The sequence below is a fragment of the Enterobacter cloacae complex sp. 302F9 genome (assembly GCF_050030335.1).
In the GTDB taxonomy this organism is placed as follows: domain Bacteria; phylum Pseudomonadota; class Gammaproteobacteria; order Enterobacterales; family Enterobacteriaceae; genus Enterobacter; species Enterobacter hormaechei_C.
The window spans coordinates 1-112,785 of sequence record NZ_JBLGUC010000001.1; the positions used below are offsets into that span (position 1 = coordinate 1).

Here is a 112,785-nt window from a genome sequence, read left to right on the forward strand (position 1 = left end):
GTGTCACTTTCGCTTTGGCAGCAGTGTCTTGCCCGATTGCAGGATGAGTTACCAGCCACAGAATTCAGTATGTGGATCCGCCCGTTGCAGGCGGAACTGAGCGATAACACGCTGGCTTTGTATGCGCCAAACCGTTTCGTGCTCGATTGGGTAAGGGATAAATACCTTAATAACATCAATGGACTGCTGAACAATTTCTGCGGGTCAGATGCCCCACAGCTGCGTTTTGAAGTGGGCACAAAGCCGGTCACCCAAACCGTTCGTGAAGTTGTCAATGTGGCAGCCCCTGCACAGGCGGCGCCCGCTCCAGCGCCTCGCGTTGCACCGGTTCGTCAGGGCTGGGATAACGTTCCGGCCCCCGCTGAGCCTACCTACCGCTCTAACGTTAACGTGAAACACACGTTCGATAACTTCGTTGAAGGTAAGTCGAACCAGCTGGCACGCGCGGCGGCTCGTCAGGTTGCCGATAACCCCGGTGGCGCTTACAACCCGCTGTTCCTGTATGGCGGCACGGGTCTCGGTAAAACGCACCTGCTGCATGCGGTGGGCAACGGCATTATGGCGCGTAAGCCCAATGCCAAAGTGGTGTATATGCACTCCGAACGCTTCGTTCAGGACATGGTAAAAGCCCTGCAAAACAATGCGATCGAAGAGTTTAAACGCTACTACCGTTCCGTTGATGCGCTGCTGATCGATGACATTCAGTTCTTTGCCAATAAAGAACGATCGCAGGAAGAGTTTTTCCATACCTTTAACGCCCTGCTGGAAGGCAATCAGCAGATCATTCTGACCTCGGATCGTTATCCAAAAGAGATCAACGGCGTTGAAGATCGTCTCAAATCCCGCTTCGGCTGGGGCCTGACTGTGGCGATCGAGCCGCCGGAGCTGGAAACCCGCGTCGCGATCCTGATGAAAAAAGCCGACGAGAACGACATTCGCCTGCCGGGTGAAGTGGCGTTCTTCATTGCCAAGCGCCTGCGTTCCAACGTGCGTGAGCTGGAAGGGGCGCTGAACCGCGTTATCGCCAACGCCAACTTCACCGGTCGGGCGATCACCATCGATTTTGTGCGTGAAGCGCTGCGCGATTTATTGGCTTTGCAGGAAAAACTGGTCACTATCGACAATATTCAGAAGACGGTGGCTGAGTACTACAAGATCAAAGTGGCAGATTTACTGTCTAAACGTCGTTCCCGCTCGGTGGCGCGTCCGCGTCAGATGGCGATGGCGCTGGCAAAAGAGCTAACCAACCACAGCCTGCCGGAAATCGGTGATGCGTTTGGTGGCCGTGACCATACGACCGTGCTGCACGCCTGTCGCAAGATCGAGCAGTTACGCGAAGAAAGCCACGACATAAAAGAAGATTTTTCCAATTTAATCAGAACATTATCATCGTGACGCTATGAAATTTACCGTTGAACGTGAACATTTATTAAAACCGCTACAACAGGTGAGTGGCCCATTAGGCGGCCGCCCTACGCTGCCTATTCTTGGAAACCTGCTGCTTCAGGTCGCGGACGGTACGCTGTCGCTGACCGGCACAGATCTGGAAATGGAAATGATCGCGCGCGTTACGCTGACTCAGCCGCACGACGCGGGCGCGACCACGGTTCCGGCACGTAAATTCTTTGATATTTGCCGTGGGCTGCCGGAAGGCGCTGAAATCGCCGTGCAGCTGGAGGGCGACCGCATGCTGGTGCGCTCTGGCCGCAGCCGTTTCTCCCTCTCCACGCTGCCCGCTGCGGACTTCCCGAACCTGGATGACTGGCAGAGCGAAGTTGAATTTACCCTGCCGCAGGCGACGATGAAGCGTCTGATTGAAGCCACGCAGTTCTCCATGGCGCATCAGGACGTTCGTTACTACTTAAACGGCATGCTGTTCGAAACCGAAGGTGAAGAGCTGCGTACCGTGGCGACCGACGGTCACCGTCTGGCGGTTTGTTCCATGCCGATTGGCGATTCACTGCCAAACCATTCGGTGATCGTACCGCGTAAAGGCGTAATTGAACTGATGCGTATGCTCGACGGCGGTGAAACGCCGCTGCGCGTGCAGATTGGCAGCAACAATATTCGTGCCCACGTGGGCGATTTTGTCTTCACATCGAAGCTGGTAGACGGTCGTTTCCCGGATTATCGCCGCGTATTGCCGAAGAACCCGGATAAAACGCTGGAGGCGGGTTGCGACATCCTCAAGCAGGCGTTCGCGCGTGCCGCTATTCTCTCCAACGAGAAATTCCGCGGCGTACGTCTTTACGTGAGTGAAAACCAGATCAAAATCACCGCCAACAACCCGGAGCAGGAAGAGGCAGAAGAGATTCTGGACGTCACCTACGCCGGGGCTGAGATGGAAATCGGCTTCAACGTCAGCTATGTGCTGGATGTGCTGAATGCACTGAAATGCGAGAACGTTCGCATCCTGCTGACTGACTCCGTTTCGAGCGTACAGATTGAAGATGCCGCATCACAGTCGGCTGCTTATGTTGTCATGCCAATGAGACTGTAATGTCGCTCACCCGTCTGTTGATCCGCGACTTTCGCAATATCGAAAGCGCGGATCTCGCTTTATCCCCTGGCTTTAACTTCCTGGTTGGCGCGAACGGCAGCGGCAAAACCAGCGTGCTGGAAGCCATCTATACGCTCGGCCACGGCCGGGCGTTTCGCAGTTTGCAGATTGGTCGCGTGATTCGCCACGAGCAGGAATCTTTTGTTCTGCACGGGCGTTTGCAGGGCGCAGAGCGGGAAACCGCCATCGGCCTGACCAAAGACAAGCAGGGCGACAGCAAGGTGCGCATTGACGGCACCGATGGCCACAAGGTGGCGGAGCTGGCGCTGCTGATGCCGATGCAGCTGATTACGCCCGAGGGGTTTACTTTACTCAACGGCGGCCCCAAATACAGAAGAGCGTTCCTCGATTGGGGATGCTTTCACAATGAAGCCGGTTTCTTTAACGCCTGGAGCAACCTGAAGCGTCTGCTTAAACAGCGTAACGCCGCATTGCGCCAGGTCACGCGCTACGCTCAGCTGCGTCCGTGGGACATGGAACTCATCCCTCTTGCGGAACAAATCAGCCGCTGGCGTGCCGAATACAGCGCAGGTATCGCCGAAGACATGGCCGACACCTGCAAACAGTTTTTACCCGAGTTCTCTCTCACCTTCTCTTTCCAGCGTGGCTGGGAAAAAGAGACGGATTATGCCGAGGTGTTAGAGAGAAGCTTCGAGCGCGATCGCATGTTGACCTACACCGCGCACGGCCCGCACAAGGCGGATTTCCGCATTCGTGCCGACGGTGCGCCGGTGGAAGACACGCTGTCGCGCGGGCAGCTGAAGCTCCTGATGTGCGCGCTGCGCCTGGCGCAGGGGGAGTTCCTCACTCGAGAGAGCGGGCGACGCTGCCTGTACCTGATAGATGATTTTGCCTCGGAACTTGACGACGCGCGGCGCGGGCTGCTTGCCAGCCGCTTAAAAGCCACGCAGTCGCAGGTTTTCGTCAGCGCCATTAGCGCTGAACACGTTATAGACATGTCGGACGAAAATTCGAAGATGTTTACCGTGGAAAAGGGTAAAATAACGGATTAACCCAAGTTGAAATGAGCGAGAAACGTTGATGTCGAATTCTTATGACTCCTCCAGTATCAAAGTCCTGAAAGGGCTGGATGCGGTGCGTAAGCGCCCGGGTATGTATATCGGCGACACGGATGACGGCACCGGTCTGCACCACATGGTATTCGAGGTGGTAGATAACGCTATCGACGAAGCGCTCGCGGGTCACTGTAAAGACATCGTGGTCACGATCCATGCGGACAACTCCGTGTCCGTTACCGATGACGGTCGTGGTATCCCAACCGGTATTCACCCGGAAGAGGGCGTATCTGCTGCGGAAGTCATCATGACCGTTCTGCACGCAGGCGGTAAGTTCGATGATAACTCCTATAAAGTTTCCGGCGGTCTGCACGGCGTAGGCGTATCCGTAGTAAATGCCCTGTCGCAGAAGCTGGAGCTGGTTATCCAGCGCGAAGGCAAAATTCACCGTCAGATCTACCAGCACGGCGTGCCTGACGCTCCGCTGGCCGTCACGGGTGATACCGATAAAACCGGTACCATGGTGCGTTTCTGGCCGAGCCTCGAAACCTTCACCAACGTCACCGAATTCGAGTACGACATTCTGGCGAAACGCCTGCGTGAACTGTCGTTCCTGAACTCCGGTGTGTCGATTCGTCTGCGCGACAAACGCGACAACAAAGAAGACCACTTCCATTACGAAGGTGGTATCAAGGCGTTCGTTGAGTATCTGAACAAGAACAAAACGCCAATTCACCCGAATATCTTCTACTTCTCTACTGAAAAAGACGGTATCGGTGTGGAAGTGGCCTTGCAGTGGAACGACGGTTTCCAGGAAAACATCTACTGCTTCACCAACAACATTCCACAACGCGATGGCGGTACGCACCTGGCGGGCTTCCGCGCGGCGATGACCCGAACCCTGAACGCCTACATGGACAAAGAAGGCTACAGCAAAAAAGCGAAAGTCAGCGCCACCGGTGACGATGCCCGTGAAGGCCTGATTGCCGTGGTCTCCGTGAAGGTGCCGGATCCGAAGTTCTCCTCACAGACCAAAGACAAGCTGGTCTCTTCTGAGGTGAAATCGGCGGTTGAACAGCAGATGAACGAACTGCTGAGCGAATACCTGCTGGAAAACCCGTCCGACGCGAAAATCGTGGTGGGTAAAATTATCGATGCGGCGCGTGCCCGTGAAGCGGCGCGTAAAGCGCGTGAAATGACCCGTCGTAAAGGCGCGCTGGACCTGGCAGGCCTGCCGGGCAAACTGGCTGACTGTCAGGAACGCGACCCGGCGCTGTCTGAACTGTACCTTGTGGAAGGGGACTCCGCGGGCGGTTCTGCGAAGCAGGGCCGTAACCGCAAGAACCAGGCGATTCTGCCGCTGAAGGGTAAAATCCTTAACGTTGAGAAAGCGCGCTTCGACAAGATGCTCTCTTCTCAGGAAGTGGCGACGCTCATCACCGCGCTCGGCTGCGGCATTGGTCGCGACGAGTACAACCCGGACAAACTGCGCTATCACAGCATCATCATCATGACCGATGCGGACGTCGACGGCTCGCACATTCGTACGCTGCTGTTGACCTTCTTCTATCGTCAGATGCCGGAAATCGTTGAGCGCGGCCACGTTTACATTGCCCAGCCGCCGCTGTACAAAGTGAAGAAAGGCAAGCAGGAACAGTACATTAAAGATGACGACGCGATGGATCAGTACCAAATCGCGATCGCCCTTGATGGTGCGACCCTGCACGCAAACTCCAGCGCGCCAGCGCTGGCCGGTGAGCCGCTGGAGCGTCTGGTCTCCGAGTTCAACGCCACGCAGAAAATGATTGGCCGTATGGAGCGTCGCTATCCGAAAGCGCTGCTGAAAGAGCTGATTTACCAGCCGACCCTGACCGAAGCCGATCTGAGCAACGAGCAGACCGTCACCCGCTGGGTGAACACCCTGGTGAGCGAGCTGAACGAGAAAGAGCAGCATGGCAGCCAGTGGAAGTTCGACGTCCAGCAGAACGCTGAGCAGCAGTTCGAGCCGATCGTCCGCGTGCGTACCCACGGCGTCGATACCGACTACCCGCTGGAGCACGAATTTGTGACCGGTCCGGAATACCGCCGTATCTGCACCCTCGGCGAGAAGCTGCGCGGTCTGATCGAAGACGATGCGTTTATCGAACGTGGCGAACGTCGTCAGCCGGTAGCCAGCTTCGAACAGGCGCTGGAGTGGCTGGTAAAAGAGTCCCGTCGTGGTCTCTCTATTCAGCGTTATAAAGGCCTGGGCGAAATGAACCCGGATCAGCTGTGGGAAACCACCATGGATCCGGAAAGCCGTCGCATGTTGCGCGTCACCGTTAAAGACGCAATCGCAGCGGATCAGCTGTTCACGACCCTGATGGGCGATGCGGTTGAACCACGTCGCGCCTTCATCGAAGAGAACGCCCTGAAGGCGGCGAATATCGATATTTAATCGTCGCTTTACGACAGCATAACTGGCCGCGCTTCAGCGCGGCTTTTTTATGGACGCAGGAAACTCCAGCGACATCACTGCCGGTAAACGTTTGACCAGCATATCTATGGCAATTCTTACCCTTAGCGGCAGGTGTGGCGTCTGCTGCCAGACGGCATGAACGTCGAAGCGTACATCCGGGGCCTGCTTTAAGAGCGGGACAAGATCTCCCTGCTGAATTTCTTTAATGACCATCCAGCAGGGTAACCATGCAAGGCCGTGGCCGGCCAGCGCCGCGTCGCAGATCGCCTGCAAATCATCCATATTGAGCGATGAGCGGGGAATAAACGTGCGCGACGTGCCATCGTAATCCATCAGCTGCCAGGGTAGGACTCTGCCCGCACGCGTGTAGTTAATGGCCGTATGCTGGCGTAGATCATCAACGGTTTGCGGCTGGCCATTCTTAAACAGGTAATCCGGCGCGGCGCACAGCACCATCCGGTGCTCCCCCAGCCTTCTGGCGACCAGCACGCTGCTGTCAGCCAGAGCGCCATTGCGCACCGCCATATCAAACCCTTCTTCCACGAGATCCACGACGCGGTCGCTGAAGGACATTTCAAGCTCAAGCCCGGGATGCTCCTGCGCCAGCTCTATTAGCAGCGGGGCGATACACTGGCGACCAAACAGCACCGGCACGGCAACACGCAGCCGACCGCTGACCTGATGTTTTCCGGTTTCAAGCTGCGATTCAGCGCCACGGATCTCCTCCAGCGCGCGCAGGCAGCGTTCATAAAAAAGCGCGCCGTTATCGGTCAGCCTCTGACTGCGGGTGGTCCGATGAAACAGACGAACCCCCAGCCTCTCTTCAAGACGAGCAATGCTTTTTCCTACCGCCGAGCGCGACAAATGCAGACGGACGGCGGCCTGGGCAAAACTTCCTGCCTCAACGGAGGCAACGAAAACGGGAATATCTTTCAGCGTATCGGTCATGGACGGATTGTGTCAATTTGGTCATCAATGAAGGGAAAACTTATCGCCACTGGCGACGCTGAGTCAACGGTAGACTGTCAGAACTGAAAATCATCTGATGACAGGAGAAAAAAATGACTGAAACAATGCAACGCTGGTCAATGGATGCCCTTGGTCGTGAAAGCCTCAGGCTCGTTCAGGAGCCTGTTCCACAGCCAGGCCCAGGGGAGGTTCGCGTAAGGGTTAAAGCCGTTGCGCTCAACTACCGGGATAAAATGGTGATTGAAGGCACGATGCCGATTCCGCTTTCCTTCCCGTTTACCCCAGCATCTGACATGGCAGGCGTAGTGGACAGCATCGGCGAAGGCGTTACGCGTTTCAAGCCCGGCGCACGCGTCATCTCAACCTTCTTCCCGGAATGGATCGACGGCAAGCCGCAGGCAGACGCGCGCGATTTGCCCTATAAAACGTCCGGTGGATACTTCCAGGGCATGCTGGCCGAATATGTGATTGTGAGTGAAAACGCGCTGGTGGCGTCCCCGGAAAGCCTGGATGACGCTGAGGCCAGCACGCTTCCTTGCGCGGGGCTCACCGCCTGGTTTGCGCTGGTGGAACGTGGTCAGCTGCGCGCCGGGCAATCGGTGCTGGTACAAGGGACGGGCGGTGTGGCGCTATACGCTTTGCAGATAGCAAAAGCGCACGGCGCAGAAGTTATTGTTACGTCGGGGAGTGATGAAAAACTGGCGCGGGCCAAAAAGCTGGGGGCCAGCCAGGGCATCAACCGACTGAAAGGCGACTGGGCTGAAAATACGCTGGCACTGACACAGGATCGCGGCATCGACCATATTATCGAAACGGTGGGTGGGGAGAACCTGAGACATTCCCTGCGCGCCGTTGCCGTTCATGGGCGGATATCGGTCATTGGCGTGCTGGCCGGGACAGAAATTTCTCTGCCTGCAAGCGAGCTGTTGCTGAAATCTCCCGTCATTCAGGGGATTGGGGTTGGACACCGCCGGGCGCTGGAAGATTTTGTCCGTGCTGTTGATGTCACGGAGTTAAAACCGGTGATTGAGCATCGCTACCGCTTTGAAGAGCTGGAACAGGCGCTTGAACATCTGGATCGCGGTGCGTTTGGCAAAATCGTTCTCACCCGCGAGTGAGTTCCCGTTCCCGGGATAAACGTAAAAGGGGCTTTTTGTTGCGCAAGGTAGCTCTATTTTTGTGTGCTTAATCGCGTTAGCATGAGGTAGCACTCATTTATCCCGGGGACCTCATGGCTATCAAACTCATTGCAATCGATATGGACGGCACGCTGCTGCTGCCAGACCACACTATCTCTCCTGCCGTTAAAAATGCGATCGCCGCCGCACGCGAAAAAGGCGTGAACGTGGTGCTCACCACCGGACGCCCGTATGCCGGGGTGCACAGTTACCTGAAAGAGCTGCACATGAACCAGCCTGGCGATTACTGCATCACCTATAACGGCGCGCTGGTGCAAAAGGCAGCCGATGGCAGCACGGTGGCGCAAACTGCACTGAGCTATGATGACTACCGTTTCCTGGAAAAACTCTCCCGCGACGTGGGCTCTCACTTCCACGCGCTCGATCGCAATACGCTTTACACCGCCAACCGCGATATCAGCTACTACACGGTGCACGAGTCCTACGTTGCAACCATTCCACTGGTGTTCTGCGAAGCGGAAAACATGGACCCGGCAACCCAGTTCCTGAAAGTAATGATGATCGACGAACCCGCGATCCTCGACAAAGCCATCTCACGCATTCCGGCTGAGGTAAAAGAGAAATACACCGTGCTGAAAAGTGCGCCGTACTTCCTCGAAATTCTCGATAAACGCGTCAATAAAGGCACGGGCGTCAAATCGCTTGCCGATGCGCTGGGCATCAAGCCTGAGGAGATCATGGCGCTGGGCGACCAGGAAAACGATATTGCGATGATCGAATATGCGGGCATGGGCGTGGCGATGGATAACGCCATCCCGTCGGTAAAAGAAGTGGCGAACTTCGTGACTAAATCTAACCTGGAAGACGGCGTTGCCTGGGCGATCGAGAAATTCGTTCTGTCGTAACAAGTGCTTTGAAAGATTAGCCCCGGTTATTAACCGGGGCTTTTTTTGGCCCTGAATTTATCAAATTGTTCTTTTTGTGATCTGGATTGTAGTACAACATTAATTGATTGTACTACATTGTCACCACGGCAAAGACGAAAGGCCTCACGTTTGTACTGCAAAAGTGAGGCGAAATTCAGCGGTCGCGGTAAAGTAGTGATGGACTTACAGAGCACAAGGACTCTCCATGACACTCAATAAAACCGATCGCATTGTCATCACGCTGGGCACTCAGATTGTGGGTGGCAAATACGTTCCCGGTTCGCCGCTGCCAGCAGAGGCGGAACTGTGCGAGGAGTTTGAAACCTCGCGCAACATCATTCGGGAAGTGTTCCGCTCGCTGATGGCGAAGCGGCTGATTGAAATGAAGCGCTATCGCGGCGCGTTTGTGGCGCCGCGTAACCAGTGGAACTACCTCGATACCGATGTTCTGCAATGGGTGCTGGAAAACGACTACGACCCACGGCTCATCGGCGCGATGAGCGAAGTCCGAAATCTGGTGGAACCGGCCATCGCCCGCTGGGCGGCAGAGCGCGCAACGTCAGGTGACCTGGCACAGATTGAGTCGGCTTTAAACGACATGATCGCCAATAACCAGAATCGGGAGGCGTTCAACGAAGCGGACATTCGTTACCACGAAGCGGTATTGCAGTCGGTGCATAACCCGGTTTTACAGCAGCTTAGCGTGGCGATCAGCTCGCTACAGCGAGCAGTATTTGAACGTACCTGGATGGGCGATGAGGCCAACATGCCGAAAACGCTTCAGGAACATAAAGCGCTGTTCGATGCGATACGGCATCAGGACGGCGATGCGGCAGAGCAGGCGGCGCTGACCATGATCGCCAGCTCGACACGAAGGTTGAAGGAAATCACATGACATCACGCTACATCGCAATTGACTGGGGATCGACCAATCTGCGCGCCTGGCTCTACCAGGGTGAGCAGTGCCTGGAAAGCAGGCAATCAGAAGCAGGTGTGACGCGCCTGAACGGTAAATCCCCCGCAGCGGTGTTAGCAGAAGTGACACAAAACTGGCGCGACGGTACTACGCCAGTGGTGATGGCCGGAATGGTCGGCAGTAACGTGGGCTGGAAGGTCGCGCCTTACCTGTCGGTTCCGGTGCATTTCACCGCCGTTGGCGAGCAGTTAACGTCCGTTGGCGACAATGTCTGGATTATTCCCGGTTTATGTGTCTCTCGCGACGATAACCATAACGTGATGCGCGGCGAAGAGACGCAGCTGCTCGGGGCGCGCACCCTTTCTCCTTCTTCTGTCTACGTCATGCCCGGGACGCACTGCAAATGGGTCCAGGCGGATGCTGAGCAAATTCATGATTTCCGCACCGTGATGACCGGCGAACTGCACCACTTGCTGCTTAAGCATTCGCTGGTGGGGGCCGGTTTGCCGGAGCAGACCCCTTCGCCGGAAGCTTTTGCCGCCGGGCTTGAGCGCGGGATCGCATCCCCTGCCGTTTTGCCGCAACTTTTTGAGGTTCGCGCCTCGCACGTGCTGGGAAATCTTCCGCGCGAACAGGTCAGCGAATTTCTGTCCGGCCTGCTGATTGGCGCAGAAGTCGCCACTCTGAGCGACGCGTTCGCCGGGCAGCAGGCCATCACGCTCGTCGCGGGTTCATCGCTGACGTCTCGTTACCGCCAGGCGTTCCACGCTATCGGACGGGATGTTGCTGCGGTGGAAGGCGACACGGCATTTCAGGCAGGCATAAGGAGCATCGCTCATGCAGTGGCAAACTGAACTTCCCCTGATCGCGATTTTGCGCGGTATCACGCCCGGTGAGGCCTTAGCGCACGTTGGCGCGGTGATCGACGCCGGGTTCGACGCGGTGGAAATCCCGCTCAACTCCCCGGAGTGGGAAAAAAGCATTCCGGCAATTGTGAAGGCGTTTGGTGATAAGGCGCTGATTGGCGCAGGCACCGTGCTGCAACCGGAGCAGGTGGATGAACTGGCGAAAATGGGCTGCAAGCTTATCGTCACACCGAATATCAACCCCGAGGTGATCCGCCGGGCGGTGGATTACGGCATGACCGTCTGCCCGGGTTGCGCCACGGCCACAGAAGCCTTTGCCGCCCTCGATGCGGGCGCACAGTCTCTCAAAATTTTCCCGTCGTCGGCCTTTGGTCCGGATTACATCAAAGCGCTGAAAGCGGTCTTACCCGCCAGCGTGCCGGTCTTTGCCGTGGGCGGCGTCACGCCGGAAAACCTGGGCCAGTGGATGAGCGCGGGCTGTGTGGGCGCGGGGCTGGGCAGCGATCTCTATCGTGCCGGTCAGCCCGTTGAGCGTACCGCACAGCAGGCGGCAGCATTTGTGAAAGCGTATCGAGAGGCAGTGCAATGAAAATAACCAAACTCACCACGTACCGTTTACCCCCGCGTTGGATGTTCCTGAAAATCGAAACCGACGAAGGCGTGGTTGGCTGGGGCGAGCCGGTGATTGAAGGCCGTGCGCGCACCGTTGAAGCCGCGGTGCACGAGCTGGGCGAATACCTGATTGGCCAGGATCCGGCACGCATCAACGACCTGTGGCAGGTGATGTACCGCGCGGGCTTCTACCGCGGGGGGCCGATTCTGATGAGCGCCATCGCCGGTATTGATCAGGCGCTGTGGGATATCAAAGGCAAAGTGCTGAATGCCCCGGTCTGGCAATTAATGGGCGGCCTGGTGCGCGACAAAATCAAAGCCTACAGCTGGGTGGGCGGTGACCGCCCTGCGGAAGTGATCGACGGTATCCGGCAACTGCGCAACATCGGTTTTGACACCTTCAAACTCAACGGCTGCGAAGAAATGGGCGTTATCGACAACTCGCGCGCGGTAGACCGGGCGGTGAATACCGTGGCGCAAATCCGTGAAGCCTTCGGCAACGAGATTGAGTTTGGTCTGGATTTCCACGGCCGCGTCAGCGCGCCAATGGCCAAAGTGCTGATTAAAGAGCTGGAGCCGTATCGCCCGCTGTTTATCGAAGAGCCGGTGCTGGCCGAGCAGGCGGAATACTATCCGAAACTGGCTGAACAGACGCACATTCCCATCGCGGCGGGGGAACGCATGTTCTCGCGCTTCGAGTTTAAACGCGTGCTGGAAGCGGGCGGTATTGCGATCCTGCAACCGGACCTCTCCCACGCGGGCGGCATCACCGAATGCTACAAAATTGCCGGAATGGCAGAAGCCTACGATGTGGCGCTGGCGCCGCACTGTCCGCTTGGGCCGATTGCGCTGGCGGCCTGCCTGCACGTCGACTTCGTCTCCCGCAATGCGGTGTTCCAGGAACAAAGCATGGGCATTCACTATAACAAGGGCGCGGAGCTGCTCGACTTTGTGAAAAACAAAGAAGACTTCAGCATGGAAGGTGGTTTCTTTAAACCGTTAACGAAGCCGGGCCTTGGCGTGGAGATCGACGAAGCTAAAGTCATTGAGCTGAGTAAAAGTGCGCCGGACTGGCGTAACCCACTGTGGCGTCATGAAGACGGTTCCGTAGCCGAGTGGTAAATCGCCGGATGGCGCTACGCTTATCCGGCCTACTCTCTCGTAGGCCCGGTAAGCGAAGCGCCACCGGGCAAAAAAAACGTACATAGAAAAAATATAACCCTCTGTAAATTACAGGGCATGGTGAGCGGCTTCGCTATGCCCAAAATCTGGAGACAGATTGCGATGGATATTCCAGTTACTGCTGCAAAAACCGGGCGTCGTCGTTACCTGACGCTGATCATGATCTTTATTACCGTGGTCATCTGTTATGTCGACCGCGCCAACCTTGCCGTGGCATCGGCTCATATTCAGGAAGAGTTTGGCATCACCAAAGCGGAAATGGGCTACGTCTTCTCGGCGTTTGCCTGGCTGTATACGCTCTGTCAGATCCCCGGTGGCTGGTTCCTTGACCGCGTGGGTTCACGTCTGACCTACTTTATCGCTATTTTTGGCTGGTCCGTGGCGACCCTGTTCCAGGGCTTCGCCACCGGGCTGATGTCGCTGATTGGCCTGCGCGCCATCACCGGGGTGTTTGAAGCGCCGGCGTTTCCGACCAACAACCGCATGGTGACCAGCTGGTTCCCTGAACACGAACGCGCTTCCGCTGTTGGTTTTTACACCTCCGGGCAGTTTGTTGGTCTGGCGTTTCTGACGCCGCTGTTAATCTGGATCCAGGAGCTGCTGAGCTGGCACTGGGTGTTTATCGTCACCGGCGGGATCGGCATTATCTGGTCGCTCATCTGGTTTAAGGTTTATCAGCCGCCGCGCCTGACCAAAAGCATCACCAAAGCCGAACTGGACTACATCCGCGACGGCGGTGGCCTGGTGGATGGCGATGCGCCCGTGAAAAAAGAGGCGCGCCAGCCGCTGACCAGAGCGGACTGGAAGCTGGTCTTCCACCGTAAGCTGGTGGGCGTGTATCTGGGACAGTTCGCGGTGACCTCCACGCTGTGGTTCTTCCTCACCTGGTTCCCGAACTATCTGACCCAGGAAAAAGGTATTACCGCGCTGAAGGCGGGCTTTATGACCACCGTACCCTTCCTTGCGGCGTTTTTCGGCGTCCTGCTCTCGGGCTGGCTGGCGGATAAGCTGGTGAAAAAAGGTTTCTCGCTGGGCGTTGCGCGTAAAACGCCGATTATTTGCGGACTGCTGATCTCTACCTGCATCATGGGAGCGAACTACACCAACGATCCGGTGTGGATCATGACCCTGATGGCGGTAGCGTTCTTCGGAAACGGTTTTGCCTCCATCACCTGGTCGCTGGTGTCGTCCCTGGCGCCGATGCGTCTGATCGGCCTGACTGGTGGCGTGTTTAACTTCGTTGGCGGCCTGGGCGGGATCACCGTACCGCTGGTCATCGGTTACCTGGCGCAGGACTACGGCTTTGGTCCGGCTCTGGTGTATATCTCTGCCGTGGCGCTGATCGGGGCGCTCTCCTACATCCTGCTGGTCGGCGACGTTAAACGAGTAGGCTAATCCCTTCGGATGTTTTACCCTGATGCGATAACCGCGCATCAGGGTATTTTCATGAAACAAATCACCTTCGCTTCCCGCAACCACCAGCTCACCAACATCAACACCTGGACGCCAGACAGCCAGTGGCTTGTCTATGATGTCCGCCCGTCCGGCGCGTCGTTTACCGGTGAAACCATTGAGCGGGTCAATGTTAGTACGGGCGAGGTTGAGGCGATCTACCGTGCGACTGACGGCGCGCATGTCGGCGTGGTAACCGTTCATCCGGCGCAGGACAAATATGTTTTTATCCACGGCCCGAAAAACCCGGATGCAGACTGGCAGTATGATTTTCACCATCGTCAGGGGGTGATTGCGCACAATGGTCAGGTGAGCAATCTTGATGCGATGGATATCACCGCGCCTTACACCGCAGGCGCGCTGCGTGGCGGCAGCCACGTCCACGTTTTTAGCCCGAACGGGCAGTTCGTCAGCTTTACCTACAACGACCATGTGCTGCACGCGCGCGATCCGCAGTTGGATTTGCGTAACGTCGGGGTGGCGGCGCCTTTTGGCCCAGTAAACCCACAGGGGAACCATCCGCGGGAATATGCCGGCACCTTCTGGAGCGTACTGGTAAGCCGTACAACGCCGAACCCGAAACCGGGCAGCGATGAGGTAAACCGCGCCTATGAAGAGGGCTGGGTGGGCAACGACAGGCTGGCGTTTATCGGCGATACGGTGTCTGCGAAAGGCGAGAAAGTGCCCGAACTGTTTATTGTCGATCTCCCCAAAGACGAGCAGGGCTGGAAACGGGCGGGCGATGCGCCGTTGCAGGGAACGCCTGATACAATGCCCGCGCCGCCTGCGGGCGTAACGCAACGTCGCTTAACCTTCACCCATCAGAAGGCGTATCCGGGGCTGGTGAACGTACCGCGCCACTGGGTGCGCAGCAATCCGCAGGGGACGCAGATTGCGTTTTTAATGCGGGACGATAACGCCGTTGTGCAGCTGTGGCTTATCTCCCCTGAGGGCGGCGAGCCGCGTCAGCTAACCCACACTGAGCGTGATATTCAGTCGGCCTTTAACTGGCATCCTTCCGGCAACGGGCTGGGATTTGTGCTTGCAGGCCGTATTGCCTGCTGCGATGCGCAGACCGGAGAGGTGACGTTTTTGACGTCCGATCACGGCAATCCGCCGTCTGCTGACGCTGTGGTGTTTTCCCCGGACGGACGATTTATTGCATGGATGGAAGAGAAGGACGGTTTCCGCCAGCTGTGGCTAACGGAAACCGCACAGAATTAGCGTGGAGGCATCTCTGCGGGCGGGATGACGGAATTGGTCGCCAGCTTTTCCTGCTCGCTTTTCTCAACGCGCGAACGCACTGAGCTGTCGGTGCGGAACATATCCCACGGCAGCAGAAGCGTATCGGCAACCGCCGTAAACGGCATATCAAGAATCGCCAGAGATTTGGTACCCCAGTTTGTCTCATCATCAGAGATCATTGCGGCACTGGCGCGCGTCCCCGGATATGTTCCTTCTTTACCGCCGGTGTGCGACATCACGCTCGAACACCCGCAAAGTAAAACAACCCCGCTGAACGACGCCAGCTTAATCAGAACATTTCTCATCATCACTCAGTCATCTTTAGTAGCACGGCATTGACCTGCAACTCAGGGTTATAGCGAGGCGCGTCCAAAATGGATAGCTCAAAACTCCCGCACTGTGGTCGTCATCGCAATTTAACCCTTTGTGCTGTGCCCCTGAGTCTATGCGACAACCAGCAAAGTGCAAAAAAATCTCACATCAACAGTCTTGAAAAGGCCGTATCCAGACCCATTTTAAGAATGTAACCCGATAACGGACACGCCTGATGGGTGTTCGGGGAAGCAGAAGCCTGTCCATGGTGGAAGGCTACATTTTCTCGCTGATTTCAGGAGCATTTATCCATGCGTAATTTCGATCTCTCTCCGCTATACCGTTCTGCCATTGGTTTCGATCGTCTGTTCAACCACTTAGAAAACAACCAGAGCCAGAGCAACGGCTATCCTCCTTACAACGTTGAACTGGTTGACGAAAACCACTATCGCATTGCGATTGCTGTTGCCGGTTTCGCAGAGAGCGAACTGGAGATCACCGCGCAGGACAATCTGCTGGTGGTGAAAGGCTCCCATACGGCCGAGCAGAAAGAACGAACCTACCTCTACCAGGGCATCGCAGAGCGCAACTTTGAGCGCAAGTTCCAGCTGGCTGAGAACATCCACGTCAAGGGCGCGAACCTGGTGAACGGCCTGCTGTTTATCGAACTGGAACGTGTGATTCCGGAAGAGAAAAAACCGCGTCGTATCGAAATCAACTAATTACGCGGGTCGCGTGAGCGGCCCACCCGAACTTGCTTGCCGTAACGGGAGCATATGCGAATCCGCAAGGGTTTGCAGGTACAACTGTGCACAAAATTAAACTGTGCCGAACTCGCTTCTCAGAAGGAGATTTAGTATGCGTAACTACGATTTATCCCCCCTGCTGCGTCAGTGGATCGGTTTTGACAAACTGGCTAACGCGCTGCAAAGCGCAACCGAACAGCAGACCTTTCCGCCGTACAACATCGAAAAAAGCGATGATAACCACTACCGCATCACGCTTGCGCTGGCCGGGTTCCGCCAGGAAGATCTCGACATCCAGCTTGAGGGTACGCGCCTGACCGTGAAAGGGTCACCGGAAAAACCAGACACCGAGACCAAATGGCTGCATCAGGGGCTTGTCACTCAGCCGTTTAGCCTGAGCTTTACCCTGGCAGACCATATGGAAGTTTCTGGCGCGACGTTCACTAACGGGCTGCTGAACATTGACCTCACCCGTAACGTGCCGGAAGCCATTGCGCCTCAGCGCATCGCCATTAGCGAACGCCCGGCGTTGAACAGCTAAACCACGTTTTTGCCGGGTGGCAAACCTGCCGATCCTGTAGGTCGGGTAAGGCGCAGCCGCCACCCGACTCGCTCACAGATGCCATGAAGCCCTGCCCCGGCAGGGCTTTTTTGTGCGCCATCGCCCATACAACCGCCGTCAGCTCTGAGAGAATCCTTAGCATAACTATGGTTATACACAGGATGTGGATCATGAGTGATATCGCGTTAACCGTTAGCGTGTTGGCCCTTGTCGCGGTAGTGGGGCTATGGCTGGGGAATATCAAAATCCGCGGCGTCGGATTTGGCATCGGTGGGGTGCTGTTCGGCGGGATTTTTGTCGGCCATTTTGCCGACCAGCTTGGGTGGGTGCTCAGCGCCGATATGCTGCATTTCATCCAGGAGTTCGGCCTGATCCTCTTTGTGTATACCATCGGTATTCAGGTGGGGCCGGGCTTCTTCGCTTCCCTGCGCGTCTCCGGTTTACGCCTTAATCTCTTTGCCTTCGGCATCGTCGTGATGGGGGGGCTGGTTACCGCCATTCTGCATAAACTCTTCGCGATTCCGCTGCCCGTCGTGCTGGGCATCTTCTCCGGCGCCGTCACGAATACGCCCGCGCTCGGGGCGGGCCAGCAAATTCTGCGCGATCTGGGTATCCCTGCTGATGTCGTCGATCAGATGGGGATGAGCTACGCCATGGCCTATCCGTTTGGCATTTGCGGTATTTTGCTCTCGATGTGGCTGGTGCGCGTGCTGTTCCGCGTTAACGTCGAGCAGGAGGCAAAAGAGCATGAAAGCACGCTGACCAACGGCCATGCGCTCATTAAAACTATCAATATTCGCGTCGAAAACCCTAATCTGAACAATATGGCGATTCAGGATGTTCCCATTCTGAACAGCGCGACCATTATCTGTTCCCGCCTGAAACGTGATGAAACGCTGATGGTGCCTTCACCGGATACCCTTATTCAGCACGGCGATCTCCTGCATCTGGTAGGGCAACCGGCGGATTTAAACAATGCCCGGCTGGTGATTGGTCAGGAGGTGGATACCTCACTCTCAACCCGTGGAACGGACATGCGCGTGGAGCGGGTGGTAGTGACCAATGAGAAGGTTTTGGGCAAGAAAATACGCGATTTGCAGGTTAAAGAGCGTTATGACGTGGTGATCTCCCGGCTTAACCGCGCCGGTGTCGAGCTGGTGGCCAGCCAGGATGCCAGCCTGCAATTCGGTGATATTCTCAACCTCGTCGGGCGTCCCTCATCCATTGATGCCGTAGCGGACATGGTGGGCAACGCCCAGCAAAAACTCCAGCAGGTGCAGATGCTGCCGGTCTTTATCGGCGTCGGGCTTGGCGTCATGCTTGGCTCCATCCCCCTGTACGTGCCCGGCTTCCCGGTAGCACTGAAGCTGGGTCTGGCAGGCGGGCCGCTCATTATGGCGCTGATCCTCGGGCGTATCGGCTCCATCGGTAAGCTCTACTGGTTTATGCCGCCGAGCGCTAACCTGGCGCTGCGGGAGTTGGGCATCGTGCTGTTTCTGGCGGTGGTGGGGCTGAAATCCGGCGGCGATTTTGTCGATACTCTGGTCAACGGCGAAGGGATGAGCTGGGTAGGATACGGCATATTTATTACCGCTATCCCCCTGATAACGGTCGGATTACTGGCACGTATCTTCGCTAAAATGAACTATCTCACGTTGTGCGGCATGCTGGCCGGTTCCATGACCGATCCGCCCGCGCTGGCGTTCGCCAATAACCTGCACGCCACCAGCGGCGCGGCGGCGTTGTCCTACGCCACGGTTTATCCGCTAGTGATGTTTCTGCGCATCATCACCCCGCAGCTACTGGCGGTGCTGTTCTGGGGGATGGGCTAATAAGTCTTCCGGGTGGATGCGCCGCAAATGGTAGTCCACCTGGTAATCGCTGGTGTTCCGGAACATCACGGAATAATTGAGGAACTCGCCGCTGTCGCTGTAGGAAAGGGAGGTGATGCGCAGCAGCGGCGTCTGTTCCGGCACATTCATATAACCGGCCAGCTGTTTATCTGCCAGCACCGGCGTCAGGCTCTCGTAGTTGCCGCTGATGGTGATCCCGCATTCCTTCTCGATGTAATCAAACTTAGACCCTTCGAGATGCGCCAGGGAAAGATTGCGGAACAGCTTCACCGGCATAAAGCTGTCCTCCAGCATCAGCGGTTTTCCGTCCACGTAACGCACCCGCCTTGAAAAATAGATCCGCTCATCAACCTGAATCCGCAGCTGGCTGGCGATGGCGGGCGGCGCGGGCATCACTTCAAACTGCAACACCTTGCTCTGCACTTCTTTCCCCTGCTGGCGCAGCACTTCCACCAGCCCGGTCAGGTTAGTCGTTTCATGATGAACGTCTTTGCGCGCCACGAACGTCCCGCTGCCGTGTCGACGTTCAACCAGCCCCCAGCTTACCAGCAGATCCAGCGCCTTGCGGATGGTCATCCGGGCTACGCCAAACTCCTTTGCCAGCGCTTTTTCTCCGGGTAACGGACTGCCAATGTTGTAGTCCGAGGAATTCAGCCGCAGCCGTAGCCGATCGGCAATTGATTTGTAGATCACCAGTAGACCTCTCTGCGCACATCATGGCGTGGATTACGTCTTAACTTGTCTATGTTTAGTTTAAAAAGTAGACCTGATTGGTCAAATTAAAACCATGAATGCGATCACGAATCGCAGCGGCATACCATGTTGCTGCATCAGTAAGTTCTTATGCTCACCTCAGGCCAGTAAAAAACCATAAAGGCCTCTATCCCCTACAGGTTGTTTCATGAGGATTTAAAAATGCTCAGTCAAATACAACGTTTTGGCGGCGCCATGTTCACCCCGGTTTTGCTGTTTCCCTTTGCCGGGATCGTGGTTGGGATCGCCATCATGCTTCGCAATCCGCTGTTTGTCGGTGAGGCCTTAACCGCGCCGGATAATCTGTTCGCGCAAATTGTTCACATCATCGAAGAGGGCGGCTGGGCGGTGTTCCGAAATATGCCGCTGATTTTTGCTGTCGGATTACCGATTGGCCTGGCAAAGCAGGCGCAGGGCCGCGCCTGTCTGGCGGTGCTGATTAGCTTCCTGACCTGGAACTACTTTATCAACGCGATGGGGATGACCTGGGGTCACTTCTTTGGCGTCGACTTCTCTGCTGAACCCACTGCCGGCAGCGGGCTGGCGATGATTGCCGGAATCAAAACGCTTGATACCAGCATCATCGGGGCGATTATCATTTCCGGGCTCGTCACCGCCATCCACAACCGATTTTTCGACAAGCCGTTGCCGGTCTTTCTGGGGATTTTCCAGGGCACCTCGTTTGTCGTTATCCTCGCGTTCTTCGTCATGATCCCTTGCGCCTGGCTGACGCTGCTGGGATGGCCGAAAGTGCAGATGGGCATTGAGTCGTTGCAGGCCTTTCTACGTACCGCTGGCGCGCTGGGCGTATGGGTTTATACCTTCCTGGAACGCATTCTGATCCCAACCGGATTACACCACTTTGTCTACGGCCCGTTTATCTTCGGCCCGGCTGCGGTAGAAGGCGGCATTCAGGTCTACTGGGCACAGCACCTTCAGGAATTCAGCCAGAGCACTGTGCCGCTGAAAACGCTGTTCCCGGAGGGCGGATTCGCGCTGCACGGCAACTCTAAGGTGTTTGGCTCAGTCGGTATTGCGCTGGCTATCTGGTATACCGCGTCGCCGGAGAACCGCGTCAAAGTGGCAGGTCTGCTGATCCCGGCCACGCTTACCGCCGTGCTGGTGGGCATTACCGAACCGCTGGAGTTCACCTTCCTGTTTATCTCGCCGTTGCTGTTTGCCATCCACGCCGTGCTGGCCGCAACGATGGCGACGGTGATGTATACCTTCGGGGTGGTGGGGAACATGGGGGGCGGTCTGCTGGACCAGTTCCTGCCGCAAAACTGGATCCCGATGTTCCATAACCACGCCTCGACGGTATTCACCCAGATTGGCATCGGCCTCTGCTTCACCGCTCTCTATTTCGTGGTTTTCAGGACGCTTATCGAACGTCTGAATCTCAAAACGCCGGGCCGGGAAGAGAGCGAAATCAAACTCTACAACAAAGCCGACTATAAGGCCGCGCGCGGGCAAACCACCGCCCCGGCGGCAGCCAGCCAGCAGGTCGGGCAGGCTGCTGGGTTCTTACAGGCGCTCGGCGGCGCAGCAAACATCGAAAGTATCAATAACTGCGCCACCCGCTTGCGTATCGCCCTGGTGGATATGACGAAAACCCAAAGCGACGACGTCTTCAAAGCCCTGGGCGCACACGGTGTGGTGCGGCGCGGCAACGGCATACAGGTGATTGTCGGTCTGCACGTTCCTCAGGTGCGCGACCAGCTGGAATCGCTGATGAAAACCCCTTTAACAAACGAACAAACCACTCTGACAGAGGCTATATCATGAAAAAATTCTCAGTTGTTATTGCAGGCGGCGGCAGTACATTCACGCCTGGTATCGTCCTGATGCTGTTAGCCAACCGTGACCGTTTCCCGCTGCGTGCGCTGAAGTTCTATGACAATGACGGAGCACGTCAGGAGATCATCGCCGAGGCGTGCAAAATCATCCTTAAGGAGCAGGCGCCGGAGATTGAATTTAGTTACACCACCGATCCTGAAGCGGCCTTTACCGATGTGGATTTCGTGATGGCGCATATTCGCGTGGGCAAATACCCCATGCGTGAAAAAGATGAAAAAATCCCGCTGCGCCACGGCGTGTTGGGCCAGGAAACGTGCGGGCCGGGCGGCATCTCCTACGGCATGCGCTCCATCGGCGGCGTGCTGGAGCTGGTGGATTACATGGAGCAGTACTCCCCGAACGCGTGGATGCTGAACTACTCCAACCCGGCGGCGATTGTCGCGGAAGCCACGCGCCGCCTGCGTCCGAACGCGAAAATTCTCAACATCTGCGACATGCCGATCGGCATTGAAGGACGTATGGCGCAAATCGTCGGTCTGAAAGACCGCAAAGAGATGCGCGTGCGCTACTACGGTCTGAACCACTTCGGCTGGTGGACGTCGATTGAAGATCTGAACGGCAACGATCTGATGCCGAAACTGCGCGAATACGTGGCGAAAAACGGTTATGTTCCGCCTTCGGAAGATGCGCATACTGAAGCGAGCTGGAATGATACTTTCGCCAAGGCTAAAGACGTACAGGCGCTGGATCCGGACACCATGCCGAACACCTACCTGAAGTATTACCTGTTCCCGGACTATGTGGTCGCCCATTCCAACCCGGAGCGTACCCGCGCCAATGAAGTGATGGATCACCGTGAGAAGCATGTATTCAGTTCATGCCGGGCGATTATCGAAGCCGGTCATTCTTCTGCCGGTGAACTGGAAATCGACGAACATGCGTCGTACATCGTCGATCTGGCGACCGCGATCGCCTTTAATACCCAGGAACGCATGCTGCTGATTGTGCCTAACAATGGGGCTATCCATAATTTTGACGCCGACGCGATGGTAGAAATCCCTTGTCTGGTCGGCCACAACGGACCGGAGCCGCTGACCGTGGGTGATATTCCGCACTTCCAGAAAGGACTCATGAGCCAGCAGGTGGCAGTGGAAAAACTGGTGGTGGACGCCTGGGAGCAGCGCTCGTATCAGAAACTCTGGCAGGCGATTACCCTGTCGAAAACCGTACCGAGCGCGTCGGTGGCGAAGGCGATTCTGGACGATCTGATTGAAGCCAACAAAGAGTACTGGCCGGAACTGCATTAATTTTCCTGACCGGCATCGCCAGATGCCGGTCTCCTTGTCCTGGCTGAATTACGCTATGCTGAAGCCTGCATGCAGCACGACAAGGAACCTTCATGAACATTTCCCGCCTCGGTGAAGCACCGGACTACCGCTTCTCACTGGCTAACGAACGCACGTTCTTAGCGTGGATCCGCACCGCCCTGGGCTTTCTGGCCGCAGGTGTCGGTCTTGATCAGCTCGCCCCCGATTTTGCCACCCCGTTGATTCGCGAAGTGCTGGCCCTGCTGCTGTGCCTGATTGCCGGTGTGCTGGCGATTTATGGCTATCTGCGCTGGCTTAGAAATGAAAAGGCGATGCGTCTGAAGCAGGATCTCCCCTACACGCGCGGCTTGCTCATCATTAGTACGATTTTGCTGATGGTTGCGGGCGTAGTGATGTTACTGGTGTTGTATGCCGGATAGCCGCAAAGCACGGCGGGAAGCGGACTCCGGGCTTCAGCCGGAGCGAACCTCGCTGGCCTGGCTGCGCACGCTGCTGGGGTATGGCGCGCTGATCGCTCTTGCCATTAAGCACAACTGGCACCGCACGGGGGCGCCATTCTGGATCTCCATTGTTGTGCTGGCGCTGGTAGCCGTCATTTTATGGCGCTACACCCGCAGCCGTAACCTGATGGACGTGGCGCAGAACGACTTTGCGCAGCCGAAAGCGGTGCGGGATAAGTTCCTGATTGCGTTGGCTGTGCTATCTCTGTCTTTACTCTTTGCAGTTACTCACATTCAGCAAATTATGAGCTTATAAGCCCGGTGGCGGCTGCGCCTTACCGGGCCTACAACTGCCGCGAACTGTAGGCCGGGTAAGGCGTAGCCGCCACCCGGCATAATTACTTCCCTTTAGCTAAATACTTCGCCATCTCATCCTCCGGCACCATGCCGCCGCCGGTCGCCCAGACCAGGTGCGTGGGGTTGGCATCCGCCTGCACGCGCAGCGGCCCGGCCATCCCCGCCAGCGCCGACGGCTCCAGGCGAATCCCTTCCTCCTGAGCCAGCCAGCCGAGCATGTCGTACATGCTCTGGTCGGAAAGGGTGTAGAACCCGTCAAGCAGGCGTTCCATCGCGCGGCCCACGAAGCCGGAGGCACGCCCTACCGCCAGCCCGTCCGCCGCCGTCACGTTATCAATGCCCAGATCCTGCACGGCAATCTCATCGTGCAGGCCGGTGTAAACGCCCAGCAGCATGCACGGGGAGTGCGTTGGCTCCGCGAAGAAGCAGTGGACGTTATCGCCAAAGGCCAGCTTCAGGCCAAATGCCACGCCGCCGGGGCCACCGCCGACGCCGCACGGCAGGTAGACGTACAGGGGATGATCGGCATCCACCACGCGGCCCTGCTCGGCAAACTGCGCCTTCAGGCGCTCGCCCGCCACCGCATAGCCCAGGAACAGCGTACGGGAGTTTTCATCGTCAATGAAGAAGCAGTTCGGATCGCTTTCCGCCGCTTTGCGTCCCTGCTCCACCGCCACGCCGTAATCCTGCTCATATTCCACGACGATCACGCCGTGGCTGCGCAGTTTGGCTTTCTTCCACTCGCGGGCGTCGGCGGACATATGCACCGTCACCTTAAAGCCAATGCGGGCGCTCATAATGCCGATGGACATCCCGAGGTTGCCGGTTGAGCCCACCGCGATGCTGTACTGGCTGAAGAAATCCTTAAAGCGCGGCTCCAGCAGGATGCTGTAGTCGTCTTCGACGCTCAGCAGTCCGGCGTCCAGCGCCAGTTTCTCCGCGTGGGTCAGCACCTCATAGATGCCGCCGCGCGCTTTGATCGAGCCGGAGATCGGCAGATGGCTGTCTTTTTTTAGCAGCAGCGTGCCTGGAATGGCCTTACCGGACTCTTTCTCCAGCCGCGCCTGCATCGCCGGGATCGCGACCAGGTCGGATTCGATAATCCCGCCCGTTGCCGCCGTTTCCGGGAACGCTTTCGCCAGATACGGCGCGAAGCGTTTCAGGCGCGCGTGCGCGTCGTCCACGTCGGCTTTGGTCAGCCCGACATACGGCAATCCTTCCGCCAGCGTCGTGGTGCGCGGGTTAAGCCAGGTGGTTTCTTTCAGGGCAATCAGATCCTCAACCAGAGGAAACTGTGCGGTTAAAGTAGTGATAGTTGCGTTTTCCATAATACGTCTCTTCGCGCTCAGATAATGAAAGAAAGCAGGAATGTGCCGCCAAGTGCAAGCACCGAGGCGATAAACGTCGCCGTCGTATAGTATTTGAAGGTCTGGTTCAGGGTCGCGCCGCAGTATTGCTTCACCAGCCAGAAGAGAGAATCGGTCACGATCGTGCAGCCAATAGCGCCGGACCCGATGGCAATGGTGATGATCTCCGGGCTTACGTTCGGGTAGAGCGGCAGGATCGGCGCCACTATCGCCGTGGCACCCATCATCGCTACCGTTGCCGAACCCACGGCGGCGTGCAGCACCAGTGCCACCAGCCAGGCGAGAAGGATAGGGTGCATATGCAGGTTCGAGAGAATATGCGCCAGCGTCTCCGCCAGACCGCTGGTTTTAAGGATGGCGTTGAACGCGCCGCCCGCACCGATAATCAGCAAAATGTTGGCGATAGAGCCAAAGCCGTGCTCCGTATGGGTCAGCATTGCGCCCATGCCCATGTGCTGGCGGATCCCCAGCAGGTAGTAGGCAAAAAACACGGCGATAAACATCGCGGTGATGGGGTTGCCGATAAACTCCAGCAGGGTATACAGCGAGCCTTCTTTTGCCATGTTCAGCTCGGCAATGGTTTTCACCAGCATCAGGGCAATCGGCAGCAGCACGGTGAACAGCGTGGCGCTCAGCGACGGCAGCGTGTGTTCTTCCCGCACCTTCAGGTCTGAAAATTCCGCCGGAACCGGCTTATAGGGCAGACGATCGCCGAGCAGCTTCAGGAACAGCGGGCCGCCAACCAGAGACGCCATCAGGCCCACCATCAGACCGTAGACAATCACCGTCCCGACGTCCGCCCCTAATTTATTGGTGACAAACAGCGCGGCCGGATGCGGAGGCACCACGCAGTGCACTGCCATTAGTGCGGTACAGAGCGGAATGGCCAGCTTGAGCAGCGACGTGTTGGTCTTTTTGGCGATGGAAAACGCCAGCGGGATCAGCAGTACCACGCCCACTTCCACAAACAGCGTAATGCCGCAGATCAGGCCGACCAGGACCATAATCACGTCCGCCGACAGCCAGCGGCAGCGCTGCAACGTAATCCCGATGCGCTCTGCCGCGCCGGAGACTTCCATCATTTTGCCGAGAATAGTGCCAAGACCGATAACCGCCGCCAGGAAGCCCAGCGTACCGCCAATCCCGCTCTCAATGGCGTTCACCATATCCAGCGGGCTCATCCCCATCATCGCGCCGACGAAAAAGCTTGCCAGCAGCAGCGCGAGGAACGGGTGAAACTTCAGTTTTACGATGGTTAAAACAATCAATACGATGCTGACAAGCAGCGTTGCCACAACCCAGACCTGAGATCCCATATCTCACCTCACCCTTATGTCATCTGGGGGTATTGGACGAAAAAACGGCGTGGGCTGACAAACGATATAAATTGGCGTTCAGATGAGCCAGATTGGATCAACTGAGTGACTGTGTTCTAAAAAGCGCACTTAACTCGTATTAGGTTCACATAAATTCATTCTTGAGCGGTATGCTGAACGCAGAAATTACGTGTGGGAATTGTGATGACCGATGCGAATGAAGGCAGAAACCGGCTTTTAAACGGCTGGCAGCTGTCGAAAATGTACACCTTTGAAGTGGCCGCCCGGCATGAGTCCTTCGCGCTGGCGGCGGCGGAGCTGTCGCTCAGCCCCAGCGCGGTGAGCCACCGCATAAACCTGCTGGAAGAGGAGCTGGGCATTCAGCTGTTTGTCCGCTCACACCGTAAAGTGGAGCTGACGCAGGAAGGCAAGCGCGTTTACTGGACGCTGAAATCGTCCCTCGACACCCTGAATCAGGAGATCCTGGATATTAAAAACCAGGCGCTGTCAGGTACGCTAACGGTGTACTCCCGGCCGTCGATCGCCCAGTGCTGGCTGGTGCCGATGCTGGGGGATTTTACCCGCCGCTACCCGTCGATTTCACTTACTATTCTGACTGGTAATGATTACGTCAACATGCAGCGAACCGGCATCGATCTGGCGCTCTATTTCGACGATACGCCGCCAAACCACCTTTCTCATCACTTTTTGATGGATGAAGAGATTTTGCCCGTCTGCTCGCCGGCGTATGCCCGGGAGCATGAACTGCTGAAAAACCCCCATAACCTCAGCCACTGCACGTTACTGCACGACCGTCAGGCCTGGAGCAATGATTCCGGTACGGATGAGTGGCTGAGCTGGGCGCAGCATTACGCGGCGAATATGCCGTTATCATCGGGTATTGGCTTCGATCGCTCTGATTTAGCCATTATCGCGGCCATGAATAATGTGGGGGTGGCGATGGGGAGAAAGCGGCTGGTGCAAAAACGTCTCGAACGAGGGGAGTTGATCGCACCCTTTGATGGGAAAACTCTCAAGTGCCATCAGCATTATTACGTCTCAACGCTTCCCGGCCGTCAGTGGCCGAAAATTGACGCCTTTATCGGCTGGCTAAGAGAACTGGCGGGTTGAAGAATTATTACGCTTTCGCTCTACACCAAATGTGAAAAAGCGTGCTAAATACAGGTAATGCTTTTGATTTATCCAGGGTAAACCGTGTTAAAGCCTTTTATTGCCACTGCGATCTTACTCTCTTCCGGCTGGGCGATTGCCGCTGAGCCGCCGCTGACGGCTGCCCGTTACGCGCAGATGCTGGGCGTCGGAATGGATGTCGACTGGGCACGCACCGAGCGCGGTATCCGCGAGTTCGACCCGCTGGTGGTCCGTGATTTTCAGGCGAAAGGCATACACCATGTCCGTATTCGGGTGGCGGGCGAACCGACGGAAGCGCGGCTGATTCACCTGCGTAAGCTGGTGGAGGCCTGCGAGCAATACGGCGTCATCCCCATCATCGCTTATCAGGCCGATGAATATAAAAACGACCCGAAAGCGGATACCGAAAAAGAGGTGATTAACTGGTGGATTGCCGTGGCGCACTATTTTGGTCAGCGCTCGCCGTTGCTGGGCTTTGACCTGATCTACGAACCGGCGGACAAGCTCAACCACAACGTTGCTTCGCTCAACCGGGTGTATGAGAAAGCGATCAAAGACATTCACGCCATTGATGCCAGCCGCATGATTTTTATCGCCCCTCGTCTGCGCGCCGCGCCGGAGGATTTATCCAGCCTGAAGCTGCCCGCGCACAGCCAGAATTACCTGCTGGCGGAGTGGCATATTTTCCCCTGGGGTCCGCTGAAAACGAACGGCAAATACCCGTGGACGTCCGGAACCGCGGCTGAGAAAGCGGCTATACGTAACCGAATCAACGCCGCGCTGCACTGGCAGCAAAAAACCGGGCACGTGAGCTGGGTTGGCGGCTGGGGCGTGGGCGAATCGAAAAGCCTGACGCCAACCGCCTCGCAGATGGCGTTTGCCACGTTTATGGCGTGCGAGCTGCAACAGGCCAACATCCCGTATGCGATAAACGCCGATGTTCAGTTTTATGACGGGGAAGAGGGGGCGTGGCGGCCTGCCCCAGAGCGGCTATTGCAGGCGATGATTGCGCCCGTCTGTGAAAAGCCCGGCGAGAAGCCGGGCCATCATGCGGTTAAACCGGCTGTTCGTGATGCGAGACACGCGACGCCAGCGGCAGCCAGCACAGCAAAATCAGCAGCCCCATCAGGGTCATCAGCAAGCCTAAACTCGCCTGCCCGGTCTGCGGCATCATAGCCGAAAGCCAGGCCAGCGCGCCGGAACCGATGTTCTGCAAACCGCCCACCAGCGCGCCTGCCGTGCCTGCGAGGAACGGGAACGGCTCCATCGCGCCGCTGGTGGCGAGGGGAAACAGCATGCCCGCGCCGAAGAAGAACAGCGCCGCCGGGATGAGCAACGTCCAGACCGACATCACGTAAAACAGCCCCGGGATCCACATCATCAGCCCGGCCAGCAGACAGCTGATCACCGACTGCCACATCAGCGTGGAGAAACGCTTGTTCGGACGTCCGGCGAACCATGCGCCGAAGAACGCCGCTGGGATCGGCAGAATAAACAGAATACTCACCACCATGCTGCTCAGGCCAAGGCCTGCGCCCAGCAGCACGCCGGAACAGGCTTCAAACACCGCAATGCCCGCCAGGCCGCCGATTAGCATCAACAGATAACAGGTAAAGCACCCATTACCGAACAGCGTTTTGTAGCTGGCGATGAGCTTCGTGCGCGGCGCGTCTTTTGGGCGGGTTTCCGGCATCCAGCGCGCCATGCTGAAGGTGACAATAATGCACAGCACCAGCAGGAAGGCGTAACAGGCGCGCCAGGACCAGACGGTGTCCAGCAGACCCCCAATCAGCGGGGCCAGTAGCGGGCTGACCAGAATACCCATATTTAACAGACTGTTGGCGTGACGAAGCTGTGTGCCCTGGTACATATCACGCGGCAGGGTACGCGCCATAACCCCGCCAACGCCGGTGCCCACGCCCTGGAGGGCGCTGGCGGCAATCAGGACGGTCAGGCTGTGCGTGGTAATGGCAATCACCGTTGCTACCATGAAAATGCTCATGCCCACCAGAATGACCGGACGACGCCCGACGCGATCGGACAGGGGACCATAAACCAGCTGTGAAACGCCATAGGTCAGCAGATAGGCTGCCATCACGCTCTGGACTGCACCTTCGCGGACGCTCAGATCTTTTGCCATATCGGCAATCGCCGGAATGTAGATGGTTTGTGCCATCTGCCCGACGGCCACCAGTAACACCAGCATCAACAATAAGTTCACGTTCCGTTGCTTTTTCATGTCGCTGAATACTTTTGCCAAAAGAGATAAATAAAGAATAAGTGACTACGCATTCCCATAAATGCGCGAGGAATCTACCACAGAGAGATGACAATTTAAGCATTACTGTGATGAATGACAGAAGGCGTGAAGGCAGGATTTGTAAACAAGATCGGCAACTAATGTTGCCAGCGAATTACGCCAGGCGCAGCAGGACCGCACCGGCAGCAATACCCAGTGCCGCCGCGATGCGCAGGCCGGCAACCTTCTCTTTTAAAAGCACAAATGCGATTAATGCGCCGAAGAGAATAGAGGTTTCACGCAGTGCCGCGACCACAGCCAGCGGTGCCTGGGTCATCGCCCAGAGTGCCAGACCGTAAGATCCCATCGTCCCGACACCGCCGAGCAGCCCTTTTTTCCAGTGCAGGCGCAGGTAGCTGGACGCTTCGCGACGCCGCGCCACCATTGCCCAGCTCAGCAGGCAGAAACCGTTCATGAAGAAGGTCCAGAGCGTATAGCCCAGCGCAGTGTCCGAGAGTCGCACACCGGTGCCGTCCACCAGGGTATACCCGGCGATAAAACAGGCGTTCAGCAGCGCCAGCCAGATCCCCTTGCGTGACTGCATGCGGCCGTTCATCGCCATGGCCAGAATCGACAGACAAATGACCCCAATGCCGGACCAGGCAAGCCAGGAGAGATGATCCCCGAGCACCAATACGCTGATCAGCGCCACCAGCAGAGGGGCCGTCCCGCGCATAAGGGGGTAGGTCTGGCTCATGTCGGAGACCTGATAGGTCTTCGCTACCAGCACGGTGTACACCACCTGTAACGCACAGGAGACGAACAAATATGGCCAGCTTGCGGCAGTTGGCTGAGGAGAGAAGGGCAGTAAAATCAGGGCAATAAGCGCGGCTGAACCGCTGACTCCGATCGCCGAGTAGAGTTTATCCGTTCCGGCTTTAACGATGGCGTTCCAGCTGGCATGCAGCAGTGCGGCGAACAGTAAAATGCAGAAAACGGTGATGGTCATGGCGTATCGGTTGGTGAAATGTCATCCAACTGTAACATTCACCCGTCGATGCTGCCAGCCGCTTACACTGCGCAAAAAAGGCGGTGCGTCACCCGGGGTTCGTCTGACACCAGCCTGAAGCCCGCCCGATGGTAAAATCCGTACGCGGTTTCCGGCGCATGGGTATTAAGAAAATCAAACCAGATGCTGGCATCCGCCATCACCACGGTCAAAAGCTGTTTGCCTATGCCCTGCCCACGGCACTTTTCGCTGACGTAGAGATGACGAATACGTCCGGCGCGCGGCTGCTGGCTGAACGGATCGCGATTAAGGCCGCACACGCCCACCAGCCTGCCGTTAAGAAACGCCCCCAGCAGTTTTTCACCCGGCGCGTTAAAGCGGTTTTCACCCCGCTGCCAGTTCTCTTCCAGCCTGCGCAGCATATTGAAATTCAACGCGATACTCTCCGCCTTCAGGGCGATATACCCGGGTTCATCGGGCGTGACGGGCTCAATTAACAGACGCGACATAGCATTCCCTCGTTATTAAAGAGGGGCGGTTGCCCGCCCCTCTCAGGTGCGACTTGAACCTGAATCACCGAACGTATTTCAGGACAGCATCAAGCAGTTGCAATACAGCAACAATGAGTTTGAGGACAAGTATGACCATATCCACGACGCTCATACGCGTCTCCTTTTGGTTAAAAGGAGCACGATGCTGGCGTACCTTTCCGCCGCCTGTGGCCAGCACCTGGATTGACGTAACACAGTGTGCTCACTTCAGGGGTTAAGGCACTGACGGCACCACCCGTTTCAGCCAGGACTTTGTTGCGCCGGTAAACTGCGGCCCCCTCGCTCACTGCGAACACCCTCAGTATAGATAAATACTGTATGCATGAGGGTCTTCCCTTGTTGTGGTGGCTGAAGGCATGATAATGGTGTATTTAATCGCCAGAGGTCACCGCCATGGATGAAAAGTCCCTCTACGCTCATATTCTCAACCTGTCCGATCCGTGGCAGGTAAAGTCCCTTTCTCTCGATGAAAATGCCGGTTCTGTTACTGTCACTATTGAGATCGCTGAAAACACCCGGCTAGCCTGTCCGACCTGCGGTAAATCCTGTTCTGTTCACGATCACCGTCATCGTAAATGGCGCCATCTTGATACCTGCCAGTTCACCACTATTGTTGAAGCCGATGTTCCACGAATTATGTGTCCGGAGCATGGCTGCCTGACGTTGCCTGTTCCGTGGGCTGGCCCCGGAAGCCGGTATACGTTGCTATTCGAATCGTTCGTTCTCTCATGGCTGAAAATCAGCACCGTTGATGCTGTCAGGAAGCAACTTAAGCTCAGTTGGAATGCGGTTGACGGCATTATGACCCGGGCAGTTAAGCGAGGTCTTGCCCGGATAAAAAAGCCATTATCCGCCCGTCATATGAATGTGGATGAGGTCGCCTTTAAAAAAGGACATCGTTACATAACGGTGATCTCCGATCGCGATGGTCGGGCGCTGGCCTTAACGGATGATCGCGGCACAGAGAGTCTTGCCGGCTATCTTCGCACGCTCACTGATGGGCAGTTGCTGGCTATCAAAACGCTCTCAATGGACATGAACGCGGGCTATATAAGAGCAGCGCGTATCCACTTACCCAGTGCGGTTGAGAAAATCGCCTTTGACCGCTTCCATGTGGCGAAGCAACTGGGCGAGGTAGTTGATAAAACCCGTCAGAATGAACATCCGCACCTCCCTGTTGAAAGCCGACACCAGGCAAAAGGAACCCGCTTCCTGTGGCAGTACAGCGATAAGTGGATGACCGAATCCCGGCAGGAAAAGCTGATGTGGCTGCGTGCACAGATGAAGCTGACGAGCCAGTGCTGGGCGCTGAAAGAGCTGGCAAAGGATATCTGGAACAGGCCATGGAGCGAGGAAAGACGGAGTGACTGGCAGAGATGGTTGGCGCTGGCGGCTAACAGTGACGTTCCCATGATGAAAAATGCCGCGAAAACGATAGGAAAAAGGCTGTACGGGATCCTGAATGCGATGCGACACAGTGTCTCAAACGGAAATGCGGAGGCACTTAACAGCAAGATCAGGCTGCTGAGGATAAAAGCCAGGGGATACCGAAACCGGGAGCGCTTTAAACTGGGGGTGATGTTCCACTACGGAAAGCTGAATATGGCGTTCTGAGCCTTCCCACCATGACCGGGGAAGACCCATGCATGAACAGTATTTTATGGACAAAATTTGGAAGGCGATCCATACTCAAAAACGTCAAAATCCGTGCCGGAATTGCGCGTTCGTCTTCGATCGCGTATACTTTTCGCGTTGACGTAACACAGTGTGTTCTGCGGCAACCAACCGCAAAACCCTGATAAAAACCTCGCTTAGGCGGGGTTTTTTGTTTTCAGGGCAGCCCAGAAAAGGTGCTTGTTGACTTATTGGCAATGGGTGCGGCTGGCATGCAGTATGATTCAATGATTAATTTAATAAGTTCTAATAAGCAGTGGTTCTGGTTCTAGGCCACTTATACAAGTTTACGTCTCTCAATACATAAACTCATTCCAGACATCAATACTCTTCTGAAAGTGAAAAAATGGTATCGACTATAATTGCAGTAAATAATAATGAACTAATTTATATTTTTCTTAAATATTTGCGGGGTTAACCCTCCTTAATTTGAATTATTCGATTTTTCATTGTACTATCTATAACCACGCGCATAGTATGGATACATTATGCAGGCATCTGATTATTTAAAGATGAAGTTCCAAAGCGACAGGCAGTTGGCTATTTATGGACAGCAGGGCGTAGCAGGGACATGGAAAGCATTACAGGGGATCGGCTCTGATATTTACTCAGGAATTGAGCGTGTAAGTTGGTACTCATCATGCTTAATCCCCATCTATCACGATGTGTGTGACGAGCTTCTCTCAGAAGAAAAGAGAATGTACCTCTCAATTCTCTCGCTTTACCGTTATCGCGATGTAATAGCACACATGCTATATCTTTATTTTGAAAGTGTTATTTCCGATTCTGAAAATGGAAATGAAAACAATCGCGTTCGTAAGACGGATTCAAAAGTAACCGGGCTTGTTAATAACATACCGACCAGCAAGGCCGCGCGTTTAGCGATAGCATGGGGTCTGGCCAAATCCCTTTCCGAATCTGGCCTGCTGTCTGAAATCGTCGTCGAACGGCTTGCACGCCGCGTACCTAACGTAGTCATGGCGCTTCAATTGATTGGAACGGAACAGAAGTGCGCTCTTGCTGCTCGTCGCCTGAAAACATTGGACCCTAAGTATTACGCCACCCTCTATGCTGCACAACTGGAGATGCTTTACTACTTTTTTGAGCCTTTCCTGTCTGAACTCATTAAGAAGGTGCAGTTGGGATTCTATAAGGATTTCGATGCAATTTATAAAGACTTAAAGGGCAAGGAGCATGTTTAAAAGTCTGTTATCAATTCTATTAACGGATATTTTATTCCCTGTTTATATTTTTGCGTGCGCCTCTTTGTTCCTGTGGTTGGTACCTGACCACTGGGTCTTACTAACATTCATTGCTATCGTTGTGTTTATTATTGTTCACCCGATGATTTTTGGCCACTTTGATAAATACGATTAAATGTTATTAAAAGGATTTTTATGTCAAACCCAGCTTATTTGTTTTTAACAGATGAAAATGGTTCTCCCATGGTTGGCCCTTGCCTTGTGTCAGGGCGTGAAGGTGCAATTGAACTTAAAACGTTCACTCATAATGTCAACGTCCCGGTCGACGGGAATACCGGGAAATTGACGGGTACGCGTATACACATGCCCATCATGTTTCAAAAAGAATTTGATCGTGTAACCCCGCTTCTCTTTCGCGCATTGAGTACGGGAAGAACGCTCAAGTCAGCCACTATTAAGATGTATCAGATTAATGAGGCGGGTTTTGAACAGGAGTATTTTAATATCTTCCTGGAGAATGTGAAAATAACCTCAATCACACCAGACCTGTATCCCGGCGCAAACACCGGAACCCACCTTGAAACGGTTCTCATACGCTACGAGAAAATCACCTGGAAGCATTGCGACGGCAATGTCATCTATAGTGACACCTGGAATGAGCGAGCAACGTACTGAAACGTGATCCCTGACGCATTTTTGCGCAGATGAAAATATTTCCATTGTCACATCCGAAAACCTGTGTTTGTATAAATTCAATCAATGATTCCAAACACAGGTCCCCAATGACTTCATCCATCTTCACTTCGACCCTACTAAAAACTGCGCAACCTGCCGCAGTGGTCGTCGTGCGTGTGGTGGTGGTCGTCGGCAATGCGCCGTAGGGACTGGATCAACACACGAATCCAAAACCCCGCCGGCGCAAACCGGGCGGGGTTTTTCGTTTAGGACCCTCCCCGGAAGGCTGGCTCAGAAGAAAAGGACTGGAGCATGGCAAGTTCGGGCACAACATCCACAAAGACGCGTTTTACAGGCGCGCAGCTGATTGTTCATTTACTGGAACGACAGGGCATCACCACCGTTGCGGGCATCCCGGGTGGGACCGTACTGCCGCTGTATGATGCGTTAAGCCAAAGCACACAGATCCGCCACGTGCTGGCGCGCCACGAGCAGGGCGCAGGCTTTATCGCCCAGGGCATGGCGCGTACCCAGGGTAAACCGGCGGTCTGTATGGCCTGTAGCGGGCCGGGCGCCACTAACCTGGTGACCGCCATCGCCGACGCGCGTCTCGACTCTATTCCGCTGATCTGCATTACCGGCCAGGTGCCGTCCTCAATGATCGGCACCGATGCGTTCCAGGAAGTCGACACCTACGGCATCTCTATCCCCATCACCAAACATAACTATTTAGTTCGCGATATCAGCGATCTGCCTCAAGTTATCAGCGATGCGTTCCGCATTGCGCAGTCTGGCCGCCCGGGCCCGGTGTGGATAGACATTCCTAAGGATGTCCAGACCGCAGAAATTGAGATCGACGTTCTGCCGGAGCCGGGTGACCGTGCCCCCGCGCCAGAATTCAGCGCTGAGAGCGTGCGCGATGCGGCGGCGATGATCAACGCCGCCAAACGCCCGGTGCTCTATCTGGGCGGCGGGACGATCAACGTCGCGGATGAAATCCGCCAGTTCGCTGAAAAAGCTAATTTGCCCACCACCATGACCCTGATGGCGCTGGGTATGCTGCCAAAAGCGCACCCGCTCTCTCTCGGCATGCTGGGCATGCACGGCGCGCGCAGCACCAACTACATCCTGCAAGAGGCGGATTTGCTGATAGTTATGGGGGCGCGTTTTGATGACCGGGCGATTGGCAAAACCGAGCAGTTCTGCCCGAACGCCAAAATCATTCACGTGGATATCGACCGCGCCGAGCTGGGTAAAATCAAGCAGCCGCACGTGGCGATCCAGGGCGACGTGGCCGAGGTGCTGGCGCAGCTGATCCCGCAGACGGAGGCAACCGACCGCGCCGACTGGCGCCAGCTGGTGGCCGATCTGCAACGGGAGTTCCCGGGCGCTATCCCAACCGAGGGCGACCCGCTGAGCCACTATGGTCTTATCAACGCCGTCGCCGCCTGCGTGGATGACAGCGCGATTATCACCACCGACGTCGGCCAGCATCAGATGTGGACCGCTCAGGCGTATCCGCTGAACCGCCCGCGCCAGTGGCTGACCTCCGGCGGCCTTGGCACCATGGGCTTCGGCCTGCCAGCAGCGGTTGGCGCGGCGCTCGCCAACCCGGACCGCAAGGTGATCTGCTTCTCCGGTGACGGCAGCCTGATGATGAATATTCAGGAGATGGCGACGGCGGCCGAAAACCAGTTAGACGTTAAAATCATTCTGATGAACAACGAGGCGCTGGGCCTGGTGCACCAGCAGCAGAGCCTGTTCTACAAGCAGGGCGTGTTTGCGGCGACCTATCCGGGGATGATCAACTTCATGCAGATTGCCGATGGTTTTGGCCTGCACACCTGCGATCTGAACGCCGAAGAAGATGCCCACGCGGCGTTGCAGGATGCGATTTCTCGCCCTGGCCCGGCGCTGATCCACGTGCGTATCGACCCTGAACAAAAAGTGTATCCGATGGTGCCGCCGGGTGCGGCAAATACTGAGATGGTGGGGGAATAAGCCATGCAGAAACAATGTGATAACGTCATTCTGGAACTCACCGTCCGCAACCACCCAGGCGTCATGACCCACGTCTGTGGGCTCTTTGCCCGTCGGGCGTTTAACGTGGAAGGCATTCTGTGCCTGCCGATTCAGGGCAGCGAGCACAGCCGCATCTGGCTACTGGTGAACGACGACCAGCGTCTGGAGCAGATGATGGCGCAGATCGACAAGCTGGAGGACGTCACCAAAGTGGCACGCAACCAGTCCGATTCCACCATGTTTAACAAAATTGCGGTGTTTTTTGAGTAAATCACTTAAGGTAAGAGGCTTTTGCCGGATGGCGCTGCGCTTATCCGGCCTGCAAGGACGTTACACGTAGGCCGGATAAGGCGTTTGCGCCGCCATCCGGCGCGTTCACGCATCAGGATCAAACCATGACCACCATCGCCCTTATCGACGACCACCTTATCGTTCGCTCCGGCTTTGCCCAGCTTTTAAACCTCGAACCGGATTTTCAGGTCGTGGCCGAGTTTGGCTCAGGACGCGAGGCGCTGGCGGGCCTGCCGGGACGCGGGGTGCAGGTCTGTATCTGCGATATCTCAATGCCGGACCTCTCCGGGCTGGAGCTGTTAAGCCAGCTGCCGAAAGGGATGGCGACGATCATGCTCTCGGTCCACGACAGCCCGGCGCTGGTCGAGCAGGCGCTCAACGCGGGGGCGCGCGGGTTTCTCTCTAAACGCTGTAGCCCGGACGAGCTGATTGCCGCCGTGCGTACCGTCTCCACCGGCGGCTGCTACCTGACGCCGGATATTGCCATCAAGCTGGCGGCGGGACGGCAGGATCCGCTCACCAGACGCGAGCGCCAGGTGGCAGAGAAACTTGCCCAGGGCATGTCGGTGAAAGAGATTGCCGTAGAGCTGGGGCTGTCGCCAAAGACCGTTCACGTTCATCGCGCCAACCTGATGGAAAAACTCAACGTCAGTAACGATGTCGAGCTGGCGCGCCGTATGTTTGACAGCTGGCAATGAACTCCCTGTTTTCGCGGCTGATCGCCGTTGTTGCCAGCTTTTTCATCTTCTCCGCCGCGTGGTTCTGTCTGTGGAGTATCAGCCTGCATCTTGTCGAGCGCCCGGAGCTGGCGGTGCTGCTGTTCCCCTTTGGCCTGCGGCTGGGGCTAATGCTGCAATGCCCGCGCGGCTACTGGCCGGTGCTGCTGGGCGCAGAGTGGCTGATGCTGATCTGGCTGGCGCAGGAAGTGGCGTTGGCGCATCTGCCTTTATTGATGACCGGAAGCCTGCTCACGCTTATCCCGGTCGCCCTGATTTCCCGCTACCGTCACCAGCGCGACTGGCGCACGCTGCTGCGTCAGGGTGCGGCGCTGATTGCCGCCGCGCTGTTGCAGTCCCTGCCGTGGGTGGGTGAAAAGGAGGGGCTCAACGCCCTGCTGCTGACCCTCACCGGCGGCCTGACGCTGGCCCCGACCTGCCTTGTGATCTGGCATTACCTTACCAGCACCGTCTGGCAGCCGCTCGGCCCGGCGCTGGTCTCCCAGCCGGTGAACTGGCGCGCCCGGCACCTGATCTGGTATCTGCTGCTGTTTGTGGTGAGCCTGTGGTTGCAGCTTGGTCTGCCCGCTGAATTATCACGCTTTACGCCGTTTTGTCTGGCGCTGCCGATCATCGCCCTTGCCTGGCATTACGGCTGGCAGGGCGCATTGATCGCCACGCTGATGAACGCCATCGCGCTGATTGCCAGCCAGACCTGGCACGATCACCCGGTAGATCTGCTGCTCTCGCTGCTGGCCCAGAGCCTGACCGGGCTGCTGCTCGGCGCGGGCATACAGCGCCTGCGCGAGCTGAACCAGTCTCTGCAAGCCGAGCTGGCGCGCAACCGCCGTCTGGCGGAGCGTCTGCTGGAGACGGAAGAGAGCGTGCGCCAGGAGGTTGCTCGCGAGCTGCACGATGACATCGGCCAGACCATCACCGCCATCCGCACCCAGGCGGGCATTGTTCAGCGCCTGGCGGCAGAAAACGCGGGCGTGAAGCAGGGCGGGGCGCATATCGAACAGCTTTCGCTGGGCGTCTATGATTCCGTTCGTCGCCTGTTAGGGCGGCTGCGCCCGCGCCAGCTTGACGATCTTTCGCTCGAGCAGGCAATACGCTCTCTGATGCGCGAGATGGAGCTGGAGAGCCGCGGGATTGTCAGCCATCTCGACTGGCGCATTAACGAACCTGTGCTGAGCGAAGGCCAGCGCGTGACCCTTTTCCGCGTCTGCCAGGAAGGGCTGAACAACATCGTCAAACACGCCAGCGCCAGCGCGGTAACGATCCAGGGCTGGCAGCAGGACGAGCGCCTGATGCTGGTGATTGAAGACGACGGCTGCGGCCTGCCGCCGGGCTCCGGCCAGCAGGGGTTTGGTCTTGCGGGCATGCGCGAGCGCGTAAAGGCGCTGGGCGGCACGCTGAACATCTCCTGCACCCACGGGACGCGCGTCAGCGTCAGTTTGCCGTTAAGGACGCACCATGTTTAAAACCCCCGCCAGCGCCGCCCCGCTAAGCAACAAAGCGGAAATCGACTCCCGCTACCGCTACTGGCGTCGCCATATCCTGATTACCATCTGGCTCGGCTACGCGCTGTTCTATTTCACCCGCAAAAGCTTCAACGCCGCCGCACCGGAAATCCTCGCCAGCGGCGTGATGACGCGCACCGATATCGGCCTGCTGGCGACGCTGTTTTACATCACCTACGGCCTGTCGAAGTTCTTCTCCGGCATCGTCAGCGACCGCTCCAACGCGCGTTATTTTATGGGCGTCGGGCTGATCGCCACCGGGGTGGTGAACATCCTGTTTGGCTTCTCCACCTCGCTGTGGGCCTTTGCCCTGCTGTGGGCGCTGAACGCCTTTTTCCAGGGCTGGGGCGCGCCGGTCTGCGCCCGCCTGCTCACCGCCTGGTACTCACGCAACGAGCGCGGCGGCTGGTGGGCGATATGGAATACCGCGCATAACGTCGGCGGGGCGCTGATCCCGATGGTGGTCGGCGCGGCGGCGCTGCACTACGGCTGGCGCGCGGGGATGATGATTGCCGGTGGCCTCGCGATTGTCGCCGGACTGTTCCTCTGCTGGCGCCTGCGCGACAGGCCGCAAACCGTCGGCCTTCCACCGGTGGGCGACTGGCGGCACGACGAGATGGAGATCGCCCAGCAGCAGGAAGGCGCCGGGCTGTCCCGCCAGGAGATCCTCACCAAATACGTGCTGAAAAACCCGTACATCTGGCTGCTGTCGCTCTGCTACGTGCTGGTCTACGTGGTGCGTGCGGCCATCAACGACTGGGGCAACCTGTACATGTCCGAGACGCTCGGCGTGGACCTGGTGACCGCCAACTCGGCGGTGACGATGTTCGAGCTGGGCGGGTTTATCGGCGCGCTGGTGGCGGGCTGGGGCTCGGACAAGCTGTTCAACGGTAACCGCGGGCCGATGAACCTGATCTTTGCTGCCGGGATCTTACTCTCCGTCGGCTCGCTGTGGCTGATGCCGTTCGCCAGCTACGTGATGCAGGCGGCGTGCTTCTTCACCATCGGTTTTTTCGTCTTTGGCCCGCAGATGCTGATCGGCATGGCGGCGGCGGAGTGTTCCCACAAAGAGGCGGCAGGCGCGGCGACGGGCTTTGTCGGGCTGTTTGCCTACCTTGGCGCATCGCTCTCCGGCTGGCCGCTGGCGCGGGTGATCGACGTCTGGCACTGGAGCGGGTTCTTCGCGGTGATCGCCATCGCGGCGGGCATCTCCGCCCTGCTGTTGCTGCCGTTTTTGCACGCGCAGGCACCGCGCGAAGCGTGACGCGCCTCACCTTTTGCTGCCGAGACGCGCAAAACTAAGAAATTTTCCCGGTTTCACCTGGACGCTGTCTCAGGCATCTCTCCTGGCTGGTTTTTACAATGCTGCAAAAATCAGCTCAGGAGTAACTCAGTCATGCTGGCCTTCTTAAATCAGGTGCGCAAGCCGACCCTGGATCTGCCGCTCGACGTGCGGCGCAAGATGTGGTTCAAACCGTTCATGCAGTCCTATCTGGTGGTCTTCATCGGCTACCTGACCATGTACCTGATCCGCAAAAACTTTAACATCGCGCAGAACGACATGATCTCGACCTACGGGCTGAGCATGACGCAGCTGGGGATGATTGGCCTGGGCTTCTCCATCACCTACGGCGTGGGGAAAACGGTTGTGTCCTACTACGCGGACGGCAAAAACACCAAGCAGTTCCTGCCGTTTATGCTGATCCTCTCCGCCATCTGTATGCTCGGCTTCAGCGCCAGCATGGGCGCGGGCTCCGTCAGCCTGTTCCTGATGATCGCCTTCTACGCCCTGAGCGGATTCTTCCAGAGTACCGGCGGGTCGTGCAGCTACTCCACCATCACCAAATGGACCCCGCGCCGCAAGCGGGGTTCGTACCTCGGCATGTGGAACATCTCCCACAACCTCGGCGGAGCGGGCGCGGCCGGCGTGGCGCTGTTCGGTGCGAACTACCTGTTCGACGGCCACGTGATTGGCATGTTTATCTTCCCGTCGATTATCGCCCTGATTGTCGGCTTTATCGGCCTGCGCTACGGCAGCGATTCCCCGGAATCCTACGGCCTCGGCAAAGCTGAAGAGCTGTTCGGGGAGGAGATCAGCGAGGAGGACAAAGAGACCGAAGAAAACGAGATGTCCAAATGGCAGATCTTTGTTGAGTACGTGCTGAAAAACAAAGTGATCTGGCTGCTCTGCTTCTCGAACATCTTCCTGTACGTGGTGCGTATCGGTATCGACCAGTGGTCCACCGTGTATGCCTTCCAGGAGCTGAAGCTCTCGAAAGAGGTGGCGATTCAGGGCTTCACTCTGTTCGAGGTGGGCGCGCTGGTCGGCACCCTGCTGTGGGGCTGGCTCTCGGACCTTGCCAACGGCCGTCGCGCGCTGGTGGCCTGCGTCGCGCTGGCGCTGATTATCGCCACGCTCGGCGTTTACCAGCACGCCAGCAACCAGTACGTTTACCTGGCGTCGCTGTTTGCGCTCGGCTTCCTGGTGTTCGGTCCGCAACTGCTGATCGGCGTGGCGGCGGTTGGCTTTGTGCCGAAAAAAGCGATCGGCGCAGCCGATGGGATTAAGGGCACCTTCGCCTACCTGATCGGCGACAGCTTCGCCAAGCTCGGTCTGGGCATGATCGCCGACGGCACGCCAATTTTCGGCCTCACCGGCTGGGCGGGCACCTTCGCCGCGCTGGATGCGGCAGCGATTGGCTGTATCGTCCTGATGGCGATGGTTGCGGTGCTGGAAGAGCGTAAGATCCGCCGTGAGAATCGTGCGCAGAAATTAAAAGTAGCCTGAGTGTGCAGGTAACTTCTTTGCCCGGTGTGTGATGCCGGGCTTTTTTTTATTTTTAGACTTAATAACTGTGCCGAATAGTTGATCACTTTGAGGGAACTCAGCCCGGATAGTACGATCTGATCAATCGCCAAATCAAACAAATCACCATCCGGACTGAGCGATGCCGATCAGAGCACCAATTCCCCGTGACGAACGATGCCTGATGCAGAAGCAATCCATAAAACGCACGATAAAAATTATGCGCGTAGGCTGACCGACATGTTGATGCTTCACTGGAGCAGTCGCGTTATCGACGTTGCCAGAACACTTATACATGCTGGAACCGCTCGCCACTGGAAGCCGTCTGCGGGGCTGGTATAGCGTAGCGCTGCATTAACCCTGCGTATCCGGGACCGCTTAAGGATGAAAAGATGGCGGCAATCCACAAGGAGCAGGATTAATTCAGCACAGAGCACCCGGTATTTTATGAAGATAAAGTGGATATTCATCTCAATCCCAAAATCGGTGCGGACTGGCAACTGCTCGGACAGCAAAAACGTGTAGTGACGCCCGGTCAGAATGATAAATATTATCCGTCTGGCGCGTTACACAGCGGAACGGGCAAGGTCAGCTATGTGGGTGGTAACAACAAAATTTCAGCCTTATTTATCAGTCTTTTAAAGAATCTGAAGACGACGTACCGGCGGGAAAAACGATAACGCTCATTGAGGACAATTACATTATCCACCAAAGCCGGGAAGCGCAGTGCTAGCTGAAGGAAAATCCGAAGTTCAGGGTAATTGATCAGCCGGTTTACTCACCATGGATGAATCATGTTGAACGGTTATGGCTGACGCTTCCCGTCACGATAACACTTAATCATCAGTGCCGTTCAATGTGTCAACTACTGAAAAAAGGTTCGTCATTTTATGGAAACCGTCAGCCCATTCCCCGGAGGTGAACATGGGCTGGCAAAAGTGTAGCGATATTAGATGCAGCTATTTAGCAGATCAGAAATTAAATCTTCTGCTTGAATGGACCAATTAAAAGGTAGTTTTACATGTTATGTCTTTTTCTTTCCTATGAATTGATACAAACAATGTGGTTGTTAAATAAATGAAAATACTTAGTAAGTATTAAGTTGATATTTATAATAACTTAAGTAAATTAAAACACACCAATTAGCATAGGCTTTCATGATTTGGAATCTACCTCGAAAAAATGAAATTACTTTGTCAGCCATCAGCTACACCCCTTTACCAACTCTTTCTCAAGGCATAAATTGCCCTCGTTGCAGCAAACCTGCAACCGGGCGTAGGAACCCGAAAAAATGCACAAAATGACGATTTTTTTGTCAGGGCAGCGCACATCTGGATAGAATCATGGTGGCGCTGACGGAGCAGTCGAAAGACTGGCCGGTTTCTTTGTGCATCGGTACTTCCTACCTTCGTCAGCGTCACCACCCTCGGGCGTAGGAACCCAGGTGGTGATAATTACCAAAATTGCGCAAAGAGGCTGCCTTATGGCTACTATCCCAACCCTTATTTTTTCTGAGCATAACGAAAAATTCACCCAGCAGTTAATCGCCCATCCGCTTCCATCTTCTGCGGACCTCTTTGAGGTTGCTGATTTCTGTGCCGCGTTTGCGAGTGTGCTTATCGAAACGGACGATGCCGCAGAACGCAATGCCTTATGCGGACGCTTACTGAATGCGCTTATGCACATGGAGAGACTCTGCGAAAATGATCTGCCTGTGCATTTAATCGACCAGCTTACTGCGGAAGAAATACCCGTTTCTATTATGCCTGAATGCTGGCAGGACACTGATATACCCGTTTCTTACGCCGTTGCACTTACACAATCTTTGCTAAGTAATAATCTGCCTGACTCACTAGCAAAAGCGTTAGCGGGGCTTTTGCATGATCTCGTCTATCTCTTGGCTGATTTTGTGAAGGAACCCTATATTCAGCGACAGAATATGCTCTGATTTTACTGAAGATGAGCGGCAGGCGGCAATGTCCGCCGCTCCGGTAATAACTTGTAAAACACACCAGTATGAATCAACAAGGCACTTACCTTTACCCCGCTTTACACACCCGCCCCTCTCCATGCTCTACAGTTTTTTTGCTGCCGCCTTTCGTGCAGCCTTAGCCCTTTTTGCTAACGGAGAGCTTGCATGTTGACCCGACGATTGTCCTGCCTGGCGCTGTTGATGGCGCTGGCCTCCCCCGCAATGGCCGCGGATGCCCCCACCTACGGCGAGAAGCTGGAAGGTTTTGACTACGGCTGGCCGGTAAAACACTTTACCTTTACCTCGCAGAACCAGCCTCTGGATATGGCTTACCTGGACGTGAAGCCGGAAAAACCCAACGGCCGCACCGTGGTGCTGATGCACGGCAAAAACTTTTGCGCCGGCACCTGGGACGGCACGATCCGCGCGCTTTCAGCCAGCGGGTATCGCGTGATCGCACCCGACCAGATCGGCTTCTGCAAATCCACCAAGCCGGAGCATTATCAGTACACCTTCCAGCAGCTGGCGGATAACACCCACGCGCTGCTGAAAACGCTGGGCGTCGATCGCGTCACGGTTATCGGCCATTCGACCGGCGGCATGCTGGCGACCCGCTACGCGCTGATGTGGCCGCAGCAGGTGGAGCAACTGGTGATGGTGAACCCAATAGGGCTTGAAGACTGGAAAGCGCGCGGCGTGCCGCATATTACGGTCGACCAGTGGTACCAGCGCGAGCTGAAAGTCAGCGCCGACGGTATTCGTCAGTACGAGAAAAACACCTACTACGCCGGGGAGTGGAAGCCGGAGTACGAGCGCTGGGTCACCATGCTTGCCGGGTTAAACAACGGGCCGGGCAAAGCGCGCGTGGCGTGGAACTCGGCGCTGCTCTACGACATGATTTATACCCAGCCGGTCGTCTATGAATTTAGCGAGCTGAAGATGCCGGTATTATTGATGATCGGCACGAAGGACAACACCGCCATCGGGAAGGATCTCGCCCCACCGGAGATCCGCAAGACGCTCGGCAATTACGCGGTGCTGGGTAAAGAGACGGCGAAGCGTATTCCGCATGCGACGCTGATTGAATTTAACGACATGGGCCACGCGCCGCAGATGCAGGATCCTGCACGCTTCCACGAGGCGCTGCTGAAAGGGCTTCAGGCGCGCTGACTGGTCTCCAGCAACAGCCCGCGCAGCCACGCCTGCGCGAGGTTGCGGTGCGTTCTGCCGTGCCAGGCCATGCTTTTGGTAAAACCGGGCACGGGAACCGGCGTCTCGCAGACGAACATCCCCGTCTGCTTTTCCGCTATGCGTGATGGCACAACGGCAATCATATCGCTGAGGGCCAGCACGTCCGGCAGGACTAAAAAGTTACTCACCGATAAGCCAACATGCCGCGTTCGGCCAGTTTTCTCCAGCGCGCCATCCGTTACGCCGCGAAAACCGTCGCCCTCGTAAGAGACCAGCACATGCTCCAGGGCGCAAAACCGGTCTAACGTCATGGGCTGTCCGGCATCCGGATGGTCGGCACGCATCATGCAAACGTACCGTTCATCATAAAGCGCCCGGCTGTGAAGCTCATCTGGCGTGGTGTGCGGGGTGATCAGCGCCACGTCGACAGAGCCTTGTTCGAGCTGGCTGACCAGACGGTCAGATTCCACAGGCACCACGCGCACGCGAATACCCGGCGCCTGTACCTTAAGCGCAGCGATAAACGGCACGACGACCGCGCGCAGGGCGTAGTCGGTCGCGGCAAGCGTGAAGGTGAACGTTGCGGTGAGCGGATCAAAGGCGATCGGCTGAAGCAGCTCGTCGATATCTGCCAGAATGCGTTTGACGGGAGCCGCCATTGCTTCCGCCCGGGTGGTAGGCACGATGCCGTGCGGCGCGCGGATAAACAGCGGGTCTTCAAAGTAATCCCGCAGGCGGTTAAGCATGCCGCTTACCGCTGGCTGGGTCAGGGCAAGACGCGCCGCCGCGCGGGTGACGCTGCGTTCGTCCAGCAGGGCATCCAGCGTTTTCAGCAGGTTAAGATCCAGCGTGCGCAGATCCGCTTTCATGACGTTTTTCCACCTCTTTTCCGTTTACTATTATGGCGCTGCCCGCTGTTGACGCACTGCGTTTCCCGCTATGATGGGCGGCTAGTCTAAGGAGAACGCATGGTCTGGATAATGCTGGCAACGCTTGCCGTGGTGTTTGTGGTTGGATTTCGTGTCCTGACCTCAGACTCCCGCCGCGCCATCAAACGTTTAAGCGAGCGGCTGGGGATCACCCCGATGCCGGTCGAGTCGATGATTGACCAGTTCGGTAAAACGCCGGGCAATGAGTTTATCCGCTATCTTGAACGCCCCGACGAGGCGCATCTGCTAAATGCCGCTCAGGTGCTGCTGATCTGGCAGGTCTGCATCGTCGACGCCAGCGAAGAGAATCTGCATACCTGGCACCGCATGCTGCGTAAAGCCCGTCTGGCCGCGCCGATCACCGACGCGCAAATCCGCCTCGCGCTCGGCTTTATGCGCGAGATAGAGCCTGACCCGCAGGAGCTTAACGCCTTCCAGCTGCGCTACAACCAGCTTTTCCTGCCGGAAGAGGGCGTGTTTTACCTGCAATGATATCACGAAACGTGATGAAGAGTATAAAGCATCGTCATTAGATTTATATCACCCGCAGGCGCACCATCACCTTATCAACTAACCGATGAGGTGAACCATGAAACAATCCGCCATTATCTGGCCGAACGACTACCTGCCCGGCACCACCGATAACTTTGCCTCCAACGAAATCATCGTCGCCGGGCTGAGCGCAAAAGAGATTTGGGCGCAGCTCAACGACACCACCCTGTGGCCGAACTACTACAGCAACGCCGAAGATATCCGTTTTCACGACGGCAGCGGCCCGGCGCTGAGCGCCAACGCCCGCTTCCGCTTCACCACCTTTGGCTTTCCGGTTGAGGCGCAGGTGACGGAGTATGTTCCGCCCGTGGAGGGCGAAGCCGCGCGTATCGCGTGGCACGGCTGGGTAGAAGGGGATGCAAATTCGCGTCTGGACGTGATCCACGCCTGGCTGTTTGAAGACCTGCCGGGAAACCGCGTGCGCATTCTGACTCAGGAGTCGCAGAAAGGCGTGCCGGCGCAGGAATTAGCGCGCACGGTGCCAAACCCAATGATTAACGGGCATCAGGAGTGGATCGTGGGATTAGCGAATGCCGCTCTTAAGGCTCGCGGGTAATTTTGCCCGGTGGCGCTTTGCTTACCGGGCCTACAAGCCCGTAGGCCGGCGCAAGCGCAGCGCCGCCCGGCATTAAAAAACGACAAAAGTTGTCGAAACGTTAAATTCGTCACACTTTTGATGATAAACTGCGCGACTTTTCCGCACGTTTTTATCTTCAGGTGATGCCATGACAGAACATACCCAGCCCACGACTACACCGCAGGCCAAAGAGGTTTCACGCCCCAACTGGTCGGCGGTTTTCTCCGTGGCATTTTGCGTCGCCTGCCTGATCACCGTCGAGTTCCTGCCGGTCAGCCTGCTGACGCCGATGGCGCAGGATCTGGGCATTTCCGAGGGCGTGGCGGGGCAGTCCGTGACCGTCACCGCGTTTGTGGCGATGTTCGCCAGCCTGTTTATCACGCAGGCGATCGGCACCATTGACCGTCGCAAGGTGGTTATTCTGTTCAGCGTGCTGCTGACGCTCTCCTGCCTGCTGGTCTCTTTCGCTGAAAGCTTCACCCTGCTGCTGCTCGGCCGTGCCTGCCTGGGGCTGGGATTAGGCGGCTTCTGGGCGATGTCCGCCTCGCTGACCATGCGCCTGGTGCCCGCGCGTACGGTGCCAAAAGCCTTGTCCGTTATCTTCGGTGCGGTCTCGATCGCGCTGGTGATCGCCGCGCCGCTGGGCAGTTTCCTCGGTGGAATTATCGGCTGGCGCAACGTCTTTAACGCGGCGGCGGTGATGGGCGTGCTGTGCATAATCTGGGTGTGGAAGGCGCTGCCGTCCCTTCCGGGGGAAGCGGCGCACCACAAACAGAACATGTTCGCGCTGCTGAAGCGCCCGGGCGTGCTGGCGGGGATGACCGCCATCTTCATGGCCTTTGCCGGGCAGTTTGCTTTCTTCACCTATATCCGCCCGGTGTATATGACCATGGCGGGCTTTGACGTGGACGGCCTGACGCTGGTGCTCCTGAGCTTCGGGATCGCCAGTTTTGTCGGCACCTCGCTGTCGTCCCAGTTCCTGAAGCGCTCCCTGAAGGTGGCGCTGGCGGGTGCCCCGCTGGTGCTGGCGATCAGCGCCGCGGTGCTGGTGTTGTGGGGCAGCGATAAGTGGGTGGCTTCGGCGATCGCGATTATCTGGGGCTTTGCCTTTGCGCTGGTGCCGGTGGGCTGGTCGACGTGGATCACCCGCTCGCTTGCCGATCAGGCGGAAAAAGCCGGGTCGATTCAGGTGGCGGTGATCCAGCTGGCGAATACCTGCGGCGCGGCGGTGGGCGGCGTAGCGCTCGACCACCTGGGGCTGACCTCGCCGCTGGTAATTTCCGGCACGCTGATGCTGCTGACCGCGCTGCTGGTGGCGGGGAAGGTTAAGGCGAAGTAGTGCTTTTCTCCCTCTCCCGTGGGAGAGGGTTGGGGTGAGGGCATCAGGCTACGCCGATGTCTGAACCCGTCTTCTCGAATCCATCGAAATCAACACCACCGACGACACAATCAGCAGCGTCCCCAGCCAGTCCGGCAGGGTGAATGCCACCCCCAGCAACACCACCGACAGCAGCGCGCTGCTCAGCGGCTCGGCGCAGCTCAGAATGCTCGCCTTCGGCCCGCCGATCATCTGTGCGCCTTTCAGGTACAGGCTGAACGTCAGCGCGGTGCCAATCACCACCAGGTAGAAAAACGCCAGCAGCAGGCCGCCGTCGATCACGAAGGTGGTGCCGCGTCCGGCGTAGAACGGCGTCAGCATTAGTCCCGCAATCAACATACTCCAGCCGACAATCGGCAGCGTGCCGTAGCGGGCGATAAGCGTCGACGGGTACGTCGTATAAAACGCCGCGGCAAACGCCGAGGCGATACCGAAGAACAGCGCGGCCGGCGAGATGGAGAGCGACGTCGGGTCGCCGTGGGTTACCAGCAGGAAGGTACCGACAAGCGACGTGAAAATCGCGGATAAGACAAATATGCCGGGACGCGTTTTCCGCGCCAGGGCGAACCACGCCACGATAATGGTCGGCGACAGAAACTGGAGCACGGTGGCCGTCGCGGCGTTGGATTTTTCAATTGTCAGCAGGAAGGTGAGCTGCACGGTAAGCGCGCCAGCCAGCGAGAAAAACAGCAGGCTGAGGGCGTCTTTGCGGTTTTTGACGACCGAGAAAATCTTGTCGCCGTGAACGAAGGAGAGCGTCAGCAGGATCACGCCGGTAAACAGCAGACGAACCATGGTCAGGTAAGGCGAAGAGATGTGGCTTTTCTCCATAATGTATTGCGCGCAAACCCCGGAACTGCCCCATAAAACGGCGGCGATCAGGACGTTGAGCATCCCTTTGCGTGTGGAACCCATGTTCTCCCCTGTTATGTTGGTTTTTTTGTAGCATAACATGGGATCTTGCCGGGTGGCGCTACGCTTACCCGGCCTACAAAACCTTGTAGGCCCGTGCAAGCGCAGCGCCGCCGGGCGAAACAAACGACGCTCTACTAGAACCACGCCTCCCACATCGCGCCGACGTTGAAGTCGTCCAGCGTTTCATCTTTGGTGTTGTTCACGCGCGCGGTACGTTCGTTATCCACCTTGCCGCCGGTCACGTAGAAGCGCAGCATCGGGCGGAACTCCGGCCCCATGGCGATAGACATGTTCTGCGACAGGGTCAGCTTCCAGCCCTTGTTGTCGCCGCCGTTGTCGTAATCCACGTGCTGCCAGCCCGCTTCCAGCCAGGTGGAGTGAACGTCGTTCCACCAGTGCATCGGGCGCACGATGGCGTTGTAGTTCTTGCGGTTGTCGGTCTTATCGCGGCTGTTGTCGTAGTCATGGAAGGCGAGGAGGTACTCCACCTGCGTCGCCTGGGTGAATTTGTACAGCCCTTCGAAGCTGGCGTAGACCGTGGTCAGATCCTCGGTTTTGTTGAACACGCTGTTGTCCGCGTTATCGGAGTAGCGGGCAATCACCTTGTTCACGCCGCTGTCGTTGGTGTGGCTCAGCACCACGCCGCCCTGCCAGGCGTTCAGACGTTCGTCGCCCTCCACCGCTTTCGAGTCAAAGCCGTAGTTGGCGTACAGCTCCAGATCCAGCGGACCGAGCTTTATACCGTGGATTTTAGACGTCGCGGCGTAGTTGCCTTTGTCGCCCGTGCCGGACCCGCCGGTACAGGTGATGCGCGACGGGTTCGCTTCGTCTTCCATCACTTCCGGGCTACAGGATTCCACCGCTGCCACGGCAGCCACGTCAAACTGCACGCCGCCGATGTCGAAGTTCTTCACCCCGGCGCCCTGGCCGTCGTGGTTCATCCAGAAGTAATCGTTGATGCCCTGCTGCGGACGCTGGTGGAAGTCGCGACCCGCCCAGAAGTAGGCGTTCGGGTTGGAGGCCATAATGTTGGTCACGCCGGCGTAGGCTTTCTTGAGGTTAACTTCGTCGCCCCAGTGGTCGATCATCACGTTGATGTCCCAGATGGCGCCGTTTTCGCCCTTGAAGGCTTTAGAGAGCTGGAACTCGCCGCCGTTGCCTTCGTTGCCCAGACGACCAATGGCGGACGCGCCGTTGTAGGAGCCGTCCACCGCCACGTATTTCTGATCGGCGGCCTGGAAGTGCGCGCCGTAGCGGGCGTAGCCGGTAAATTTAACCCCGAACGGGATCGCCATATCCGGAGATTGCGCCGCGCTCTGCGGCTCGGTCACCACGTCCGCTTTTTTCGCGACCGCAGCATCCATTTTGGCCTGACGCTCGGCCAGGGCTTTATCCACCGCTTTCGCCACAATGGCGTCGATTTGCTCCTGAGTGAATTCCTGAGCGAGAACGGAAATTGGGCAAAGCGCGGCGATAACCGCCATGGTTAATGGAAGTTTTTTAATCGTATTCATGGTTATCTCAATATAGTTTAATTTTATTCAGACAATAACCATCCCGCTCCGATCTGACAGAGTATGTCGCTATCATCAGAACAAGTGGAATTCTATTTAAGGTAAAGAGGTATTACAGTAATTTATTTCGCCATAGACTATCTCTGATATAAATGAATAATTTCTTCGGATAATTCACGCGCTAATAAGGAATTCATTAAATGATCCTGCGCGTGCACCATGATTAACGTCATCGGCTGACGTCCTTCGCCCGCATCCTGCTCGATCAGTTTGGTCTGCATCTTGTGCGCTTGGCGCGAATAGCCGTCGGCTTCGCGCAGCAGGCTTTTGGCCTCGTCAATGTTGCCCTGACGCGCCGCGTGCAGTGCTTCAAAGCACAAGCTGCGGGACTGGCCGGCGTTGACGATAATTTCCATTACGGCTTCTTCTAGTGCGATCATCATCATTACTCTTTATCAAAGCTATTATTTAAGGCGGTGGCGGCAAACCACTCTCCGCTTTTCTTAATGGTGCGCTGCTGCGTCTTTAAATCGAGCTGGATAAATCCGTAGCGATTTTTATACGCGTTACACCACGACCAGTTATCAATAAACGTCCACATATGGTAACCAAGACAATTGCACCCTTCGCTAATACCCTTATGCAGCCAGGCTAAATGTTCGGAAATAAACTCGATGCGGTAGTGATCGTTAATCTGGCCATTTTCAATAAAGCGCTGCTCATTTTCGACGCCCATGCCGTTTTCAGAAATAAAGCAGCGTGGGTTGCCGTAATTGTCGCGCAGGTTAACCAGAATATCGTAAATACCCGGCGCGTAGATTTCCCAGCCGCGGTACGGGTTCATCTTACGGCCCGGCATCTCGTAATTATCAAAGAACCACTCCGGCATAAACGGCGCCTGCGGGTTCACCGCGCTGTCGCGACACTTCACGCGACGCGGCTGATAGTAGTTAACGCCGAGCAGGTCGATTTTCCCTTCCGCAATCAGGAAACCGTCTTCCGGCTTGCAGGCGGGCAGCTGATCGTAAGATTTCAGCAATGCCACCAGGTCCTCCGGATACTCCCCGCGCAGCACCGGGTCGAGGAAGCTGCGGTTAAACATCAGGTCCGCTATGTGCGCCGCCTTCACGTCTGCCGGATTCTGCGAACGCGGGTATGACGGCGTCAGGTTCAGCACGATGCCAATCTCCCCCGCGTAATGCCCGGCGCGGTAGGCCTGCACCGCCTTCGCATGGGCCAGCACGGTGTGATACGCCACGGTGGCTGCCCGACGAAAATCCACCACGTTCGGATAGTGGAAGTCGTACAGATAACCGCCTTCTACCGGCACGATCGGCTCGTTGAAGGTAAACCAGTGCAGCACGCGATCGCCAAACAGCTCGAAGCACATCTGCGCATAGCGGGCGTATGCGTCCACCACGTCGCGGTTTTCCCAGCCGCCAATCTCCTGCATCGCCATCGGCATGTCGAAATGGAACAGGGTGAAAAACGGCGTGATGCCCTGTTCATTCAGCTCATCAATGACCTGGTTGTAAAAATCGACCGCGTCCGGGTTCACTTCACCGATACCGTCAGGGATCAGGCGCGCCCAGCTAATCGAGGTACGAAAGCTGTTGTGGTTCAGCTGCTTTAACAGCTGAATGTCCGTTTTCCAGTGCTGATAAAACGTGGAGGTGTGCTGCGGCCCCACGCCGTTGTGAAAACGGTTCGGCTCGCGGGCAAACCAGTAATCCCACGTGGTTTCACCCTCTCGTGTCCCTTCCGTCTGGAGAGCGGAGCTTGCGCTGCCCCACCAGAAGTTATCGGGAAATGCGTATTTCATGACCCTTCCTCTTTGACTTAATTACTGACTGTTTCAGCGGTGCCGACGGTTGCCTGGGCTTTCTGCTCTTCATTTTTGATGAGCGTACGCTCATAGGCGCGCAGGAACGGCAGGTACATCAGGGCGGACATCACCATGCAGACCAGGCACATCACCACCGGGCTCAGCGCCCAGTTCGCCGCCCACGAGGCGCCAATCGGCGCGGGGGTGGTCCACGGGGTTAACGAAACCACCTGAGCCAGCCAGCCGAGTTTGGTTGCGCCGTACGCCAGGCAGGCGTTGACCAGCGGAACAAACACGAACGGGATAAACAGCATCGGGTTCATGATGATCGGTGCGCCGAACAAAATCGGTTCGTTGATGTTAAAGAAGCTTGGCACCACGCCCATTTTGCCGATGGTGCGCAGGTGGGTAACGCGGCTACGCAGCAGCAGGAACGCCAGCGGCAGGGTGGAGCCTACTCCGCCAATCAGCAGGTAGTGATCCCAGAAACCTTGCAGATAAACGTGCGGCAGCGCCGCGCCCGCCGCCAGCGCCGCCTGGTTTGCAGAGAGGTTCGCCATCCAGAACGGGTTCATGATGCCGGTGACAATCAGCGACCCGTGGATACCAGCGAACCAGAAGATCTGGCACAGCAGCACGGAGAGCAGAATGGCGGGCAGCGAGTCAGACGCCGACACCAGCGGCTCCAGCAGGTGCATAATCGCCTGCGGGATGATCATCCCGGTCTGCGCTTCAATGAACAGGTTCAGCGGGTGCAGCGTTCCGATCACCACCATCACCGGGATCAGGATCTCAAACGAACGCGCCACGCCGGTCGGCACTTCCTTCGGCAGGCGGATGGTGACGTTGTTCTGTTTCAGCCACGCATAGACGCGAGTGGAGTAGATCGCGGTGATAAGCGCAGTGAAGATCCCCTGACCGGAGAGATACTGGGTCGAAATTTTGCCATCGGCATAGGGCGCGGCGACCAGCAGGAAGGCCATAAAGGCCAGCAGGCCGGACATCACCGGATCGAGGTTAAACTGACGCCCCAGGCTCGCCCCAATCCCCACCGAGATGAAGAAGGTCATCACGCCCATGCTGAGGTTAAACGGCAGCATCAGCTGTTCGCGGTAGGTCTCGGAGAAATCCAGCCAGCCGCGGGCGAAGCTGTTGGTGGTATCCGCCGAAAACGGCGGGAAGATAAACACCAGCATAAACGAGCCGATGATCATAAACGGCAGCGCAGCGGTAAAGCCGTCGCGGATGGCAATCACATACTTTTGCTGACCGAGCTTCGCGGCCAGCGGCGTAATTGACTGCTCAATCACCGCGACCATGGATTGATATAACGAACTCATGTGAACACCTTTTAGTGTGCCGCTTCGATGAGCGACAGAGCATAGTCCAGTACTTTATCGCCACGCTGCATGCCGTAATCCATCATGTCGATGGGCTGCACCGGAATGCCTTGCGTCGCTGCCTTGTCTGAGAGCGTCTTTAACATGTATTTCACTTGCGGTCTGAGAAGCACCACCTGATAGTACGGAAACTGCGTATCAAATTCGGATACGCCATACGCATCTATCTTCACGGGCAAGCCCCGTTCTTTTGCAACATCGATCATTTTGCTGACCAGCAGGCTGGTGGACATCCCGGCAGAGCAGCACAGCATAATCTTGAACATCGACAACCATCCTCAAAATGTAAAAAGTTATTGCGAGGATGATTGGACATGATACGGAAACCGGTTTCCATTTATAAAAGACAGAAGTGTGATAACCATCAAGATCCAATACTTATGAGGCTAATTAACCGGATGTGGGTCACATAATTTGGCTGTTTTGGCATCAAATTGAGTGGAAACGGAAAATCGGTTTCCATGGAAAACGGAAACGGATATACTCCGTTCTGGCTATAATGTGAGCCGTAGCGGTGATGGAAATTACAGACGCCAGTTGCGTCTGACAGGGGAGAGAGATGTCTACAATCAACGATGTATCGCGTCTGGCCGGGGTGTCCAAAGCCACGGTATCACGGGTGTTGAGCGGGTCGCGTGGCGTTAAAGAAGCCAGCCGCCAGGCTGTTCTGAAAGCGGTGGATGAGCTGAACTATCGTCCCAACGTGATCGCCCAGTCGCTGCTCAGCCAGTCGACGGGCTGCATTGGGGTGATTTGCGCGCAGGAAAACATTAACCAGACCACCGGTTACCTGTACGCGCTGGAAAAACACCTCAGCCAGCATCAAAAACATCTGCTGCTGCGTTTCGCACACACAAAAACAGAAGTGATGAACGCCCTTGAAGAACTCTCCTGCGGCTTATGTGATGACATTCTGGTGATTGGCGCGCGTTTCCCGCTGGACGTGGACATGGACAACGTGATTCTGGTCGACTGTATGGAAGCCGATAACGCCAACAGCATTCAGTTCGATCACGCGTTCGCGGCTGAAACGGCCTGTAACTATCTCACCAGCCAGGGGCGTCGCCAGATAGCGCTGATCCACCCGCACGGCAGCGGTTTTGCCGATCAGGTGCTGCTGGGCTACAAACACGCGCTGGAGAAAAACTTCCTGCCCTTTAATCGCAACCTCGTGTTTATGGACGCGACTTCATCGTCCGTTGCGCTTCAGGAATTACTCAACAACGCGTCCACATTGAACTTCAACGCGCTGCTGGTGGCGGATGAGCAGGAAGCCCAGCGGGTGATCCCGCAGTTACAGGCGTTTAATAAATCGGTACCGGAAGACATCATGGTTTTCAGCCTCGGCGGTTCGCTGCATCTGCCGGGTATTCCGGTGATCCCGGCCATTGAGTATTCCATGGACGCCATGGCGGCGCGCATCGTGAGCTGGCTGACAGAGAAAACGCAGATGCTCGGGTCCTACGTTCTGCGCGGTGATTTGATTATTCCGGATGTGCGGAAGCGTTAAACGTGTGATGTAGGCCGGGTAAGCGCAGCGCCACCCGGCGCTCAACCCTCAGTAATCTTCCATACAATCCACCTGACTTACTGCATCCCAGTAGGCGTCCAGGTTGTCACGCTTCACGGCGGTGATGGCGTTTTTGATCAGCAGCTGATTGGCCTCAGACGACAAAATCATCGCCTGCCAGGCCTTATCGCTCTGCTTTTTCTGCGGGGTACAGGTTTTCTTCACATCTTTCAGGACCTGCTGTTTTATCTGGGCCTCTTTCTCCGGAGCGCTCTTCTCCTGCGCGTGAACAAACGCAGCGAAAATCAGGCAAACGAGCAGGCAAACCAGGTGTGCAGATTTCATCGAAACCTCCTTTGAAAGTCACATGCTTCCCCTGAAATATATCGTTACATTCATCAACGCGATTCAAGCCAAAAGTATGAATTTACGCATTCTGCGTGCGAGATCCGATCGCCAGTGCAATGCCATAGCTTACTAACACCGCGAGACTCATTTTCAGCATCGTTTCTCCGCCGATACCGGCAAGAGGCGCTGCGATCCCACCGAATAAAAACATCAGCATGCCAAGAATGGCTGACGCTGTGCCGGACTCCTTCGCGTCGACTGCGCTCATCGCTTCTGAACCCGCAATGGTGCTGATCCCGCTGTTAAATGCGACGGTGAAAAAGAGTGCAATCAGTGCCGGAACGGAAAGCTGCATCCACGCAAAGAGCAACGTCAGCCCCGCGCAGGTTACGGCCAACACCAGACCTATTTGCATTAACCCTTCCGCCGGGTGTCGGCGTGCCAGACGGGAGAAAATCAGCGCTGAGACGATCAGGCCGATACCGTTTACACCGAACAGCAGGCTGAACTGCATGGCGCTCAGGCCATACTCGTTTTGCATCACAAAGGAGGATGCCCCGATATAGGCGAACAGCCCCGCCAGCATGAAGGCCTGGATCAGGCAGTAGCGCATAAAGCGACGATTTTTAAGTACCGTCCTGGCGGTTTGCGTCAGCGATCCCCCGCCCTGTTTCTCTGTGAGGGACTCGCGGATAAAAAGCTGGCTGGCGATCAGCAGCGCCAGACCCGCCCCTGCCATTACCCAGAACAGCATCCGCCAGTCGAAATGCGACGCGATATAGCCACCGAGTACCGGGGACACCACGGGCGCGATGCCGTTGACCGTCATCAGTAGGGCAAAAAACTGCGTTAGCATCGTGCCATTATAGTTATCACGGGCGATGGAGCGGGCAAGTACGGAGCCGCCCGCCCCGGCAACGCCCTGCACAAATCGCCAGCCGATCAGGGCGTAAATATTCTGCGTGCTGGCACAAAGCACTGAAGCCAGTACAAACAGCAAAAGTGAGAACAGCAGCGGCGTTTTACGTCCGATGCGATCGCTTAGCGGGCCGAAAAAAAGTTGTCCCAGCCCCAGGCCAATCAGCGCCGAGGTAAGAGAAAGCTGCGTCAGCGTTGTGGAGGTGTTGAGCTGGGTGGCGATCTCCGGCAGCGCCGGAAGATAAAAATCGGAACACAGCGGCCCGATAGCCGTCAGCAGGCCAAGGATGGCCGCGAAAGAAAAAGAGAGTTTTGCCATAGGTATTTACTCTGATGGCCGGGCAACGTTGCGCCGCCCGGCAGTGATGTTACTGAATCCCGCCGCCCAGCGACTGCCACAGCGTGATGCGGTTTTCCAGGTCGGTTTGCTGCAAGGCAATCAGTGATTCCTGCGCCGACCACAGCGACCGCTGCGCGGTGAGCACCGTCAGATAATCGCCCGCGCCAGCCTTGTAACTGCGCGTCGCCACATCCAGCGTTTTTTGCTCCGCCGCCACGTATTCACGCTGGGCATCAAGCTGTTCACTCAACGTTTCGCGCCGGGCCAGCGCGTCGGCCACGTCCTTGAACGCGCTCTGGATGGTTTTCTCATAGGTCGCAATTAACCCTTTTTTCTCGGCTTCCGCATAGCGCAGCTGCGCCATATTGTTGCCGCCGCTGAACAGCGGCAGGGTGATGGAAGGTGCAAACGACCAGACCTTCATCCCGTGGCTGAACAGGGACGACAGCGAATCGCTGCCGACGCCCGCGCTGGCGGTGAGCGAGATGGTCGGGAAGAAGTTGGCGCGCGCCGCGCCGATGTTGGCGTTGGCGCTCAGCAGGTTATGCTCGGCCTCCTGAATGTCCGGACGACGCAGCAGCGCGCTGGAGCTGACGCCCGCCGGGATCAGCGTGATGGCGTTGTCGCTCAGGCTCTCCAGCGTGCCGGGCAGCAGGTTCTCGGGCACCGTATCGCCCGCCAGCAGGTTGAGAGCGTTTTTGTCCTGCATCACCAGCGTCTGGTAGCTCGCCACGCTGGCGCGCGCCTGCTGGTAAACCGCCATCGCTTCACTGACGTCCGTTGCCGCTGCCACACCCACTTCCTGCTGGCGCTTCACAATCTTGAGTGAGTTTGCGGCGCTCTCCAGGGTGGACTTCGCCAGCGCCAGATTGCTGTTATCCGCCGCCAGCGTCACCCAGGCCGTGGTCAGCTCGCTGACCATCGTCAGGCGCGTGTTCTGCGCGGTGAATTCGCTGGCAAGCCAGGTTTCACGCGCGGCACGCGACAGGCTCTGGTTGCGGCCAAACAGATCCAGTTCGAAGCTGGAGACCGCGCCGTTGGCTTCGTCACTTGTCGCGACGCCGCTCGCCAGCGTGCGGCTGCGGGTGTGGCTCAGTTCCGCGTCCACCGTCGGGAACAGGGACGAGCGCGTTTCGCCATACTGGGCACGGGCGGCGTCGATATCCGCAATCGCTTTTTGCACGTCGCGGTTGCTGTTGAGCGCCATCGTCACCACGCTTTTCAACCGCGCATCATTCATCACCTGCTGCCACTGGCTCACCACGGCGTTGGCTTCGCCATGGGCGCCCGGCAACGTCGCCGGGACGGGGGCGTCCGGGCGCTGATACGTGGGATCTAATGACACACAGCCCGCGCTCAGCAGCGCTAACGTTAATACGGTTACACGAAACATTATGACCTCCGGTTTGCGTGCTTACCGGAGAACAGACGTTTCACCAGTACAAAGAATAAAGGAACAAAGAAGATGGCCAGCAGCGTCGCGGCCAGCGTCCCGCCGATAATACCGGTACCGATCGCCACGCGGCTGTTGGCCCCGGCGCCGGTGGCAATCGCCAGCGGCGTCACGCCTGCGATAAACGCCAGCGAGGTCATGATGATCGGACGCAGACGCGTCTGGGCGGCCCGCAGGGCGGCGCGCGTCAGGGAGTAGCCTTCGGCCACTTTGGCTTCGGCAAACTCGACAATCAGAATGGCGTTCTTCGACGACAGACCGATGGTGGTCAGCAGCGCCACCTGGAAATAGACGTCGTTGTTCAGGCCGCGCAGGGAGGCGGCAACCGCTGCGCCAAGCACCCCAAGCGGGATCACGAGGATCACCGAAATGGGCACCGACCAGCTCTCATACAGCGCCGCCAGGCACAGGAACACCACCAGGATCGAGAGGGCATAGAGGCTCATTGCCTGACCGCTCGCCAGTTTTTCCTGCAACGACAAACCGCTCCATGCCCAGGTGCTGCCGGACGGCAGGTTATTCGCCAGCTGCTCCATTTTGCTCATCGCCGTACCGGAGCTGGCGCCGCTGGCGTTTTCGCCCTGAATCTCATACGCCGCCGAGCCGTTGTAGCGCACCAGGCTTTCCGGGCCATACTCCCAGCGGGTGGTGGCGAAGGCGGAGAACGGGGTCATGGTGCTGTCGCTGCCGCGCACATACCATTTGTTAAGATCCGACGGCACCGCGCGATAGTCACTGTCGCCCTGGATGTAGACCTTTTTCACACGGCCACGGTCAATGAAGTCGTTCACGTAGGTGCCGCCCCAGGCGCTGGAGAGGGTGTCGGTAACATCGCTCAGGGAGAGCCCCAGCGACACGGCTTTGTTGTTATCGATATCCACCTGAAGCTGCGGCATCTGCGGCAGATCGTTGGCGCGCACGGCGTGCAGCGAGTTGTCCTGGTTGGCTTCGCCAATCAGCTGGTTACGCAGTTTCAGCAGCGCGTCGCGGTCGGTGCCGCCGCTGGCCATCAGCTCAAAGGTAAAGCCGTTGCTCTGGCCTAAACCATCCACCGCCGGGGGCGTCATGGCGAAAATTGTGGCATCCCGAATGGTGCTCAGCTCCTGCGTGGCGCGCAGGGCAATGGCCTGAGCGGTATTCTCATCGCCTTTGCGCTCTGACCAGTTTTTCAGGGAGACGAACGCCATCCCGGCGTTCTGGCCGCTGCCGCTGAAGCTGAAGCCTTCAATGGTGAAGATGACGTCGGTATTGGCTTTCTCTTTGGTGAGGAACCACTCGCGTACCTGGCGGCTTACCTCGGCGGTACGCACCGCGGTTGCGCCGGCAGGCAGGGTGTACTGCACCATGATTTCACCCTGGTCTTCGGTTGGCAGGAAGCTGCCCGGCAGTTTTAGCATGGCGAACCCCATCGCGCCGCAGAGCAGGGCGTAGATCACCAGCATGCCACCGGAACGGCGCAGGGCGCGCAGCACCTTGTTCTGATAGCCGTGCTCGGTCTTACTGTAGAAGCGGTTAAACGCGCCGAAGAAACCTTTTTTGTGCGGAGCGGTGTGATTCAGGATCGAGCCGCACAGCGCGGGCGTCAGGGTCAGCGCCACCACCACGGAGAGGAACATCGCCGAAATAATGGTGACCGAGAACTGACGGTAAATCACCCCGGTGGAGCCGCCGAAAAAGGCCATCGGCAGGAATACCGCAGAGAGCACCAGCGCAATGGCGATCAGCGCGCCGGAAATTTCGCCCATCGATTTTTCGGTCGCTTCCCGGGCGGGCAGCCCTTCGTCGCGCATAATACGCTCGACGTTTTCCACCACCACGATGGCGTCATCCACCAGAAGCCCTATCGCCAGCACCATCGCAAACAGCGTCAGGGTGTTGATGGAGTAACCGAACAGCGCCAGCACGCCGAAGGTGCCCAGCAGCACCACCGGCACCGCCAGCGCCGGGATCAGCGTCGCGCGGATGTTTTGCAGGAACAGGTACATCACCACCACCACGAGGATAATGGCTTCGAACAGCGTCTGAATCACGTCCTCAACGGAGATCTTGATGAACTCGGTGCTGTCTTTCGGGTAGGCCACATCGTAGCCTTCCGGCATCGACTTTTTGAACTCGGCGATCTTATCTTTTACCGCCGTGGCGGTGTTAAGCGCGTTGGCGCCCGGTGAGAGCATCACCGCCATACCCGCCGCCGGGTGGCCGTTCAGCTTCGCGGTGGCGGTGTAATCTTCGCTGCCCATCTCCACGCGCGCGACGTCGCTGATGCGCACCACCGCACCGTTGGACTGGCTCTTGACGATGATCTTTTTGAACTCATCGACCGTTTGCAGACGCGACTGAGCGCGGACGGTGGCGGTCAGCTGTTGGGCGTTCGACGAGGGCAGTGCGCCGATTTTACCGGCGGAGACCTGCACGTTCTGCGCTTCAATCGCGCTCTGCACGTCGGAGGGCATCAGCGAGTACGACGCCAGCTTCGCCGGGTCGAGCCAGATGCGCATCGCGTATTCTGCACCGAACACCTGTAGGCTACCGACGCCATCCACGCGCGCCAGCGGATCCTGCATATTACTCACCAGCCAGTCGGCGATATCCGAGCTGCTGGCGGTGTCGGTTTTGTCATATACGCCCATGATCAGCAGGAAGTTGCTCTGGGATTTTTCGACGGTGATCCCGGACTGCTGCACCTCGGTCGGCAGGCGCGATTCCGCCTGCTGGACTTTGTTCTGCACCTGTACCTGAGCGGTGTCCGGATCGGTTCCCTGTTCAAACGTGACGTTAATACTCACCGACCCGTCCGAGCTGCTGGTGGAGGTGAAGTAGAGCAGGTTATCCAGCCCGGTGAGCTGCTGCTCGATCACCTGCGTCACGCTGTTTTCCAGCGTCTGTGCGGAGGCACCGGTATAGGTGGCGGAGATTTTGATCGACGGCGGAGCCACGTCCGGGTACTGCGCAACGGGCAGCGTGCGGATCGCCAGCATTCCGGCGAGCATGATGAGAATGGCGATAACCCAGGCAAAGACCGGGCGACGCACGAAGAAACGGGAAAACATCAGGCGTTTCCTCCGTTGGTTTTCATCTCTTCAGCTTTCACTTCCTGCCCGGCGGTGACTTTATCGGTGCCTTCCACAATCAGCTTATCGCCCGCCTTCAAACCGCTCAGCACCAGCCATTTGTCGCCGTAGGTGTCACCCGTCTCCAGCTGACGCTGTTCGACCTTGTTGCTGGCGTTCACCACCAGCGCGGTGGCGGTGCCTTTGGCGTCGCGAGTGATGCCCTGCTGCGGGGCGAGGATCGCGTCATTCATGATGCCTTCATCCACTCTGGCGCGGACGAACATGCCCGGCAGAAGCTGATGCTGCGGGTTCGGGAAGACGGCGCGCAGGGTGACTGAGCCGGTAGACTCATCCACCGCCACTTCGGTCAGCGCCAGGCGGCCTTTTTCGCTGTAGCTGCTGCCGTCTTCGAGAATCAACGACACGTTCAGCGTATCGCTATTGCTGGCGAGGGTTTGCTTGCGTAAACGCAGCAGATCGGCGCTGGAACGGGTTAAATCGACGTACATACTGTCCAGCCCGCGAATGGTGGCCAGCGCGGTATCCTGCTGGGCGGTCACCAGCGCGCCGGGGGTCACAGAGGAGATGCCGATACGTCCGGCAATCGGCGCGGTGACGGTGGTCCAGTTGAGGTTAATGCGGGCGCTTTCCAGCGCGGCTTTCTTTGACTCGACGCTGGCCTTGTCCTGCGCGCAGGTGGACTTCGCGTCTTCCGCATCCTGACGTGATACGCCGTCGTCCTTCACCAGCTGCGCATAACGCCGGGCTTTCTGGCAGTCGGCCTGCACCAGCGCCTGCGCCTGTTTCAGTGCGGCGGCGGCTTCATCATACGCGGCGCGGTAGCTGGAAGGATCGATCTGATACAGCGCCTGCCCGGCCTTGACCGTATCGCCTTCGGTGAACAGGCGCTTCTGGATAATGCCACCTACCTGGGGGCGCACTTCGGCGCTCATTGCGGCGGCGGTGCGGCCGGTCAGCTCGCTGACGACGGACACCGGCTGGCTCATGAGTGTGACAATCCCCACTTCCGGAAGAGGACGTTGAGGAGCAGATGTTTGCGCATTATCGCACCCTGTCAGGAGGAGTAATGCCGCGATGGAGGTTGTTATGGTTTTCATAATCTTTTTCCAGGGTGAACGAAGCCTGCCCTGTTAATCGCTTAACAGGGAGAAGGGCTAATTAAAAGCACAGCGATCCCGCATCTCTGGCTGAGCCAGAAATGAAAAAAGGGAAATTACTTATTTCCGCTAATTATTCACATGCGATTACTTCGCAGAGAAAATCATATTTAAAATATTCTGGTATATAGGCTCTAATTGTTCTGATGGTACTTTTAAAGGCGTGAGTCGACGGTAAATCGTGCCTTCGATCATCACGGCGGTAATCTCCACGCAGCAGCGAATATGCTCATCGCTCAGGTGAGGGAACTGCTTTTTCAGGTGCTCACAGGCGTTGGCGAACATGCGAGCTTCGGCTTCGATCAGCATGTTTGCCACCAGCGGATTGCGCGTGGCCTCTGCGGACATTTCGAGCATCAGCGCGTCATCGTCTTCGTTAAGCGTCTGGCGCCAGGCAAGCGCCTGCGGCATCCCTTCAACCAGGGTTTTGCCCTGCATCTCTTCAATACGTGAGTCGATAATGCGCCGGATCATCTCTTCAATAATCGCGTCTTTGTTACTGAAATAGCGATAGATTTGTCCGACGCTGAGCCTGGCTTCGCTGGCGATCTGCGACATGCTGGCAGCGTGAAATCCACTGGCGCGAAAGCAGCGGCGCGCGGCGGTAATGATTTCGTCCTGCCGCAGTTTTTGTCGTTCTTCCAGCTTTGTACTCATTGTCGGCTACCGTAAAAAGTGAGAATGATCGTTCTCATTATACGTTTTCGGAGACTATTGGAAAGGCTTTTTTTATTTACATATTGAATGAATATTTCCAGGTATAAACAATGGAGAAAATAAGGAGTTTTTATGAAGGTTAAGCTGTGAGATATTCAGATTGCGCTGAAAATAAGGAGAGAATTATGCATCTGAGCATTACAGATAATGTCACAGCCGAAGAAAAAGAAGAATTATTAACGGGGCTAAGAGCCTATAACGCGCAGTTTTTAGATCTGTCGACATTTGGCGGCGATATTGGCGTATATATGCGAGACGACAATGGCGTCATGCTGGGCGGGTTAATCGGCGTACGGAAAGGCGACTGGCTGAACATCGACTATCTGTGGGTCAGCGACAGCGTGCGGGGAACGGGCGTGGGAAGCCAGCTTATCAAAACGGCTGAAGAGGAGGCCCGTCGCAAAGGCTGTCGTCACGCGCTGGTGGATACGGTCAGCTTCCAGGCGCGCCCGTTCTATGAAAAGCAGGGTTATCAGGTGCAGATGTCCTTGCAGGATTACCCTTATCAGGGAATGCAGAGACATTATCTGTCCAAAAATCTTTAACCGCCTATCCCGGTGCCTATCACGGCTAACACGTGGCGCACCACGATCTCCGGCGAGAGGGCGCTAAGCCTCTCGTCATTGCGCATGCGGGAGAACGGCACCAGCACCAGGCTCAGCAGCGTAGTGAACAGCAGTTCGGGGGCCAGCGCCGGATTCAGCTTTCCTTCCTGCTGCCAGCCTTTGATGGTTGCCAGCGTGGTGTGATATTTCTCATCGCCAAAGCGTGCCTGCAAATGGGTGCGCAGTACCGGCATCTCGCCAATCACCTCCTGCATCCACAGCGGGGCAAACCAGCGATACTTTTCCGCCAGTTCGGCCAGCACCCTGACCATTTCCGTCAGGGCATCCACCGGCGAATCCCGGTTGTCGGCGAAAATCGCCCCGATCCGCTCGCGTAACGGCAGGAAGCGCTCCTCAATCATCGCATCCAGTAACTGTTCTCTGGAGTTGAAGTAGTAGTGCAGCATGGCGGGCGTCACGCCTGCTTCGCGGGCGATGGCGTTCAACGACGTATTGGCGATCCCCTGGCGGGAAAAGAGGTTCAGGGCGATGTCCAGCAGCTGTTCACGGCTGGCGGTAACGCGCTTGCCGCCGCGTGGCCGACCGGGGCGGCGGGGTTCAGAATTGTCCTTTTGTGCTGGCATGGTCACCGTATCTCTTGATCTTATTCATCACTTCCACAAATATTAATTATACGATTAATTAATTTCAAGTGATGTCTTATGGAGTCCGACGTAATGACTCAACCTGCGAAAAAGGCGCCGTCGATTAAGCTGCTGTTCAGCGCACTCCTGCTGGTGATGCTGCTCTCGGCGCTGGATCAGACCATTGTCTCCACCGCGCTGCCGACCATCGTCGGTGAGCTGGGCGGGCTGGATAAGCTCTCGTGGGTGGTAACGGCCTATATCCTCAGTTCGACCATCGTGGTGCCGCTGTACGGCAAATTCGGCGATCTGTTTGGCCGAAAAATCGTTCTGCAAATCGCGATTGTGCTGTTTCTTGTAGGGTCCGCGCTGTGCGGTCTGGCGCAGAACATGACCCAGCTGGTGCTGATGCGCGCCCTGCAAGGGCTGGGGGGCGGCGGTCTGATGGTGATCAGCATGGCTGCCGTGGCGGACGTGATCCCGCCTGCCGATCGGGGTCGCTATCAGGGGTTGTTTGGCGGCGTGTTTGGCCTGGCGACGGTGATAGGGCCGCTGATCGGCGGGTTTATCGTTCAGCACGCATCCTGGCGCTGGATTTTCTACATCAACCTGCCGCTGGGGCTGTTTGCCCTGCTGGTGATTGGCGCGGTTTTCCACGGCAGCGCGCGGCGCAGCAAGCATGAGATTGACTACCTGGGGGCGATTTACCTCAGCATGGCGTTGCTGTGCATCATTCTGTTTACCACCGAGGGCGGGACGATCCGCCAATGGAGCGACCCGCAGCTGTGGTGTATTCTGGCCTTCGGCCTGACGGGGATCGCCGGGTTTATCTACGAAGAGCGGCTGGCGTGGGAGCCGATTATCCCGCTGTCGCTCTTCCGCGACCGCAGCTTCCTGCTCTGTAGCCTGATCGGTTTTATTATCGGCATGTCGCTGTTTGGCTCCGTCACTTTCCTGCCGCTCTATTTACAGGTGGTAAAAGACGCCACGCCGACGCAGGCCGGTTTGCAGCTGATCCCCCTGATGGGGGGGCTGTTGCTCACCTCCATTATCAGCGGGCGCATCATCAGCCGTACCGGGAAATATCGTCTGTTCCCGATCCTCGGCACGCTGCTCGGCGTGGTGGGGATGGTATTACTGACGTGCATTTCAATCACCTCCCCAACCTGGCAGCTGTACCTGTTTACCGGCGTGCTGGGCATGGGGCTGGGACTGGTGATGCAGGTGCTGGTGCTGGCGGTGCAAAACAGCGTGTCAGCCGATCAATACGGCGTCGCGACGTCTGGGGTGACGCTGTTCCGTTCCATCGGTGGGGCGATTGGCGTTGCGCTGTTTGGCGCGGTGTTCACCCATATTCTGCAATCAGGCCTGATCGACAGGCTGCCGGAAGGGGCGGAACTTCCGCGCGAACTTAATCCCGTTGCCATACACCATCTGCCTGATGCCCTGCGTCTGGACTATCTGGATGCGTTCGGCTCGGCGATCCATGCGGTATTCATGCTGGCGGCGGGGATTATGGTGCTGGCGTTTGTGCTGTCGTGGTTTTTGCGCGAAGCGCCGCTGCGTCGGCAGGCGTGAGGGAAGCGGTTCTGCTTGCGCCTGGACTACCGTCACCTGATGCCCATCGCCCGGTGGCGCTATGCTTACCGGGCCTACACTTCCCCCGTCACGTAGGCCGGGTAAGCGCAGCGCCACCCGGCAACAGGCCGCATATAACTTAACCGTCTTACTGATTCCTTTTCGTTTTTTAGCCTGCCGTCTCGTTGTCGATATAGTCTTCAAAACGTCTATCAAAAGGAACTGTCTCGTGAAACTTCGATTGGGTGCGCTTCTCCTGACTGGCCTGCTGCTCGCGGGCTGTGATCAGGGCGGCAATGATGCCAGACACATTAAAGTCGGCGTGATCAATGGCGCTGAGCAGGACGTGGCGGAAGTCGCCAAAAAGGTGGCAAAGGAGAAATACGGTCTGGATGTTGAGCTGGTGGGCTTTAGCGGCTCGCTGCTACCCAACGATGCCACCAACCAGGGCGAACTGGACGCCAACGTCTTCCAGCATCGCCCGTTCCTCGCAGAAGATAACAAGGCGCACAATTACAAGCTGGTCGCCGTGGCCAATACCTTCGTCTTCCCGATGGCGGGTTACTCCCGAAAGATTAAATCGGTCTCTGAGCTGAAGGACGGCGCAACCATTGCGATTCCAAACGATCCCACCAACCTTGGCCGCGCGCTGTTGCTGCTGCAAAAAGAGAAGCTGATTACCCTTAAACCGGATGTTGGCCTGCTGCCAACGGCGCTGGATATTACCGCGAACCCGAAAAACTTACAGATTATGGAGCTGGAAGGGGCGCAGCTGCCGCGCGTGCTGGACGATCCGAAAGTGGATGTGGCCATCATCAGTACCACCTATCTCCAGCAAACGGGGCTTTCTCCGGTACACGACAGCGTCTTTATCGAAGACAAAAACTCACCCTACGTGAATATTGTGGTCACGCGTGAAGAGAACAAAGACGCCGAAAACGTGAAGGAATTTATCCAGTCCTATCAGTCGCCGGAAGTGGCGAAAGCGGCGGAGACCATTTTTAACGGTGGCGCGGTGCCGGGCTGGTAAGCCCCGGTAAAAAGGCCAGCGCTCCGCTGGCCGTCAAAGCGTTACGCGGGCATCGGTTCGGCTTTCGGGCCACAGAAAACCCTGACCAGACTGTGCGCCGGACGCGCGGGCGCGCGCCAGATCCTGCGAGTTTTCGATGCCTTCTATAAGAATTGATTGCGCGATACCTGCCCTGACCTCCTGTACAAACGGGGCAAGCGGCGCGCGCTCGCGCAGCGCTGAGCGGTCAATTTTCACCCCATCCAGCGGCAGCGCAAGTCGCGCGAACGCCTCCGCCAACTCCCGGGTTAAATCGTCCAGCCAGATTTGCCATCCCGCCTCTTTTAACCGAACAAGCGTGGCATGAAGGCGACGTTGCTCATCCTCGCTCAGCCGTGTGATGGTGAGGGGATCCTGAATTTCAATCGTTAACCGCTGCTGATGGCGTAACGCCAGCAACAACCGGATAGCGCGTTCGTTGAGAAGGTGTTCTGCCGGAAGGTTTAGCCAGTAAGCGTCCCGGGCGAGTATCTGTAACAGGGTGTTGGCCTGCCAGAAGAAGATTTGCAGCGCGCTGCGCGAGGGCAGCGAGGCAAACAGCACCTCAAGATTGACGTTATGGATCTCCACGAGAACTTCATGCGCGAACACCTGGCCCGAATGAAGATCGACAAGAGGCTGGAATCGCAGCCCTGAGATACGTTGCAACAGGGGAGAGGGAAGAACGGTATACATGGAACAGCCTTCAGGAAATGAAAAAAGGTTCCCGCGGACACGGGAACAAAAGGCAAACGACACACGGTCAAATTCTTAATTCAGGATCCAGCGAATGCTCTGGTAAAACGAGGGGCCACGCACGGCCTTAAGCTTGTTCATGGCGTTGTTCTTATAAAAGTAAACCAGCCTGACGTTACACCCCAGCTGACGGGCGATTTGCTTGGTTTTGAGATTACAGGAATAGCCGCGCAATACGCTGGCCTCCTCGCTGGACAACCTCGCCGGGGTGCGTAAGCGGGTCGTCATGCCTACGTTGTAACGGCCAGACTCTTGCGGCGTCTGGCTCATCAGTATTTGCCACAGCGCTTTGATATCCCCCAGGGAGACTCTTTTGCTGATGACTCCATCAACATGTTTGAATTTCAAATAGCCGGCGGATAACGAATAGATATAGATCTTCGCCGTCACTTGTTTCTGTTTAATACAGAGAATGTCGTCATTCGTCGTCACCCGGAAATGACGCGTATTCAACGGATCATAAATGATGATATCAAAGAGTTGTTCACTCATAGCAAGTTCTTCGATATGGGTAAATCCATGGAAAATAACGTCGTGTTTTTCATCAGGCTCACGCTTTCCAAGCGATTGCAGGCCAATCATCGTGAATTCGCAGCTGTCAACAACGGCAACGTGAATTGTTTTTTTATTTTGCATTGGCATTCTCCTTTCGCTGAGTAAACAGTCCATATAAGAGAAAATGGCGGTTCGCACTCTCTTATTAAAAGAATAGCGAGCACTTTTTTAAATAACGCGATGCGATGGCATCAATGTAAGCCAATACAAACCGTCGAGTAAAGCTGAAGCCAATTATTAGCGGAAGATAAAATTGAAAAATGGTTTTAATGGTATATGCAATTGTTTTAATCTTCTAATAATATTCATGCCAGATTTTTATTCTGTAAATGAGCGGATAATAAGCATCAGAAGGTTGATTAATGGGGTTAATCCACCGCCTTTTCAGTGATTTACTGCTGTTTCTGTAAGAAAAATTGTGATCGTGGCAGGGTTATCGACAGGGCTTTATCTGCGAGGGGAAACGGCGCGCAGAATAAAATAGAATTTTTTCTATGAATTTAATGTCCTTGTTCAGATTTTTAAGCCTGAGAAGGATAAAATCCTGGCGCGAAGAGGTTGTGAGTGGTGAGTACATAAACTATTATCATTTTCCTCCGAACACGAGAATTTAGAAAAGACATGAATAATACTGAACGTATCGTAAGGGTAATGGTGTTTTACAAAATAAATATATTTAAAGAGATAATATTCCGGGCGCTCCAGGATCTTTTACCCGATTACGTACTGAACATTACTCAGGTCGATTCCACAGAACAGGCGCTGGCGGCGGTGGCGGATAATAACGTGGATGTTTTTTTCACTGAATTTAATTATCTGCTTAATCATAAAGAGTGGAGTGCGGAGGTCAGCAGCCGTTTTACATCTTTATGTAAAACCCATCACGTCAGGCGTGTTCTGTTGGTGCCCGAGCTGCCTTACGGGCTGTTAAAAAAAGTTCTGGAGATGAAATTTGAATTAACCATCAGTCAGCAGGATGAATTGACTGAACTGAAAAAGGAATTACCCGCGTTGCTCATGGCGGACGGGCAAAAACCGTCGATCTCTTCGTGGCTCAGGCGGGTAATGCGGTCCGGCTCCCGGGCGCGTTCCATCCTCTCGGCCAGAGAGTGGGAGGTGCTTCATCTTATCGTGGAAGGATTTTCAACGACGGAGATTGCCCGTCATCGAAACCGTTCGGTCAGTACCATTGCGACACAGAAACACAATGCAATGAAAAAGCTGAATCTTTCCAACCACAGCGAACTGATTAAGTATGTGCAAGCGGTTGGAAAGATGGAGGAATAGTTCACATCAGGGATAGATAATATTCAGCGTAGCCGATGTATTGATCTTACCCTGGCTCACCTGGGCGGGCGCCCACACGTAATAGTACGCCGCCATCGGAAGGGTGAAATGTTCGTCCAGCGCCGCGCCAGCCGCCACGCTGAAAATCATCGTGGCGTTGCCACGGCTGGTGGTTGAGGTAGAGAAGGTCACCGGCGTTTGCGGGGCGTCACGTTTTATCAGGCGGAGCCCCACGCCCTGCGCCGCGCTACTGCTGCTGTCGATCAGCACCGAGCTGTCGGTTGAGAGCAGCTGCGTGCTGGACAGAAACATCTCAATTGCCCGATCGGAATTGCCATTAACCCCGACGTTCTGACAGTTCATGTTCAGTGAAAAAGGCGTCAGCCCCGGCTGTGAGGATGCACTGAGCTGGGGAATGCCGAGCGTCGGCAGCGCCACGGTCAGCCCCGCATTATCAAAGGAACAGGTAGTCAGTTTCGGCGCGTATTTGATGATCATCGGTTGACCAAACATATCTCGGTTGTCGTAAGGCCACTTGAACCCGCTGAATAACCACTGCGCTATCTTGATGACCTGATTGATTGGCCAGGTGATGATTTCCCAGATGGATAACCCGCTCATGTCGCTGACGAACAGAACGTCGCTCATGTTCGCCGTATCCCCCGTCAGGGTGGTACCGCTCTGGTTAACGAGGGTGAAGCGAACCGTAAACGGTGTGTTCAGCTCAGACGCCGTATGGCTACCGCTGGCAGACAGGGTTTTATTGGCCGGGGGATTGGTGATCTCCGCCCGCACCATATACTTGTTATTGCTGAACCCGAGGATGGTCGCGTATTTGCTGTCGGTCGAGAGGATCGGCGTGTAAGAAAATTCACTGTTACCCGTCGTACAGTTGAACGAGCCGCTGTACTGGGTGCTGAAGCTACCGGTCCATGTGGGCGTGGCCGGGCTCAGCTTATCCGATAAATCAATGGTAATCGGTGTGCCATAAACGATGCTGCTGCCGGAGCAGGTGGCATAGCTCATTCCGCTAATGCTGGTGAGGAGCAGGAACATGAATGATCGTAACATTTTGATAATCCGTAATTAATGGCAAACCGATGAGGGGCTGTTCAGCCCCCAGGCCGGGGAGGAGATTTCGCACTTTCCGCTGCGGAGATGCACGTTGAGCGCGCGTGGCGGCTGTTCAGCACGGATATACAGTACGCTGGCCTGGCCGACATACCCGACAGATCCACCGTGTTCATCCAGCACTTCAGTGCCAAAGGGCAGCGGTTTGCCGTCGGTGCGCGTCGCATGAAGTACCCATGACTGGCGCTTATCGGTGTCGAAGCGGATATAACTCACCGCCCCGTCGTAAGGAGCCACGTTAGCCATATTGCCGATCACCTCCGCGCCAGCGCTGTTTTCCGTTTCGGTTAACGTAATGGCGTTTTTGCGATACGGGGTGGCGTAAGGGACCAGCGCCACGCCATCGCGGTTCGTCATAATGCTTTCATCGCCGTTCACCATCAGTCCCTCCGCCTTTGGCGCATCGACGATAGTCATGGTTGTGCCGGTTTCGTTTGAGGCGAGAACGTGCCACGGGTAGGCCACCAGGCTTCCGCGCCCGCTGAGCCCGGTCTGGCGGTAGTCGGAGGATTCGCTGTAAGAGCCACCGAGTGTCGCGAAGTTCGAACGGTACGCGGCGTTAACGCTTGCCGCATTTTTACCCCCACGCGCATTACTGCCGGAGAGGGTATAGCTCAGGCGGTTCGACGCCAGCGCGTTCCCGCTCATGCTGATATTGCTCTGTTCGTAATGCGAATCGCTGGCCGTCAGGCTGGAGGTGATCCACGCATTATTATCAAACAGCGAGAACGGCAGGCTGAGGGAGAGGTAAAGGCGCGTCTCTTCTTCACTGTCCCTGTTCCGTACCCGGCTGGCCGACAGGGTATAGCTGGCGCGGCCGATGGCGTTGGAATAGCCCATCTGATATTCGCGCGTGGTTTGCTGTGAGTTCCAGTAATCGCGCTGTGTGCCGGAGACAAACACCGTGCCCCAGTTATTGAGCAGGCGCTGATTAAGGTTAAGCGTAAAGGTATTCCTGGGCTGCGCCGCGCGCAGGGCGTCCCAGGTGCTTAGCGACATGTCGGGCGCAACGCCAAACCGATCTTCATAGTCGTCGTACTGCGCTCTCAGGCGCTGATACCCTTCGCGCGAATAGAGCGCGTCGCTGAAGCTGTAATAGCCTTTAGTGGAATAGCGATAGGCCGCCAGGGTGAAGTTGGTGGCGGTGGTATCGATAAATTTGCTGTACGACACGCGATAACTCTGACCGCTGCTGGTGCGATCCTGTAGGGTGGTTTTGGCGTGGGTGACATCAAACGAAACCGCGCCAAACGGAAGGTTCCACCCGGTACCGACAAGCCCGGCCTGGTAGTTATCGCTAATAATCGTCCCGGTATACCCGGTGATGAGGTTATTAAACCCGTAGCGCAGCGTGGCCTGCATGAATGCGGGTTCGGCATCGAGCGTGTTCTGATGCACTTTACCCGCCACTACGCTGTACTGGCTCACCCCTTCTTTTAGCATCCCGGGCACGGCGGAAAACGGCACCGTGAAGGACTGCTGTGAACCGTCCGCTTCACGCACCACCACCAGCAAATCGCCCGCGGACCCGGTAGGCTGAATGCTGTCGAGGGTAAACTGGCCCGGCGGCACGTTCTCCTGATAGATCACGTTGCCATTCTGGATAACTTTCACCAGGGCGTTCGTCCTTGCCACGCCGTGAACCACCGGTGAAAAACCCTGCTGTGAATTTGGGCGCATCTTCATATCCGACGCCAGCGACACGCCGCGCACGCGCAGGGAATCAAACAGATCGCCAGGAATATAAAAGTCACCCAGCGTCAGGTTGGATTTCAGCGAGGCCAGGGGACGGCGCAGGTAGCGGGTATTATTCTGCCAGCTACTCTCTCCGCTGGCGGTTTTCCGCCAGGCGCTGCTGTCGCGAAACTGCCAGCCGAACAGGTTGGCGCCGGAATCCAGCCCGGCATAAAAATCATCATTTGTGTCTTTCGCAGTGCCTTTCGCGCGGGTGTTGTACCAGGTCGTGTTCCACGAGAGCATCAGCGCCGGGATCCCCTCGTCCCAGAACTGGGGGGCAATGTAACCTTCTTCAGTACGCTGCACGGCCGCCTGCGGAACGGTAAGCGCCAGACTCAGGGTGCTGGTATCGGTTTTGACTTCACCGCCCTGAATCAGATCGCGCAGCTGGACCTGCCCGTGCGCAATGGCGGGCGCAGGCACGGACGTGGTGTTGATGCCCAGCGACCGGGCATCTTTCCAGGCAAGGCGGATGTCGTCACGCTGCTCGCCGTAGATGACGGTATAACGTCCCTTCCAGCTGCCGTTTACGTAGATATCCATCTCCTGACTGCCGGCAGGCATGGCGTTGTTTTCGGAAAAGCGAGACAGATCGGACTCACCGGATGCGCCAGCAAGCAGGGAGGGATCAAACGAGACGGCCCCTGATTTATGCGAAAGCAGAAGCGTGCAGACTGCCAGCAGACAGAGTCTGTTTTGTTTCATTTTCATGGTGAGTCTTTCCGATCACTGACTGGTGAAAGTGCGGGTTTTATACGCGCCAAGATCGTCCACATACATCAGCTGGAAGGTCTGTCCGCGCTTAACCGTATTTTTGGCGGCGACCGTCAGCTGCCCAAACGGGGAAACCATCGGGGACTCCTGGAGCAATTTCGTTTTACCCAGCGAAATATTGGCGACCGTAATATGGAACGGACTGTTATTTGTAATGCGAAAGCGATCGCCGTCGGCGGCGAGCGTCAGTTTCGCCACCGCGTCATCCAGCGTGCCTTTCAGCGCAGCGGGCCGATAAAAAAGTTTGATACGGGATTTAATCGCCAGCTGAACGGTATTCTGGTTTTGCAGATTTTCAGGTCTGGGCGGAATGTCGAGGACATTCAGGAAAAAGACGGATTCGCGATCCGCAGGCAAGCTGGACGGCAGCTTTTTAATACGAAGCTGTTGACCATTATGTTCGTTAACCTTTATCACCGGCGGCGACAACAGAAACGGCACATTGGCTGTTTCCGGCGTGGAATTAATATCACCGTCATCTATCCAGGATTGTACCAGAGCCGGCGCATCGCCCGTATTCATTAACTGGACGATCACCTCTTTGTTATTTTCAGGATAAAGGACACGGGTGCCATTAATGACAATATTGGCCCATGAGTGACCCGTGCTTAGCAGTAAGCCTGCCAGCAAAATTGCCTTGCGCATGATTGCAACCTTAAATACAGGCTCTGCGAAAACAGAGCCTGAATAATCACTATTACAGGTAGGAAATGGTATACGTTACGTTGGAGCTTAACTCGCCCACGGTGGCGGCAGCGGCGTTTGTTTTATAGTAATAAACGTCCAGCGTCAGCGTTTCGGAATCTGGCGCGGTCGCTGTACCCATAATATTTGTCGTGTAAGGCTGGTTCAGGGTAATAGGCGTAGACGAACCTGGCTCCACTAACGCAAAGCCGACATTACGTGCCACGCTGGCATCGCTTTCGTTCACGCTGTTATTCAGCAGGTATTTACCGTCAGTGGAAATATTATCCGCGCTGGAGAAATACACTTTCAGCGGGGTACCGGTCGTTCCGGCTGCTGGTGAGCAACCAGAGAATGTCAGCGCAATAGATTTTTTATTTCGGGTGATCAGGCCAACCGTGGTGCCCGCATCTTTTACCGAAATAGGGGAAAGCGCAACGGTAAAGTCCGCGCTTTTACCGCCGTTAATGGTACAGGTTGTATCGGTAATAGCGCCGGTAAAGTTAATGATACCACCCGCCGAATTGTCTGCGGCCACTGCGCTGGTAGAGGCAATAGCGGCGGCCAGCAGTGATACGGTCATGATCGATTTGAACATGATAAACTCCATGAAGATTTGTGTTATTTAAAATGAATGTTAATCGGCTACACATGTCCCTGATGTACCGGCTAGACGCATGGCGACTCGGGAGAATGCTTTGACGATATTATGTTGCACTAAAAAAGTACATAACAAAACATTATTCCAACAACTTCTAAAGTTTAAGATTATAATCTTGTCAGTATGTTTTTTTTAATGTTTTAACCTAAATGCGTTAGTTCGAAGATTTTTATTAATGCTTTAATAATCGTTAATTAATGAAGCTTTATGAATTCATCTCTCAATTAATATCACGCGACTTGACCACACAAACTTTAGACTTATTATTGCCTGGCAAATGCACAAAAATTTAACAATGGCGTAATAATAATATGAAGTATCTCATTGATCTTACAATGCTTTATGAAGTCGACACCGGTATGATCATGATTAATGGAGAGGAAGAGTCATCCATTAAGTTATCTAACCAGGCGGGTCGTCTGCTTTATGAACTTATCATCAATAATGGTAAAACACTCGACAGAGACGACCTGATAAAGAAGGTCTGGGAGGATCATGGTTTCTCTGGTTCTTCGGTGAGTCTGAATGTTGCCATAAGTGAAATCAGAAAAGCATTTCGTACATTAGGATGCGACCCTTTACTGATAAAAACGATACGTGGCAAGGGATTTAGCCTTGCCGCGCATATTGAACACCACACGGTCAGGCCGCCGGTTATTTCAACGCTTAGCGAAGAATCTGCCTCTGAAGCATTCGATACGCTAGCGCATAAGAAAGATGCCGATCCGCCTAAACAAATAATATCGCTGCACAGACTCTTTATTTCTCTCTGCACGTTATTACTAATTATTGTTACCGGCACCGCTGTTTTACTATTGCACCAGCGGGATTCCTATGCCGAGAGCCTGAAAGATTCTGATATGCATCTGCTCGGTAAAGTGGACAGGTGTACGATATACCTGATCGATAAGAATATGTATCAGCCGCGACAGCACTACTTTAATCACGTAAAAGAGGTCATCGCCAGTCAACATATCGACTGTCAACATCAGGTTGCAGATGCTTACTATTCCAGGTTTAAAAAGTCGCAGATAGAAAATTATTTCCTGGCCATCTGTTATCAGCAGGACAGTATCGACGATTATAAGAACTGCATTTCTTACAGAAGCCTGACCGGGAGTTAAAATATGTCACGGACTAAAATGAGTGTACTGTTCAGTATCGTACTGGCGCTGTCTGTCATCGCGTTGTTATGGGTCTATTTTACCAGAACGCAGGATGAGGGGTTTGGCTGCCAGTCAGATACCATTTCCTGGAAAACCTATTCCACGGGTGAGTCAACCGATATGTCGCTAACCACGCTTTTCCTGTTTAACAACAAAGATGTTGTGACGGTTATTCATAAAGGCGTACTCAAGAAAGAGGGCAAAAGCTACCTGATTGACAGAAATTACACGCTCAGCGTGGAAAAAGTCGACGGCAGCAATATCTTTTATATTAAGGATAAAAAGCTGAATAAATCTGAAGATGATGCGGCGCCGGATGGCGTTGTAAACGAAATGTTACTTGATAATATCAACTTCTTCTATATTACCAGCGTAAAAAAACATGCGTGGTTAATTAAGGGGCTGGTGTTGCCTGTAATGATGTGTGTGGCTGTCCCGACGTCCTGATATTTCTCTTTATTGAAAAATCGATATTTATCTATTACTCGGGAAATTGAGTAATTTACTCAATACGTAACAATAAGATACGAGAAATTTATTTATATTTTTATTGTTGCTCTCCGTCGAGTGAATTTTTCTGTATTGCCTCGTTATTTTGCGGCTGTCTATACTCCGCCTCGAAAAAGGGGCTCCCCTTTTTATACACGTGGATTCTTTTTTGAAGGACTAAATAAATGAACAAACTGAACGCTATCGTTCTGGGCTCCCTGCTGTCTGTTTCTGCCCTGAGCGCAGTTAATGCAGCTGAAACGACGGCTTCTGCCACCTGGCAGGCAACCGCGACCAAAGACAGCGAATCCGATCTGGTTGTTACGCCAACGCGTGCTTTGAACTTCGTTTACAGCGCCAATACCAAATCTTTCAACACCGATACCGGTCTGTTTGATGTGGCTATCCGTGGCGATCACTCTACGGCGACCAGCTTCAAACTCGAAGCTATCCTCGACGATTCAAACAACACGCTGTTCAGCGTGGGTGGTGAAGCGACCAAGCTGAAAGTGGGTGCGCGTTGGGGCGGTAACGACCTGGGCTCTATCGGTGGCACCGTGGGGGCGAAATCGACTGCATGGACAACGCTGGTTGATTCTTCTTCTAACACCGGCGTCTCTTCTGGCCTGTGGAACCTGACCACCAGCGCAGGCGCGGCGGCAGATACCGAAATTACCGGCCAGGACAAATTCGTCTTCTACGTTGACTCCGCTCAGGACAACGCCGGTACGGCGAAAGAGTTCAAAGACCTGACCAACAGCCTGTGGGAAGGGACCGTGTCTGTTGCGTTCCGCGCAACCTGGGGCTAAGGCCTGATCGATCCAGGGGCGCAAGCCCCTGTTTAGGGAAATAGCATGTTTAACCTCAAATCCGCCTTCTTATTTTTATTATTTATCTCTTCCTCCGCGCTGGCCATTAATGTGGGAAAAGTCACCACCATTATTTCTGCGGATGCTGACTCCACCGCCAAGGAAATAAAAAACGAAGCAAACAGCGTGCGTATTGTTTCTGTTCGCGCACAGCGGATCAGCAGCCCAATGGATGAAGGGATCGTCATTAATCCGGAGAAAGTGGACGAACTGTTGCTGACACCCACGCGCATGGTAATGCCCGCCGGTACCAGCAATATCGTCAAATTTTACTATCACGGGAACGCCGATAACAAAGAGCGTTACTACCGCATTACCTTCACGGATGAAGGGGTAAGCGAAGAGGTGGACAGCGGTTCGCCAAAAAACGGCACCGGGATGACGCGTGCGGTGGTGAGCACCATTCTGGTGGTTCAGCCCCGGGATAAGAAGATTGATTTCGTCTATGTGGCGGGAAAAATAACCAATAAAGGGAACACCTCGTTTCGCGTCAATGCGACCGGGACCTGCCTGAAGCCGAATCCGGAATCCCCCGGCACGCCGTGTAGCAAAAACTTCTACCTGATGCCAGAGACCTCGCGCGCTATCGAGGATATCAACGTTACGGATAACCATTTTCATCTCGGAATATGGGACCTGAAACAGTTCATTCCTGTTAAGTAAGGATGCATGGTGAAAAATAAATTAGTGTTGCCGGTGATGATGGCTTGCGCATCCGGCACGCTGCCCGCGCTTGCGCTTGCGCATGCAGCCTCAAGCTCCGTGGTTATCGCTAATTACCGTTTTCCCGACTCGCTTTATGCACTGCTGGAGCAGGGGATCAAAATTCCCGTCTATCTGGTAAATACGCGTCCACACTCAGCACAACAAGGGAACCACGAAGGCACGGCGAGCGAATATGTTCGTATCGGTGACGTGACGCTCTTTGCAAAAGATCTGAAGCTGGGGCTGAGGGATGTTCAGGTCCAGGAGTCTGATAACGGCATTCGTCTTTCAAAAGAGATGCGGGCGTTACTGCAAAGCATTAACGATAAGCAGTTTGATGACCAGATGCGTATTCCGGTTAGCGCGGGTTCGGCGTTCGAACTGGATCAGAAAAAAATGCGCCTGTTGCTGAATCTGTCGCAGAGCGACTACGGGGTGAATATTCGCCCGCGTGAGGTGGACATTGATGCGCCGGAGTCTGACGACCTGAGCGGCACGTTCTCCTACAACCTCGGAGCGTATCACACCGAGAGCGGCTACGGTGACAGCTGGTCGTCGGGCTATCTGAACGCGAGAAACTGGATCTCAATGGGCGTCGATCATGTGCTGATCGACGGCTCTGGCTACGTCAACGAGAACAGCAGCGATACCCAGATGAACGCGGTTATGTGGGAGCGCGACTATCAGGGGATGCGCTACGCCGCGGGCATGCTGAACGGCTGGGCGATGCAGTCTCTGGCGAGCGTCAGCGGGATTTCCGGCGGTGAAGTCTACGGCGTTTCCATGGGCAACCAGGCCAACTCCCGCAAGCGCGATAACACGCTCTCTCTGACGCCGGTGGTGGTCTATTTTCCCACGGCGGGCGAGGCCCGTATTCGTCGTGACGGGCAGCTTATCGGCATTCAGCGCTTTGACGTCGGCAACCATGAAATTGACACCAGCAGCCTGCCCTACGGGATCTACAGCGTCGAAGTTGAAGTGGTGAGCGGAAGCCGCACCGTGTCGCGCAGCATGTACACCGTAAATAAACCGTTCTCCAGCAACGTGTCGGAAACGCTGCGCTGGCAGATGTGGGGCGGGATGTATAGCCGCGATAAATCCGTCGTCAATTATAAAAAATACGCGAAACGCAAAAACGAGCAGGATAACACCTACTACTACGATTACGACACCAAACATAAAGACACCATGTCGCTGGTGGGAGCCTCGTTCAGCAAGCGCAGCGGGATGGTCGACTGGAACGCCTCTACCTACATGATGCGGGAACACATCGTCAGCGAGCTGTGGGCCTCCCTGAACCTGACGGACTATTTCTCGGTGAATACCCAGACCATGGCCGCCTCCGACGGAACGTATCGCGCCAACTATGGGGCGAATCTCAGCCTGCCGTGGCAGATCGGCTCGGTGTGGTACTCCCATGAACAGCTCTCCAGCGGCAAGTTCCTGGATATCTATGAGAGCAAGGGCAACACCTGGGGCGCTTCCTTTAGCCTGCCGTCATTCGGCCTGCCCTCGGCAGGCAACCTGAGCCTGATGCGTCAGGAAGACGACCTCTATCGCTATAAACGCTATCAGCTGGACTACTCCCAGGGGTTATACGCCGGTCGCTACGGTACGGCGCGCCTGCGGGTGGGGATGTCGCGCAACAAATACGACGGGTATTACGAAGAGAAAGATCGTTACGTAATGCTCGATTTCGCCATACCGCTCGGCAATACCGTGTCGGTTGGCGTTTCCCACAATCGCGATACCGGCACGGCGTTGAACGTCAGCGCCAGCCGCCAGTTTGAGGGCGATTACCTGAAATCGGCTACCGCCAACGTCTCGAAAGCCTTTAACAGCCGCCAGGATCGCAGCGTAAGCGGCGGCGGCAGCGTGAACTTCGACACGCCGTGGAACAGCAACATCCTCAGCGTCCAGAGCGGCATGAGTAAAGGCTGGAACTCCACGCTGACCAGTGACGGCAGCGTGGGCTGGTCCAAAGAGGCCATCGCCGCCGGGAAAGGTACCGAAAGCGCAGGGGTGATTGTCAGTACCGGTCTCAAATCTGATGAAGCCCTGACCCTGAAGCTTAACGGCCGGGCGGAACGCATCAAAGGGGATAAAACCTGGCTGTCGCTGCCGGCATACCAGGCTTATGACCTGGAAGTGATGAACAGTGAAACCGGTACGGAAAGCTATGAGATTGGCGCGAATGCGCGTCGCCATATCACGGTTTATCCGGGCAATACCGTGGTGATGAAGCCGCAGGTGAAGAAAATCGTCACCCTGTTTGGTCGTCTTGTGGATGCAAACGGGGCCCCGGTTGGCGCCATGCAGATCAAAAACCATGTCGGGCTGACCCGGACGGAAAACGACGGACGCTTCGTGATCGACGTTGATAAGAACAACCCTGTCCTGAGTATCGCCACGCCGGACGACAGCGTCTGCGAAGTGCGCCTGGACATCGAGTCTAACCGCGGTGCGCTGTGGCTCGGGGACATCTCCTGCGACAAAGGCGATTTTGTCTGGCAGGAAGCAAAAGGAACGCAGGAACGTGACGATGAAAAAGATATTCGCTCTTAATTTACTGCTGATGAGCGCGGCGGCCCAGGCGCAGGAGCTGCCCTATTTCGCCATTAATAACCCGGACAATAACGGTACGGGAAACAGCGCGGGGCTGTTTAGTCTGAACAGCACGTCGACCGCGTTTTTACACGGTTCGCGCGAGTGGCCGACCCTGAGTGCGAAAACGAATAACGGTATCGCCACTTACATCCCGGACAACAGCTACAGCGGTCCGGCAGGCAGCGCGCTGACCATCGACTTTTCGGTGACCGGTTCCAGCGCCTCTCCGTTCTTCAAAGGGACGGCGTGTTCCTCGTCCTGCGGCAACACGGGGTACACCCCGACGACCAGCTATACCGACACGTCGATGGTGGTTAAGCCGCCGGTGATGGAGCCCGGCACGTCATACGGGCGCTGGGTACTGGGCGATCCGTTCTTTAACTATCTGCTCAACGCCGCGCCAGGGGATGAAGTGACCATCACCTCCACGCCGCAAATCAGCTCCATCAACAAAGTGACCACCACCAATACGCTTCACAAGGTGGGCACGCTGACCATGACCAACGCCAGGGCGCTTAACCTGGGGATTGACCCGATCAGCGGTGAGGTGACGATTGTCGATGGATCAACGGGGGCCACCTGCACCAAATACACCCGCAACACGGTCTCTGGCGTCCTGTGCGACCTGCTCGAATACACGTTTGTTGGGGAGGATATCTCCGGTTACAACGGGGGGCTGGCGCTCACCTCTTCCCGCGTCAACAGCGTGCTGCAATCGCACATGAGCGGCGGCACCGGGCTTGCCGCCGAGCTGACCTTCGATGAAAACACCTGGTACAGTATCTCCGGCGGTATCCTGAGCGATACGCGTGTCCTGGCGAACACCTTCCTTGCAGCGCCGCAGAAAAACGGCGGCAAAGCGTCCCTTAAAATCTTTTTGCCGAAAGCGTTAATTCTGAGCGTGGCGCAGGCGGGGGACGGCAGCAACATTGGCAATATCGTCAGCCTGTGTCTGACGCCCGGCAACAGCTCGCTGGCGGCGGATTTCTGCTTCCAGCCGGGGGGCGGCCTGGTGATTAACCCTATCGAGCCCGGGCTGGAGATTGTGCCAGACAACCCGGATTACACCCTCGATCCTGACGGTCTGGGCGGCTCCGGGAAAGGCATTATCGGCGAAGCGCCCATTGAGATCCCCTACACCATCACCTACAGCGGGGCGCAAAAAGATGCGGCGATTGCGGTCACGGTAAAAGTCACCGGGCCTACCCAAAGCCTGAATGGGGTGGACTACTGCGCCTTTAGCGGCAACGGTTTCACGGTTCCCATTCCGGGCAACGTGCTGGTGGGGAAAAGCCAGACGCTGATGGCGCACAACTGTAAAGGCGAAGTACTGTCGATCCCGGCGCCGGCCACCCATGCGGAAGAGTGGGACAAAATGAGTTCCGGCGTGACCGATATGTGGCTCTGGAAAACACCGCTGATCCTCCAGTTCGTTATGGATAATCCGGTATCGAAAACCACCTATGACGGAAATAGCTGGTTTGGCGAAGTGACCGCGCAGGGAAGAATAGATGTTAGCGCATCCTGGAATTAATCAACCATGACTGGAAAATTCCTGGCTATTTTTGCAATAAATTGCTTCATTTCCACAGGGGCAAATGCTTTAATTATCGAAAGTCTGAATATTGATTTTTTGCCCGAAAGAGAAGTTGTTTTTCAGCCGATAAAAAACGATACCAGCGAGCGTCAGAATTATACCGTTTCGCTTATTCAGGTAGACGTTCCTAAAGAGAAGGGAAAAGAAACCGAAATAAAAGACGGCGAAGTCATGTATTCGCCTAAGCAATTAACGCTGGGGAGCGGTGAACGCGCGGGTTTTAAATTTTATTATACCGGCCCGCATGACAACAAAGAGCGATACTATCGCGTAAAATTCACCGAGACGCCGCTCCAGGCAAAGGTTATCACGCGCAAAGGCCAGCGCATCCAGTCGGATGTGGTGGTCTCGCTTGAGGCTATTTTGATTGTCCGTCCATGGACACGACATTTTGATTATGCGTTTAGCAACGGGGTGGTGAGTAATACCGGGAATACCTATTTTAAATATGTTTCCTCGGTCGGGTGCAGTACGCAATACAACAATTCAAAATATATTCCGCCGGGGCAACGGCTGGAAATAGATAATGCCGGGCAGGCTGCAAGGCGGATGATTATTTATGGCAATAAAATCATTCCGCTTACCACCTGCCCGTAGCAACCGCTTTCCTTCATAAAAGGAAATTAGCCTTTAGCATCATGCTAAAGATCCATCACTACAGGAGATAAAAATGAAAGCGATTTCATTCGTAGAAGCGAAAGACATTATCGGTGGCGCGTTAAACCCGTTCGCTGGTCTGGTTAAAGGTGCACAGCTGGGTTACGACACCGGCGCAAGCATCATGGGCATGGTTGGCGGTGTGGTTGGCGGAATTCTGGGTGGCGCAATGGGCTTCCTGGGTGCGCTGGTTGGTAGCTACAACTAATTCACGTTAACAGGAAAAGACTCATGCAAGTTATTGATTTCAAAAAAGCACAGGCCATCATCGGTGGTTGGGATCCGTTTGCTGCCGCTATTCAGGGCGCAAGCGCGGGCTATAACGCGGGCAGCCAGATGTTAGGCGCGCTGGGCGGCACCATCGGCGGCGTGTTCGGCCTGGTGGGCGGCTTCATCGGCGGTTTCTTCAGCGCCTAAGCGAGAAGCACGTTGTACGCATGGCCCGCATTGCCGGGCCATTTTTTTATTTCAGCCACGGATCATTATGTTTTCGCTCTTTCAGTATAAAAAACAGGGTAAGACCCCTGTTATTCGCCAGCATGAATTTACCGAATGTTGACTGGCCTGCCTGGCGATGGTGTTGGGGCACTACGACCACCATGTCTCCGTCAGCCAGCTGCGCCGGGAGATTTCCGTTTCCGCCGATGCGGGAACCTCAATGGCGGAATTGATGACCCTTGCCAGCGATAAAAATATGTCTGGCCGGGTGCTTAAAGGCGAAATCACTGAAATAGAAACGTCTGAGCTGCCGCTCATCGCCTTCTGGCGCGGCAACCATTTCGTGGTCATCGTGAAGATCGACAGCCGCAGCGTGACCGTTCACGACCCCGCCAGCGGCGTGCGTCGTTACCGTCTGAAAGAGGCGGAAAAACTCTTTTCCGGCTATGTTCTTGAGCTTAAGCCCACGCCGTGCTTCGAAAAGAAATCCCCGGATGAAAAGCTCACGCTTGGCCGGTTAGCCAATAAATCCCCGAGCCTGTTCCAGCGCCAGCTGCTGCTGTTTGTGCTCTGTATTTTTACCCTCATCACCATGCTGGCAAGCCCCACCTACGTGCAGCTGATTATGGATGAGGCCATTTCCCGCAGCGACAGCGATCTGGTGATCCTGCTCACCGCGATCTTCGCTATCGTCTTTATCTTTGAAGTCATCGGTAAATTCCTCAAGCAGTTGCTTGAGATCCTGATGCGTAACATTGCCTATGACGATTTAAGCCAGTCCGTGCGCCACTACATGCTGCGCACCCAGACCAGCTGGTTCCGCTCGCGCCCGCCGGGCATCGTGCTGGCCATTGAAAAATCGCTCCACGCCTGCGCGGAGTTCATCAGCAATGGTTACGTGCAAATTCTCTTTTCCAGCCTGATCGCCGTCACCAGCCTGCTGTTTATGCTGCTGTATAACGTCAAAATTGCGCTGCTGACGATGCTGCTGATGGGCGTGTTTTTCCTGATCCGCTTTTCGCTGATCGGCCCCTATCAACGCGCGGTGGATGACTCCATCGAGCGCACCGCCCAGTATGAATCCCTGCTGGTGGAGACGCAGAAAGGGATCATTACGCTCAAAGCGAACAATATGGAGCAGGCCCGGGATGCGGTGATGGATAAATCCCAGCGCGAACACATCGCCGGGCTGATGCGTAAAGAGCGGCTGCTGGCCCGCTTTGACGTGGCTTCGCTGCTGGTGATCAATGCCGAGCAGCTGCTGGTGGTCTGCTTTGGCGCGTGGCTGATCCTGGAAGGGCAGATGAGCATCGGGATGCTTTACGCCTATATCAGCTATAAGCGCTATTTTTCCGATGCCATGGTGCAGGTGGCGCAGAAGCTGCTGGACAAAAATGCCCTCAAGGGGCCGCTGGATCGCGTGGGCGACCTTCTGTTTGCCCCCTCTGAAACCAGCCAGTTTGGGAAGCGGATTGTCACCTCGCCGGTCTGTCTGCAATTTGAGGATGTCTCATTTGCCTATCCTGGCCGGGAGGCCACGCTAAAGCATATCAATATGACCCTGAAGCAGGGCGAAGAAGCGGTGATTGTGGGCCAGAGCGGGTCGGGAAAAACCACGCTGCTGCGTCTGATCTCCGGCATGCTGCTGGCATCGTCTGGCACGCTGCGGATCAATAAGATCCCCATTGAGGAGTGCGATCTTTCCTCGCTGCGTCAGCACATCCGCATCGTCCATGCGGACGATATTCTCTTCACCGGCTCGATTCTGGACAACATCGCCTGCTTTGACAGCGCACCGGATAAAGAGCAGGTCATTGCCGCGTGTCGGCTGGCGGAGGTGGACCACGTCGTCGCCAGGCTGCCGCACGGCTACGAAACGGAGATGCTGCCGGGGAACACCTTTTTCTCTGCCGGGGAGATGCAGCGTCTGGTTCTGGCGCGCGCCCTGTACAGCCAGCCTAAGCTTCTGCTCTGTGACGAAGTGACGGCGAACCTGGATAAAACGACCGCGCAGAAAGTGCTGGCGAACCTGCGTAGCCTGGGAATTGGCCTGGTGTTTGTTACCCACTCGCCGGACGTGGTGGGCTGCCAGGGGCGTCTCTATACCATGGAAAACGGCACCCTGCGGGAGAGTGAGCAATGATGTTTCTGCCGCGTCTCTATGCGCGCCTGTGCGCGCGCCAGGCCGGGCGCACGCTGCTGGCAAACCGGATCACGCAAAACTACAGCCAGTTTATGCGCTGCCCGGAGGCCGATGTCCCGGCTGATTTTCTGCATCAGAACGCCCATGAGCTGAGCGGGTTTAACTTCGTGGAGCAGATCTTCCCGCCCGCGCTTTGGGCGCGCAACGTCCGCTTCGATCTGCACGCGTACGTGGCGCAGTGGACGCAGGAGCAGGCGTTTTACAGTTCATCTCGCACCCTGCTTCTGGGAATGCGCTGGGCGGGCTTTGGTCTGATCGTGGATGCGCTGCTCGCCACCGCGCCAGCCGATGTGCGCTTTCAGTTTATTACCCGTCACCCTGCGCTGCATAAGCTGATGGCCGCGCACGAAGGCCGACGCGCCAGCTCGTTTTTTGCCCCTCATCGCCTGGTGACGGTGCTGCTGGTGGACGAACGCCTGCCGGATGCGCCGCTGTTCTCCACCCAGGCTGGGGATCAAAAGGCGTGGTTAACGGACGTCTCAATGCGGTTTTTATCCCGCTATGGCTACAGCGTCCGAACGCTGCTGCCGATCTGTTCGCTGCATGCGGTGGAGTTTGGGCTGGAGAGTCAGGCGTATGCGCCAGAGGATTATCGTCAGGCCGCCGCCGACACGCTGAACGCGCTGCGCAAAACCCCCACGCTCTGGAGTGCATGGGACGATCTTTCAGTGATTTATCATGGATGACATATCGTGAAATTAAAAAACCGAAGCCGACAGCGGCGGGCGCTGATCCCGCATCATTTCTCAAAAAGCTATCACATCAACGCGCCACGGCTGAAAGCCGTGCTGACCTTGTTCATCACCTTTTTTCTCTGCCTGCTGGTCTTTGCGATTGTCTTTAACTTTTCGGAAACCACGCTGGCACGTGGGGTGCTGATCCCGGCGCAGGGCGATGTGGAAGTCCGCGCCCGGGAGTCCGGTACGCTTGTGGATTTTGCCGTACGGCCAGGTCAGTACGTGAAGGAAAACGATCCGCTGTTCACCGTGTCACAGGACTATGGCGGCAAGCAGGGCTCGGTGGTGCAGTTTGACCGCCAGCAGATGGAAGCGGAGAAGAAGCGCAGCGAGCAGCGCATCCAGGCCATTGAGGACTCGATTGCGTCGTATCGCAAAAATCTGGCGCAGCAGCTGGCTCTCACTGACAAGCAGATCGCCGTTTCCCGCGATAAGGTGAAGAAGCTGCGCGCGTTGTTAAAAAACAGCACCGACACCTACGAGGCGTGGAAATCCGTCTCCGGGAAGGGCTATGTCTCCAAAGTGGATCTCGATAAAAGCCACAACGATGTGCTCAATGCGCAGCTCAACCTGACGCTGGAGGAGAGCACTATTCTTGAGCTTGAGGCACGAAAAACCAGCCTGACCGACAGCACCCAGTCGCAAATTGACTCTCTGAGCGAAGAGCAGCTGTATGTGAAAAACCGCATCAGCGAAATTGACCGCAACCTGTCCAGCCGGGGAAGTTCCACCATGGCGATGCTGGCCCCTTCCGATGGTTACGTGGTGGCGATTAACTTCCCGCCTGGCCGGGCCATTACGCAAAATAGCGAGGTGGTAGTGGTGATCCGTAAAAATACCGCGGCGACGATGGAGGGGTACCTGTATGTTCCGGCAACGGGGGTGGGGCGCGTGGCGAAAGGCGATAAGGTCAAGCTGCGCTTCGACTCCTGGCCCGTAGACAAATACGGTTCCGTGGAGGCAACGCTGTCCGATTTCTATGAGGTAAACATTGATGCCCATTCGGCGCTGATCCCGCTCCAGGAGGGGCAGAACTACTACCTGGCTAAAGTGCGCGTCCCCTCCTGGTTTACCGACCCGGACAAGAAAAAGCGCATGCTGATGGGCGGAATGACGGTGAACGCCGATATCGTTATCGATCGTAAGCCGCTTATCAATCTGCTGATTGCGCCGCTGGAAAGGGTACGCAAGCGGTTTATCGATTGACCCGATTTCATCGATCATCGCCCTTTAGCCCACATTCTTAACGGCACCCTGGGGCTATTCTCCTTCTCATACCAACCGGAGGATAGCCCATGAACATTACGCAAATTCGCAATGCCACCCAGCTGATCACTTACGCGGGAAAACGCTTTTTAATCGACCCAATGCTGGCGCCAAAAGGCACTTATCCGGGTTTTCCCGGCACGGCGCGGGCTGATATTCGCAACCCGATGGTCGAGCTTCCCGTTGACGTTCAAACGCTTCTGGATGCTGACGCGGTGATCGTCACCCATACCCATGCCGATCACTGGGATCAGTACGCCGTTGAGCTGATCGCCAAAGGCAAGCCGATCTACGTGCAAAATGATAGCGATGCCGCGCTGCTGCGCAGCCAGGGATTTACCAACCTGACGATCATGACCGGGGAAACAACGTACGGCGATATCCGGATAGTGAAAACCCACGGCGGCCAGCACGGTACTGACCGCGCCTACGCCGTGCCGGAGCTGGCAGAGTTTCTGGGGGAAGCCTGCGGCGTGGTGTTCCGTCATCCCGATGAGAAGACGCTTTATATCGCAGGGGATACCATCTGGCGCGATGCGGTGGCGGCCGATCTGCAAAAGCACCAGCCGGATATCGTCGTGCTCAACGCCGGTTACGCTCATGTCATTGGGTTTGGGCCGATTATCATGGGGGAAGAAGATCTGCTTAACGTGCATTTCCTGCTGCCGCAGGCGAAAATCGTGGCGACCCATATGGAAGCTCTCAACCACTGCCTGCTGACCCGCCGCGCGCTGCGCGAGTATGTTGATGCCAACGAGGCAGGTGACGCGGTGAGCATTCCCCAGGACGGCGAAACCATTATATTCTGACTGTTAAAGGGGACAGGAGAGACAGATGCCGCTTATTAACGTTGCCATTGTCGCGGTGGACGGGTTTAGCCCGTTCCACTACTCCGTCCCCTGCATCCTGTTTGGCGACACGGTATCCGGGGAAAAGCGCTTTAACGTCACGATCTGCGCTGAAAAACCGGGATTCCTGAACTCGAAAGACGGTTTTGCCCTGCATGCGACGCAGGATTTTTCCGCGATCGCATCGGCTGAAATTGTGGTTGTACCCTACTGGCAGCACGTTCTGGAGCGCCCGCCTCAGACGCTGCTCGACAGCCTGGTTCAGGCCAGAGACAACGGGGCGGAAATTGTTGGGCTGTGTCTGGGATCGTTTGTGCTGGGCTATGCGGGCATACTCAGCGGCAAACGGGCCGCCACTCACTGGGAGTTTGAACGCCAGTTCCAGTCGCTATTTCCGGACGTCCGACTGGATATCAACGCCCTCTACGTGGATGACGGCAATATGATTACCTCGGCGGGTACCGCCGCCGCGCTCGACTGCTGTTTGTACATCATCCGCCAGCGCTTTGGCAGCGTCGTCGCCAATCAGATTGCCCGCCGGATGATCGTCCCGCCGCACCGAGAGGGCGGGCAGGCGCAGTTTATTGCGCAACCTGTGCCGAAAGATACCCGTGATGGGCGGATTAACTGTCTGATTGACTACCTTCAGCAGCATATTTCCGAACCGCATAACCTGGACTCTCTTGCGGAAGTGGTGTCGATGAGCCGGCGCACGCTGACCCGCCATTTTATCAAGGCGACGGGCATGAGCGTTGCCGACTGGCTTACCGCCGAGCGCCTGCGGCGCAGCCAGATCCTGCTGGAGTCCGGCAACCTGCCAATCGAAAACGTCGCCGGGCAGGTGGGGTTTTTATCAGCGGTGACGTATCGGCAGCAGTTTAAGGCGCGCTTTGGCGTCAGCCCGGCGGAGTGGCGCAAGACGTTTCGTACTCGCCAGTAGGCCAGGTAAGCGTAGCGCCACCTGGCAATTACCCCAGCCTCTCCATCCTCGTCTCCCCCTCCGCCATCGACAGCTGATACAGCGAAAACGATCGGTGCTTCTCAATCAAATGCGCCAGCTCCGGCGAATGGCTGGTGAGCCAGATCTGCGAATAGCGGCTGGCCTCGGCAATGAGGCTTGCCAGGGCGGGCAGCATCTGCGGATGCAGGCTGTTTTCCGGTTCGTTGAGGGCGATGAATGCGGGAGGGCGCGGGCTTAACAGCGCCACCGCCAGGCACAAAAAACGCAGCGTGCCGTCGGAGAACTCTGCCGGTTCCAGCGGTCTGCTCAGCCCCTCGCGCTGCATCATCATGCGGAAGCGCCCGCCGGTGTTGTCGCTGTAAAACACGCAGCCGGGGAAGGCCTGGTCGAGAATGCGCATCAGCAGCAGCTCGTCGCCAATTTCGACAATGGTCTGAAACGCGGCGGCCAGGTTCGCGCCGTCGCTGGCCAGCACCGGGGAACGAAAGCCCACCTGCGGCGCACGGATCGCCGAGCCGGATGAGACGGAAAACTCGTGATAAAATCGCCAGTTACGCAGGGACTCGCGCATCTGCGACACTTCAGGGTAGAGGTGCGGTTCACCGAGCTGACCGAACACCGACTCGTTCTCATACAGCGTACCGCTGTGGGTCACTTTTTCGTGATGCACGTTGTTCAGGAATACGGCCTGGTTCTTACGCTTCATCAGCTGTGACGACGGGCGACGGTGCTGTCCGCCGAGCCAGATAGATTCCTCTTTGATCACCGGATCGAGCTGAAACTGTGAGGGGTAGGGCAGCTTTTCCACGAACCCGACCTGAAGCTCATATTCATAGGTTTCCGTTTCCACCGCCAGGTTCATGCGTCGCAGCTGGTCGCTGCGGGTTTTTCCCGCCCAGAACACTTTCAAAATTCCCCCCTCGTTCGCCAGCGCCTGGGAGAATTGCCCCTGCGCCGCGCTGTGCATCAGATAAATCGCTTTATAAATATTGGATTTTCCGGTGCCGTTGGGGCCGAACACGATATTGAGCTGTTCCAGCTCAAGCGACATATCGCGAATTGAGCGGTAGTTCTGAATATGCAAATTTTTGATCATCGGGGTACTCCGCTGTGCACGCTTAACCTGTACAGAATTACAGTATTTTACGCTGAGCGCAAAAAAAAGACGACAGTGAGGGTGTCGTCTAAACGGGGTACTGCTTTGGGCCTCTGTGGGTCAACAGGGCCTTCGCTTCTTTCTTATCAGGTAACGGCCAGACGCAGACCCAAATCATCAGGATAGGGATCAAAGTAGTTTTGCGTCATCAGATACCGGTCAGGGTATTCAGCCAGATAATGCTTCAGAAGCGTCAGCGGCGCGAGGATCGGCAGCAGCCCGTCCCGGTAATGCAGGATCACATCCCGCAGTTCTCCACGCTGGCGGCTGTTCAGCTGGTTACGGAAATAGCCCTGAATGTGCATCAGCACGTTAGTGTGATTCTTCCGCGAAGCGGGTTTTTTCAGGATGGTCATCAGCTTGTCGCGATAGGCCACGAAAAACGCGTCCAGATCGTCCCACTCGTGCAGTGATGCCACGAACGGGCCAATTTCACGGTAGCCTGCCTGATGGTGCGCCAGAAGCTGAAGCTTATAGCGGCTGTGAAAGTCCAGCAGGGCGCGGCGCGTCAGGCCATTTTTACGCATTACGTTCAGTTCGTGGAGGGCGAAAACGCGCTCAACAAAGTTTTCCCGCAGTACCGGATCGTGCAGGCGACCGTCTTCTTCGACGGGCAGCCAGGGATAAGTTTCAAGGAGGGCGGCGGTGAACAGCCCGACACCCTCCTTGCGGCCCCGGTTGCCGTTTTCGTCGTACAGCCGCACGCGCTCCATGCCGCAGCTGGGGGATTTTGCACAGACGATAAAACCCGCCAGATCGCCGATTTTCGGCAGATAATCTGCCGTAAATGCGGCCATCTTCTGCGTGACGTCATCGTGCGGCGCTTTGCTGAACCGCATTTCTGTCTCGCCGCCGGTGGTCATCACCAGACGCAGCGCCGGACGAGGCGTGGGCAGGCCGATAGCCATTTCAGGGCATACCGGACGGAAAGCGACCCACTGCGCCAGCTCATCCATCACAAAGCCCATACGCTTATGCCCGCCGTCAAAGCGAACGGCGGAACCGGTCAAACATCCGCTAATACCCAGCACAGGTTTTGTTGTCATGGTGTGCACCTCCCGATCTCATACCTAAAAGTTACACAACAATGCGTATTTGTCCAAGTATTGGCGGGATTATTTTTAAATCGTCTTTAAAATCAAGAGCAATCAGCTGCCCTTGTAGGTTGAGTAACCGTACTGGCTGAGCAGAAGCGGGATGTGCAGTTTTTCATTGGTGCGGGTGACGGTGAACAGCACCGGCACTTCCGGGAAGAAGGAGTCCAGCTTTTTACCGTGGAAGTAATCGGCGGTTTTGAAGGTCACTTTATACACGCCAGGCGCCATATCCTGATCCTGCGGATAGAGCGATTTGATGCGCCCGTCGTGGTCGGTTTTACCGCTGGCAATCGGGGTCCACTTGTCCTGCTCCTGCTTCTCCAGCGTGACGGCCACATCCGCTGGCGGCATACCGGTTTGCTGGTCCAGAACGTGAACGCTCAGGGTGCCTGCCGGGGCGCTGAACGCGGCAGGCGCGAAAGCCATTGTAGCCAGCATCATCAGAGGGAGTGTCTTTTTCATCGTGTTTTCCTGTTGAGTTGTCGGTGACAGGAAAACGTTAGCACTCGCTGTGCGAAAAAATATTCAACTTTTCGTGAAGATTGCCTCAGCAGAAAATAATCAGAGGATAATCACCTCAAGGGAAACCTGCTGCTGCCACTGCGCAACCTGCTTTTTCCGCACGGCGGTAAGTTTACCGCTGGTGACCAGCAGCCATTTGCGGTCCGGGAAAATTTCCGGGGCCAGCGCGGCAGGGGGAACCGGCAGTATGTCGATGCGGTGGCCCTGGCCGGTGCGCGTCAGAGCTTCAAGCCAGATCTCACAGGGGTCGTTCAGATGCCAGCCGCTGATGAGGATGTTATCGCCCGGCGCTTTTTTATCGCCCTCAAGGCAAAACGAGGTATAGGCGATGAGGATGCCGTTGAGGATCTCACGCAGCGTCATGGCGGCGGCGACGTTGGCCGATATCTGGCTGCGCAACGGACGCAGCACGTTAGTGACCAGCTCTGGCCTTGGGTATTCGCGTCCGGCGTCGTAAATTATCTGACGCAGGGACTCAATTTTCCCCTCCTGCAACTTTTGCAGCATGGCCTGTTGCAGGGTTTGCCAGTTATTGGCGCGGCGCGGCGCAGGGCGTTCCAGCAGTGATTTTACCTGACCGATGGGTACGCCTTTTTTTACCCAGTCGAGGATTTTCAGCGCCTGCTGAACGTCCTCATCGCTGTACAGGCGGTGACCGCCGTCCGTACGCTCGGGTTTGAGCAAGCCATAGCGTCGCTGCCACGCCCGCAGCGTGGTGGCTGTGATGCCGCTGAGTCTGGCGAATTCGCCGATGGAGTAAGCCATGTCTGCATCCGAAGAGAAGGAGTTGTCTCAATATACTACGAATATTCCCCGACGGGATGAAGCGCCGCACGGGTGCGCTACACTTAACGTCCAACCGCGTAAATGAAAGGAGTTCTCATGAGGCTATGGCCTGTCGTTACCGGTGTCGCCATTGCGCTGACGCTGGTTGCCTGTAAATCTCCCACGCCGCCGAAAGGCGTGCAGCCCATTACCGGCTTTGATGCCAGCCGCTATCTCGGCAAATGGTATGAAGTCGCCCGACTGGAAAATCGCTTCGAGCGCGGTCTGGAACAGGTCACCGCGACGTACGGTAAGCGCAGCGATGGCGGTATCAGCGTACTGAACCGCGGCTACGATCCGGTGAAGAAAAAATGGAATGAGAGCGAAGGAAAGGCGTACTTTACCGGCGAACCGACCACGGCTGCGCTGAAGGTATCGTTCTTCGGCCCGTTCTACGGCGGCTATAACGTGATCAAGCTGGATGATAAGTACCAGTACGCGCTGGTCAGCGGCCCGAACCGCGACTATCTGTGGATTTTATCGCGCACCCCGACCATTCCGGATGCGGTAAAACAGGACTACCTGAACACCGCACGCGAGCTGGGCTTCCGGGTCGATCAGCTGGTGTGGGTGAAGCACTAACCTACTGATACGAAAAGGTGATGCTTGCCAGGGCGTTGGCCGAGCCGGGGACCAGTTCACCGGTTCGGATGTACTGCGCCTGGAACGGCAGGGACAGCGTTTGTGCCGAGCTGGTGGTCTGGATGAAAAACTGTCCCGTCGTACCTGCGGACGAGCTGTCCGGCCCCATCATCAGCGGCCCGGTACCGTTATAGAAAAACTGTACGCCAATGCCGGAGGCCGTGGAGTCCCCGGTCAGCGTCACGACCGACGAGGTATTTGACGGTGTGGTCTGATCGGTCATCACTGCGTTAACCGCCACGTTCTCATCGCAGGTCAGGCTGACGTTAAACTCCCCCGACGGCGAGGTGCTGCCTACGCTGGGCAGCGTGTGAATATCAATGGTGCCCAGGTCGACGTTGGCGCTTTTCGTGCCTACCGTGCAGCCGCTTGCCGTCACCGTGATGGTGGTGGGGTTGATGATCACCTGCGCGGTTTTCACTTCGTTGTTATAGGCCGTCAGGGTCGCCGCGTTAATGGTCGGGGTCTGGTATACGCCGGATTTCAGCGGAACGCCGGTCTTGATAAACGTCACTTTTGCCGACCAGCCCAGTGCGGTGGCGTAACCGTTAGTCCCATCGGCCGGATAGCTCTGCGTAATGCCCGTCTGCATCGGGACATAGGTGGTGCCGTTATAATCTTTAAGCCCAAGAATGAAGCCGATGCCGGGCACGCCCGTTTCAAATACCATGTAATTTGCGCCATCAAGAATAACCGTGATGCCGGTGGCGGTTATACTGCTGCTCGGCTCCAGCGTCCCTTTGGAGCAGGTAAATACCAGGCCGCACCAGAACACTTCCGAGACGCTCGCAGAGGCGCTCCATTCAGAGCCGATCGTCTTTCCAGGCACGATGGAGTCTGCCGGGCCGGACCACGACATGGGCGTTGGCGAAAGGGCGATATCCGATGTCCAGGAGAGGGCAAGTGCCTGAGAGGACATGAAAAACAGGGCTAAAAACAGTAAACGCATTATTGATACTCCGTCGTCCAGGTCGCCACTGCCGAAACGTCTCCGGCATTGACCGGCGCACCCGTGGCGGCCAGTCGCGCATAGAAGGTCATTTTTACGCTGTCATCCCCCGCCGCGCCGTAAGCAGCGGTTTGGGTGTCCAGCGGGATAAGTACGCTGTCTTTATCCAGAATCTGCACCGCCACGCCGGTCGCGCCGCCGTCAGCGACTTTCAGAAGCTGCGGGTTCTCGTCATCCGGCGTACCGCTGAAGCGGATTTTCACGCCAGCAAAGGTGGGGCCGCACGCTTCAAGGGTGAGCGTGAAGGGCGTTTTGATATTGCTGACCGCGCCCGCCTCGCTAAATTGCTTCACGCCGAGGGTGCCCAGCGGCACGTTTTGCTCCTTCGAATCTTCCGAGACAATGCAGGTATTGCCGATCACGTTGCCGGTCACGGAAACCAGCACGTCATAGCCGCGCGCGGGAACGGTGATGAACATCAGCAGGATCAGGGGGAGGAACCGGATGGTTACTGACATATGACCTCCTGGGAATAAAGCCCGGTGCGGGCGTGATAATTCTGCGGGTTCAACGCATAGCGGATCGTGCAGCGCTGGGCGCTGTTGCGCCCCCATACGGCATGCAAGGTTCCCTCCGCTGACAGGCCGGTCAGATACACGCTGCCGCCGTCGCCGACGATACCGCTGGCTTTGTCATCCTCTGACGAGACCAGCGTGCCGAAGGGGAGCACGTCTTTAGCGTGACGTACGATAAACATCGCTTTTGCCCCCTGACGCGTGGTGAGGGTGGCGCGAACCAGTGCCCCGTCGGTGGGGATTTTATTGGCGATGGCGTTCTCAAGTTCCACGTCATTGCCCACGGTGGTGACATCCAGCGCAACCTGATTAACGCGATACGGCGTGGCGTACGGGATCACCGCATAGCCCCGGCTGTCGGTTTTGATGCCCTTGTGGTTGAGCACGGCGACATGGCTGGCGCCCGGGGCTTTCACCAGAATATTGGTGTTCCCGAGCGGCTGGCTCAGCGTCAGACCATCCTCATGCAGCACCGCACCGCCGCTCATCCCGTAACTGAGGTTGCGGGAGTCACCGGCGTAGCTGTAGCCCAGGTTATAGTCTCCCCACGCGCCCTCGTATTGCAGCGCGGCATCGCCGCCGTAGTGCTGCTGCGCGCTGTAGCGCTGGTTGACGCTATAGAAAAGATTCTCCTGCCCCGGCAGATAACCACTGACACCGGTACTGGCGGTGGTGCCAGCGGGATCCGCATGGGTAGCGGTAAAACGGAGACGGGTCGACAGCGCCGGGTTACCCAGCGGCACCGACAGGGACAACGCGAGGATATTGTCTTTCTTGTTGTCGTACAGGCCAGAGCTACGCTGGGCGCTGATGCCAAGCGACAGGTTACGAAACGTCGCGTTCCACGCGAACTGCAAACTTTGCGTGGTTTTTGACGTATTCCAGTAGGTTTGTTGATCCCAGGACAGCGACAGCGCGCCGTATTCGCCCATCGGCTGCGACAACAGCAGCTGATTTTTTGCCTTACGCGACATATGCAGGTTGTAAACCGTGTCGTAGTGAGTGGTGACGGTGCCATCGTCTTCCACGGTCTGTTTTGGCGCTCCGCCCGCCATGCCTTTGTAAGTGGTATCGCTGAGGGTATAAAACCCTGCCGTTGAGTAACGCAGCGAGAAGAAATTGACTCGCGTACCGATATCGTTCAGCAGTTTGCTGTACCGCAGGCGCACCGAATCACCGGTGTAGTGCTGGTTATCAGCCAGCTGGCTGCGGGCATGGGTGAAATCGAGGGAGTAGGCGCCAAAGCGGCCGAGATTCTGCCCGATACCGAAGGCCAGGCCGTTGTAGCGATCGGAAAACTGCGCCCCGCCATAAAACGTGAGGCCGTATCGCCAGCCCAGGAACAGCTCGCCCTGCGCGAAGGAGGGCGAGATCTGATTGCCCGCAGGGCGGTATTTCCCCGCACCCAGAGCATATTTGACCTGACCGTTACGCACCAGATTCGGCACGCTGGCAAAGGGCAGGGTGTATTGCGTCTGGCTACCGTCGCTCTCCTGAATGGTGACCGCGAGATCGCCGCCGGAAGAGGTCGGATAGAGATCTTTCAGCACAAACGCCCCCGGCGGAACGGAGGTTTGATAGATGACGTTACCGTTCTGGCGAACCGTCACCGTGGCATTGCTGCGCGCGATGCCGCGCACTTCGGGCGCGTAACCGCTCAGGCTGGCGGGCAACATATTGTCATCGGTCTTCAGGGCAACCCCACGCAGGCCAACGGCGTCAAACACCTGCGATGAGGTGAACGTTTCACCGGCATAAACCTGGGCACGCAGGGCGCGGATATCCCGCTGTAGCCAGGTCTGGACGTGGGTGAGCTCGTTACTCTCTTTGGTCCACGTGGTGAAATCACGCAGCCGCCATGCGCCCAGGTTGGCGCCGCTGTTGAGGCTCACAAACAGCTGTTGTTCCCGCGTGCGCGTCTCGCCCCGGTAGTCATTATTCGCGCCATTGACCACATAGTTCAGCCAAGCGGCAGGGATGCCGGACTCCCAGCTCTCCGGGCTGACGTACCCGCGCGGCAGAGCGCGCATCGCGCTTTGCGGTACGGTGAAGTTGAGGGTAAGCGTCCTCTGGTCAAAATCAAACCGGGTATCGGCGAATGACTGGGTTAAAAAAATGCAGCGCTGCGCAGGCGGCAGCTCACCCCCTTTAGCCTGACGGCTGTCGATGCCAAGTGCGGCGAATTGCGCAGGCGTAAGGCACGGCAGGGCTTCACCGGCGGTGTTTTCAGCGACGCGAAACGTGACGTTACCTGTGAACGCGAACTGGGTGTTGATATACACGTTAAGATTGTACTCGCCCGGCGGCAACGCGCTCCCGGCGTTGACCCAGGCGAGATCGGCGCTGTTGGCGCGCTCGCCGTTGAGAAACGCAGGATTAAATTGCAGCTCGCTTTCGGCAGCCACGGCTTGCCGAATCACCAGGGCGATCGCCGTGGCGCACAGGATTTTAATTTTCATGTGGTCACGCCTTACTGTTTTTATTATTGGGACAATGACGTGCGGGTAATGGGCGTCCAGGCGCCATAATCGTTAATCGTCTGGTAGCTTAAGCTGCTCGCATGGCTGAAGGTGTCTGCCAGCGTCACGCTGGATTTCGGCGGCACCATGACGGGCGACACCGGCCTGCCATCAATTTTCACGTTAATGGTGGTGAGGTAATACGGCGTTGGGTTGGTCAGCGTGACCTTGCCCGCGCGGTAGGCGCCGGCAAGGTTTTTCCATGCCTCCCCTGCACCTTCCCTGAGCCGCTCCGGGCGATAAAAGACCTTGATGCGGTTGGCAGAGGCGAATTGCAGCGAATTGCCGGAACCGTTTTTAACCTGCTGTGGGATAGCTTTGACCGTCATCCAGTACAGCGTCTCGCGATCGGCTGGCAGGGCGTCGCCGCTGAACATGATTTTCACCGCGCTTTCGCTGGCGGGCTTCATGACGTACAGCGGCGGCGTGATGACGAAGTCGTTGGTACGGCTCCCCTTCTCGTTTTCCATCCATGACTGGATCAGAAACGTGGCATCAGGGTGGGTATTTCTTACCTGCATCATCGTCTGCGTAGCCGCGCCGGTGTAGATCAGCCGCGTTGCGCCTAACCCCACGCCGCCTGCGTACATGGCGGATGAACATAACGTGCCAGCCAGACAAATCCATGTGTTTACGCGCATAGTGCGTCTCCTGAAAGCTGAGTCAGACCCGGCCAGCAGACCGGGCCTGAAGATTACGAATAGGTCACGGTGTAGGTGGCGACCGCGCTGGCATCACCCGCCGTGGCGTTGCCCAGTGGGGAGTAATATTTCGCGCTGAAGTTCAGGATGTTCGCCCCCGCACGCAGGGGGATCGCTGCTGCCGGCTCACCCAGCCTGACGACGTTGCCCTGTTCGTCATAAAGACGGATAGCGACATGCTGCGCCGAGCCCGCGCCGCCGTTTACTCCCGCGGCCAGGCTATTCACATCGGTACTGTCCGGTGTACCGGTGAAGGTGATAGCCACGGTCGTTGCGGCAATAGGGTTATCTTCCGTGGACGCGGAGGTATCGGCGATTTCGCAATCTTCCAGGGTGATGGAGAAGGCTTTTGCGGTACTGGCTTCACTGCCTGCGGCAGCCAGCGTGGCGGTACGCACTTCACCCATGTCGACGTCGATATTGGCGCTACCGGCGCTGATGGCACAGGCGGAGGTCACCACTTTACCGCTGAAGTTAACCGTGCCGCCGCTGGTGGTGGCGGCCAGTGCTGAGCCCGCTGGCAGCAGGGCGGCAATGCTTAATGCCAGCAGAGAATGGCAAGTAAGGCGTGCTTTCATTTCATAGTTCCTTGATTTTTTTATTACGAGATTTGCTCTGAAAGCGGCAGGTCTAACTGGTTAAAAAGACCAGCAAATCTGTCTTATTCCTGAGCCCGAGTTTCCTTATCGCTGAGCTTTTTAAGGCGCTCACGCGGCGATAAGAAAGTTTCTCCAGTTCTGCGATGTAACGTATATCCAGTCCGTTCCTGAGTTCCTTTAATACCCTCCTTTCTCCAGGCGTCAGCGATAACGCCGCTGGCTGCTTTTGGGGCCGATAATGGCTATCGACCATTTTTGCTAGCTTTATCCGCCACTGATAAACCGTGTTCTGTAGCGAGATATAGGCATCAATATCTTCCCGGACCCATAACAGGGAATGGGCAGAGGTTGAGTACAGGCAGATAATCACTTCAGGCTGCGTGACTTTGATTTTTTTTAAATATTTCAGTGAGTCATACCCTGTATGGTATTTCTCTGCGCCGGATATAAATAAGATATCGATACGAATCGACGACAGCGCCTTATCCAGTTCCTGATAACCTCCTTCGATGATAATGATGTGAAGGTCGTCGCGGATGCTGCTTAATAACGTTTTAATGCCGTTTCTTGCATAATGATCGCCGCCCATCAGTGCAACAGTTATATGCTGTGTTATTTGGCTATTGTTCGTCATGTTATTCCTCGATTTATAATAGTAATCAGGCGAATTATTTATAAGGTTATCGCCAGTATTCTCGAAGCAATGACGTATTGCATACTGTAGGCCTACTATACGTCGGCCAATAAAGAGGTAATCTGAATTAATCTAAAATTGTATTAATTACTAAGATCGAGACCGGTTACGACGCTTCCCTCTGATTGGTCTTATTCCGCTTCGCTTTCTGTAAATTATGATAGCCGCTATTTTTAATGAAAATTTAGCTTTGATAAATGTTTTGTAAGGAGTTTGTCTTTTGGTGTCAGTGCGGGTGTGAAGTTGCTGACGGGGAATAACAATTTACGAATGTTATCATCGATAAAAACTGATAGAAAGGTGGCTTAAAAGCATACAAAAACCATGTAAGTTATTGATATTGGTCAGGTTGAGAAAACTTAAGGCTTAAGGGTGCTGAATATTTTAGACACGCATGTCCGTGGCGTACAATGTTTTTTTATGTAGATATTTGTCAATGTCAAGAGGCGAGGAGCGCGCCAAAAGATGAGGCCCTGATAAATGAGATGCTGCCGGTAGTCAGATACTTCTGTGGAGCGGAAATTCACTTCACAAAACATCATAATGAGGATGATCGCGGATAAAGCGGCTCTGCAAGCCGCATTCTACAAGGGTTGAGTTCTTATGCAGGTTCAGTGAAGCTTAAGGGATGAAATATAAATTAAGATTTTTCGCCAATGGCGAAGATATACAGCATGACGTTAATCAGTCACATTAATCCCGACGTGAATGTCATCCCATACATGCGGTGACCCAGGTTCAACATCTGTTAACCGGAGAATTCATACTGCCCCTATGCATAAGCATTACATTATAAATAATATCGTCGAATTTCATCCTGCGGCCAGCACGTTACGTGATATCAACAATCCTGACCGTGTAGTTGTGTTAAATTCGCCAGCAGGCCGATGCCTGCTGTTATTAATCGACAGAGCGGGGTCGATTGTCACTCAGCAAGAGTTCCTTGATATTGTCTGGCAAAGCCGCGGCATGCTTGTCTCCTCTAATACCTATTACCAGAACATCTCCATCCTGCGCAAAGGGCTCAAAAAGATTGGTTTTGAAACTGACCCTATCGTTACCATTCCCCGGATTGGGCTGACGCTGGCAAGCGACACGCAAATAACTGTCAGGGAGTCTTCACCCGTCGCGCCTCAACCCGCAGAGGGACAATGTGTGGAGGCGCCAGCGATCGAGGAGGTCTCTGCACCCTCCGAGACAGCAACGCCCGTTGCTAGGAAGCCCACGCGCTGGCTGGCTGTCGTCATGGGGCTGCTGATCATCCTGGCCGGGGCAGGCGTGACGGGATATATGAACGCCACAGAAAACCGTTTTGTTGAGGATTACCGTTTTGCGGCATCCGTCGGAGCCTGTCGCGTTTATCTTGCGAACGACATTCAGACCCACGCTGAACGCGCTTCCGCGCTGACCTATGTGGAACAATTCAAGGCTGAATGCGCGCAATATCCCTGGGTTTACATCAGCTGGTACGCTCTGCTTCCTCGTGCGTCGGTTATTCGCTGCGACCGGCCAATGAAAGAACCGAACCGCTGTATATCTGATTATTTCCTGAAGGATAGCTAGCATGACTCGTTTTCGGCAGATGCTGTATATCATCGTGGCGGGCCTCGTCACGGCAGGCGTGCTGACGGGCTATTACCTGTGGCACCGAACTTACGTTCAGCCTTTTTCATGCCAGGCTAATCTGGTACAGCACCATCCGGATGAGACGCTGACGGTCTGGCTGAATTACACCTTCGACGGGAAATTCGGCACCCTGAGCATGAATGGCCGGGCAAAGAGCGATCCGGGTAAAACCATTGACAGGAAAATTTCCTTTCGGGTGGAGAGACAAGATCATCTCTATTTGCTGACGTCAGAAAAAAATATGACGTTCCCGGACGATAATGTCGAAGACAGCTGGCTGGAAAAATATGAACCGCAATTCTTTGTCTATCCGGGCAAGAGTATTTATATGCGGATCAATGAACAACATAATGGTAACTATATCTTTACCTTAGGAACATTACCGACATATGTGTGTCGTGGTTCAAAAAAAGAATGATATAAACGAGAAAAACATTATATTTTCCTCCCGTCTCATTTATGCTTGATTTAAAATATCAGGATTACCTTAGAAATAAAAAGTGCGACAGATCATGTTGCGATAATGTAATTAATTTTAAATTTGGCAAGTAAATGAAAAGTGTATTTGACTCCTCCGATGGGGGGAAATCAGTACCGGAAAAGTGTCTGCATATTGGGTTGATATTATGGCCCCGTTATTCACTCCTGGCCGTCTCCGGGTTGCTGGAGGCGCTGCGTTATGCAGCGAAAGCTCAGGATAAATTAGCATTTAAAATCAGCCTGATAAGTGAATTTCCTGATATCCCGATTATCAGCAATGCGGGGATTATCATGAGACCGGATTCTCCCCATGCGCCGCCGGACAGTTTTAACTACCTTGCTGTTATCGGCGGTGAATTGCAGTATCTGGACTTAGGGTATCAGGGGGATAAAGCGTATCTGGCACATGCCCACCATGCCGGGGTTCCGCTCATTGGCATTGGCACCGGCAGTTTTGTCCTCGCACAGGAAGGATTGCTGAATGAACGACGAGCGTCCATCCATCCTTTCCACCTTGATGCATTTCGGCAGGCTTTCCCGCTGGTTTATGCTGAGCAAGGGTATGATTTCATCGACGATGGCGATGTGCTGACCTGCCCGGGCGGTATTTCCACCCTGACGCTGGCAACTGAGCTTATCCGCGCCCATGCCGGGGATGATATCGCCAGCACCACCTGTCAGCGTTTGTCGCTCGTTCCGCATGAAATTGCCACCCCGCGTCCGGCGAATTTTGCGCTTATCCCTGACTCGCGGTTGCGCCGCGCCGTCATGCTGATAGAACAGTTCCTGACCCGGCCGCTCACCACCGCCGGGCTTGCGCGAGAAGTGGCATTGAGTGAACGCCAGCTCAACCGACTGTTCCACGCAGAATTCGGCAAAACGGCCCGCGAATTTATCCGCAGCGCCAGACTGCGCTATGCTTGCTGGCTGCTGAAGAACTCACAGCAAAGCGTGACGGATATTGCGCAGCGGATGGGGTTCAGCGACTGCGCGCACTTTATTCGTCATTTTCAGACGGAGTATGGTTGTACGCCTGGCGTGTGGCGCACTTCGCAGAGCTGAATATCATTACATTGCTGCCCTGAAACTTTACTCAACCGGATTATCATCATGAAAATAGAAGCCGCACACCCCTCACAATTTGAACGCCTCGTCGCAGTCTGGGAGTCGTCCGTTCGCGCCACGCACCGCTTTTTGCAGGAAAGCGATATCGCGGCGCTGCGTCCGTTATTGCTCAACGCATATTTGCCTAATCTCAGGGTTGTGATTGCCCGGGATGACGTGGGTATTATTCACGGCTTTTTGGGCGTGGATAAAAATCGCATTGAAATGCTGTTTGTTGATGATGCGAGCCGGGGGAAGGGTATCGGGAAAATGCTACTGCAATATGCCATTGCAGAATTCGGCGTAAATGAAGTGGACGTGAACGAGCAGAATCCGCAGGGGGTGGCGTTTTATCGTCATATGGGGTTTGAGCAGGTCGGGCGCTCGGAACTGGATGGGCAGGGGAATCCGTTTCCGCTGTTGCATATGCGGTTGAGTGGACAGGCTCAACGCCCTCTCCCTCTGGAGAGGGCGTCTGCAAGCTAGTTACTGGTAATTTGCCCGATGATTACACTACGCACTTTTTCGCCATCGAAGTAATACGAGACCGTATTACTCTGGATGAATCCATTCTGTACTGGCGTCTCCTGATAAAAAAGTATCGCTTTCTTTTTGGCGATCCCTTTCTTGCCGAACATTTCAATTAGATTCCTGTGAGTAGCATTCAACAATGGAACATTCGCGACTGAGACGCTGACAGGTTCCGTTGTTTTAGCACACTCTTTATGGATGCCATCTTTGGCAATAACTAGCGCAGTTAACAATCCTGCACCCATTTCGTTATCAGAAATGAACCAGTAATTCGTGCCATCGTCGTCATGAAGGCAGACCCAGCGTGCTGAGCTGTCTTTGTTAACTGGTGTGCTGGTGATATCTGACAGGTGAGTAACCTCCATTCGTACGGCTTGCTTGCCTATAGCGATGGTCGGTGAAAGGGGCACTGTTGTAGAAATTTCCGTCAATGATCCGTCTTCATCGTAATACTCGGTCGCGAAGCCGGTCATTTCCGTTGCTGAGACGTGCGAACTGACTGCAACGAGTAATGGCAATAAACAAAATAAACGCTTCATTTGACTATCAATACCGTATCGTTGCTTTTCCAGATACTCCTTCTGGCACTCAGAGGAGCAATGATGCAGCCCTCTGAAGAGTCGTCAGGGTGCAAACTGCTTTGACCATGTATTTTAAATGAGTCTCTACCACACATCTCATTTGTCGAGTAGGGCGTGAGGCTGAGAGTATATTTCCCGGTGTGGGCTGAATTATGAGGGGAACCAATTGTGTATTTCCCTCGAGGTAGAGGCCCACTGTTTTTTACACATTCTTGAGATGGATCGTTTTTGTAACCACTTGCTCCTGCATAATCTGCATCGAACTGATAAACACCATCAAGATAAAATTTGTGCTCTTTTACATCATATTCCCAGGACATACTTTCTCCTTAAGCGCGTTCCTTCCAGGTATCAGAATGAATGATGTTTCCATCTATGTAATGCCATGTTATTTTTTCATATGTTAGATCTACATATTCACAATGTGTATAGCGTTCGTTTCGCGGTAGTTTAATGTCAAACATGAGTGGTTCAATTTGAACTACTCTTGCATTTTCTAAAGTTGTCTTAAAGTAAGCCTCTTCAAGTCCGTTATAGTTGATTCTGTAAAATATGAACTCTGCTTTTTTAAGTGTTTGCCCAGTGCATAAGGCTTTGTATAGATAAGAGGATGATGAATCAATCTCTTTCATGAATGCATAGGTACTACAAATGCGTTTTGCAGTGATTTTACCGGAGAATTTATCTATAGGTTGTTCTATAGAATGCATAAATTCAATCACTTCTATTGAACCTTCGCGATCTTTTATATCGACAGATCCATTAATCCTCCGGCCTGAATCATCCTCGAGCCATAAGTAAACAGGTATAGCCATCTCAATCTCCTTTTATAGACTGAGGGAAACTACTCTTCATAATGGATTTAAATTGCGACTTTCATTTCAAAACAGGAATGTTAAAGAATTTCGGTTGGTTTAATAGAAAGTTGTAGTTGCGAGATATGGATGGTATCAATTGGCGTTTAAAAATTTATAAGGTTGATTTATGACTATTCTTCCATCGCAAGAATAATAGTCACTAAAAAAAGCATCAAATATTGAAATGATGAATAGCATTGAATAATGAACCTATGCCGGGATTAGCGCTTAGCCTGCTTATCCCATTTTAATAAGCTGGCGATATCTTTCTTACCTTCGGCTTCTTTCAGCAGGCGCTGCTTTTTTTCAAACTCGAGGTATTCTGAGCACGCCTTTTCATCAGCCGTTTTCTTGCTGATTTTGCCTGCTCCTTCTAAAACGTCCCGGTCATTAAATTGCAGAAACTGATCGAGCTTGGTTTGCCAGTCTCGTAAAAATACCTGCTTGCGGCGTTTGGCCTGATCTTCGGCAAAATCGAGCCACATATTAACGACGCGATTAAGCTCGCTCACCTCATCCTGAGACAGATAATTTTTTGCGGTGGTGACATCGCTTTTACGGACTTCTTCGCATTTATAGCTGGTCAGCCCCATATGCGGTTGAGTGGCGTCCGCACGTTGGTGAATCAACTCAGCAGCGGTGTGCCCAGTGCAGGCAAAATGCAGTTTATTCTGGATGGTCTGAAAGAATTGCGTGGTTTCTTTGAGCGACGGCTGATAGTCAGCAGCTAATGCGAAAATCTCCCTCACGCGAAGATAGACCCGGCGTTCGCTGGCACGTATATCGCGAATGCGTTCCAGCATTTCATCGAAATAGTCAGGGACGGCGGAAGATCCCACAGGCGGATTTTTCAGGCGCTCGTCGTCCATAACGAAGCCTTTAACCAGGTATTCCTGGAGCGTTTGGGTGGCCCACTGGCGGAACTGCGTACCTCGCGTGGATCGGACGCGATAGCCGATGGCGAGAATGACGGGCAGGCTAAAGTATTGAACGTTATATACTTTACCATCGCTGGCAGTTGTTCGGTAAAACCGAACAACTGAATTTTCGACCAGTTCACCCTCATCAAAAATATTCTTGATATGCCCGCTGATCGTAGCTTTGGCTTTGCCGTATAACTCACAGATCGTGGCCTGTGAGAGCCACAACGTATCGCTTTCGAAGCGGCATTCAATGCGAACTTTTCCATCCTTGCTGGCAAACATGACGAACTCACCGGCTGGAGAATTTATTAATTCCTCATATGTCATGCTGCCTCCGCTTCATAAGGTTGATGCCTGTAAGCTCGTAGTATGCCAGAAACAGCCGCTAAGCCAGGTGGTTTGTATTTGATTTTGCGAGTCGCTTTCCAGCATGCGGAATTTGGATCGCTGCAAGCGCGTCCTCTATCTCAATAAGCTTTGCTTTCGTCCGTTTATAATCATCTTGCAAACGCTGCTCCTGCTCGTTATACGCCACCAGAACGATGCATCCTTTCATGACCTTTACCGTGACCTGCTGTCCGGTATCAAACCCCGCTGCGCGCAACCACTTACCGGAAAGGATGATTTTCGGCGTGGATTTGTCGTAAACATTCGGGCGGTATCCCACAATTAACGAACGCTCGGTTCCGGATTGGTCGGTGTCTGGGGTAGAATGAGAATCAGCCATAATCAACTCCTTGATAGTTGGTGAGGTTAGCTCTCGTCCGGTATTGCGAGTACCTGGCGAGGGCGTTTCAATTTGAGGTTTTCGTATGTTAAGGTACGTACCTCATTAAAGATATCTTGCTCTTGTAGGTACGTACATGTCAACAGCTAAACGCGACCCTAATCAGTCAAAATCCGGAAAAGCACCAACTTTTCAGATTCGTATTACGCCGGAGTTGAAGGCGCAGTTTGAGGCTGCGGCGAAGGCTGAAGGGATGAGTTTGGGTAATTGGCTCAAGACCTTAGGACGAAAAGAATTAAAAAAAATCGGTATTGAGCCAAAAAATTAGATTAATTTAGGTATCGATAGGACTGAGGAGCACTGATGCCCATAGAACTCAATTTTATAGGTGCTTCATATACGCGAATGTCACCAATTTCAATAGCAAAAGCTTTCTTTCTGTTATCAAAATATGAATCAAAAAAACTTTTACTTATGCCCGCTTGGTGTCTAGTTTTGTTCCATAACTTTAATGGTTCATCTTCGATAATGTTTTTAATGTCAAATTCACCAATAATCATACCAACAGGCATAGTTGCGTATATTACAACAGATTTAACATCGTCGTTTTTGAAAATACCTTTACGGAACTCAAACTTTTTTGTCCCATCAAGAATTTTTTCCACAAATTCTGGCTTAATTGACAATAATACTTTCATCTGTTCCGCCTAACTCAACTATCATTTCGAATTGTCTATCTGTTAACTTCATCACACCCCAGTAGTCCTTAGGATTCAGGCCTACCTCTTCGATAAGTTTAGCACGATTTACTCGTTTTGGCAGAGCTAAATTATAAGTGAAAGTTATGATATAAGGGTATTTTTTAGTTTTAAAGAATGATTTCAATTCTGATTCAGTAAATACGCTATATTTTAAACAATGACTGAGAAATTCTTTTTCATTTAAAAATGAGCTGATTGTTTTTACACTTTCGACAACACATAAAGAAGTGACAACCGAACGGTAATACGCAGGGCCCTGATTATCAGATGTGCGATAAATAATAATAATGTCATGAGGCTTCATTTTTGCTACATCACTCATTGCACAGATATATATTTTTCTAATACTATTGGCATAAGAAACATCTGCAATGACATCTGGTGCCTCATTTACGAGTTTTGAGTCTGGGAAAAGACGTGTATGAAAAGTGGGGTATATAGATAATAGATATTTGTTTTCATTATTTCTGTTATTTATATAAGGATAATCAGAAAGTAAATCTCCTGTTAGATGATCTGCACTCATCTCCCGAAGTAAAACATTTTCTGTTCCATTTTCGGAATGTTTGAGCCCATACTTTACAAATCCGTACTTCAGGAATAATTTAATAAGGTAATCATGTTTATCGAAGATAGTGACATAAATATCATTTACTTTTTCTTTTAATGCATGGTCGAATATTTTCTTCAAAAAACGCTGGCCGCGTAAAGTACCTTTTGTATTAAATTTAAACGTTCCGATTTTTAAATGATGTCCTGCGGGGATATTAGGAGAAGTATCATCAATAACTCCATCTTCTAATTTCAGATACATGAAGCCATCTATATTGTCATTCTCATCGAAGAGAACATATGCTTTATCTTTTTCAGGTGTTAAGCATTTTTTTTGGAACCATTCAACAAATCCTATTGCATAGTCTGATTTCAGACTATCGAAAAACGGATCTGAAAAATTAACTTTGGAAAAAGGTATTAATTTTAGATTCTCCATTACATAACTCCTTTTTTATACCCACATGCGAGACAAACAGCTTTAGCTTTTGATATTACTGCTAATGTGGAAGAGGTACTATGACAGGAACTACATTGTATCCACATTTTAGGTTTACTATCGAGTTTATAAATCTCTTTCAAGATTTCGTCAAGTGGAAAGAAAGTTTTATAAATATCAATGATATTATTAGAGTAGCCTTGTGCAGAGGCTAGAATCCCTTCAATTTCGAGCCCATCGTGACTGAATAAACCCTCCGAAAGTTTGAGCAGGCTAACTTTATTGATTTCTTCTTGTAGAGTTAAAAATGCGGAAAGGAAGTCTTTTATTACAGCTTTGCTATTACTTTTGCCCAGATGTATTACTTTGTTACGTTCTTTACGTAAGGCGACATAAGTATCATTGAATCTTTGAGGGAATGTAACTCCTGAAATACTTGAGGCTACATTATTTAAATCTGCGGCATCAATTGTTAAACAATCGAAGAAGGAGTGTTTTTTATATGAATCTTTGATGTCTTTTAATAACAAAAAAACACTTTTCTCAGCAATTATGGATTTTAAATAAATTTCGGCAGAATTAAATAATATGACTAATCCAGTTTGTAAAAATATTTCCTTATCAAATAATAATCTTTTTATTCGCTGTTCATCAGTTTCTTCTATTGCTGGTGTTTTAGTTATTTCCCAATCTTGTGAAAAATGTAAATAAAAAGTTTTAAGGAGAAAGGATAAATTTCGTTGGGCTGAAAGTAACATTTCATTATGATCTGGGAGTTCATTCATAAACCATTCCTTTGGGATAAGATAAAGCAGAATTGATTAAGGCAATTAGCTATATCTATTAATACTTATGAATAAATTTTGGCGGAAGATCACAGGAGTCCTTTTTTAGCTATAACATGCTGTTTTTATTGTATTTTGTTTCAGGGTTGTATTTTGGTTATACACATCGCTATACACATTTTTCCAAGTGTATGGTTCAATCTGACGGATAAAGCTAAAGTCCCTTTATCATCTCTCGAGCTGATTCAATTAACTCTTCTGAAGGTTTAAATCTAGACATATGACGGACACATATTACAGGGATTTTCACATCATTTAGTACGGCTGAGAAAGCGAAAGTTGTGTAATAACCCTTCTGCTGCGTATAGATGAGAGTACTTGGATCACCGAAGTGTTTTAGCAAAATATTTGCTGCTGAAAGGGTTTGTAGGCTATTGCTATAAGCGATAATCAGTTCAGGCTTACACAGAGGGATTGTGACATTCTCAAAAAATCTTGTTGAGTATTTTACGAGTTGTTCGACAGTTAGTTTGTGTCGACTCGCCTCCTGTTTGAGTGCTGAAGCATTGGTTGAGCACATCATTAGAGCATTCGTAAATACTACGTCTTCCCATCTGTAACCGAGGCTGATAGGTAGCTGTTGTAGTCGCTTAGCTAGGTGAGTAATTCCCCATTCCCCTTGCGTCCCTAAATGGACATTCGAGACAAGAGGCTTTGAATGATCCTGAATAATAGACTGGCTGTTGGTCATATGGGAATCAGCCGACGAACCATTGAAGCCCATCACAATGAGGCGTTTGCGTATAGGTGGGGAGGCTATTAATTCAAAAGCAGAATCGTAAGGTCTGCCGGGCAAATTAGCCAAGCCAAAGCGAGAAAGCCCTCCAAGAATAAAGTCTCTAGTCTTATCCATTATTCAAATTCTCTTGTGAAGCCTCATACCGACATCATACGCAAAAAAAGTTTTTTTGCATTTAACTGTTCACACTGCTCACCTCATTATTTTTCTTTTTAATATCATACTGATAGATGGTGATCAGTTGGTGAAGAGTGAACAGTCAACTCTTCACCTCAGCGCGTTTCTGGCCTGTTTCCGGCGACCATCACCGCAATACGATGGTGATGAGGGGGTATAAAAAGTTTTTTCCGGTTTTACTGTTCACACTGTTCACCTTTGCCTTTTTATCAATAATTTCATAGTGATACAGGGTGAATATACGGTGAAGGGTGAACAGTGGAGTGTTCACCTTATGATAATGGCCGGAAAGAAAAAGACCGGCTGTTGCCGGTCTGGAGTGGGTTATGTCGCTGCGGGGTCATCGCATTTCGGCAGCCAGTCGCCGTAGCTTTCCTCTTTCAGTGAAAGGTTAGTCTGTATCCCCTGTTTCGTGTGCCGCTTCTCATAATTCAGGCCGTACTCTTTCAGCATCATGGGCAGCCCCAGCCCGAACATTTTCAGGCTGAGCACGTTCCTGTACCCGTTGGCCTCCATATAGGCCAGATACGCGTGATAGAGATATTTACGGTAATTGCGCGGGACGATGCTGGCATTACCCATAAACATCCCGTTGGTCTGCGGCAGCATTTCCAGATAGCCGCAAAAATCAAACGTCGGGTCAGCATCGCGCTTGATGCTGAGCGCCTCGTCGGAGTTCTGCTGCGACTGGAGCAGTGCGCGCGCTGCCATCGGGTCGCTGAATTTCTGCATAAGCTGGCGCACGATAACGGCCAGCTCGCGCGCAATTTTATCCCTGAGTTGCGGGTCACGCTCTTCCGGCGCAATCTGCTCCGGGAAGTGAATAATCACCCGGCGACGTGACACACCGCCGCTGCGGTCGGTGAAGCGCATCGGGTTGTTATTCACGGCCAGAATCACAGCCGGAATATGCGTTGAGTACGGATTCTGGTATTTCGGGTCAACTGAAACTGCATCGCCGCCGGTGATGGCCTTGAGTCCTGCGCCGTCACCGCTCCATTTTTCCTGGTCAGGCAGACGGATAAGCGAGAAGCCAATCAGGGAGGCACGCTTGCGCGGGTCTTCCAGCGTGTCGATGTCGGCCGACGTGGCGTTATCCTCTCCGGCGAGCAGGGTCGCGATTTCGGCCAGTATACTTTTGCCGCTGCCACCCGGACCGGTGACTTCGAGAAAGAGCTGCCAGTCGTAGCGGTTTGCCAGCACCATAAACAGCGCGGCCAGAATCACGTCGCGTTTTTCTGGTCTGCTACCGGCAGCACGGTCGAGCCAGCGCCAGAAATTAGGGGCATGGGTTTCCAGCGTTTCCCCCTCGACCGGCGGAGTAAAATCCACGTCGCAGAGCGTGCGCAGCCAGTACGATTTGCTGTGCGGGCTGAACAGGCCGCTCCGTGTATCGAGTACCCCGTTGCGAAAACCAATCAGACGGCGTGCCGGTGCGGCCTGCTGAGGAATAATCAGCTTCAGCGTCTCCACCACTGAGGTGATTCTCCCCGACGAGAACGGGGCACGCAGGCGCTGGAAAAGCCCGGCTACGTCGCGTTCGAAACTGGACGGCTGAACGACTTTCCATATCCCTGCTTCATAACGGGACAGGAGCTGGCCGTTCGCATCCACTGCCAGCGCTTCGCCGTAATGCTCATGCACCCGCAGAGCCTTGTCGCTGGCGCTCATGGCGGTAAATTCCGCCTCGCTCATGGTGTCGAACGGACTTTGTACCGGTGGCCGGATGGCGTCATAAATGGCTTTCCGCGTGGCCTCCCCGCCATTCTGCACAAACGCATCATTCCAGTCACCGAACACCGGCGGCAGGGCGACAATGCCCTCACAGGCGTCTGCGGCCGCTGCGGCTTTGTTCTGGCCGTCGCCGCTCAGGTCGCGGTCGGCGGCGAGCACAATCTGACAGGCCGGGTGTTTCTGACGGGCAAGGCTCGCCAGAGAAAGGAGGTTCACGGACGACAGCGCCACCATGACGGTTTCGCCGGTCAGGTGATGCACGGTGAGTGCGGTCGCATAACCCTCCGCAATCCACAGGCGTTTTCCGGCCTGTTTTTTCCCTTCGATGACATGACATGCCCCTTTGACCTGACCGCCTTTCAGGGTGCGTTTGAGACCGTCAGCATTGATAAGCTGAAGGTTAACCAGTGCGCCGGTATCGTCATACAGCGGGACAACCACATCATCGGTGCGGAACGTCACGCCGCCGGTTTTATGCATGACGGTGAGCGTCAGACATTCCAGAGCGGGGAAACCCTTGCGGGTGAGGTAGGCATTGCCGGTGGCCGGTCGGGTTTTCTCCATGAGCCTGGCGGCCAGCGCGGCCGCCGCTTTGCGGTCGGCCTCCGTTTCAGCCTCTGCGGCCGCAATCACTTCGGGGGCAACCGGTGGCAGGTTGCCGGTCACGGCATCCACCTTTCCGGCG

General features: G+C 55.1%; 109 protein-coding genes, 2 pseudogenes and 1 other annotated feature (1 of these 112 only partly in view). Of the genes and pseudogenes, 62 read left to right on the top strand and 49 right to left on the bottom strand.

All coding sequences use genetic code 11. The features are described 5' to 3' along the window. The 4 genes from dnaA to gyrB form a co-directional block, all read left to right on the top strand. Window positions 1-1,395: chromosomal replication initiator protein DnaA (dnaA, locus tag ACQG0T_RS00005; RefSeq protein ID WP_426723733.1), on the top strand; the 1,395-nt coding region annotated here is incomplete at its 5' end. A gap of 4 nt (window positions 1,396-1,399) precedes the next feature. Beyond that, window positions 1,400-2,500 (top strand): DNA polymerase III subunit beta, encoded by a 1,101-nt coding sequence (dnaN, locus tag ACQG0T_RS00010; protein WP_015570134.1) that lies wholly within the window; start codon window positions 1,400-1,402, stop codon window positions 2,498-2,500. Next, entirely contained in the window at window positions 2,500-3,573 is a 1,074-nt protein-coding gene (gene recF, locus ACQG0T_RS00015; RefSeq protein WP_000060091.1) for a DNA replication/repair protein RecF, read from the top strand. Before dnaN ends, recF begins: the two co-directional genes overlap by 1 nt. A gap of 28 nt (window positions 3,574-3,601) precedes the next feature. Next, window positions 3,602-6,013: a DNA topoisomerase (ATP-hydrolyzing) subunit B gene (gene gyrB, locus ACQG0T_RS00020; RefSeq protein ID WP_006808766.1), complete on the top strand. Its 2,412-nt coding sequence runs from the start codon at window positions 3,602-3,604 to the stop codon at window positions 6,011-6,013. A 33-nt stretch (window positions 6,014-6,046) separates the two neighbouring features. On the opposite strand, the gene ACQG0T_RS00025 is transcribed toward gyrB, so the two are convergent. Next, a complete protein-coding gene (locus ACQG0T_RS00025) occupies window positions 6,047-6,982 on the bottom strand; it encodes a LysR family transcriptional regulator (protein ID WP_017383699.1) in 936 nt (311 codons plus the stop codon). 113 nt (window positions 6,983-7,095) lie between these two features. Between ACQG0T_RS00025 and ACQG0T_RS00030 the strand changes: the two genes are divergently transcribed. From ACQG0T_RS00030 to ACQG0T_RS00065, 8 genes are all read left to right on the top strand, one after another. Beyond that, window positions 7,096-8,121, top strand: a complete 1,026-nt coding sequence (locus ACQG0T_RS00030) for a zinc-dependent alcohol dehydrogenase family protein (RefSeq protein ID WP_271040494.1) — start codon at window positions 7,096-7,098, stop codon at window positions 8,119-8,121. A 113-nt stretch (window positions 8,122-8,234) separates the two neighbouring features. Then, complete coding sequence (yidA, locus tag ACQG0T_RS00035; protein ID WP_017383697.1) at window positions 8,235-9,047, top strand: sugar-phosphatase; 813 nt, start codon at window positions 8,235-8,237, stop codon at window positions 9,045-9,047. A 226-nt stretch (window positions 9,048-9,273) separates the two neighbouring features. Then, window positions 9,274-9,963 (top strand): D-galactonate utilization transcriptional regulator DgoR, encoded by a 690-nt coding sequence (gene dgoR, locus ACQG0T_RS00040; protein ID WP_003861109.1) that lies wholly within the window; start codon window positions 9,274-9,276, stop codon window positions 9,961-9,963. Further along, window positions 9,960-10,838 (top strand): 2-dehydro-3-deoxygalactonokinase, encoded by an 879-nt coding sequence (locus tag ACQG0T_RS00045; RefSeq protein ID WP_003861107.1) that lies wholly within the window; start codon window positions 9,960-9,962, stop codon window positions 10,836-10,838. The genes dgoR and ACQG0T_RS00045 overlap by 4 nt, the downstream gene beginning before the upstream one ends. After that, window positions 10,822-11,439 (top strand): 2-dehydro-3-deoxy-6-phosphogalactonate aldolase, encoded by a 618-nt coding sequence (locus ACQG0T_RS00050; RefSeq protein ID WP_023295663.1) that lies wholly within the window; start codon window positions 10,822-10,824, stop codon window positions 11,437-11,439. Before ACQG0T_RS00045 ends, ACQG0T_RS00050 begins: the two co-directional genes overlap by 17 nt. Beyond that, the gene (gene dgoD / locus ACQG0T_RS00055; protein WP_003861103.1) at window positions 11,436-12,584 is read left to right on the top strand and encodes a galactonate dehydratase; all 1,149 of its coding nucleotides are present in this window, start codon (window positions 11,436-11,438) and stop codon (window positions 12,582-12,584) included. The genes ACQG0T_RS00050 and dgoD overlap by 4 nt, the downstream gene beginning before the upstream one ends. 117 nt (window positions 12,585-12,701) lie before the next feature. Continuing rightward, complete coding sequence (locus ACQG0T_RS00060; protein ID WP_015570129.1) at window positions 12,702-14,039, top strand: MFS transporter; 1,338 nt, start codon at window positions 12,702-12,704, stop codon at window positions 14,037-14,039. Between the two features lie 51 nt (window positions 14,040-14,090). After that, a complete protein-coding gene (locus ACQG0T_RS00065) occupies window positions 14,091-15,320 on the top strand; it encodes a DUF3748 domain-containing protein (RefSeq protein WP_072204021.1) in 1,230 nt (409 codons plus the stop codon). On the opposite strand, the gene ACQG0T_RS00070 is transcribed toward ACQG0T_RS00065, so the two are convergent. After that, the gene (locus ACQG0T_RS00070) at window positions 15,317-15,649 is read right to left on the bottom strand and encodes a YceK/YidQ family lipoprotein (RefSeq protein WP_017383693.1); all 333 of its coding nucleotides are present in this window, start codon (window positions 15,647-15,649) and stop codon (window positions 15,317-15,319) included. The two genes, ACQG0T_RS00065 and ACQG0T_RS00070, sit on opposite strands and share 4 nt — an antisense overlap. A gap of 247 nt (window positions 15,650-15,896) precedes the next feature. Continuing rightward, window positions 15,897-15,971: a sequence feature (ROSE (Repression Of Heat Shock gene Expression) occurs in the 5'-region of heat shock genes and acts as an RNA thermometer to modulate expression.), on the top strand. Here ACQG0T_RS00070 and ibpA point away from each other — a divergent pair. From ibpA to ACQG0T_RS00085, 3 genes are all read left to right on the top strand, one after another. Continuing rightward, window positions 15,965-16,375: a small heat shock chaperone IbpA gene (ibpA, locus tag ACQG0T_RS00075; RefSeq protein WP_006177605.1), complete on the top strand. Its 411-nt coding sequence runs from the start codon at window positions 15,965-15,967 to the stop codon at window positions 16,373-16,375. (Overlaps the previous feature by 7 nt.) A gap of 136 nt (window positions 16,376-16,511) precedes the next feature. Beyond that, window positions 16,512-16,940: a small heat shock chaperone IbpB gene (gene ibpB, locus ACQG0T_RS00080; RefSeq protein WP_015570126.1), complete on the top strand. Its 429-nt coding sequence runs from the start codon at window positions 16,512-16,514 to the stop codon at window positions 16,938-16,940. A gap of 191 nt (window positions 16,941-17,131) precedes the next feature. Continuing rightward, window positions 17,132-18,793, top strand: a complete 1,662-nt coding sequence (locus ACQG0T_RS00085; RefSeq protein ID WP_017694020.1) for a putative transporter — start codon at window positions 17,132-17,134, stop codon at window positions 18,791-18,793. Here the strand turns inward: ACQG0T_RS00085 and ACQG0T_RS00090 are convergent. Then, window positions 18,761-19,507 (bottom strand): GntR family transcriptional regulator, encoded by a 747-nt coding sequence (locus ACQG0T_RS00090; RefSeq protein ID WP_017383690.1) that lies wholly within the window; start codon window positions 19,505-19,507, stop codon window positions 18,761-18,763. The two genes, ACQG0T_RS00085 and ACQG0T_RS00090, sit on opposite strands and share 33 nt — an antisense overlap. A 222-nt stretch (window positions 19,508-19,729) precedes the next feature. On the opposite strand from ACQG0T_RS00090, the gene ACQG0T_RS00095 reads away from it, so the two are divergent. From ACQG0T_RS00095 to ACQG0T_RS00110, 4 genes are all read left to right on the top strand, one after another. Further along, window positions 19,730-21,352, top strand: a complete 1,623-nt coding sequence (locus ACQG0T_RS00095; RefSeq protein WP_015570124.1) for an alpha-glucoside-specific PTS transporter subunit IIBC — start codon at window positions 19,730-19,732, stop codon at window positions 21,350-21,352. After that, complete coding sequence (locus ACQG0T_RS00100) at window positions 21,349-22,671, top strand: 6-phospho-alpha-glucosidase (protein WP_015570123.1); 1,323 nt, start codon at window positions 21,349-21,351, stop codon at window positions 22,669-22,671. The genes ACQG0T_RS00095 and ACQG0T_RS00100 overlap by 4 nt, the downstream gene beginning before the upstream one ends. Window positions 22,672-22,763: 92 nt before the next feature. Continuing rightward, complete coding sequence (locus tag ACQG0T_RS00105; protein ID WP_003861080.1) at window positions 22,764-23,111, top strand: YidH family protein; 348 nt, start codon at window positions 22,764-22,766, stop codon at window positions 23,109-23,111. Next, entirely contained in the window at window positions 23,101-23,448 is a 348-nt protein-coding gene (locus tag ACQG0T_RS00110; protein WP_015570122.1) for a DUF202 domain-containing protein, read from the top strand. Before ACQG0T_RS00105 ends, ACQG0T_RS00110 begins: the two co-directional genes overlap by 11 nt. 82 nt (window positions 23,449-23,530) lie before the next feature. Here ACQG0T_RS00110 and dsdA read toward each other — a convergent pair whose 3' ends face one another. Then, on the bottom strand, window positions 23,531-24,817 hold the full coding sequence (dsdA, locus tag ACQG0T_RS00115) for a D-serine ammonia-lyase (RefSeq protein ID WP_058686456.1): 1,287 nt from the start codon (window positions 24,815-24,817) through the stop codon (window positions 23,531-23,533). Between the two features lie 17 nt (window positions 24,818-24,834). Beyond that, the gene (dsdX, locus tag ACQG0T_RS00120; RefSeq protein WP_103269858.1) at window positions 24,835-26,172 is read right to left on the bottom strand and encodes a D-serine transporter DsdX; all 1,338 of its coding nucleotides are present in this window, start codon (window positions 26,170-26,172) and stop codon (window positions 24,835-24,837) included. A gap of 204 nt (window positions 26,173-26,376) precedes the next feature. Here dsdX and dsdC point away from each other — a divergent pair, with 204 nt between their 5' ends. Both dsdC and ACQG0T_RS00130 read left to right on the top strand, forming a co-directional pair. Beyond that, window positions 26,377-27,303, top strand: coding sequence for a DNA-binding transcriptional regulator DsdC (dsdC, locus tag ACQG0T_RS00125; RefSeq protein WP_023302824.1), 927 nt, complete (start codon window positions 26,377-26,379; stop codon window positions 27,301-27,303). 84 nt (window positions 27,304-27,387) lie between these two features. After that, window positions 27,388-28,473: pseudogene (locus ACQG0T_RS00130) on the top strand (cellulase family glycosylhydrolase); the annotation flags it as partial. Here ACQG0T_RS00130 and emrD read toward each other — a convergent pair. The 4 genes from emrD to tisB form a co-directional block, all read right to left on the bottom strand. Beyond that, complete coding sequence (gene emrD, locus ACQG0T_RS00135; protein ID WP_271040495.1) at window positions 28,379-29,563, bottom strand: multidrug efflux MFS transporter EmrD; 1,185 nt, start codon at window positions 29,561-29,563, stop codon at window positions 28,379-28,381. The pseudogene ACQG0T_RS00130 and the gene emrD sit on opposite strands and share 95 nt — an antisense overlap. 175 nt (window positions 29,564-29,738) lie before the next feature. Beyond that, window positions 29,739-30,572, bottom strand: coding sequence for a DMT family transporter (locus ACQG0T_RS00140; RefSeq protein WP_015570117.1), 834 nt, complete (start codon window positions 30,570-30,572; stop codon window positions 29,739-29,741). A gap of 62 nt (window positions 30,573-30,634) precedes the next feature. Continuing rightward, the gene (locus tag ACQG0T_RS00145) at window positions 30,635-31,081 is read right to left on the bottom strand and encodes a GNAT family N-acetyltransferase (protein WP_003861064.1); all 447 of its coding nucleotides are present in this window, start codon (window positions 31,079-31,081) and stop codon (window positions 30,635-30,637) included. A 64-nt stretch (window positions 31,082-31,145) separates the two neighbouring features. Continuing rightward, window positions 31,146-31,235: a type I toxin-antitoxin system toxin TisB gene (gene tisB, locus ACQG0T_RS00150; protein WP_017383683.1), complete on the bottom strand. Its 90-nt coding sequence runs from the start codon at window positions 31,233-31,235 to the stop codon at window positions 31,146-31,148. A 281-nt stretch (window positions 31,236-31,516) separates the two neighbouring features. Here tisB and ACQG0T_RS00155 point away from each other — a divergent pair, with 281 nt between their 5' ends. The 13 genes and pseudogenes from ACQG0T_RS00155 to ACQG0T_RS00215 all read left to right on the top strand — a co-directional run bounded on the left by ACQG0T_RS00155 (window position 31,517) and on the right by ACQG0T_RS00215 (window position 45,174). After that, window positions 31,517-32,737 (top strand): ISL3-like element ISKox3 family transposase, encoded by a 1,221-nt coding sequence (locus ACQG0T_RS00155; RefSeq protein WP_000343760.1) that lies wholly within the window; start codon window positions 31,517-31,519, stop codon window positions 32,735-32,737. Between the two features lie 548 nt (window positions 32,738-33,285). Then, the gene (locus tag ACQG0T_RS00160) at window positions 33,286-33,999 is read left to right on the top strand and encodes a hypothetical protein (RefSeq protein ID WP_271040496.1); all 714 of its coding nucleotides are present in this window, start codon (window positions 33,286-33,288) and stop codon (window positions 33,997-33,999) included. A gap of 195 nt (window positions 34,000-34,194) precedes the next feature. Next, window positions 34,195-34,674: an Hcp family type VI secretion system effector gene (locus ACQG0T_RS00165; protein WP_032668901.1), complete on the top strand. Its 480-nt coding sequence runs from the start codon at window positions 34,195-34,197 to the stop codon at window positions 34,672-34,674. Between the two features lie 107 nt (window positions 34,675-34,781). Continuing rightward, window positions 34,782-34,880, top strand: a complete 99-nt coding sequence (gene ivbL, locus ACQG0T_RS00170) for an ilvB operon leader peptide IvbL (RefSeq protein ID WP_057979964.1) — start codon at window positions 34,782-34,784, stop codon at window positions 34,878-34,880. A 106-nt stretch (window positions 34,881-34,986) separates the two neighbouring features. After that, window positions 34,987-36,675: an acetolactate synthase large subunit gene (gene ilvB / locus ACQG0T_RS00175; RefSeq protein ID WP_426723734.1), complete on the top strand. Its 1,689-nt coding sequence runs from the start codon at window positions 34,987-34,989 to the stop codon at window positions 36,673-36,675. A gap of 3 nt (window positions 36,676-36,678) precedes the next feature. Next, window positions 36,679-36,966 carry an acetolactate synthase small subunit gene (ilvN, locus tag ACQG0T_RS00180; RefSeq protein WP_271040498.1) on the top strand — a complete coding sequence of 96 codons (288 nt, stop codon included), beginning with the start codon at window positions 36,679-36,681 and terminating at the stop codon, window positions 36,964-36,966. 125 nt (window positions 36,967-37,091) lie between these two features. Further along, window positions 37,092-37,685 (top strand): transcriptional regulator UhpA, encoded by a 594-nt coding sequence (uhpA, locus tag ACQG0T_RS00185; RefSeq protein ID WP_003861054.1) that lies wholly within the window; start codon window positions 37,092-37,094, stop codon window positions 37,683-37,685. Next, window positions 37,682-39,187, top strand: a complete 1,506-nt coding sequence (uhpB, locus tag ACQG0T_RS00190; RefSeq protein ID WP_047726318.1) for a signal transduction histidine-protein kinase/phosphatase UhpB — start codon at window positions 37,682-37,684, stop codon at window positions 39,185-39,187. Before uhpA ends, uhpB begins: the two co-directional genes overlap by 4 nt. Further along, window positions 39,180-40,490: an MFS transporter gene (locus tag ACQG0T_RS00195; RefSeq protein WP_039269389.1), complete on the top strand. Its 1,311-nt coding sequence runs from the start codon at window positions 39,180-39,182 to the stop codon at window positions 40,488-40,490. Before uhpB ends, ACQG0T_RS00195 begins: the two co-directional genes overlap by 8 nt. A gap of 132 nt (window positions 40,491-40,622) precedes the next feature. Then, window positions 40,623-42,014: a hexose-6-phosphate:phosphate antiporter gene (uhpT, locus tag ACQG0T_RS00200; protein WP_006808805.1), complete on the top strand. Its 1,392-nt coding sequence runs from the start codon at window positions 40,623-40,625 to the stop codon at window positions 42,012-42,014. Between the two features lie 160 nt (window positions 42,015-42,174). Beyond that, window positions 42,175-42,976: pseudogene (locus tag ACQG0T_RS00205) on the top strand (IS630 family transposase). 539 nt (window positions 42,977-43,515) lie between these two features. Further along, the gene (locus ACQG0T_RS00210) at window positions 43,516-43,980 is read left to right on the top strand and encodes a hypothetical protein (protein ID WP_032673080.1); all 465 of its coding nucleotides are present in this window, start codon (window positions 43,516-43,518) and stop codon (window positions 43,978-43,980) included. Between the two features lie 189 nt (window positions 43,981-44,169). After that, complete coding sequence (locus ACQG0T_RS00215; RefSeq protein WP_047726322.1) at window positions 44,170-45,174, top strand: alpha/beta fold hydrolase; 1,005 nt, start codon at window positions 44,170-44,172, stop codon at window positions 45,172-45,174. Here the strand turns inward: ACQG0T_RS00215 and ACQG0T_RS00220 are convergent. Continuing rightward, a complete protein-coding gene (locus ACQG0T_RS00220; RefSeq protein ID WP_015570111.1) occupies window positions 45,162-46,064 on the bottom strand; it encodes a LysR family transcriptional regulator in 903 nt (300 codons plus the stop codon). The two genes, ACQG0T_RS00215 and ACQG0T_RS00220, sit on opposite strands and share 13 nt — an antisense overlap. 99 nt (window positions 46,065-46,163) lie before the next feature. Between ACQG0T_RS00220 and ACQG0T_RS00225 the strand changes: the two genes are divergently transcribed. The 3 genes from ACQG0T_RS00225 (at window position 46,164) to nepI (ending at window position 48,592) form a co-directional block, all read left to right on the top strand. Further along, window positions 46,164-46,616 carry a DUF1198 domain-containing protein gene (locus ACQG0T_RS00225; protein ID WP_144427618.1) on the top strand — a complete coding sequence of 151 codons (453 nt, stop codon included), beginning with the start codon at window positions 46,164-46,166 and terminating at the stop codon, window positions 46,614-46,616. A gap of 97 nt (window positions 46,617-46,713) precedes the next feature. Next, complete coding sequence (locus ACQG0T_RS00230; protein ID WP_017694007.1) at window positions 46,714-47,232, top strand: SRPBCC domain-containing protein; 519 nt, start codon at window positions 46,714-46,716, stop codon at window positions 47,230-47,232. 169 nt (window positions 47,233-47,401) lie between these two features. Then, window positions 47,402-48,592: a purine ribonucleoside efflux pump NepI gene (gene nepI, locus ACQG0T_RS00235; protein WP_015570108.1), complete on the top strand. Its 1,191-nt coding sequence runs from the start codon at window positions 47,402-47,404 to the stop codon at window positions 48,590-48,592. Window positions 48,593-48,640: 48 nt separating this feature from the next. On the opposite strand, the gene ACQG0T_RS00240 is transcribed toward nepI, so the two are convergent. The 6 genes from ACQG0T_RS00240 to ACQG0T_RS00265 all read right to left on the bottom strand — a co-directional run bounded on the left by ACQG0T_RS00240 (window position 48,641) and on the right by ACQG0T_RS00265 (window position 54,551). Next, the gene (locus ACQG0T_RS00240) at window positions 48,641-49,546 is read right to left on the bottom strand and encodes an EamA family transporter (protein ID WP_017383673.1); all 906 of its coding nucleotides are present in this window, start codon (window positions 49,544-49,546) and stop codon (window positions 48,641-48,643) included. A gap of 134 nt (window positions 49,547-49,680) precedes the next feature. Beyond that, window positions 49,681-51,060 carry a carbohydrate porin gene (locus ACQG0T_RS00245; RefSeq protein ID WP_252051657.1) on the bottom strand — a complete coding sequence of 460 codons (1,380 nt, stop codon included), beginning with the start codon at window positions 51,058-51,060 and terminating at the stop codon, window positions 49,681-49,683. A 137-nt stretch (window positions 51,061-51,197) separates the two neighbouring features. Further along, entirely contained in the window at window positions 51,198-51,500 is a 303-nt protein-coding gene (locus ACQG0T_RS00250; protein WP_010426515.1) for a PTS lactose/cellobiose transporter subunit IIA, read from the bottom strand. A gap of 5 nt (window positions 51,501-51,505) precedes the next feature. Then, window positions 51,506-52,882: a glycoside hydrolase family 1 protein gene (locus ACQG0T_RS00255; protein ID WP_271040499.1), complete on the bottom strand. Its 1,377-nt coding sequence runs from the start codon at window positions 52,880-52,882 to the stop codon at window positions 51,506-51,508. 17 nt (window positions 52,883-52,899) lie between these two features. Beyond that, window positions 52,900-54,225, bottom strand: a complete 1,326-nt coding sequence (locus ACQG0T_RS00260) for a PTS cellobiose transporter subunit IIC (protein WP_017694004.1) — start codon at window positions 54,223-54,225, stop codon at window positions 52,900-52,902. Between the two features lie 11 nt (window positions 54,226-54,236). Then, window positions 54,237-54,551, bottom strand: coding sequence for a PTS sugar transporter subunit IIB (locus ACQG0T_RS00265; protein WP_426723735.1), 315 nt, complete (start codon window positions 54,549-54,551; stop codon window positions 54,237-54,239). Window positions 54,552-54,844: 293 nt separating this feature from the next. Here ACQG0T_RS00265 and ACQG0T_RS00270 point away from each other — a divergent pair, with 293 nt between their 5' ends. Next, window positions 54,845-55,795 carry a LacI family DNA-binding transcriptional regulator gene (locus ACQG0T_RS00270; RefSeq protein ID WP_003861033.1) on the top strand — a complete coding sequence of 317 codons (951 nt, stop codon included), beginning with the start codon at window positions 54,845-54,847 and terminating at the stop codon, window positions 55,793-55,795. Window positions 55,796-55,843: 48 nt separating this feature from the next. Here ACQG0T_RS00270 and ACQG0T_RS00275 read toward each other — a convergent pair whose 3' ends face one another. The 6 genes from ACQG0T_RS00275 to ACQG0T_RS00300 form a co-directional block, all read right to left on the bottom strand. Next, on the bottom strand, window positions 55,844-56,140 hold the full coding sequence (locus ACQG0T_RS00275; protein ID WP_003861030.1) for a YicS family protein: 297 nt from the start codon (window positions 56,138-56,140) through the stop codon (window positions 55,844-55,846). A gap of 82 nt (window positions 56,141-56,222) precedes the next feature. Then, complete coding sequence (locus ACQG0T_RS00280) at window positions 56,223-57,380, bottom strand: multidrug effflux MFS transporter (protein ID WP_271040500.1); 1,158 nt, start codon at window positions 57,378-57,380, stop codon at window positions 56,223-56,225. Between the two features lie 49 nt (window positions 57,381-57,429). Continuing rightward, entirely contained in the window at window positions 57,430-58,794 is a 1,365-nt protein-coding gene (locus ACQG0T_RS00285; protein ID WP_017694001.1) for an efflux transporter outer membrane subunit, read from the bottom strand. Then, complete coding sequence (locus tag ACQG0T_RS00290; RefSeq protein ID WP_023295673.1) at window positions 58,794-61,904, bottom strand: efflux RND transporter permease subunit; 3,111 nt, start codon at window positions 61,902-61,904, stop codon at window positions 58,794-58,796. Before ACQG0T_RS00290 ends, ACQG0T_RS00285 begins: the two co-directional genes overlap by 1 nt. After that, complete coding sequence (locus ACQG0T_RS00295) at window positions 61,904-63,025, bottom strand: efflux RND transporter periplasmic adaptor subunit (protein ID WP_017383665.1); 1,122 nt, start codon at window positions 63,023-63,025, stop codon at window positions 61,904-61,906. Before ACQG0T_RS00295 ends, ACQG0T_RS00290 begins: the two co-directional genes overlap by 1 nt. A 147-nt stretch (window positions 63,026-63,172) precedes the next feature. Next, a complete protein-coding gene (locus ACQG0T_RS00300; protein ID WP_000104919.1) occupies window positions 63,173-63,742 on the bottom strand; it encodes a TetR/AcrR family transcriptional regulator in 570 nt (189 codons plus the stop codon). A 185-nt stretch (window positions 63,743-63,927) separates the two neighbouring features. Between ACQG0T_RS00300 and ACQG0T_RS00305 the strand changes: the two genes are divergently transcribed. Further along, a complete protein-coding gene (locus ACQG0T_RS00305) occupies window positions 63,928-64,347 on the top strand; it encodes a GNAT family N-acetyltransferase (protein WP_017383664.1) in 420 nt (139 codons plus the stop codon). Here the strand turns inward: ACQG0T_RS00305 and ACQG0T_RS00310 are convergent. Then, window positions 64,344-64,991 carry a TetR/AcrR family transcriptional regulator gene (locus ACQG0T_RS00310; protein WP_017383663.1) on the bottom strand — a complete coding sequence of 216 codons (648 nt, stop codon included), beginning with the start codon at window positions 64,989-64,991 and terminating at the stop codon, window positions 64,344-64,346. The two genes, ACQG0T_RS00305 and ACQG0T_RS00310, sit on opposite strands and share 4 nt — an antisense overlap. A 78-nt stretch (window positions 64,992-65,069) precedes the next feature. Between ACQG0T_RS00310 and ACQG0T_RS00315 the strand changes: the two genes are divergently transcribed. Both ACQG0T_RS00315 and nlpA read left to right on the top strand, forming a co-directional pair. Then, entirely contained in the window at window positions 65,070-66,569 is a 1,500-nt protein-coding gene (locus ACQG0T_RS00315) for an MDR family MFS transporter (protein WP_416347457.1), read from the top strand. A 229-nt stretch (window positions 66,570-66,798) separates the two neighbouring features. Next, on the top strand, window positions 66,799-67,599 hold the full coding sequence (gene nlpA, locus ACQG0T_RS00320) for a lipoprotein NlpA (protein ID WP_020480549.1): 801 nt from the start codon (window positions 66,799-66,801) through the stop codon (window positions 67,597-67,599). Window positions 67,600-67,632: 33 nt separating this feature from the next. Here the strand turns inward: nlpA and ACQG0T_RS00325 are convergent, their stop codons facing one another. Together ACQG0T_RS00325 and ACQG0T_RS00330 are read right to left on the bottom strand one after the other, a co-directional pair. Then, on the bottom strand, window positions 67,633-68,313 hold the full coding sequence (locus tag ACQG0T_RS00325) for an EAL domain-containing protein (RefSeq protein WP_214604812.1): 681 nt from the start codon (window positions 68,311-68,313) through the stop codon (window positions 67,633-67,635). A 75-nt stretch (window positions 68,314-68,388) separates the two neighbouring features. Further along, window positions 68,389-69,009 (bottom strand): LuxR C-terminal-related transcriptional regulator, encoded by a 621-nt coding sequence (locus tag ACQG0T_RS00330; RefSeq protein ID WP_015570093.1) that lies wholly within the window; start codon window positions 69,007-69,009, stop codon window positions 68,389-68,391. A gap of 570 nt (window positions 69,010-69,579) precedes the next feature. Here ACQG0T_RS00330 and ACQG0T_RS00335 point away from each other — a divergent pair. Further along, window positions 69,580-70,215, top strand: a complete 636-nt coding sequence (locus ACQG0T_RS00335) for a LuxR C-terminal-related transcriptional regulator (RefSeq protein ID WP_015570092.1) — start codon at window positions 69,580-69,582, stop codon at window positions 70,213-70,215. Between the two features lie 6 nt (window positions 70,216-70,221). Here ACQG0T_RS00335 and ACQG0T_RS00340 read toward each other — a convergent pair whose 3' ends face one another. The 4 genes from ACQG0T_RS00340 to ACQG0T_RS00355 are packed head-to-tail and all read right to left on the bottom strand — an operon-like array spanning window position 70,222 to window position 75,139. After that, complete coding sequence (locus tag ACQG0T_RS00340; protein ID WP_252051661.1) at window positions 70,222-71,286, bottom strand: fimbrial protein; 1,065 nt, start codon at window positions 71,284-71,286, stop codon at window positions 70,222-70,224. Window positions 71,287-71,301: 15 nt separating this feature from the next. Then, window positions 71,302-73,794: a fimbria/pilus outer membrane usher protein gene (locus ACQG0T_RS00345; protein ID WP_271040502.1), complete on the bottom strand. Its 2,493-nt coding sequence runs from the start codon at window positions 73,792-73,794 to the stop codon at window positions 71,302-71,304. 15 nt (window positions 73,795-73,809) lie between these two features. After that, window positions 73,810-74,502, bottom strand: a complete 693-nt coding sequence (locus ACQG0T_RS00350) for a fimbrial biogenesis chaperone (protein WP_015570089.1) — start codon at window positions 74,500-74,502, stop codon at window positions 73,810-73,812. A gap of 52 nt (window positions 74,503-74,554) precedes the next feature. Then, window positions 74,555-75,139 carry a fimbrial protein gene (locus tag ACQG0T_RS00355; protein WP_017383657.1) on the bottom strand — a complete coding sequence of 195 codons (585 nt, stop codon included), beginning with the start codon at window positions 75,137-75,139 and terminating at the stop codon, window positions 74,555-74,557. A 374-nt stretch (window positions 75,140-75,513) separates the two neighbouring features. Here ACQG0T_RS00355 and ACQG0T_RS00360 point away from each other — a divergent pair, with 374 nt between their 5' ends. The 14 genes from ACQG0T_RS00360 (at window position 75,514) to ACQG0T_RS00425 (ending at window position 89,724) form a co-directional block, all read left to right on the top strand. Further along, window positions 75,514-76,326, top strand: a complete 813-nt coding sequence (locus ACQG0T_RS00360; protein ID WP_015570087.1) for a winged helix-turn-helix domain-containing protein — start codon at window positions 75,514-75,516, stop codon at window positions 76,324-76,326. Between the two features lie 18 nt (window positions 76,327-76,344). Further along, window positions 76,345-76,815, top strand: a complete 471-nt coding sequence (locus ACQG0T_RS00365) for a hypothetical protein (RefSeq protein ID WP_017383656.1) — start codon at window positions 76,345-76,347, stop codon at window positions 76,813-76,815. 227 nt (window positions 76,816-77,042) lie between these two features. Next, complete coding sequence (locus ACQG0T_RS00370) at window positions 77,043-77,666, top strand: common pilus major fimbrillin subunit EcpA (protein WP_003860995.1); 624 nt, start codon at window positions 77,043-77,045, stop codon at window positions 77,664-77,666. Between the two features lie 45 nt (window positions 77,667-77,711). Continuing rightward, the gene (locus ACQG0T_RS00375; protein ID WP_045910976.1) at window positions 77,712-78,389 is read left to right on the top strand and encodes a pilus assembly protein; all 678 of its coding nucleotides are present in this window, start codon (window positions 77,712-77,714) and stop codon (window positions 78,387-78,389) included. Between the two features lie 6 nt (window positions 78,390-78,395). Beyond that, window positions 78,396-80,996, top strand: coding sequence for a CS1-pili formation C-terminal domain-containing protein (locus tag ACQG0T_RS00380; RefSeq protein WP_032667869.1), 2,601 nt, complete (start codon window positions 78,396-78,398; stop codon window positions 80,994-80,996). Then, entirely contained in the window at window positions 80,974-82,572 is a 1,599-nt protein-coding gene (locus ACQG0T_RS00385; RefSeq protein WP_023302845.1) for a hypothetical protein, read from the top strand. Before ACQG0T_RS00380 ends, ACQG0T_RS00385 begins: the two co-directional genes overlap by 23 nt. Window positions 82,573-82,578: 6 nt before the next feature. Beyond that, complete coding sequence (locus ACQG0T_RS00390; protein ID WP_006812468.1) at window positions 82,579-83,232, top strand: hypothetical protein; 654 nt, start codon at window positions 82,579-82,581, stop codon at window positions 83,230-83,232. A 73-nt stretch (window positions 83,233-83,305) separates the two neighbouring features. Further along, window positions 83,306-83,500, top strand: coding sequence for a hypothetical protein (locus ACQG0T_RS00395; RefSeq protein ID WP_013094846.1), 195 nt, complete (start codon window positions 83,306-83,308; stop codon window positions 83,498-83,500). Window positions 83,501-83,523: 23 nt separating this feature from the next. Further along, the gene (locus ACQG0T_RS00400; protein WP_001196016.1) at window positions 83,524-83,709 is read left to right on the top strand and encodes a hypothetical protein; all 186 of its coding nucleotides are present in this window, start codon (window positions 83,524-83,526) and stop codon (window positions 83,707-83,709) included. 151 nt (window positions 83,710-83,860) lie between these two features. Next, window positions 83,861-85,873: a peptidase domain-containing ABC transporter gene (locus tag ACQG0T_RS00405; RefSeq protein ID WP_426723875.1), complete on the top strand. Its 2,013-nt coding sequence runs from the start codon at window positions 83,861-83,863 to the stop codon at window positions 85,871-85,873. Next, window positions 85,870-86,619 (top strand): hypothetical protein, encoded by a 750-nt coding sequence (locus ACQG0T_RS00410; protein ID WP_103269870.1) that lies wholly within the window; start codon window positions 85,870-85,872, stop codon window positions 86,617-86,619. The genes ACQG0T_RS00405 and ACQG0T_RS00410 overlap by 4 nt, the downstream gene beginning before the upstream one ends. 6 nt (window positions 86,620-86,625) lie before the next feature. Next, the gene (locus ACQG0T_RS00415; RefSeq protein ID WP_017693988.1) at window positions 86,626-87,876 is read left to right on the top strand and encodes an HlyD family secretion protein; all 1,251 of its coding nucleotides are present in this window, start codon (window positions 86,626-86,628) and stop codon (window positions 87,874-87,876) included. An 89-nt stretch (window positions 87,877-87,965) separates the two neighbouring features. Continuing rightward, window positions 87,966-88,745, top strand: a complete 780-nt coding sequence (locus ACQG0T_RS00420) for an MBL fold metallo-hydrolase (RefSeq protein WP_252051667.1) — start codon at window positions 87,966-87,968, stop codon at window positions 88,743-88,745. 25 nt (window positions 88,746-88,770) lie between these two features. Continuing rightward, window positions 88,771-89,724, top strand: a complete 954-nt coding sequence (locus ACQG0T_RS00425; protein ID WP_017383650.1) for a GlxA family transcriptional regulator — start codon at window positions 88,771-88,773, stop codon at window positions 89,722-89,724. 28 nt (window positions 89,725-89,752) lie between these two features. On the opposite strand, the gene ACQG0T_RS00430 is transcribed toward ACQG0T_RS00425, so the two are convergent. The 4 genes from ACQG0T_RS00430 to ACQG0T_RS00445 form a co-directional block, all read right to left on the bottom strand. Beyond that, window positions 89,753-90,841, bottom strand: coding sequence for an AAA family ATPase (locus tag ACQG0T_RS00430; RefSeq protein ID WP_023295682.1), 1,089 nt, complete (start codon window positions 90,839-90,841; stop codon window positions 89,753-89,755). A 146-nt stretch (window positions 90,842-90,987) separates the two neighbouring features. Continuing rightward, complete coding sequence (locus tag ACQG0T_RS00435) at window positions 90,988-91,947, bottom strand: YbgA family protein (protein ID WP_047734930.1); 960 nt, start codon at window positions 91,945-91,947, stop codon at window positions 90,988-90,990. A gap of 102 nt (window positions 91,948-92,049) precedes the next feature. Further along, window positions 92,050-92,460: a hydroxyisourate hydrolase gene (uraH, locus tag ACQG0T_RS00440; protein WP_017383647.1), complete on the bottom strand. Its 411-nt coding sequence runs from the start codon at window positions 92,458-92,460 to the stop codon at window positions 92,050-92,052. A 99-nt stretch (window positions 92,461-92,559) separates the two neighbouring features. After that, window positions 92,560-93,285, bottom strand: a complete 726-nt coding sequence (locus tag ACQG0T_RS00445; RefSeq protein ID WP_271040504.1) for a MerR family transcriptional regulator — start codon at window positions 93,283-93,285, stop codon at window positions 92,560-92,562. A 117-nt stretch (window positions 93,286-93,402) separates the two neighbouring features. Between ACQG0T_RS00445 and ACQG0T_RS00450 the strand changes: the two genes are divergently transcribed. Beyond that, a complete protein-coding gene (locus tag ACQG0T_RS00450; protein WP_015570073.1) occupies window positions 93,403-93,927 on the top strand; it encodes a lipocalin family protein in 525 nt (174 codons plus the stop codon). Between the two features lies 1 nt (window position 93,928). On the opposite strand, the gene ACQG0T_RS00455 is transcribed toward ACQG0T_RS00450, so the two are convergent. Genes ACQG0T_RS00455 through ACQG0T_RS00480 form a run of 6 tightly spaced genes read right to left on the bottom strand, consistent with a single transcriptional unit; the run spans window position 93,929 to window position 99,964 of the window. Beyond that, entirely contained in the window at window positions 93,929-94,936 is a 1,008-nt protein-coding gene (locus ACQG0T_RS00455; RefSeq protein ID WP_271040505.1) for a fimbrial protein, read from the bottom strand. Beyond that, window positions 94,936-95,454, bottom strand: coding sequence for a fimbrial protein (locus tag ACQG0T_RS00460; protein WP_015570071.1), 519 nt, complete (start codon window positions 95,452-95,454; stop codon window positions 94,936-94,938). Before ACQG0T_RS00460 ends, ACQG0T_RS00455 begins: the two co-directional genes overlap by 1 nt. Then, window positions 95,445-97,970, bottom strand: coding sequence for a fimbria/pilus outer membrane usher protein (locus tag ACQG0T_RS00465; protein ID WP_045343886.1), 2,526 nt, complete (start codon window positions 97,968-97,970; stop codon window positions 95,445-95,447). Before ACQG0T_RS00465 ends, ACQG0T_RS00460 begins: the two co-directional genes overlap by 10 nt. 23 nt (window positions 97,971-97,993) lie before the next feature. Beyond that, window positions 97,994-98,671, bottom strand: coding sequence for a fimbria/pilus periplasmic chaperone (locus ACQG0T_RS00470; RefSeq protein ID WP_271040506.1), 678 nt, complete (start codon window positions 98,669-98,671; stop codon window positions 97,994-97,996). A gap of 53 nt (window positions 98,672-98,724) precedes the next feature. Continuing rightward, window positions 98,725-99,309 (bottom strand): fimbrial protein, encoded by a 585-nt coding sequence (locus ACQG0T_RS00475; RefSeq protein ID WP_015570069.1) that lies wholly within the window; start codon window positions 99,307-99,309, stop codon window positions 98,725-98,727. Between the two features lie 52 nt (window positions 99,310-99,361). Beyond that, complete coding sequence (locus ACQG0T_RS00480; RefSeq protein ID WP_015570068.1) at window positions 99,362-99,964, bottom strand: helix-turn-helix domain-containing protein; 603 nt, start codon at window positions 99,962-99,964, stop codon at window positions 99,362-99,364. Between the two features lie 834 nt (window positions 99,965-100,798). Here ACQG0T_RS00480 and ACQG0T_RS00485 point away from each other — a divergent pair. The 4 genes from ACQG0T_RS00485 (at window position 100,799) to ACQG0T_RS00500 (ending at window position 103,720) form a co-directional block, all read left to right on the top strand. Then, the gene (locus ACQG0T_RS00485; RefSeq protein WP_271040507.1) at window positions 100,799-101,587 is read left to right on the top strand and encodes a winged helix-turn-helix domain-containing protein; all 789 of its coding nucleotides are present in this window, start codon (window positions 100,799-100,801) and stop codon (window positions 101,585-101,587) included. Window position 101,588: 1 nt separating this feature from the next. Further along, window positions 101,589-102,068, top strand: a complete 480-nt coding sequence (locus ACQG0T_RS00490; protein ID WP_023295688.1) for a hypothetical protein — start codon at window positions 101,589-101,591, stop codon at window positions 102,066-102,068. Window positions 102,069-102,421: 353 nt separating this feature from the next. Beyond that, window positions 102,422-103,192: a GlxA family transcriptional regulator gene (locus ACQG0T_RS00495; RefSeq protein ID WP_223230145.1), complete on the top strand. Its 771-nt coding sequence runs from the start codon at window positions 102,422-102,424 to the stop codon at window positions 103,190-103,192. Between the two features lie 48 nt (window positions 103,193-103,240). Then, complete coding sequence (locus tag ACQG0T_RS00500) at window positions 103,241-103,720, top strand: GNAT family N-acetyltransferase (RefSeq protein WP_252051674.1); 480 nt, start codon at window positions 103,241-103,243, stop codon at window positions 103,718-103,720. On the opposite strand, the gene ACQG0T_RS00505 is transcribed toward ACQG0T_RS00500, so the two are convergent. From ACQG0T_RS00505 to ACQG0T_RS00525, 5 genes are all read right to left on the bottom strand, one after another. Continuing rightward, the gene (locus ACQG0T_RS00505; protein ID WP_252051675.1) at window positions 103,717-104,304 is read right to left on the bottom strand and encodes a hypothetical protein; all 588 of its coding nucleotides are present in this window, start codon (window positions 104,302-104,304) and stop codon (window positions 103,717-103,719) included. The two genes, ACQG0T_RS00500 and ACQG0T_RS00505, sit on opposite strands and share 4 nt — an antisense overlap. After that, on the bottom strand, window positions 104,301-104,666 hold the full coding sequence (locus ACQG0T_RS00510) for a tlde1 domain-containing protein (RefSeq protein WP_252051676.1): 366 nt from the start codon (window positions 104,664-104,666) through the stop codon (window positions 104,301-104,303). The genes ACQG0T_RS00505 and ACQG0T_RS00510 overlap by 4 nt, the downstream gene beginning before the upstream one ends. Window positions 104,667-104,675: 9 nt before the next feature. Continuing rightward, window positions 104,676-105,161: a type VI secretion system tube protein TssD gene (gene tssD / locus ACQG0T_RS00515; RefSeq protein WP_017383637.1), complete on the bottom strand. Its 486-nt coding sequence runs from the start codon at window positions 105,159-105,161 to the stop codon at window positions 104,676-104,678. A 263-nt stretch (window positions 105,162-105,424) separates the two neighbouring features. Next, window positions 105,425-106,453, bottom strand: a complete 1,029-nt coding sequence (locus ACQG0T_RS00520) for a virulence RhuM family protein (protein WP_071992868.1) — start codon at window positions 106,451-106,453, stop codon at window positions 105,425-105,427. 58 nt (window positions 106,454-106,511) lie between these two features. Next, window positions 106,512-106,853 (bottom strand): SymE family type I addiction module toxin, encoded by a 342-nt coding sequence (locus ACQG0T_RS00525; RefSeq protein ID WP_006812446.1) that lies wholly within the window; start codon window positions 106,851-106,853, stop codon window positions 106,512-106,514. A gap of 136 nt (window positions 106,854-106,989) precedes the next feature. Between ACQG0T_RS00525 and ACQG0T_RS00530 the strand changes: the two genes are divergently transcribed. After that, window positions 106,990-107,181, top strand: a complete 192-nt coding sequence (locus ACQG0T_RS00530; protein ID WP_047062543.1) for a toxin-antitoxin system HicB family antitoxin — start codon at window positions 106,990-106,992, stop codon at window positions 107,179-107,181. A gap of 1 nt (window position 107,182) precedes the next feature. Here ACQG0T_RS00530 and ACQG0T_RS00535 read toward each other — a convergent pair whose 3' ends face one another. From ACQG0T_RS00535 to ACQG0T_RS00555, 5 genes are all read right to left on the bottom strand, one after another. After that, window positions 107,183-107,551, bottom strand: a complete 369-nt coding sequence (locus ACQG0T_RS00535; RefSeq protein WP_047062544.1) for an ASCH domain-containing protein — start codon at window positions 107,549-107,551, stop codon at window positions 107,183-107,185. Next, window positions 107,529-108,605, bottom strand: coding sequence for a hypothetical protein (locus tag ACQG0T_RS00540; protein ID WP_047062545.1), 1,077 nt, complete (start codon window positions 108,603-108,605; stop codon window positions 107,529-107,531). Before ACQG0T_RS00540 ends, ACQG0T_RS00535 begins: the two co-directional genes overlap by 23 nt. Next, on the bottom strand, window positions 108,605-109,390 hold the full coding sequence (locus ACQG0T_RS00545) for a hypothetical protein (RefSeq protein WP_426723736.1): 786 nt from the start codon (window positions 109,388-109,390) through the stop codon (window positions 108,605-108,607). The genes ACQG0T_RS00540 and ACQG0T_RS00545 overlap by 1 nt, the downstream gene beginning before the upstream one ends. A gap of 214 nt (window positions 109,391-109,604) precedes the next feature. Next, complete coding sequence (locus ACQG0T_RS00550) at window positions 109,605-110,303, bottom strand: hypothetical protein (protein WP_086626613.1); 699 nt, start codon at window positions 110,301-110,303, stop codon at window positions 109,605-109,607. A 387-nt stretch (window positions 110,304-110,690) separates the two neighbouring features. After that, window positions 110,691-112,785 carry the 3' portion of a primase-helicase zinc-binding domain-containing protein gene (locus ACQG0T_RS00555; protein ID WP_086626612.1) on the bottom strand. The gene runs 239 nt beyond the window's last position, so the window shows 2,095 of its 2,334 coding nt (coding positions 240-2,334); its start codon lies off the right edge, out of view; the stop codon is at window positions 110,691-110,693.

Excerpts from the sequence above, each read along its gene's own strand:
- ACQG0T_RS00165 (WP_032668901.1), top strand. The coding sequence starts at position 34,195 with ATGTCAAACCCAGCTTATTTGTTTTTAACAGATGAAAATGGTTCTCCC.
- tisB (WP_017383683.1), bottom strand. The coding sequence starts at position 31,235 with ATGAGCGTCGTGGATATGGTCATACTTGTCCTCAAACTCATTGTTGCT.
- ACQG0T_RS00445 (WP_271040504.1), bottom strand. The coding sequence starts at position 93,285 with ATGGCTTACTCCATCGGCGAATTCGCCAGACTCAGCGGCATCACAGCC.
- ACQG0T_RS00160 (WP_271040496.1), top strand. The coding sequence starts at position 33,286 with ATGCAGGCATCTGATTATTTAAAGATGAAGTTCCAAAGCGACAGGCAG.
- ACQG0T_RS00395 (WP_013094846.1), top strand. The coding sequence starts at position 83,306 with ATGAAAGCGATTTCATTCGTAGAAGCGAAAGACATTATCGGTGGCGCG.
- ACQG0T_RS00435 (WP_047734930.1), bottom strand. The coding sequence starts at position 91,947 with ATGACAACAAAACCTGTGCTGGGTATTAGCGGATGTTTGACCGGTTCC.
- ACQG0T_RS00365 (WP_017383656.1), top strand. The coding sequence starts at position 76,345 with ATGAGTGTACTGTTCAGTATCGTACTGGCGCTGTCTGTCATCGCGTTG.
- ACQG0T_RS00325 (WP_214604812.1), bottom strand. The coding sequence starts at position 68,313 with ATGTATACCGTTCTTCCCTCTCCCCTGTTGCAACGTATCTCAGGGCTG.
- ACQG0T_RS00510 (WP_252051676.1), bottom strand. The coding sequence starts at position 104,666 with ATGTCCTGGGAATATGATGTAAAAGAGCACAAATTTTATCTTGATGGT.
- ACQG0T_RS00450 (WP_015570073.1), top strand. The coding sequence starts at position 93,403 with ATGAGGCTATGGCCTGTCGTTACCGGTGTCGCCATTGCGCTGACGCTG.
- ACQG0T_RS00550 (WP_086626613.1), bottom strand. The coding sequence starts at position 110,303 with ATGGATAAGACTAGAGACTTTATTCTTGGAGGGCTTTCTCGCTTTGGC.
- ACQG0T_RS00065 (WP_072204021.1), top strand. The coding sequence starts at position 14,091 with ATGAAACAAATCACCTTCGCTTCCCGCAACCACCAGCTCACCAACATC.
- dsdX (WP_103269858.1), bottom strand. The coding sequence starts at position 26,172 with ATGGGATCTCAGGTCTGGGTTGTGGCAACGCTGCTTGTCAGCATCGTA.
- ACQG0T_RS00285 (WP_017694001.1), bottom strand. The coding sequence starts at position 58,794 with ATGTTTCGTGTAACCGTATTAACGTTAGCGCTGCTGAGCGCGGGCTGT.
- ilvB (WP_426723734.1), top strand. The coding sequence starts at position 34,987 with ATGGCAAGTTCGGGCACAACATCCACAAAGACGCGTTTTACAGGCGCG.
- ACQG0T_RS00335 (WP_015570092.1), top strand. The coding sequence starts at position 69,580 with ATGGTGTTTTACAAAATAAATATATTTAAAGAGATAATATTCCGGGCG.
- ACQG0T_RS00340 (WP_252051661.1), bottom strand. The coding sequence starts at position 71,286 with ATGTTACGATCATTCATGTTCCTGCTCCTCACCAGCATTAGCGGAATG.
- ilvN (WP_271040498.1), top strand. The coding sequence starts at position 36,679 with ATGCAGAAACAATGTGATAACGTCATTCTGGAACTCACCGTCCGCAAC.
- ACQG0T_RS00305 (WP_017383664.1), top strand. The coding sequence starts at position 63,928 with ATGCATCTGAGCATTACAGATAATGTCACAGCCGAAGAAAAAGAAGAA.
- ACQG0T_RS00105 (WP_003861080.1), top strand. The coding sequence starts at position 22,764 with ATGAACATTTCCCGCCTCGGTGAAGCACCGGACTACCGCTTCTCACTG.
- ibpA (WP_006177605.1), top strand. The coding sequence starts at position 15,965 with ATGCGTAATTTCGATCTCTCTCCGCTATACCGTTCTGCCATTGGTTTC.
- ACQG0T_RS00520 (WP_071992868.1), bottom strand. The coding sequence starts at position 106,453 with ATGACATATGAGGAATTAATAAATTCTCCAGCCGGTGAGTTCGTCATG.
- ACQG0T_RS00265 (WP_426723735.1), bottom strand. The coding sequence starts at position 54,551 with ATGTTCAAGATTATGCTGTGCTGCTCTGCCGGGATGTCCACCAGCCTG.
- ACQG0T_RS00530 (WP_047062543.1), top strand. The coding sequence starts at position 106,990 with ATGTCAACAGCTAAACGCGACCCTAATCAGTCAAAATCCGGAAAAGCA.
- ACQG0T_RS00275 (WP_003861030.1), bottom strand. The coding sequence starts at position 56,140 with ATGAAATCTGCACACCTGGTTTGCCTGCTCGTTTGCCTGATTTTCGCT.
- dgoD (WP_003861103.1), top strand. The coding sequence starts at position 11,436 with ATGAAAATAACCAAACTCACCACGTACCGTTTACCCCCGCGTTGGATG.
- dnaN (WP_015570134.1), top strand. The coding sequence starts at position 1,400 with ATGAAATTTACCGTTGAACGTGAACATTTATTAAAACCGCTACAACAG.
- ACQG0T_RS00095 (WP_015570124.1), top strand. The coding sequence starts at position 19,730 with ATGCTCAGTCAAATACAACGTTTTGGCGGCGCCATGTTCACCCCGGTT.
- uraH (WP_017383647.1), bottom strand. The coding sequence starts at position 92,460 with ATGAAAAAGACACTCCCTCTGATGATGCTGGCTACAATGGCTTTCGCG.
- ACQG0T_RS00330 (WP_015570093.1), bottom strand. The coding sequence starts at position 69,009 with ATGCAAAATAAAAAAACAATTCACGTTGCCGTTGTTGACAGCTGCGAA.
- ACQG0T_RS00540 (WP_047062545.1), bottom strand. The coding sequence starts at position 108,605 with ATGGAGAATCTAAAATTAATACCTTTTTCCAAAGTTAATTTTTCAGAT.
- ACQG0T_RS00400 (WP_001196016.1), top strand. The coding sequence starts at position 83,524 with ATGCAAGTTATTGATTTCAAAAAAGCACAGGCCATCATCGGTGGTTGG.
- ACQG0T_RS00420 (WP_252051667.1), top strand. The coding sequence starts at position 87,966 with ATGAACATTACGCAAATTCGCAATGCCACCCAGCTGATCACTTACGCG.
- ACQG0T_RS00300 (WP_000104919.1), bottom strand. The coding sequence starts at position 63,742 with ATGAGTACAAAGCTGGAAGAACGACAAAAACTGCGGCAGGACGAAATC.
- ACQG0T_RS00425 (WP_017383650.1), top strand. The coding sequence starts at position 88,771 with ATGCCGCTTATTAACGTTGCCATTGTCGCGGTGGACGGGTTTAGCCCG.
- ACQG0T_RS00030 (WP_271040494.1), top strand. The coding sequence starts at position 7,096 with ATGACTGAAACAATGCAACGCTGGTCAATGGATGCCCTTGGTCGTGAA.
- ACQG0T_RS00345 (WP_271040502.1), bottom strand. The coding sequence starts at position 73,794 with ATGAAAATGAAACAAAACAGACTCTGTCTGCTGGCAGTCTGCACGCTT.
- ACQG0T_RS00490 (WP_023295688.1), top strand. The coding sequence starts at position 101,589 with ATGACTCGTTTTCGGCAGATGCTGTATATCATCGTGGCGGGCCTCGTC.
- ACQG0T_RS00355 (WP_017383657.1), bottom strand. The coding sequence starts at position 75,139 with ATGTTCAAATCGATCATGACCGTATCACTGCTGGCCGCCGCTATTGCC.
- gyrB (WP_006808766.1), top strand. The coding sequence starts at position 3,602 with ATGTCGAATTCTTATGACTCCTCCAGTATCAAAGTCCTGAAAGGGCTG.
- ACQG0T_RS00480 (WP_015570068.1), bottom strand. The coding sequence starts at position 99,964 with ATGACGAACAATAGCCAAATAACACAGCATATAACTGTTGCACTGATG.
- ACQG0T_RS00250 (WP_010426515.1), bottom strand. The coding sequence starts at position 51,500 with ATGATCGCACTAGAAGAAGCCGTAATGGAAATTATCGTCAACGCCGGC.
- ACQG0T_RS00390 (WP_006812468.1), top strand. The coding sequence starts at position 82,579 with ATGACTGGAAAATTCCTGGCTATTTTTGCAATAAATTGCTTCATTTCC.
- ACQG0T_RS00245 (WP_252051657.1), bottom strand. The coding sequence starts at position 51,060 with ATGAATACGATTAAAAAACTTCCATTAACCATGGCGGTTATCGCCGCG.
- dgoR (WP_003861109.1), top strand. The coding sequence starts at position 9,274 with ATGACACTCAATAAAACCGATCGCATTGTCATCACGCTGGGCACTCAG.
- emrD (WP_271040495.1), bottom strand. The coding sequence starts at position 29,563 with ATGAAAAAGCAACGGAACGTGAACTTATTGTTGATGCTGGTGTTACTG.
- ACQG0T_RS00155 (WP_000343760.1), top strand. The coding sequence starts at position 31,517 with ATGGATGAAAAGTCCCTCTACGCTCATATTCTCAACCTGTCCGATCCG.
- ACQG0T_RS00050 (WP_023295663.1), top strand. The coding sequence starts at position 10,822 with ATGCAGTGGCAAACTGAACTTCCCCTGATCGCGATTTTGCGCGGTATC.
- ACQG0T_RS00290 (WP_023295673.1), bottom strand. The coding sequence starts at position 61,904 with ATGTTTTCCCGTTTCTTCGTGCGTCGCCCGGTCTTTGCCTGGGTTATC.
- ACQG0T_RS00370 (WP_003860995.1), top strand. The coding sequence starts at position 77,043 with ATGAACAAACTGAACGCTATCGTTCTGGGCTCCCTGCTGTCTGTTTCT.
- ACQG0T_RS00535 (WP_047062544.1), bottom strand. The coding sequence starts at position 107,551 with ATGAAAGTATTATTGTCAATTAAGCCAGAATTTGTGGAAAAAATTCTT.
- ACQG0T_RS00255 (WP_271040499.1), bottom strand. The coding sequence starts at position 52,882 with ATGAAATACGCATTTCCCGATAACTTCTGGTGGGGCAGCGCAAGCTCC.
- ACQG0T_RS00310 (WP_017383663.1), bottom strand. The coding sequence starts at position 64,991 with ATGCCAGCACAAAAGGACAATTCTGAACCCCGCCGCCCCGGTCGGCCA.
- recF (WP_000060091.1), top strand. The coding sequence starts at position 2,500 with ATGTCGCTCACCCGTCTGTTGATCCGCGACTTTCGCAATATCGAAAGC.
- ACQG0T_RS00350 (WP_015570089.1), bottom strand. The coding sequence starts at position 74,502 with ATGCGCAAGGCAATTTTGCTGGCAGGCTTACTGCTAAGCACGGGTCAC.
- ACQG0T_RS00140 (WP_015570117.1), bottom strand. The coding sequence starts at position 30,572 with ATGACCATCACCGTTTTCTGCATTTTACTGTTCGCCGCACTGCTGCAT.
- ACQG0T_RS00240 (WP_017383673.1), bottom strand. The coding sequence starts at position 49,546 with ATGGGTTCCACACGCAAAGGGATGCTCAACGTCCTGATCGCCGCCGTT.
- ACQG0T_RS00110 (WP_015570122.1), top strand. The coding sequence starts at position 23,101 with ATGCCGGATAGCCGCAAAGCACGGCGGGAAGCGGACTCCGGGCTTCAG.
- ACQG0T_RS00145 (WP_003861064.1), bottom strand. The coding sequence starts at position 31,081 with ATGTCGCGTCTGTTAATTGAGCCCGTCACGCCCGATGAACCCGGGTAT.
- ACQG0T_RS00215 (WP_047726322.1), top strand. The coding sequence starts at position 44,170 with ATGTTGACCCGACGATTGTCCTGCCTGGCGCTGTTGATGGCGCTGGCC.
- ACQG0T_RS00545 (WP_426723736.1), bottom strand. The coding sequence starts at position 109,390 with ATGAATGAACTCCCAGATCATAATGAAATGTTACTTTCAGCCCAACGA.
- ACQG0T_RS00410 (WP_103269870.1), top strand. The coding sequence starts at position 85,870 with ATGATGTTTCTGCCGCGTCTCTATGCGCGCCTGTGCGCGCGCCAGGCC.
- ACQG0T_RS00210 (WP_032673080.1), top strand. The coding sequence starts at position 43,516 with ATGGCTACTATCCCAACCCTTATTTTTTCTGAGCATAACGAAAAATTC.
- ACQG0T_RS00475 (WP_015570069.1), bottom strand. The coding sequence starts at position 99,309 with ATGAAAGCACGCCTTACTTGCCATTCTCTGCTGGCATTAAGCATTGCC.
- ACQG0T_RS00045 (WP_003861107.1), top strand. The coding sequence starts at position 9,960 with ATGACATCACGCTACATCGCAATTGACTGGGGATCGACCAATCTGCGC.
- ivbL (WP_057979964.1), top strand. The coding sequence starts at position 34,782 with ATGACTTCATCCATCTTCACTTCGACCCTACTAAAAACTGCGCAACCT.
- ACQG0T_RS00360 (WP_015570087.1), top strand. The coding sequence starts at position 75,514 with ATGAAGTATCTCATTGATCTTACAATGCTTTATGAAGTCGACACCGGT.
- ACQG0T_RS00500 (WP_252051674.1), top strand. The coding sequence starts at position 103,241 with ATGAAAATAGAAGCCGCACACCCCTCACAATTTGAACGCCTCGTCGCA.
- tssD (WP_017383637.1), bottom strand. The coding sequence starts at position 105,161 with ATGGCTATACCTGTTTACTTATGGCTCGAGGATGATTCAGGCCGGAGG.
- ACQG0T_RS00070 (WP_017383693.1), bottom strand. The coding sequence starts at position 15,649 with ATGATGAGAAATGTTCTGATTAAGCTGGCGTCGTTCAGCGGGGTTGTT.
- dsdC (WP_023302824.1), top strand. The coding sequence starts at position 26,377 with ATGACCGATGCGAATGAAGGCAGAAACCGGCTTTTAAACGGCTGGCAG.
- ACQG0T_RS00060 (WP_015570129.1), top strand. The coding sequence starts at position 12,702 with ATGGTGAGCGGCTTCGCTATGCCCAAAATCTGGAGACAGATTGCGATG.
- ACQG0T_RS00280 (WP_271040500.1), bottom strand. The coding sequence starts at position 57,380 with ATGGCAAAACTCTCTTTTTCTTTCGCGGCCATCCTTGGCCTGCTGACG.
- nepI (WP_015570108.1), top strand. The coding sequence starts at position 47,402 with ATGACAGAACATACCCAGCCCACGACTACACCGCAGGCCAAAGAGGTT.
- ACQG0T_RS00025 (WP_017383699.1), bottom strand. The coding sequence starts at position 6,982 with ATGACCGATACGCTGAAAGATATTCCCGTTTTCGTTGCCTCCGTTGAG.
- ACQG0T_RS00385 (WP_023302845.1), top strand. The coding sequence starts at position 80,974 with ATGAAAAAGATATTCGCTCTTAATTTACTGCTGATGAGCGCGGCGGCC.
- ACQG0T_RS00100 (WP_015570123.1), top strand. The coding sequence starts at position 21,349 with ATGAAAAAATTCTCAGTTGTTATTGCAGGCGGCGGCAGTACATTCACG.
- ACQG0T_RS00485 (WP_271040507.1), top strand. The coding sequence starts at position 100,799 with ATGCATAAGCATTACATTATAAATAATATCGTCGAATTTCATCCTGCG.
- dsdA (WP_058686456.1), bottom strand. The coding sequence starts at position 24,817 with ATGGAAAACGCAACTATCACTACTTTAACCGCACAGTTTCCTCTGGTT.
- ACQG0T_RS00270 (WP_003861033.1), top strand. The coding sequence starts at position 54,845 with ATGTCTACAATCAACGATGTATCGCGTCTGGCCGGGGTGTCCAAAGCC.
- yidA (WP_017383697.1), top strand. The coding sequence starts at position 8,235 with ATGGCTATCAAACTCATTGCAATCGATATGGACGGCACGCTGCTGCTG.
- ACQG0T_RS00315 (WP_416347457.1), top strand. The coding sequence starts at position 65,070 with ATGGAGTCCGACGTAATGACTCAACCTGCGAAAAAGGCGCCGTCGATT.
- ACQG0T_RS00460 (WP_015570071.1), bottom strand. The coding sequence starts at position 95,454 with ATGTCAGTAACCATCCGGTTCCTCCCCCTGATCCTGCTGATGTTCATC.
- ACQG0T_RS00230 (WP_017694007.1), top strand. The coding sequence starts at position 46,714 with ATGAAACAATCCGCCATTATCTGGCCGAACGACTACCTGCCCGGCACC.
- ACQG0T_RS00455 (WP_271040505.1), bottom strand. The coding sequence starts at position 94,936 with ATGCGTTTACTGTTTTTAGCCCTGTTTTTCATGTCCTCTCAGGCACTT.
- ibpB (WP_015570126.1), top strand. The coding sequence starts at position 16,512 with ATGCGTAACTACGATTTATCCCCCCTGCTGCGTCAGTGGATCGGTTTT.
- ACQG0T_RS00220 (WP_015570111.1), bottom strand. The coding sequence starts at position 46,064 with ATGAAAGCGGATCTGCGCACGCTGGATCTTAACCTGCTGAAAACGCTG.
- ACQG0T_RS00525 (WP_006812446.1), bottom strand. The coding sequence starts at position 106,853 with ATGGCTGATTCTCATTCTACCCCAGACACCGACCAATCCGGAACCGAG.
- ACQG0T_RS00380 (WP_032667869.1), top strand. The coding sequence starts at position 78,396 with ATGGTGAAAAATAAATTAGTGTTGCCGGTGATGATGGCTTGCGCATCC.
- uhpT (WP_006808805.1), top strand. The coding sequence starts at position 40,623 with ATGCTGGCCTTCTTAAATCAGGTGCGCAAGCCGACCCTGGATCTGCCG.
- ACQG0T_RS00295 (WP_017383665.1), bottom strand. The coding sequence starts at position 63,025 with ATGAAAACCATAACAACCTCCATCGCGGCATTACTCCTCCTGACAGGG.
- ACQG0T_RS00085 (WP_017694020.1), top strand. The coding sequence starts at position 17,132 with ATGAGTGATATCGCGTTAACCGTTAGCGTGTTGGCCCTTGTCGCGGTA.
- uhpA (WP_003861054.1), top strand. The coding sequence starts at position 37,092 with ATGACCACCATCGCCCTTATCGACGACCACCTTATCGTTCGCTCCGGC.
- ACQG0T_RS00505 (WP_252051675.1), bottom strand. The coding sequence starts at position 104,304 with ATGAAGCGTTTATTTTGTTTATTGCCATTACTCGTTGCAGTCAGTTCG.
- uhpB (WP_047726318.1), top strand. The coding sequence starts at position 37,682 with ATGAACTCCCTGTTTTCGCGGCTGATCGCCGTTGTTGCCAGCTTTTTC.
- ACQG0T_RS00225 (WP_144427618.1), top strand. The coding sequence starts at position 46,164 with ATGGTCTGGATAATGCTGGCAACGCTTGCCGTGGTGTTTGTGGTTGGA.
- ACQG0T_RS00195 (WP_039269389.1), top strand. The coding sequence starts at position 39,180 with ATGTTTAAAACCCCCGCCAGCGCCGCCCCGCTAAGCAACAAAGCGGAA.
- ACQG0T_RS00375 (WP_045910976.1), top strand. The coding sequence starts at position 77,712 with ATGTTTAACCTCAAATCCGCCTTCTTATTTTTATTATTTATCTCTTCC.
- ACQG0T_RS00465 (WP_045343886.1), bottom strand. The coding sequence starts at position 97,970 with ATGAAAATTAAAATCCTGTGCGCCACGGCGATCGCCCTGGTGATTCGG.
- ACQG0T_RS00430 (WP_023295682.1), bottom strand. The coding sequence starts at position 90,841 with ATGATCAAAAATTTGCATATTCAGAACTACCGCTCAATTCGCGATATG.
- ACQG0T_RS00495 (WP_223230145.1), top strand. The coding sequence starts at position 102,422 with ATGAGACCGGATTCTCCCCATGCGCCGCCGGACAGTTTTAACTACCTT.
- ACQG0T_RS00470 (WP_271040506.1), bottom strand. The coding sequence starts at position 98,671 with ATGCGCGTAAACACATGGATTTGTCTGGCTGGCACGTTATGTTCATCC.
- ACQG0T_RS00260 (WP_017694004.1), bottom strand. The coding sequence starts at position 54,225 with ATGAGTTCGTTATATCAATCCATGGTCGCGGTGATTGAGCAGTCAATT.